Source organism: Paraburkholderia sp. D1E, assembly GCF_052682275.1.
Genome location: NZ_JBQYMB010000001.1, coordinates 2526727 through 2642069 on the forward strand (window position 1 = coordinate 2526727; position 115343 = coordinate 2642069).

Annotated in this window: 100 protein-coding genes, 2 tRNA genes and 3 rRNA genes (1 of these 105 running past the window's edge); 70 read left to right on the forward strand and 35 right to left on the reverse strand. The window is 61.5% G+C overall.

Features of this window, described 5'->3' with window-relative positions; translation table 11 throughout:
- Positions 1–39 precede the first annotated feature (39 nt).
- The 3 genes from ACUN0E_RS11460 to ACUN0E_RS11470 all read left to right on the forward strand — a co-directional run bounded on the left by ACUN0E_RS11460 (position 40) and on the right by ACUN0E_RS11470 (position 3014).
- Positions 40–1077, forward strand: coding sequence for an ABC transporter substrate-binding protein (locus ACUN0E_RS11460; RefSeq protein WP_445566640.1), 1038 nt, complete (start codon positions 40–42; stop codon positions 1075–1077).
- 104 nt (positions 1078–1181) lie between these two features.
- Positions 1182–2150 (forward strand): ABC transporter permease, encoded by a 969-nt coding sequence (locus tag ACUN0E_RS11465; RefSeq protein WP_445566641.1) that lies wholly within the window; start codon positions 1182–1184, stop codon positions 2148–2150.
- A 30-nt stretch (positions 2151–2180) separates the two neighbouring features.
- On the forward strand, positions 2181–3014 hold the full coding sequence (locus ACUN0E_RS11470; RefSeq protein ID WP_445566642.1) for a quaternary amine ABC transporter ATP-binding protein: 834 nt from the start codon (positions 2181–2183) through the stop codon (positions 3012–3014).
- A 117-nt stretch (positions 3015–3131) separates the two neighbouring features.
- On the opposite strand, the gene ACUN0E_RS11475 is transcribed toward ACUN0E_RS11470, so the two are convergent.
- On the reverse strand, positions 3132–3836 hold the full coding sequence (locus ACUN0E_RS11475) for an ArsR/SmtB family transcription factor (protein ID WP_408235703.1): 705 nt from the start codon (positions 3834–3836) through the stop codon (positions 3132–3134).
- A gap of 149 nt (positions 3837–3985) precedes the next feature.
- On the opposite strand from ACUN0E_RS11475, the gene ACUN0E_RS11480 reads away from it, so the two are divergent.
- The 9 genes from ACUN0E_RS11480 (at position 3986) to ACUN0E_RS11520 (ending at position 14714) form a co-directional block, all read left to right on the forward strand.
- Complete coding sequence (locus ACUN0E_RS11480) at positions 3986–5365, forward strand: MFS transporter (RefSeq protein ID WP_445566643.1); 1380 nt, start codon at positions 3986–3988, stop codon at positions 5363–5365.
- Between the two features lie 261 nt (positions 5366–5626).
- Positions 5627–6358 (forward strand): sulfite exporter TauE/SafE family protein, encoded by a 732-nt coding sequence (locus ACUN0E_RS11485; protein ID WP_445566644.1) that lies wholly within the window; start codon positions 5627–5629, stop codon positions 6356–6358.
- Between the two features lie 296 nt (positions 6359–6654).
- Positions 6655–6864, forward strand: a complete 210-nt coding sequence (locus ACUN0E_RS11490; protein ID WP_325043394.1) for a DUF3311 domain-containing protein — start codon at positions 6655–6657, stop codon at positions 6862–6864.
- Positions 6865–6882: 18 nt separating this feature from the next.
- On the forward strand, positions 6883–8268 hold the full coding sequence (locus ACUN0E_RS11495) for a sodium:solute symporter family protein (protein WP_408520681.1): 1386 nt from the start codon (positions 6883–6885) through the stop codon (positions 8266–8268).
- 38 nt (positions 8269–8306) lie between these two features.
- Complete coding sequence (locus ACUN0E_RS11500; protein ID WP_445566645.1) at positions 8307–9968, forward strand: amidohydrolase; 1662 nt, start codon at positions 8307–8309, stop codon at positions 9966–9968.
- Complete coding sequence (locus ACUN0E_RS11505; RefSeq protein ID WP_445566646.1) at positions 9961–10926, forward strand: CobW family GTP-binding protein; 966 nt, start codon at positions 9961–9963, stop codon at positions 10924–10926. Before ACUN0E_RS11500 ends, ACUN0E_RS11505 begins: the two co-directional genes overlap by 8 nt.
- A gap of 279 nt (positions 10927–11205) precedes the next feature.
- Positions 11206–11610, forward strand: a complete 405-nt coding sequence (locus ACUN0E_RS11510; protein WP_445566647.1) for a nuclear transport factor 2 family protein — start codon at positions 11206–11208, stop codon at positions 11608–11610.
- 19 nt (positions 11611–11629) lie between these two features.
- Positions 11630–13045 (forward strand): NAD(P)/FAD-dependent oxidoreductase, encoded by a 1416-nt coding sequence (locus ACUN0E_RS11515; RefSeq protein WP_445566648.1) that lies wholly within the window; start codon positions 11630–11632, stop codon positions 13043–13045.
- A 241-nt stretch (positions 13046–13286) separates the two neighbouring features.
- A complete protein-coding gene (locus ACUN0E_RS11520; RefSeq protein ID WP_408235681.1) occupies positions 13287–14714 on the forward strand; it encodes an amino acid permease in 1428 nt (475 codons plus the stop codon).
- 99 nt (positions 14715–14813) lie between these two features.
- Here the strand turns inward: ACUN0E_RS11520 and ACUN0E_RS11525 are convergent, their stop codons facing one another.
- Positions 14814–15665, reverse strand: coding sequence for an IclR family transcriptional regulator (locus tag ACUN0E_RS11525; protein WP_445566649.1), 852 nt, complete (start codon positions 15663–15665; stop codon positions 14814–14816).
- Positions 15666–15885: 220 nt separating this feature from the next.
- Here ACUN0E_RS11525 and ACUN0E_RS11530 point away from each other — a divergent pair, with 220 nt between their 5' ends.
- From ACUN0E_RS11530 to ACUN0E_RS11545, 4 genes are all read left to right on the forward strand, one after another.
- On the forward strand, positions 15886–17547 hold the full coding sequence (locus ACUN0E_RS11530) for a GMC family oxidoreductase (RefSeq protein ID WP_445566650.1): 1662 nt from the start codon (positions 15886–15888) through the stop codon (positions 17545–17547).
- A 196-nt stretch (positions 17548–17743) separates the two neighbouring features.
- The gene (locus ACUN0E_RS11535; RefSeq protein ID WP_408235672.1) at positions 17744–19048 is read left to right on the forward strand and encodes an MFS transporter; all 1305 of its coding nucleotides are present in this window, start codon (positions 17744–17746) and stop codon (positions 19046–19048) included.
- 148 nt (positions 19049–19196) lie between these two features.
- Positions 19197–20186, forward strand: a complete 990-nt coding sequence (locus tag ACUN0E_RS11540; protein ID WP_445566651.1) for an AAA family ATPase — start codon at positions 19197–19199, stop codon at positions 20184–20186.
- 107 nt (positions 20187–20293) lie between these two features.
- Positions 20294–22066, forward strand: coding sequence for a cobaltochelatase CobT-related protein (locus ACUN0E_RS11545; protein WP_445566652.1), 1773 nt, complete (start codon positions 20294–20296; stop codon positions 22064–22066).
- A 105-nt stretch (positions 22067–22171) separates the two neighbouring features.
- On the opposite strand, the gene pta is transcribed toward ACUN0E_RS11545, so the two are convergent.
- The 6 genes from pta to tauA all read right to left on the reverse strand — a co-directional run bounded on the left by pta (position 22172) and on the right by tauA (position 29860).
- Positions 22172–23212: a phosphate acetyltransferase gene (gene pta, locus ACUN0E_RS11550; protein ID WP_408391373.1), complete on the reverse strand. Its 1041-nt coding sequence runs from the start codon at positions 23210–23212 to the stop codon at positions 22172–22174.
- A 185-nt stretch (positions 23213–23397) separates the two neighbouring features.
- The gene (gene xsc, locus ACUN0E_RS11555) at positions 23398–25200 is read right to left on the reverse strand and encodes a sulfoacetaldehyde acetyltransferase (RefSeq protein ID WP_445566653.1); all 1803 of its coding nucleotides are present in this window, start codon (positions 25198–25200) and stop codon (positions 23398–23400) included.
- Positions 25201–25369: 169 nt separating this feature from the next.
- Entirely contained in the window at positions 25370–26827 is a 1458-nt protein-coding gene (gene phnY, locus ACUN0E_RS11560; RefSeq protein ID WP_445566654.1) for a phosphonoacetaldehyde dehydrogenase, read from the reverse strand.
- A gap of 213 nt (positions 26828–27040) precedes the next feature.
- On the reverse strand, positions 27041–27961 hold the full coding sequence (locus tag ACUN0E_RS11565; RefSeq protein ID WP_445566655.1) for an ABC transporter permease subunit: 921 nt from the start codon (positions 27959–27961) through the stop codon (positions 27041–27043).
- Positions 27954–28769 carry a taurine ABC transporter ATP-binding protein gene (locus tag ACUN0E_RS11570; protein WP_408235651.1) on the reverse strand — a complete coding sequence of 272 codons (816 nt, stop codon included), beginning with the start codon at positions 28767–28769 and terminating at the stop codon, positions 27954–27956. Before ACUN0E_RS11570 ends, ACUN0E_RS11565 begins: the two co-directional genes overlap by 8 nt.
- 32 nt (positions 28770–28801) lie before the next feature.
- A complete protein-coding gene (gene tauA, locus ACUN0E_RS11575; RefSeq protein WP_445566656.1) occupies positions 28802–29860 on the reverse strand; it encodes a taurine ABC transporter substrate-binding protein in 1059 nt (352 codons plus the stop codon).
- A 299-nt stretch (positions 29861–30159) separates the two neighbouring features.
- Between tauA and pdxR the strand changes: the two genes are divergently transcribed.
- Positions 30160–31686, forward strand: coding sequence for a MocR-like pyridoxine biosynthesis transcription factor PdxR (gene pdxR, locus ACUN0E_RS11580; RefSeq protein WP_445566657.1), 1527 nt, complete (start codon positions 30160–30162; stop codon positions 31684–31686).
- A gap of 101 nt (positions 31687–31787) precedes the next feature.
- On the opposite strand, the gene ACUN0E_RS11585 is transcribed toward pdxR, so the two are convergent.
- Positions 31788–32540 (reverse strand): IclR family transcriptional regulator, encoded by a 753-nt coding sequence (locus ACUN0E_RS11585; protein ID WP_408235642.1) that lies wholly within the window; start codon positions 32538–32540, stop codon positions 31788–31790.
- A gap of 225 nt (positions 32541–32765) precedes the next feature.
- Positions 32766–33530 carry an IclR family transcriptional regulator gene (locus ACUN0E_RS11590; protein WP_445566658.1) on the reverse strand — a complete coding sequence of 255 codons (765 nt, stop codon included), beginning with the start codon at positions 33528–33530 and terminating at the stop codon, positions 32766–32768.
- 201 nt (positions 33531–33731) lie between these two features.
- Here ACUN0E_RS11590 and sauS point away from each other — a divergent pair, with 201 nt between their 5' ends.
- From sauS to ACUN0E_RS11650, 12 genes are all read left to right on the forward strand, one after another.
- Complete coding sequence (gene sauS / locus ACUN0E_RS11595; protein WP_445566659.1) at positions 33732–35177, forward strand: acylating sulfoacetaldehyde dehydrogenase; 1446 nt, start codon at positions 33732–33734, stop codon at positions 35175–35177.
- Complete coding sequence (locus tag ACUN0E_RS11600) at positions 35174–36844, forward strand: AMP-binding protein (protein ID WP_445566660.1); 1671 nt, start codon at positions 35174–35176, stop codon at positions 36842–36844. Before sauS ends, ACUN0E_RS11600 begins: the two co-directional genes overlap by 4 nt.
- A gap of 145 nt (positions 36845–36989) precedes the next feature.
- Positions 36990–38372 carry an MFS transporter gene (locus ACUN0E_RS11605; protein WP_408391385.1) on the forward strand — a complete coding sequence of 461 codons (1383 nt, stop codon included), beginning with the start codon at positions 36990–36992 and terminating at the stop codon, positions 38370–38372.
- Between the two features lie 515 nt (positions 38373–38887).
- Positions 38888–39649 (forward strand): enoyl-CoA hydratase/isomerase family protein, encoded by a 762-nt coding sequence (locus tag ACUN0E_RS11610; RefSeq protein WP_445566661.1) that lies wholly within the window; start codon positions 38888–38890, stop codon positions 39647–39649.
- A gap of 46 nt (positions 39650–39695) precedes the next feature.
- A complete protein-coding gene (locus tag ACUN0E_RS11615) occupies positions 39696–40757 on the forward strand; it encodes an ABC transporter substrate-binding protein (RefSeq protein ID WP_408520674.1) in 1062 nt (353 codons plus the stop codon).
- 11 nt (positions 40758–40768) lie between these two features.
- Positions 40769–41839 carry an ABC transporter ATP-binding protein gene (locus ACUN0E_RS11620; protein ID WP_408235621.1) on the forward strand — a complete coding sequence of 357 codons (1071 nt, stop codon included), beginning with the start codon at positions 40769–40771 and terminating at the stop codon, positions 41837–41839.
- Between the two features lie 19 nt (positions 41840–41858).
- The gene (locus ACUN0E_RS11625; protein WP_408391387.1) at positions 41859–43640 is read left to right on the forward strand and encodes an ABC transporter permease subunit; all 1782 of its coding nucleotides are present in this window, start codon (positions 41859–41861) and stop codon (positions 43638–43640) included.
- 24 nt (positions 43641–43664) lie between these two features.
- Positions 43665–45206, forward strand: a complete 1542-nt coding sequence (locus ACUN0E_RS11630) for an AMP-binding protein (RefSeq protein WP_445566662.1) — start codon at positions 43665–43667, stop codon at positions 45204–45206.
- A gap of 87 nt (positions 45207–45293) precedes the next feature.
- Complete coding sequence (locus ACUN0E_RS11635) at positions 45294–46127, forward strand: IclR family transcriptional regulator (RefSeq protein WP_408235838.1); 834 nt, start codon at positions 45294–45296, stop codon at positions 46125–46127.
- 95 nt (positions 46128–46222) lie between these two features.
- Positions 46223–46684, forward strand: coding sequence for a VOC family protein (locus ACUN0E_RS11640; protein ID WP_445566663.1), 462 nt, complete (start codon positions 46223–46225; stop codon positions 46682–46684).
- 3 nt (positions 46685–46687) lie between these two features.
- A complete protein-coding gene (locus ACUN0E_RS11645) occupies positions 46688–47026 on the forward strand; it encodes an ArsR/SmtB family transcription factor (RefSeq protein WP_054039157.1) in 339 nt (112 codons plus the stop codon).
- Positions 47023–47520 (forward strand): SRPBCC family protein, encoded by a 498-nt coding sequence (locus tag ACUN0E_RS11650; RefSeq protein ID WP_445566664.1) that lies wholly within the window; start codon positions 47023–47025, stop codon positions 47518–47520. Before ACUN0E_RS11645 ends, ACUN0E_RS11650 begins: the two co-directional genes overlap by 4 nt.
- On the opposite strand, the gene ACUN0E_RS11655 is transcribed toward ACUN0E_RS11650, so the two are convergent.
- On the reverse strand, positions 47514–48161 hold the full coding sequence (locus ACUN0E_RS11655; RefSeq protein ID WP_445566665.1) for a VTT domain-containing protein: 648 nt from the start codon (positions 48159–48161) through the stop codon (positions 47514–47516). The two genes, ACUN0E_RS11650 and ACUN0E_RS11655, sit on opposite strands and share 7 nt — an antisense overlap.
- 136 nt (positions 48162–48297) lie before the next feature.
- Here ACUN0E_RS11655 and ACUN0E_RS11660 point away from each other — a divergent pair, with 136 nt between their 5' ends.
- Positions 48298–48825 (forward strand): GNAT family N-acetyltransferase, encoded by a 528-nt coding sequence (locus ACUN0E_RS11660; protein ID WP_445566666.1) that lies wholly within the window; start codon positions 48298–48300, stop codon positions 48823–48825.
- A 190-nt stretch (positions 48826–49015) separates the two neighbouring features.
- Here ACUN0E_RS11660 and ACUN0E_RS11665 read toward each other — a convergent pair whose 3' ends face one another.
- The 3 genes from ACUN0E_RS11665 to ACUN0E_RS11675 all read right to left on the reverse strand — a co-directional run bounded on the left by ACUN0E_RS11665 (position 49016) and on the right by ACUN0E_RS11675 (position 51459).
- On the reverse strand, positions 49016–50077 hold the full coding sequence (locus ACUN0E_RS11665) for an alkene reductase (RefSeq protein ID WP_445566667.1): 1062 nt from the start codon (positions 50075–50077) through the stop codon (positions 49016–49018).
- 85 nt (positions 50078–50162) lie between these two features.
- Entirely contained in the window at positions 50163–50465 is a 303-nt protein-coding gene (locus ACUN0E_RS11670; RefSeq protein WP_325044586.1) for an ArsR/SmtB family transcription factor, read from the reverse strand.
- Positions 50466–50697: 232 nt separating this feature from the next.
- Positions 50698–51459, reverse strand: coding sequence for a CerR family C-terminal domain-containing protein (locus tag ACUN0E_RS11675; RefSeq protein ID WP_445566668.1), 762 nt, complete (start codon positions 51457–51459; stop codon positions 50698–50700).
- Positions 51460–51592: 133 nt separating this feature from the next.
- Here ACUN0E_RS11675 and ACUN0E_RS11680 point away from each other — a divergent pair, with 133 nt between their 5' ends.
- The 3 genes from ACUN0E_RS11680 to ACUN0E_RS11690 are packed head-to-tail and all read left to right on the forward strand — an operon-like array spanning position 51593 to position 55807.
- Complete coding sequence (locus ACUN0E_RS11680; RefSeq protein WP_445566669.1) at positions 51593–52735, forward strand: HlyD family secretion protein; 1143 nt, start codon at positions 51593–51595, stop codon at positions 52733–52735.
- Positions 52728–54323 carry an MDR family MFS transporter gene (locus tag ACUN0E_RS11685; RefSeq protein WP_445566670.1) on the forward strand — a complete coding sequence of 532 codons (1596 nt, stop codon included), beginning with the start codon at positions 52728–52730 and terminating at the stop codon, positions 54321–54323. The genes ACUN0E_RS11680 and ACUN0E_RS11685 overlap by 8 nt, the downstream gene beginning before the upstream one ends.
- A 17-nt stretch (positions 54324–54340) precedes the next feature.
- On the forward strand, positions 54341–55807 hold the full coding sequence (locus tag ACUN0E_RS11690) for an efflux transporter outer membrane subunit (RefSeq protein WP_445570422.1): 1467 nt from the start codon (positions 54341–54343) through the stop codon (positions 55805–55807).
- A gap of 246 nt (positions 55808–56053) precedes the next feature.
- On the opposite strand, the gene ACUN0E_RS11695 is transcribed toward ACUN0E_RS11690, so the two are convergent.
- Positions 56054–58060, reverse strand: a complete 2007-nt coding sequence (locus tag ACUN0E_RS11695) for a VTT domain-containing protein (protein WP_445566671.1) — start codon at positions 58058–58060, stop codon at positions 56054–56056.
- A gap of 102 nt (positions 58061–58162) precedes the next feature.
- Positions 58163–58858 (reverse strand): glycine zipper 2TM domain-containing protein, encoded by a 696-nt coding sequence (locus ACUN0E_RS11700; protein WP_445566672.1) that lies wholly within the window; start codon positions 58856–58858, stop codon positions 58163–58165.
- Positions 58859–59147: 289 nt separating this feature from the next.
- Here ACUN0E_RS11700 and ACUN0E_RS11705 point away from each other — a divergent pair, with 289 nt between their 5' ends.
- Positions 59148–59480: a hypothetical protein gene (locus tag ACUN0E_RS11705; protein WP_445566673.1), complete on the forward strand. Its 333-nt coding sequence runs from the start codon at positions 59148–59150 to the stop codon at positions 59478–59480.
- Here the strand turns inward: ACUN0E_RS11705 and ACUN0E_RS11710 are convergent, their stop codons facing one another.
- Positions 59481–60122 carry a GntR family transcriptional regulator gene (locus tag ACUN0E_RS11710; protein ID WP_445566674.1) on the reverse strand — a complete coding sequence of 214 codons (642 nt, stop codon included), beginning with the start codon at positions 60120–60122 and terminating at the stop codon, positions 59481–59483. It lies immediately after the preceding gene.
- A gap of 108 nt (positions 60123–60230) precedes the next feature.
- On the opposite strand from ACUN0E_RS11710, the gene ACUN0E_RS11715 reads away from it, so the two are divergent.
- Positions 60231–60707, forward strand: coding sequence for an OsmC family protein (locus ACUN0E_RS11715; RefSeq protein WP_445566675.1), 477 nt, complete (start codon positions 60231–60233; stop codon positions 60705–60707).
- Between the two features lie 136 nt (positions 60708–60843).
- Here ACUN0E_RS11715 and ACUN0E_RS11720 read toward each other — a convergent pair whose 3' ends face one another.
- Both ACUN0E_RS11720 and ACUN0E_RS11725 read right to left on the reverse strand, forming a co-directional pair.
- Positions 60844–62511, reverse strand: a complete 1668-nt coding sequence (locus ACUN0E_RS11720; protein ID WP_445566676.1) for an NRAMP family divalent metal transporter — start codon at positions 62509–62511, stop codon at positions 60844–60846.
- 136 nt (positions 62512–62647) lie between these two features.
- Entirely contained in the window at positions 62648–62788 is a 141-nt protein-coding gene (locus ACUN0E_RS11725) for a hypothetical protein (RefSeq protein ID WP_408508159.1), read from the reverse strand.
- Positions 62789–63991: 1203 nt separating this feature from the next.
- Between ACUN0E_RS11725 and ACUN0E_RS11730 the strand changes: the two genes are divergently transcribed.
- Positions 63992–65464, forward strand: coding sequence for a carbohydrate porin (locus ACUN0E_RS11730; RefSeq protein ID WP_445566677.1), 1473 nt, complete (start codon positions 63992–63994; stop codon positions 65462–65464).
- A 242-nt stretch (positions 65465–65706) separates the two neighbouring features.
- Here the strand turns inward: ACUN0E_RS11730 and ACUN0E_RS11735 are convergent, their stop codons facing one another.
- Positions 65707–65940 carry a hypothetical protein gene (locus ACUN0E_RS11735; RefSeq protein ID WP_097396989.1) on the reverse strand — a complete coding sequence of 78 codons (234 nt, stop codon included), beginning with the start codon at positions 65938–65940 and terminating at the stop codon, positions 65707–65709.
- Positions 65941–66005: 65 nt separating this feature from the next.
- Positions 66006–66473: an Lrp/AsnC family transcriptional regulator gene (locus tag ACUN0E_RS11740; protein WP_325043770.1), complete on the reverse strand. Its 468-nt coding sequence runs from the start codon at positions 66471–66473 to the stop codon at positions 66006–66008.
- A 155-nt stretch (positions 66474–66628) separates the two neighbouring features.
- Between ACUN0E_RS11740 and ACUN0E_RS11745 the strand changes: the two genes are divergently transcribed.
- Together ACUN0E_RS11745 and ACUN0E_RS11750 are read left to right on the forward strand one after the other, a co-directional pair.
- Complete coding sequence (locus ACUN0E_RS11745) at positions 66629–67258, forward strand: LysE family translocator (RefSeq protein ID WP_445566678.1); 630 nt, start codon at positions 66629–66631, stop codon at positions 67256–67258.
- A gap of 144 nt (positions 67259–67402) precedes the next feature.
- Positions 67403–67723, forward strand: a complete 321-nt coding sequence (locus ACUN0E_RS11750; protein ID WP_408235561.1) for a YnfA family protein — start codon at positions 67403–67405, stop codon at positions 67721–67723.
- Positions 67724–67868: 145 nt separating this feature from the next.
- Here the strand turns inward: ACUN0E_RS11750 and ACUN0E_RS11755 are convergent, their stop codons facing one another.
- The gene (locus ACUN0E_RS11755; RefSeq protein ID WP_408235558.1) at positions 67869–68378 is read right to left on the reverse strand and encodes a DUF1993 domain-containing protein; all 510 of its coding nucleotides are present in this window, start codon (positions 68376–68378) and stop codon (positions 67869–67871) included.
- A gap of 306 nt (positions 68379–68684) precedes the next feature.
- Here ACUN0E_RS11755 and ACUN0E_RS11760 point away from each other — a divergent pair, with 306 nt between their 5' ends.
- The 7 genes from ACUN0E_RS11760 to ACUN0E_RS11790 all read left to right on the forward strand — a co-directional run bounded on the left by ACUN0E_RS11760 (position 68685) and on the right by ACUN0E_RS11790 (position 74180).
- Entirely contained in the window at positions 68685–70241 is a 1557-nt protein-coding gene (locus ACUN0E_RS11760) for a S53 family peptidase (RefSeq protein ID WP_445566679.1), read from the forward strand.
- Positions 70242–70463: 222 nt separating this feature from the next.
- The gene (locus ACUN0E_RS11765) at positions 70464–72125 is read left to right on the forward strand and encodes a S10 family peptidase (protein ID WP_445566680.1); all 1662 of its coding nucleotides are present in this window, start codon (positions 70464–70466) and stop codon (positions 72123–72125) included.
- A gap of 24 nt (positions 72126–72149) precedes the next feature.
- Positions 72150–72326 carry a hypothetical protein gene (locus ACUN0E_RS11770; protein WP_445566681.1) on the forward strand — a complete coding sequence of 59 codons (177 nt, stop codon included), beginning with the start codon at positions 72150–72152 and terminating at the stop codon, positions 72324–72326.
- Positions 72327–72374: 48 nt separating this feature from the next.
- A complete protein-coding gene (locus ACUN0E_RS11775) occupies positions 72375–73028 on the forward strand; it encodes a hypothetical protein (RefSeq protein WP_445566682.1) in 654 nt (217 codons plus the stop codon).
- A gap of 100 nt (positions 73029–73128) precedes the next feature.
- Positions 73129–73479 carry a hypothetical protein gene (locus ACUN0E_RS11780; RefSeq protein ID WP_445566683.1) on the forward strand — a complete coding sequence of 117 codons (351 nt, stop codon included), beginning with the start codon at positions 73129–73131 and terminating at the stop codon, positions 73477–73479.
- A 279-nt stretch (positions 73480–73758) separates the two neighbouring features.
- Complete coding sequence (locus ACUN0E_RS11785; protein ID WP_408235541.1) at positions 73759–73905, forward strand: hypothetical protein; 147 nt, start codon at positions 73759–73761, stop codon at positions 73903–73905.
- 5 nt (positions 73906–73910) lie between these two features.
- Positions 73911–74180: an RNA-binding protein gene (locus tag ACUN0E_RS11790; protein ID WP_325043072.1), complete on the forward strand. Its 270-nt coding sequence runs from the start codon at positions 73911–73913 to the stop codon at positions 74178–74180.
- A gap of 117 nt (positions 74181–74297) precedes the next feature.
- Here ACUN0E_RS11790 and nadE read toward each other — a convergent pair whose 3' ends face one another.
- Positions 74298–75158 carry an ammonia-dependent NAD(+) synthetase gene (gene nadE, locus ACUN0E_RS11795; RefSeq protein ID WP_445566684.1) on the reverse strand — a complete coding sequence of 287 codons (861 nt, stop codon included), beginning with the start codon at positions 75156–75158 and terminating at the stop codon, positions 74298–74300.
- A gap of 274 nt (positions 75159–75432) precedes the next feature.
- Between nadE and ACUN0E_RS11800 the strand changes: the two genes are divergently transcribed.
- On the forward strand, positions 75433–76455 hold the full coding sequence (locus ACUN0E_RS11800) for a L,D-transpeptidase (RefSeq protein WP_445566685.1): 1023 nt from the start codon (positions 75433–75435) through the stop codon (positions 76453–76455).
- Between the two features lie 19 nt (positions 76456–76474).
- Here the strand turns inward: ACUN0E_RS11800 and ACUN0E_RS11805 are convergent, their stop codons facing one another.
- Positions 76475–77347, reverse strand: coding sequence for a DMT family transporter (locus tag ACUN0E_RS11805; RefSeq protein WP_445566686.1), 873 nt, complete (start codon positions 77345–77347; stop codon positions 76475–76477).
- Positions 77348–77486: 139 nt separating this feature from the next.
- Positions 77487–79046, reverse strand: a complete 1560-nt coding sequence (locus tag ACUN0E_RS11810; RefSeq protein WP_445566687.1) for an ABC1 kinase family protein — start codon at positions 79044–79046, stop codon at positions 77487–77489.
- 173 nt (positions 79047–79219) lie between these two features.
- Between ACUN0E_RS11810 and ACUN0E_RS11815 the strand changes: the two genes are divergently transcribed.
- Positions 79220–79975 carry a DeoR/GlpR family DNA-binding transcription regulator gene (locus tag ACUN0E_RS11815; RefSeq protein ID WP_408338424.1) on the forward strand — a complete coding sequence of 252 codons (756 nt, stop codon included), beginning with the start codon at positions 79220–79222 and terminating at the stop codon, positions 79973–79975.
- Between the two features lie 105 nt (positions 79976–80080).
- Here ACUN0E_RS11815 and ACUN0E_RS11820 read toward each other — a convergent pair whose 3' ends face one another.
- Positions 80081–81193 carry a 2-aminoethylphosphonate--pyruvate transaminase gene (locus tag ACUN0E_RS11820; protein WP_445566688.1) on the reverse strand — a complete coding sequence of 371 codons (1113 nt, stop codon included), beginning with the start codon at positions 81191–81193 and terminating at the stop codon, positions 80081–80083.
- 362 nt (positions 81194–81555) lie between these two features.
- Here ACUN0E_RS11820 and phnS point away from each other — a divergent pair, with 362 nt between their 5' ends.
- From phnS to rrf, 13 genes are all read left to right on the forward strand, one after another.
- Entirely contained in the window at positions 81556–82647 is a 1092-nt protein-coding gene (phnS, locus tag ACUN0E_RS11825; RefSeq protein ID WP_445566689.1) for a 2-aminoethylphosphonate ABC transporter substrate-binding protein, read from the forward strand.
- An 88-nt stretch (positions 82648–82735) separates the two neighbouring features.
- The gene (gene phnT, locus ACUN0E_RS11830; protein ID WP_445566690.1) at positions 82736–83836 is read left to right on the forward strand and encodes a 2-aminoethylphosphonate ABC transport system ATP-binding subunit PhnT; all 1101 of its coding nucleotides are present in this window, start codon (positions 82736–82738) and stop codon (positions 83834–83836) included.
- A complete protein-coding gene (locus ACUN0E_RS11835; RefSeq protein ID WP_445566691.1) occupies positions 83814–84755 on the forward strand; it encodes a 2-aminoethylphosphonate ABC transporter permease subunit in 942 nt (313 codons plus the stop codon). Before phnT ends, ACUN0E_RS11835 begins: the two co-directional genes overlap by 23 nt.
- Complete coding sequence (gene phnV / locus ACUN0E_RS11840) at positions 84745–85608, forward strand: 2-aminoethylphosphonate ABC transport system, membrane component PhnV (RefSeq protein WP_408235514.1); 864 nt, start codon at positions 84745–84747, stop codon at positions 85606–85608. The genes ACUN0E_RS11835 and phnV overlap by 11 nt, the downstream gene beginning before the upstream one ends.
- A gap of 75 nt (positions 85609–85683) precedes the next feature.
- Positions 85684–86418: a phosphonate utilization associated transcriptional regulator gene (locus ACUN0E_RS11845; protein WP_445566692.1), complete on the forward strand. Its 735-nt coding sequence runs from the start codon at positions 85684–85686 to the stop codon at positions 86416–86418.
- Positions 86419–86473: 55 nt separating this feature from the next.
- Positions 86474–87730, forward strand: coding sequence for a phosphonoacetate hydrolase (gene phnA / locus ACUN0E_RS11850; protein WP_445566693.1), 1257 nt, complete (start codon positions 86474–86476; stop codon positions 87728–87730).
- On the forward strand, positions 87727–89178 hold the full coding sequence (gene phnY / locus ACUN0E_RS11855; RefSeq protein WP_445566694.1) for a phosphonoacetaldehyde dehydrogenase: 1452 nt from the start codon (positions 87727–87729) through the stop codon (positions 89176–89178). The genes phnA and phnY (ACUN0E_RS11855) overlap by 4 nt, the downstream gene beginning before the upstream one ends.
- 4 nt (positions 89179–89182) lie before the next feature.
- Positions 89183–89743 (forward strand): phosphonate degradation HD-domain oxygenase, encoded by a 561-nt coding sequence (locus ACUN0E_RS11860; RefSeq protein WP_445566695.1) that lies wholly within the window; start codon positions 89183–89185, stop codon positions 89741–89743.
- 571 nt (positions 89744–90314) lie between these two features.
- Positions 90315–91845: ribosomal RNA gene (locus ACUN0E_RS11865) — 16S ribosomal RNA — on the forward strand.
- 79 nt (positions 91846–91924) lie between these two features.
- Positions 91925–92001 (forward strand) — tRNA-Ile (locus ACUN0E_RS11870).
- 70 nt (positions 92002–92071) lie between these two features.
- Positions 92072–92147 (forward strand) — tRNA-Ala (locus tag ACUN0E_RS11875).
- Between the two features lie 316 nt (positions 92148–92463).
- A 23S ribosomal RNA gene (locus ACUN0E_RS11880) occupies positions 92464–95343 on the forward strand.
- Between the two features lie 200 nt (positions 95344–95543).
- Positions 95544–95656 (forward strand): 5S ribosomal RNA (gene rrf, locus ACUN0E_RS11885).
- Together the 16S, 23S and 5S rRNA genes with 2 tRNA genes alongside form the textbook arrangement of a ribosomal RNA operon.
- Positions 95657–95800: 144 nt before the next feature.
- Here rrf and ACUN0E_RS11890 read toward each other — a convergent pair.
- Entirely contained in the window at positions 95801–96802 is a 1002-nt protein-coding gene (locus ACUN0E_RS11890) for a LysR family transcriptional regulator (protein WP_445566696.1), read from the reverse strand.
- Positions 96803–97001: 199 nt separating this feature from the next.
- On the opposite strand from ACUN0E_RS11890, the gene ACUN0E_RS11895 reads away from it, so the two are divergent.
- From ACUN0E_RS11895 to ACUN0E_RS11905, 3 genes are all read left to right on the forward strand, one after another.
- Positions 97002–99167: an FUSC family protein gene (locus ACUN0E_RS11895; protein WP_445566697.1), complete on the forward strand. Its 2166-nt coding sequence runs from the start codon at positions 97002–97004 to the stop codon at positions 99165–99167.
- A 171-nt stretch (positions 99168–99338) separates the two neighbouring features.
- Positions 99339–99554: a hypothetical protein gene (locus ACUN0E_RS11900; RefSeq protein ID WP_445566698.1), complete on the forward strand. Its 216-nt coding sequence runs from the start codon at positions 99339–99341 to the stop codon at positions 99552–99554.
- A gap of 192 nt (positions 99555–99746) precedes the next feature.
- Complete coding sequence (locus ACUN0E_RS11905) at positions 99747–101261, forward strand: acetyl-CoA hydrolase/transferase family protein (RefSeq protein WP_445570423.1); 1515 nt, start codon at positions 99747–99749, stop codon at positions 101259–101261.
- Between the two features lie 65 nt (positions 101262–101326).
- On the opposite strand, the gene ACUN0E_RS11910 is transcribed toward ACUN0E_RS11905, so the two are convergent.
- Entirely contained in the window at positions 101327–101581 is a 255-nt protein-coding gene (locus tag ACUN0E_RS11910; RefSeq protein WP_074287858.1) for a GlsB/YeaQ/YmgE family stress response membrane protein, read from the reverse strand.
- Positions 101582–101743: 162 nt separating this feature from the next.
- Positions 101744–102451, reverse strand: a complete 708-nt coding sequence (locus ACUN0E_RS11915) for an MgtC/SapB family protein (RefSeq protein ID WP_408229942.1) — start codon at positions 102449–102451, stop codon at positions 101744–101746.
- Positions 102452–103112: 661 nt separating this feature from the next.
- Here ACUN0E_RS11915 and ACUN0E_RS11920 point away from each other — a divergent pair.
- Positions 103113–103637: a hypothetical protein gene (locus tag ACUN0E_RS11920; protein WP_445566699.1), complete on the forward strand. Its 525-nt coding sequence runs from the start codon at positions 103113–103115 to the stop codon at positions 103635–103637.
- 143 nt (positions 103638–103780) lie between these two features.
- On the opposite strand, the gene ACUN0E_RS11925 is transcribed toward ACUN0E_RS11920, so the two are convergent.
- A complete protein-coding gene (locus ACUN0E_RS11925; protein WP_445570424.1) occupies positions 103781–104944 on the reverse strand; it encodes a metallophosphoesterase in 1164 nt (387 codons plus the stop codon).
- Between the two features lie 368 nt (positions 104945–105312).
- Between ACUN0E_RS11925 and ACUN0E_RS11930 the strand changes: the two genes are divergently transcribed.
- A complete protein-coding gene (locus ACUN0E_RS11930) occupies positions 105313–105642 on the forward strand; it encodes a hypothetical protein (protein ID WP_408229948.1) in 330 nt (109 codons plus the stop codon).
- Between the two features lie 23 nt (positions 105643–105665).
- On the opposite strand, the gene ACUN0E_RS11935 is transcribed toward ACUN0E_RS11930, so the two are convergent.
- Positions 105666–106250: a malonic semialdehyde reductase gene (locus ACUN0E_RS11935; protein WP_445566700.1), complete on the reverse strand. Its 585-nt coding sequence runs from the start codon at positions 106248–106250 to the stop codon at positions 105666–105668.
- A 144-nt stretch (positions 106251–106394) separates the two neighbouring features.
- Between ACUN0E_RS11935 and ACUN0E_RS11940 the strand changes: the two genes are divergently transcribed.
- The 5 genes from ACUN0E_RS11940 (at position 106395) to yjfF (ending at position 112334) form a co-directional block, all read left to right on the forward strand.
- A complete protein-coding gene (locus ACUN0E_RS11940) occupies positions 106395–107021 on the forward strand; it encodes an alpha-ketoglutarate-dependent dioxygenase AlkB family protein (RefSeq protein ID WP_408521305.1) in 627 nt (208 codons plus the stop codon).
- 304 nt (positions 107022–107325) lie between these two features.
- A complete protein-coding gene (locus tag ACUN0E_RS11945) occupies positions 107326–108312 on the forward strand; it encodes an ABC transporter substrate-binding protein (protein WP_408213346.1) in 987 nt (328 codons plus the stop codon).
- 223 nt (positions 108313–108535) lie between these two features.
- Positions 108536–110146 (forward strand): sugar ABC transporter ATP-binding protein, encoded by a 1611-nt coding sequence (locus tag ACUN0E_RS11950; RefSeq protein ID WP_445566701.1) that lies wholly within the window; start codon positions 108536–108538, stop codon positions 110144–110146.
- A complete protein-coding gene (locus tag ACUN0E_RS11955) occupies positions 110143–111174 on the forward strand; it encodes an ABC transporter permease (protein ID WP_445566702.1) in 1032 nt (343 codons plus the stop codon). Before ACUN0E_RS11950 ends, ACUN0E_RS11955 begins: the two co-directional genes overlap by 4 nt.
- Positions 111171–112334: a galactofuranose ABC transporter, permease protein YjfF gene (yjfF, locus tag ACUN0E_RS11960; RefSeq protein ID WP_445566703.1), complete on the forward strand. Its 1164-nt coding sequence runs from the start codon at positions 111171–111173 to the stop codon at positions 112332–112334. Before ACUN0E_RS11955 ends, yjfF begins: the two co-directional genes overlap by 4 nt.
- Before the next feature lie 69 nt (positions 112335–112403).
- Here the strand turns inward: yjfF and mdcH are convergent, their stop codons facing one another.
- The 4 genes in view from mdcH to ACUN0E_RS11980 are tightly spaced (each overlapping or abutting the next) and all read right to left on the reverse strand, a layout consistent with a single transcriptional unit that may run on beyond the window.
- The gene (gene mdcH / locus ACUN0E_RS11965; RefSeq protein WP_445566704.1) at positions 112404–113342 is read right to left on the reverse strand and encodes a malonate decarboxylase subunit epsilon; all 939 of its coding nucleotides are present in this window, start codon (positions 113340–113342) and stop codon (positions 112404–112406) included.
- A complete protein-coding gene (locus ACUN0E_RS11970; protein ID WP_445566705.1) occupies positions 113342–114034 on the reverse strand; it encodes a malonate decarboxylase holo-ACP synthase in 693 nt (230 codons plus the stop codon). The genes mdcH and ACUN0E_RS11970 overlap by 1 nt, the downstream gene beginning before the upstream one ends.
- Positions 114034–114849 carry a biotin-independent malonate decarboxylase subunit gamma gene (gene mdcE / locus ACUN0E_RS11975; protein ID WP_445566706.1) on the reverse strand — a complete coding sequence of 272 codons (816 nt, stop codon included), beginning with the start codon at positions 114847–114849 and terminating at the stop codon, positions 114034–114036. Before mdcE ends, ACUN0E_RS11970 begins: the two co-directional genes overlap by 1 nt.
- A protein-coding gene (locus tag ACUN0E_RS11980; RefSeq protein WP_445566707.1) for a biotin-independent malonate decarboxylase subunit beta crosses the window boundary here: on the reverse strand, positions 114846–115343 show its 3' portion. It continues 369 nt past the right edge of the window; 498 of the gene's 867 nt are visible here — the last part of the coding sequence; the start codon falls outside the window, past its right edge; the stop codon is at positions 114846–114848. Before ACUN0E_RS11980 ends, mdcE begins: the two co-directional genes overlap by 4 nt.

Consider the following 115343-nt stretch of genomic DNA (forward strand, 5'->3'; position numbering starts at 1 on the left):
CCGGCTCAATGCAATTCAACGCTCCAAGGGTGATCGACGATGCAATTCAGACAACTTCGGGTGGTGCTGTGCGCCGCCGCCATGGCCTTGACCGGCGTTAGCGCGCACGCTGCGGGTAGCTGGTGCGCGCAGGGCAAGACGGTGCATTTCGCGGGCATTACGTGGGAAAGCGGCTCCTTCGCAACCGAGGTGCTGCGGCAGATTCTGGAGAAGGGCTACGGCTGCAAGACCGATGTCGTGCCCGGCAGTACGGCGGCGACTGAAACCGCGCTTGCGCACAACGACGTGCAGGTGTGGGCCGAACAGTGGACCGGGCGCAGCGAGATTACCGCAAAAGCCGTGGCTTCGGGCAGCGTCAAACTGGTCGGCGACACCTTGCCGGGTGGGACGAAGGAAGGTTGGTTCGTGCCCGAATACGTGGTGAAGGGCGATCCCAGCCGCGGAATCAAGCCGGTCGCAGCGGGCCTTGTGTCGGTGACTGACCTGCCTAAGTACAAGAGTGTATTCGCCGACGACGAGGAACCGGACAAGGGCCGTTTTCTCAACTGCCCGACGGGTTGGGATTGCGAACGGGTCAACACACGCTTGCTGAAGGTGCTCAATCTCGATGCGAGCTACACCAATTTCCACCCGGGCACGGGCGCCGCGCTCGATGCCGCTATCGCTTCCGCGTACCAGCGCGGCGCGCCGATCGTGTTCTATTACTGGGGCCCGGCCGCGCTGATGGCGAAGTACAAGTTCGTCGAGCTGAAGATGCCCGCCTATAACGCGGCGTGCTGGAAAACCTTGCGCGACGAAAGCAGTACCTCGCAATGCGCCTCCTCGTACATGGTCTCGCATGTCACCGTAGGCGTATCCACGCCGTTCTATGACGCCGACCCGCAGCTCGTGTCGATGCTCGGCAAGGTCAGGTTTCCGATGGACTTCCTCAACAGCACGATCCTCGAAATGAGCACGAAGAAACTCGACGGCTCAGCCATGGCCACGCAATTCTTGCGCGAGCATCCGGAGATGTGGAAGCAATGGGTACCTGCCGATGTCGCGTCGAAGGTGCAGGCCGGACTTGCTGGTGCCTGACAGGCGGTAACGTCAGGCAGATTTCGACGGCACGAGGTCTCGCGGCGTCGTGCCGGACAGCAGGTTCGTGCAGCCTGCTGTCCACCTGTAGTGGAGGTTTGATCATGAATTCGTTTTTTCTGCATCTTTCGATTGCCGACTGGGTGAACGACGCCGTGCAATCGTTCGTTACCCGCTACGGCGACAGTTTTCACCAGTTCAGCATCACACTCTTGCGCTATGTGCTCGTCCCGCTCGAAGGCGCACTGCGCGCCTTGCCGCCATGGCTGATCCTGCTGGCGGTCGGCGCAGTGACGTGGAATGCGACGCGGCGCCTGAGCATTGCCGGCTTCTTCATGCTGCTGCTCTATGCGATCGGTTGCTTCGGCCTGTGGGAAAAGCTGATGCAGACCCTCGCGTTGATGCTGGTCGCGACGGTGCTATCGGTCTCGCTCGGCGTGCCGCTCGGCATTCTGACTTCGCGCAGCGCATGGCTGAGGCGTGTGCTGTTGCCGACGCTCGACGTCATGCAAACGCTGCCCAGCTTCGTCTATCTGATTCCGGTATTGATGCTGTTCGGTCTCGGCAAGGTACCGGCGATCCTCGCCACGATCATCTATGCGTTGCCGCCGCTGATTCGTCTGACCGATCTCGGCATTCGTCACGTGGATAGCGAGGTGGTCGAGGCGGCACGCGCATTCGGCACGACGCGCTGGCAGTTGCTGGTCAACGTGCAGATGCCGCTGGCTCGGCCCAGCATCATGGCCGGCATCAACCAGACGACGATGATGGCGCTCTCAATGGTGGTGATCGCCTCGATGATCGGCTCCCGCGGCCTCGGCGAAGATATACTCGCCGGCATTCAGACACTTGATGTGGGCAAGGGGATGCAGGCGGGTATCGCCATCGTGATTCTCGCGATCGTGATCGACCGCATCAGCCAGGGCTATGGACAGGACCGACGCGCGCGACGCCTGTTCGCGCAACGCAGAAAGGCCAAAGCGGCTTCGCGCATTCCTTATCGCATGAGCAGCACGAATTCGGATGAAACGTCTGCGGCTGAAGGCGGGCTCGAAACCCGCGCGGCCAAGTAGCAGGAAAACGAGGCAAGCAAGGAGAGCAACATGGCAGCGATTGAAGTCAACCACGTGTACAAGCTTTTCGGGCCGCCCACCAGTCATGCGCGCGTGCTCGATCTGTTGCGAAGCGGCAAGGGCAAAGCCGATGTGCTGGCCCAGACCGGTTGCAATGTCGGTCTGAACGACGTCAGCCTGAATATCGGCGCGGGCGAAATCTTCGTGATTATGGGATTGTCCGGTTCCGGAAAGTCGACCCTGGTACGGCATTTCAACCGGCTGATCGAGCCGACATCGGGCGAGATCGTGATCGACGGCTCGGACGTCATCAAGCTCGGCGCGCAAGGCTTGCGTGAACTGCGCCGCTACAAGGTCAGCATGGTGTTCCAGAATTTCGGACTGTTGCCGCACCAGACTGTGCTCGACAATACGGCGTATGCATTGCGCGTGCGCGGCGAGAGCAAGACCGAAGCCAACGAGAAAGCCCGTGTCTGGCTCGGCAAGGTGGGGCTGAACGGGTACGACGAACATTATCCGGACGAGTTGTCCGGCGGCATGCGCCAGCGGGTCGGATTGGCCCGCGCGCTAGCCGCGGATACGGACGTGTTGCTGATGGACGAAGCATTCTCCGCGCTCGACCCGCTGATTCGCACGGAAATGCAGGACCAGTTGCTACAACTGCAGGCTACGCTGAAGAAGACCATCGTGTTCATCACGCACGATCTCGATGAAGCACTGCGGATCGGTAACCGCATCGCGATTCTGCGCGACGGCAAACTGGTGCAGGAGGGGACACCCAACGAGATTCTGACGCGCCCCGTGGATGACTATGTGAGGCGCTTTGTCGAGCGCCGCTCAGATCGCGGCACGACCAGCCATTGATGCGATTGCTTACACGCGCGGCTGTCGATGCATCCGGCTTCGCGGCGCACGCTCCGCGAAGCCGGACAAGGCCGAGGCGCGGGCTGAACAATTGGGCGGCCAGCATGGCCGGGGCGTTTAGTCAGGCCCGCAAGACTCTCGGGCGATACCGAAGTGCCGGTTGAGTCCATCCCAGCCGAGCGCCGTGACGGTCACCGACCGCGTAGTGGGCGATCGCTGCATCCAGCCCCATTCAAGAAAGGCGTCCATTAACCGGGCGCCTAACGGTCCCGCGACGTGATACTGCCGCTCGGTCCAGTCAAGACATCGGCGCGCATGGTCAGCGTGATCGAACCCCGCATCTCCCATGTCGATGCCGAGTTGCTGCAGCCATTCGCAACCGGGTGCGGTGAGTGCGTATTGGCGCTCGCCCGTCTCGACGATGAAGCCCCGCGTGAGCATGCTTTGCGTCACCGCGACGCCGACCTGACCCGCCAGGTGGTCATAGCAGCAGCGCGCGAAACGCAGCGCCTGGGCCGAGCGACTGGGCGTATTGCGCCAGGCCGGGGTGACCGGCCCAATCGACGCGAGGCTTTCAAGCACATGCGAAACGTGCGCGCCGGCGAGACGGTAATAGCGGTGCCGGCCTTTGCTTTCCACGCTCAGCAAGCCGCCGTCGAGCAGCTTGGCGAGGTGCGAACTGGCGGTTTGAGCGGTCACGCCCGCCGCTTGCGCAAGCGCGCCGGCCGACATGGCGTTGCCGTCGGCGAGCGTGATCAGCATCACCGAACGAACCGGCTCGGCGATCAGGTGCGCAACGCTTGAAATATTGTGCTGGCCCATTTATGTGCAATGTCCGTCATTGATGTGCGAGTGATGCCTGCTGGCAGGCGAAAAACCGTTCGGTTGCACACTTCGATACAGCCCGAAGCATTCTCTGTGCGGGTCGCCTTATAGTCAATGGCAAACCAATAACGACGGGCTGGAACTCATTGAACAATGAACGTGAATATCAGAAGCGGGTATTGATCGCGACGAGCCTCAGCTACGTCATTGTCATACTGGACACATCGATCGTAAACGTCGCGCTGGAGCCGATTGCGGCCAGTCTAGGCTCGGATATCAGCGGCCTGCAATGGGTGGTCAACGCCTATACGCTGACATTTGCCAGCCTGCTGCTGAGCGGCGGCGCACTCGGTGACCGGATCGGCGCGAAGACCGTCTACCTCGCCGGATTGCTGATTTTCGCTTGCGCATCGGCGTTATGCGGATTGGCGCGGGATTTGCCGATTCTGGTGGCCGCGCGGGTATTGCAAGGTGTCGGCGCGGCATTGTTGGTACCGTGTTCGCTGACCCTCATCAATCATGCTTTTCCGGTTGCCCGGCAGCGAGCCAGCGCGATCGGCGTATGGGCCGGATGCGGCGGTATCGCGATGGCGGCGGGGCCTCTGGCAGGTGGCCTGCTGATTCATCTGTTCGGCTGGCGCAGCATTTTTCTGGTGAACGTGCCGATCGCGTTGATCGGCGCGTGGCTGACTACGCGCGTCGCTTCGGTCCGTCCAGCGGCGTCGGACAGGCCGATGGATGTCGCCGGGCAGATGCTCGCCATCGTTGCGCTTGGCGTGTCGGTAGCCGTGCTGATCGAGGGGGCGAAGCTCGGATGGCGGGCGGACGCGATACGTGTGGGCGCGGCGCTTGCGCTTGCCGCCTGGGTTACGTTCGTGCTGGTCGAGCTCAAACGCAAACAGCCGATGCTGCCGTTGGGTTTCTTTCGCAGTCCGGTGTTTTCTGCCTCGGCGTTCGTTTCGCTGATTTCCGGCCTGATTTTCTACGGTTTGTTCTTCCTGCTGAGTCTGTACTTCCAGTCTGCTCGCGGATGGTCGCCGTTGCGGACCGGCCTGGCGTTCCTGCCGTTGACTGTGATGGTGACCATCGGCAGCTTCGCATCCGGCGCGTTGAACCGGGCGTATGGCGCGCATCGGCTCGTTTGTGGTGGCTTCCTGCTGTATGCGTTCGGTTTCGCCGGTCTCGTTGCGCTCGCGGACGATGCGCCGTATTGGCGTATTGCACTGTGCTTTCCGGCGATCGGTTTCGGGGCGGGATTGATTACGCCGGCGGCGACAGCCGCCTTGATGACGGCGGTAGACAATGCGCGTGCCGGCGTCGCGGCGGGCGTGCTCAACGCGAGCCGGCAGACAGGGTCCGCTTTTGGCGTCGCGATCTTCGGCGCGCTGATGAGCGCGATCCAGCCGCTCGACGCAGGGATTCGCGTGGCCGTCTATCTGGCGATAGGGCTGTCGTTACTGGCGGCGCTAGTCTGGAGCATCGCGTTGGCTGTGGCGACGCGTTACGCGGGCAGTGATGCCTGGTAAGCGGGTTCGACCGCAAAGTCTCGTGCGTGGGCGGCCCTGGCGACGGCTTCCGACGGCGCGACGGCCCTCGCTGCCAGCGACGGCAAAACGGAGTGCCTCGCGTGCCAGTCCTGGCTGGCACCATCGAAAGGACTCTGTTGGCACTACGCGGGCGTTCGGAATCCTGCGCCGATACCGGCCCTCTCCTGAAGATGTCGTCGTGCGCAGAACGTAGCAATCGATTGGACCTTCGATTCTCCGTTTATAGCGAACAAACGACTCATGAATGTTGCCGATACCTCTTTCGTACTGGGATGTCTGACCCTGGTGACCCTGATTGCGGGCATGGCAAAAGGTTTGACCGGATTCGGCGGCGCGCTCGTCATGGCGCCATTGTTCGGGCTGTTGATTCCCGCACCCGAAGCCGGCGTGCTGATCGTGCTGATCCACTTTGCGACCTCGCTGCAAGGCGTGCGCAGTTGGGCGAGCGCGGTGCGCTGGCGCACCGTGATTCCACTCGCGCTGGTCGCAATGGCTTGCACCGCCGTCACGACATGGTGGATGGCAAGCGAGAGCGCAGTCGAGCTTCGACGGCTCGTCGCGGTCGCCGTGCTTGCCTCCACGGTGATGCACATGCGGGGCTGGCGCTGGCTTCACGATAGCGGCTGGCGGCCGACCTTCACAGCAGGCGCCATGAGCGGCGCGTTGACCGCGCTGGGCGGCATTGGCGGTCCGCCGGCCGTTTACTACCTCAACGGCATCGGCCAGGGCTCAGCGCTGCGCGCCAATCTTCTCGCTTATTTTGCGGTGCTCTATGTGGGGGTGGTGGCCCTTTTTGTGGCCGAGCACCAGGTTCACAGGCCACAGCTCAGTTCACTGGCGCTGCTCGTGCCGGTGTTCGTGCTCGGTGTCTCCGTGGGGGAGCGCCTGGGTCCAAAGGTGCCTGTGCGTCGGCTCGAACATCTCGTGAGCGCGTTGCTGCTGTGTTCCGGGCTGGTCGCCCTGGTCACGTAGAGACGCACAAAGACGCATAGAGACACGTGAGAGGGCGTAGAAAGGCGTAAAAACGACCTTGCCATCTCCCTGCGAGCGGGTGCAATGCCCGTTCGTGGTCCCTCATGTGGACCAGGCGATTTATTATCGCTGGTACTAGTCAGGTGCATTTTCGGCCACCGATACTGAAGTCGTCTGCTATGGCTGTCATGCCATATCCGTTCGCCGCGGACCGCCACTAACCCATGCGGTTTTCAAATGGCAGGCGGAATCAGCAGACATGATTTCATCGATCACAAAAAGCAGACGGAGACTTCATGCTCAAGTTCTTGATTGGGATCGGCATCCCCTATATCGGGGTGATAGGCCTGCTGCCCTGGGTCGCTTCAGTGGATAGATATGTCCTGGGCGTGCCGTTCATCTATGCGTGGATCTTCGCGTGGTTCGTCCTGACGTCGCTCTGCCTGCAGGTGTGCTGGCGTCTGTTCGATCGCCGCGCGGACGATGCACCTCCGCAAACCCACTGAAGCAGCAGGAGAGCCAGGATGTCCACCGTTGTCTTTCTCGGTTTGATTCTCTTCTCGCTGTATCTGGCGATTCGATCCAGAAAAGGGCATGGCGCGCAAAGCGTTCATGATTTCTTTGTCGCGTCGCGGCAGTTCGGCGCGTATCTGGTTTTCTTCCTCGCCGCGGGTGAAATCTACAGTATCGGCACGATGGTCGGCTTTCCAGGCGGCATCTACGCCAAGGGGCCGACTTATGGGGTCTGGTTCCTGGGCTATATCCTGCTGGCGTATCCCGTCGGCTATTTCATCGGGCCGAAAATCTGGGAAGCGGGGAAACGGTATAACGCCATTACGCTGCCCGACCTGTTCAAAGGCCATTACGGCAGCCGCGCGCTGGAGGTGATCGTCGCCGGATCGGCGATCCTGTTTCTGCTGCCTTGGGGGGAATTGCAATTCACGGGGCTCATTGCCGCGTTCAAAGGTCTTGGCTGGAATTTCCAACCGCTCTATCTGATTCTGATCTCAGCGATACTGGCCTTCACCTACATCGCCATTTCGGGAGTGCGGGCGTCGGCGTACATTGCGGTTCTGAAAGACATACTGATGGTCGCGGCGATTGTGATCACGGGGCTGGCGGTCTCGTGGGAGTCCGGCGTCACGGAAGTTTTTCACGCCGCGAGCCTGCACGTCAGCAACAGCATGAACGCGAATCAACTGACGTTTTCGATGAGCACCATGCTATTCCAGTCGTTAGGGTTCTACGTGATGCCGTTCGCCGTGCAGGTCTTTTTCACGGCCGCAAGTCCGAACACAATCCGGCGCACCCAGGTTGCGATGCCGTTGTACATGCTGATGTATCCGTTTCTGGTCATTGCCTCGTACTATGCGATCAGTCAGAACCTCCACCTCGCGTCGCCGAATGAAGCGTTCTTCGCGGCGGCGATCCGGTTGCTGCCGGGCTGGTTGCTGGGTTTGGTCGCGGCCGGCGCCGCGCTATCCGGTCTGTTGGTGCTGACCGGAATCTGCCTCGCCATCGGTCCGCTAGTGACACGCAATCTGTTGCCGAAGATGCCCGAGAGCAAGCAGAAAGCGACCGCGAAAACGGTGATCGTCGTCTACCTGCTGGTCTCGATCGTGATGACCTTGCTGACGCCGAATCTGATGCTCACACTGATCAATACCGCGTACTACGGCGTGACCCAGTTTTTCCCGGGCGTGATGATCATTCTGTTTTCGCTTCGCGTCAAACCGGCCGCCGTTGCAACGGGTATTCTGACTGGCCAGATACTCGCGATCATCCTTTACATCCTCCATGCCGATCTCGGCGGATTCAACCTTGGACTGCTGTGTCTCGTGATCAATATCGCGGTGACCGCCGTACTGAACTATGGTTGGAAGCGCAAGCCAGTGCATGCGCTGTCCTAACCGTCCGACCCGCGTCCTAAAGCAAATAACGCCTATTTATGAATTCGATTGAACGAGGTCCCATCACAGTCTTCGTCGCCAGAAAAATTCTGACGATGAATCCGGCCCAGCCGCACGCCACGCATGTTGCCGTGCGAGACGGCAGAATTCTCTCCGTCGGCAATCTGGAGGAGGTCAGTCAGTGGGGCGAGGCGGAGATCGTCGACACGTTCCAGGACAAGGTGTTGATGCCGGGTCTCGTCGAAGGGCATTGCCATCTGATGGAAGGCGCCATGTGGGACGCCGTGTATCTTGGCTACTACGACCGGCGCGGCCCCGACGGCAAGTTGTGGCGAGGCTTGAAAACGCTGGACGAGGTGATCGAACGGCTCGGTGAAGCGCAACGCACGATGACCGACGCGGCGACGCCGCTGCTCGCGTGGGGTTTCGATCCAATTTTCTTCGGTGCGAGCCGCCTGTCGGTCAGGGAACTCGATACCGTTTCCGCGAGCCGCCCCATTGTCGTGCTGCATGCGAGTGTGCATCTGATGAACGTCAACAGCGCGATGCTGGCGCTTGCCGGTATCGACGGCGATACTGATATCGACGGTATCGATAAAGATCAGAACGGCCAGCCGACTGGCGAGTTGCAGGAATTCGCGGCGATGTTTCCGGTGTATCAGGTGATCGGTAGTCAGCTTTCCATTGCGGCGAGTGAAAAGAAAGAGGCGATCTGGAATTTCGGCAAGGTCGCACAACTTGCCGGTGTGACCACGGCGACGGATCTGGTCAACGATCTGTCGGCGCTGGGCAATCGCAACCTGCGTGAAGTCACGGCCGACCCGCAATATCCGGTCAGGATCGTGCCGGCATTTGCTCCGCAGCGAAGCCCGGACAACGGCGTCGAAAAAGTGCTGTCGGCCATTCGCGACAGCACGGAAAAATTGACGTTCGGCCCGGTCAAATTCATCGTCGATGGGTCGATTCAGGGCTTCACAGCGCGGCTGAAGTGGCCGGGCTATGTCGGCGGGCAGCCGAACGGATTGTGGCTGATTCCGCCGAGTCAATTGGAAGAGGTGTTCACACCGTTTCACCGCGCAGGGCTGCAACTCCATATTCACACCAACGGAGATGAGGCCACCGAGGTCGTATTGAACGCCCTCGAGAAGATGCTCGACGCCTGTCCGCGCAGCGATCACCGTCACACGCTGCAGCACTGTCAGATGGCCGACGCGAGCCAGTTGGCCCGTGCGGCGAAACTCGGCATGTGCATCAACTTTTTCTCCAACCATATCTACTACTGGGGCGACGCCCATTACGCGCAGACCATGGGCCCCGACCGGGCGAACCGCATGAACGCGGCGGGTACGGCGCGGCGGCTGGGCATTCCCTTTGCTTTTCATTCGGATGCGCCGATCACGCAGTTGAGCCCGCTGTTTACCGCCTGGTGCGCGGTGCAACGCAAGACCGCATCGGGACGCGTGCTGGGCGCGAGCGAGTGCATTCCTGTGGCCGACGCGTTGCGCGCGATCACGCTGGGAGCAGCCTATACGCTCAGGATGGACCATCTGATCGGCAGTATCGAGGTGGGTAAATTCGCGGACTTCGCCGTGCTGATGGATGACCCGAGCGAGGTCCCTGCTGAGAAGTTGAAAGACGTCGAGGTGTGGGGCACGGTGCTGGGCGGCCGCGTGTTCAGATCGCCGGCAAAAAATGAATGACGCTGCGGCCGTGAGCGTGCGGCCACCCATTCCCCTGGTCGTGCTCGGTGGCTATCTGGGCGCGGGCAAGACCACTCTTCTTAACCATGTGCTCTCGAATGCGGGGCATTGCAGAGTGGCTGTGCTGGTCAACGATTTCGGCGATATCAATATCGACGCCGCACTGATTCGCGAACGTACGGACGACGTCATCAATCTGGAGAACGGCTGCGTTTGCTGCTCGATCGGCGGCCGCCTCGTCGATGCGCTCGTGAAAATCGGCGCGCGGCCCGAGCGTCCCGAGTTGTTGATCATCGAAGCCAGTGGTGTTTCCGATCCCGTGAAAATCGCGCAGATCGGCCTGCTCGACCGGGCATTCAGGTTGGTCGGGATCATCGTTGCCGTAGACGCCGAGCGAATCGGCGCAACCTTGCTCGACCCGTACGTTGGCGATATTGTGCGCCGGCAGATCGCGGGTGCGACGGCCCTTGTGCTCACCAAGACCGACCTTGTGACTGAGCGGGAAAAAGCGGCGGCGACAGAGGCGGTGTCGTCGCTCGCGACCACTTCCATCCTGCTCGAATCCGCAAACGGATCCATTCCGCTGGAGCTGATCTTCGACGCGAGTGTCGCGCCTCGCCGTCGTACCGCTGGGCTCGCTCTCGCGGCGAGCGAGGGCCTCAATAGCCATCAGGACATCTGCAGCTTTTCCTTTCGATCGGATTTTCGCCTCGACAGGAAGAAACTCAGGGACGTGTTTCGCAGCCTGTCTGTCCCGCTATTGAGAGCGAAGGGCATCGTCTGGCTCGACCAGGATGCCTCTCCGCAGGAACTTCATGTGGTCGGCGGCCGCATTCTGATCACGCCTTTTGCGGGTCATCCAGCGGGTGAGTCGACGATCGTTCTGATCGGCCGTTTTACCGACGAAGACGAGCGTACCGTGAGGCGCTGCCTCGAAGGTACGCAGGCGCTGAACTAACAACCCCCGTTTCGCGTCAGCGTGCCGCGATCATTGCGCCAGGCACACCAGGCACGCAGCACACCTGGCGCACCAATCCCACGAATCCCACCAACGGCCCGAATCCGAATCCCCGGTTCCAGGCCAGTCAACTCACGTCTCCCCGGCACACGCTGCACCAGGCGAAAGCAGCGCACTGGCCCTACCGTCGAGCGGACACGAAACTTACACTTTTCCATAAGAGATCGCCGCTTAGGCAAGCTCACGAGTCTCACCCAATTAACCAAGCAGGAGACATGCATGGCCACAACAGAAACGTCCGCACCCAAGGTCACCGCGGATACGCTCGCCGCATTTTCCGCCGCGTTCAATCGTCACGATGCGAATGCGCTGATGGGCTTCATGACCGAAGACTGTGTGTTCGATGCCGCCGGCGGAAGCGAAGTCTACGGTGCGCGCTTCGCTGGTCGCGAGGCAGTGCGCGCAGCGTTCGAAGCAGTCTTCAAGACCTTCCCGGATGCGCATTGGGGCAAGGGCCGTCACTACGTCGTGGGCGACCGTGGCGTGTCCGAATGGGTATTCGCGGGTACGCATGCGGAAGGCTGGCGCATCGAAGCGGAAGGGTGCGATCTCTTCGAGTTCCGCGATGGTCTGATCGCAGTCAAGCGCGCGTTCCGCAAGGAACGTCCGAAGCAGAACGTTTGACGCCGACGAGGAGCTTCACATGGAGCAAAGTGTCATCACACGGGTCGGCGAAGGTCTGTCAGCGGGGCGGGACAGCGCGACGCAGTATGACCCGAGATACGACCCGCTGATCTCGCCGGGACCCGGGCACGGCAAGCAATACGCACCGACCTACTGGGCCGCGACCGCCGGCACGCCGCCGCCTGACGATGGTCCGATCACGAAAGACATCGACGTGGACGTGGCAATCATCGGCGGAGGATATACGGGACTCGCGACAGCGCTTTGTCTCGCGCGCGAGCATGGAATCAAGGCGGTGGTGCTCGAGGCCAACAAAACCAGTTGGGGTTGCAGCAGCCGCAATGGCGGACAAGGGCAGAATGCGTCGGGGCGTCTGTCGCGCTCCCAATGGGTCGAGCGTTGGGGTAAAGACGTTGCGTTGAAAATGCACGACGAGATCCAGGAAGGGTTCGACAACTTCAAGTCGCTGGTGGCCGAGATCGATTGCGATCCGCAGCCGGGCGGCCACTTTCTGATTGCGCACCGGCCACGCATGATGGCCAAACTCGCCGCCGAAGCCAAAGTCTGGAAAGACGTTTTCGGTTATCCGTCCGAGCTCATCGACCAGGCCACGTTTCGCCGCGAGTACGTCAACGATAGCGAGGCAGCTGGCGCACTCCACGAACCCGAGGGCATCGGCATCCATGCGTTGAAACTCGCGTATGGCTATCTGCGGCTGGCGCGTGAAGCGGGCGCGAAAGTTCATCCGGCGAGTCCGGTGATCGGCTGGGAGACCATCAACGGCATTCATCATCTACGCACGCCGGGTGGCATCGTGCGGGCTCGATCCGTGGGGATCGCGACTGGCGCGTATACGGCGCCCGACCTCCACCCCTCGCTGACGAGCCGCGTCATGCCGATCCTGTCGAATTCGATGGTGACGCGGCCGCTAACGCAGCAGGAAATCGCTGCCTGCAATTTTCGAACGACGCAGGTGCTCACCGACACGCGCACCTTGCGTTTCTACTATCGCTTCCTGCCGGACAACCGGTTGCAGATCGGCAGCCGTAGCGCAATCACGGGTGCGGACGCACCGAATCCACGTCATTACGAGTTGCTCGTCGAAGGAATGGGCCGCAAGTTCCCGGCGTTGCGCGGTGTCCCGATCGACTATTCATGGTGGGGCTGGGTGGATGTGAGCCACGACATGATGCCGCGCGTGTGTCAGCCGGATCCGAAGCAGTCGGTGTTTTACGCACTGGGCTACGGCGGCAATGGCGTGTCATATTCGCAGCAGGCGGGTCGCCGGCTCGCCGAACGGATCGCGGGGAAAGGGTCGAAGCAGACGCTGCCGATCTTCACGTCCCCGTTGCCCGGGCATCCGTTCGCACCGTTCCGTCGTATCGGACAACGGATGCTCTACCAGTTGTATTTCCGGCGCGACGAGAAACCTTGAACATGGCCTGCGTGCCGCGCCACCCGCGGCACGTTATTCGCCGGCCGTCGTGCGTCACTCGCACGGCGTTGCGCAGCCAGACCGGTCTGCGCGTTAAATCATAAGAAAAGACACGATGCAGCGAGACGCGCAAGCGTCCTTGCTCGATCCGAATTGACGGCGCTCAGGTGCCGGGAATGCGCGCAGCTTCGCACGCAGCCCCGTACGACCAGCGCCGGCATCAACAGGATGTGGAGGTGACATGCAAGTATCGAATCAAAGTGAACTGAAGACCGGCCTGAAGGAGCGCCACATGACCATGATCGCGCTGGGCGGCGTGATCGGCGCGGGCCTGTTTGTCGGCAGCGGCGTCGTGGTCCAGCAGGCCGGCCCAGCGGCAGTCCTGTCGTTTCTGATTACCGGCGGTCTGATCGTGCTCGTCATGCGCATGCTCGGCGAAATGGCGTGTGCGATGCCGGCAGTGGGCTCGTTTTACGAGTACGCGCGACTCGCCTTTGCCGGCAAGCGCGGCCCGGGCAAACTGGCCGGCTTTCTGACCGGGTGGATGTACTGGTATTTCTGGGTCATCGTCGTGGCCGTCGAGGCGGTGGCCGGCGCGAAACTGGTTCAATTCTGGCTGCCGGATACGCCGGCGTGGGCGATCAGTCTCGTGCTGCTGGTGGTGTTGACCGCGACTAACCTGATTTCGGTGGGCAGCTACGGCGAATTCGAATTCTGGTTCGCGTCGATCAAGGTCGCGGCGATCGTCGTGTTTCTGTTTCTCGGCGGTCTGTATGTGCTGGGGCTCTGGCCCGCGTCGATGCACACCACCTCCGTGATGCCCACGCTCTTCTCGCACGGCGGGCTGATGCCGAAGGGAATCGGACCGGTATTGAGCGGCGCGGTCGCGGCGACGGGCTTTTACTTTGGCGCGGAGATCGTCACGATCGCAGCGGCCGAAGCTCACGAGCCGGTTAAGGCGGTCGCCAAAGCCACTAACTCGGTGATCACCCGCGTGCTGATTTTCTATGTCGGCTCGATCCTGCTCGTGGTGGCGCTAGTTCCTTGGGATTCACCGAAAATGGCGACGCCGTATGTGAGTGCGCTCGATGCGATGGGTATTCCGGCCGCCGCGAACGTCATGAATGCGATCGTGTTGACCGCCGTGCTCTCCGCGCTCAATTCCGGCCTCTATGCGGCCTCGCGGATGATGTTCGCGCTGACCCGCCACGGCGACGCACCGGCTGCGCTCGCCAAGGTCAATCGCCGCGGCGTTCCGGTTCGCGCGATTCTGATCGGCACCTTGTTTGGCTATGTGTCGGTCGTCATGTCTTATGTATCGCCCGACACGGTGTTCGCATTCCTCGTCAATTCGTACGGCACAGTGGCGATTTTCGTCTACGTGTTGATTGCCGTGTCGCAATTGAAGCTGCGCGCCCGGCTTGAGCGCGAGGCGCCGGAGATGCTTCGCGTGAGGATGTGGTGCTACCCGTATTTGACCTGTTTCGCGATTGTCGGCATGGTCGGCATTCTGGTGGCCATGGCGTTCATACCGGACCAACGCACGCCGCTGTGGCTGGGCGTGGTGAGTCTCGGCGTGCTGCTCGTGGCGTATGCGTGGCGGGCCAGGAAACGCGGCGCAGCATCGACTGAGCCGGAATTCGTGGAATATCGGCCCCACACGCATTGATGCCTGTCTCGCGCGTGTTGATTGCAGCGCAGCAGGTGTCGTTCGCGACAACCGCTGCGCTGCAGCGATACGTTACTGGCGTGCGCAGTTGCAGTCTCCCTACTTCGACACGGCCATCGCGGCCGTAGCCGCCGTATTCGCGGTTGCAGGCTGCAGCAATGGTCCAATGCGCACGGCGATCTCCTTGAGCTTCGGCACCGCTTTCAACAGATCCTCCAGACTGGAACGTGCCGTGGGCGAATGAACGGCCAATGCCGCGAGCACACGGCCGTCCTCGACGTTGCGCACCGGCACCGCGACCGCCACCATCCCGCGCACGAATTCCTCGTTGTCGACACCGATGCAGCGCATGGCTAGACGGTCGAGTTCCGCTTCGAGCAGATCGATATCGGTCAGGGTGCGATACGTCATCGATTTGAGCGGCAAGCGCCTGATGACGAGTCCGCGCTCGGCCGACGTCATCTGCGACAGAAACAGCTTGCCGCTGGCGGTGCAATGCAGCGGGACGCGCGTGCCCGGTTGCATATGCAGACGCAAGGGTTCGCTCGTCTCGACGCGCTCGACGTACAGCACGGTATCGCCGTCGAGCACGGTGAGATTGCAGGTCTCGCCGAGCGAGTCCACGAGCGTGCGCAGCAGCGAGCGGCAAGCACGGGTAAACGTGCTGTTCGCGAGTGTGGTCAAAGCGAGCTGCGCTGCGCGCGGCCCGAGCGCAATGGCGCGATCGGCCCCGCGCGAATCCGGCATATGTGTGACGTAACCGCGTGCTTCGAGCGACTCGATCAGGCGCATCAAGGTCGCCTTCGGAATCTGCAGACGTGAGGACAACTGGGAAAGTGAGGACGGCTGTCCGGCGGACGCAAGTTGTTCCAGCACGCTGAGCGCGCGCAGGACGCGGGTGTCGTCAGCGGGCTCGTGAGCAGGTGAGGGGAGGTGCGTGGTGTCTCTCATTGTCCTTCCCGAAGCGGATGAAGGTGAATGCAGCCCGAACGGATCAGTGACAACCCGGATGAACGCGTGCGGACAGACTGAATAGTGAAACGAAAAAGTCGGTTTTCGTACCGGATTATTCAATCGTAACCGGATTCGCTTGAAGTCGAAACTCCCATCCAATAAATTGAGACGAAATGATCCGTTTTTAAAAAACAAAGGCATCAGCACGGAGACATCAATGGTACGGAGTTTCGACTACGTGGTCGTCGGCGCGGGATCGGCCGGCTGTGTACTGGCCAACCGCCTCTCTGAGAATGGCCGCTACTCGGTATGCCTGCTCGAAGCCGGGCCGCCCGACCGCTTTCTGTGGATCCATATTCCGATCGGTTACGGCAAGACCATGTTTCATCCGGTCTACAACTGGGGCTTTTACACCGACCCGGATCCGAACATGCACGATCGCAAGCTCTATTGGCCGCGCGGGCGCACATTGGGCGGCTGCAGTTCCATCAACGGGTTGATCTACATTCGCGGACAAAAAGAGGACTACGACCACTGGGCCGCGCTCGGCAATCGTGGCTGGAGCTGGAAGGAGTGCTTGCCTTACTTCCGGCGGCTCGAACACAACGAGCTCGGCGAGTCGCCGACACGTGGCGTGGGTGGCCCGTTGTGGGCCTCCACGATCAAACAGCGCCACGAACTCGTGGATGCATTCATTGCCGCGTCGAATCGCCTGGGCGTCCCAACGGTCGACGACTTCAATCAGGGCGATCAGGAAGGGGTTGGCTACTACCAGTTGACCACGCGGCACGGATGGCGTTGTTCGACGGCTGTCGCTTACCTCAAACCCGCGCGCAGCCGTCCGAATCTGCAGATCGAGACCGACGCGCTGGCCTCGAAGATTCTCTTCGACGGTACACGTGCTACGGGTATTCGCTATGTGCAGCATGGCAAGGTGCACGAAGTGCGCGCGCACCGTGAAGTGGTGCTGACGGCAGGCGCACTGCAGTCGCCGCAATTGCTGCAGGTGTCGGGCGTCGGCCCGGCCAGATTGCTCAATGATCTGGGTATTCCGGTGGTCGCCAATCGCGCCGGCGTTGGCGAAAATCTGCAGGACCATCTGCAAGTACGCCTGACTTATGAAGTGACGCGGCCGATCACGACAAACGACTTGCTGCACTCCTGGACGGGCCGCGCGAAGATGGGCCTGCAATGGGCGCTGTTTCGCGAAGGGCCGCTGTCCGTCGGCATCAATCAGGGCGGCATGTTCTGCCGCGCCTTGCCGGATGAGGCGAAAACGCCCGACATCCAGTTCCACTTTTCCACGCTCTCAGCCGACACCGCGGGCGGCGATGTCCACGCGTTCCCAGGCTGCACCTATTCGATCTGCCAGTTGCGGCCGGAGTCGCGCGGAAGCGTGCGAATCCGCACGAGCGACATGCGCGACGCCCCGTCGATCCAGCCGAATTATCTGGCGACCGATCTCGACCGCCGCACGACGGTCGCGGGGGTGCGTTTCGCGCGCCGCGTCGCCGCCACGGAGCCTATGGCATCCCTGATGAAACGCGAAGTGCGTCCTGGTGGGGAAGCGCAAAGCGACGACGAATTGCTGGACTTTTGCCGCGAATACGGCCAGACGATTTTTCATCCGTCCGGCACCGCGAAGATGGGCGTCGCGAGCGATCCGGGCGCGGTGGTCGACGAACGATTGCGCGTGTATGGCACGCAAGGATTGCGGGTGGTCGATTGCTCGATCATGCCGACGCTGGTCTCCGGCAATACCAACGTACCGATCGTGATGGTCGCCGAAAAGGCGTCCAGCATGATCCTCGAGGATGCGCGCGCCGGCGACCGGCCGGCCGGGCAAGTGCAGTCGCGGAGTATGGAAGCGCAGTACTGAAGTAGAAGTAAAAAGCAGAAGCAACGAAGCGAAGTGGCTACAAGAAGTAAATCGATCGCTACCTGACTCGCAGCATCCGAAGTCGATAACAGCAGCATGCAGGTGGCGAAATTCGTGCCCCCGGAGGAGACAGTCAGGGGCTCAAAAAGTGCGGCGTAGCCGGGACGGCACGCGGCCATCCATTGGAGGAGGCGCTATGGCAATCGATAAGCGGGTGATCCGCCGCGTTGCATTCGCGAGCGTGATTGGAGCGACGGTCGAATGGTATGACTTTTTTCTATACGGCGTCGTGGCGGGCATTGTGTTCAACAAGCTTTACTTTCCCGCTCACGATCCGCTCGTCTCGACGATGCTGGCCTATGGCACATTCGCCGTCGGCTTCGTGACGCGGCCGCTCGGCGGTGTGATCTTCGGTCACTTCGGCGACAAGGTCGGACGCAAATCCGCGTTGATCTGCACACTCGTCATCATGGGGATTTCGACGGCGGGGGTCGCCTTCGTGCCGACCTTCGATCAGATCGGCATCTGGGCGCCGATTCTGCTGCTCTTCTTGCGCGTTTTGCAGGGTATCGGGCTCGGGGGTGAATGGGGCGGCGCGGTGCTGATGGCCTATGAATATGCCCCGCCGAACCGGCGCGGTCTGTACGCAAGTTTGCCGCAGATCGGCTTGTCGATTGGCTTGTGCCTCGCATCGGGCATCGTCGCGGGCATTTCCCGGCTGCTGCCGGAAGCGGCGTTTCTCTCGTGGGGCTGGCGGGTCGCGTTTGCTGCTTCGTTGCTGCTCGTGGTGCTCGGCCTCTACATCCGCGTCAAGGTGATGGAGACGCCCGAGTTTCTTGCGCTCAAACGTAACCGCCGCGCCGTGAAAATTCCGTTCGTGGACATGATCACGCGCTACCGCAGTTCGGTGCTGCTCGGCATGGGCGCGCGCTGGATCGACGGGGTGTTCTTCAACATCTTTGCGGTGTTCATGATCGGCTACCTCACGCAACGTCTTTCGATGAGCCGCACGGAAGCACTCACCGGTGTGATGATCGCGGCGATGGTGATGTGCTTTTTCATTCCTTTCTTCGGCAGGATGTCGGACCTGATGGGACGCGCGCGCGTGTATCGCTGGGGCTCGCTGATCTGCGGCGCTTCAGTGCTGCCGGCGTTCTGGCTGATGGAGACTCAGGCCGGCAATACCTTGGCCGTCTGGCTCGGCGTGGTGATTCCGTTCGGCATCTTCTACGCCATGGTCTACGGTCCGGAAGCCGCGCTTTTTGCCGAGCTGTTCGATCCTGAGGTGCGTTATACCGGCATCTCGTTCGTGTATCAGTTCTCGGGCATCTTCGCGAGCGGCCTCACGCCGATCATTGCGACGGCGCTGCTGCGCCTGGATGGTGGCAAGCCCTGGTACGTGTGCGTCTACGTGATTTTGTCGGCGCTGCTCTCTGCATGGTCGGCGCGCGCGATGGAACGGCGTGCGAAACCTTTCGACGGGATGGCGACGGTGCGTTGATGGCGTGGGCCGCCGGGGTCGATGCGGACGAAGTGCCGTTCAAGGTGCGAGATTCTGTTTATAATTAAAACGGAACAAAATGTACCGAAAAACACATAATCGCCCGGCGGCGTAGAACGAATGTCCCCAGAGCGGGGAGGAGAAAGAAGTGACTGATATCGTGACTGGCAAACCCGACACAATGGTCGCGGTACGAACCGTTTTCGGCATCGATTCCAGCCTGATGGTGCCCGCGTTCAGCGAGCGCGACGACCACGTGCCGGAAATCGACGAGGTTTACCGTTTCAATCCGGAGGTGACGCTGGCGATTCTGGCCGGCTTCAGCCGTGACCGCCGGGTGATGGTGCAGGGCTTGCACGGCACCGGGAAGTCGACCCATATCGAACAGGTGGCGGCGCGTCTCAACTGGCCATGCGTGCGCGTCAATCTCGACGGCCATATCAGCCGCCTCGACCTGGTCGGCAAAGACGCGATCGTGGTACGTGATGACCTGCAGGTCACTGAGTTTCAGGAGGGGATCGTGCCGTGGGCATTGCAGCGCCCGGTCGCCCTGATCTTCGACGAATACGATGCAGGGCGTCCGGATGTGATGTTCGTGATCCAGCGCATTCTCGAGCGCGACGGCAAGTTCACCTTGCTCGACCAGAATCGCGTGATTCATCCGCATCCATACTTCCGCATGTTCGCCACGACGAACACGGTGGGGTTGGGCAATCTGAACGGTTTGTACCACGGCACACAGGTGCTGAATCACGCGCAGATGGATCGCTGGAACGTGGTGGCCACGCTCAACTATCTGCCGCGCGCGGAAGAGGCCGGTATTGTGCTTGCGCGCGTACCGGAACTCGCCGACGAGGCGGGACGCGCGCTGATCGAATCGATGGTGAGCGTGGCGGAACTCACGCGCAAGGGCTTCGCGAGTGGCGATCTGTCGACGCTGATGTCGCCGCGCACAGTGATCAACTGGGCGGAGAACTGCCAGATCTTCCGCGATTCCGCGATGGCGTTTCGTCTGACTTTCCTGAACAAGTGTGATGAGGCTGAGCGGTCGATCGTGGCGGAGTATTTTCAGCGCTGCTTCGGCACTGAACTCGAGGCCGACGCCAACGCTGAAGGCCACGCAGCGGGCACCCGCTGATGACGTCGGACAGGCAGACGGCCTTAGGTCAATCGGACTCGTGCGACGCCGCACTGCGCCAGACGGCCCAGAACGAGGCACCTTTGCGGCAAGCGGACCCGAGCCACGTGCCCCCGAGCCAAGCGGCTCAAGACCAGCCGACTGAGCGCCAGGCGACCCTCCGCGCGGAACAGCGCGAGGCGCTCTGCGCAGCGACCGTGCGTGCCCTCACCGGCGACGCCACCTTGCACTACCGCGACGGCCGGTTGTGCCGCGACCTGCGGCCCTTGCCCTTGCACGCGCCGCATCTGCGCACCGACCCGCAGCAAGACGACTTCGCGTCCCTGCGCGGCGCCGCCGACGGCGCGGCCTTGCGACTCATGCACTCCGACGCGACCTTGCACAGTCGGCTTTGCCCAACCGATTCCGTCGAGCGCCTGGTGTTCGAACTGCTCGAACAGCTACGGTGCGAAACGCGGACGCCGCCCGGCATGCCGGGCCTGGTGCAGAATCTGCGCGAGCGTTTCGAGGCCTGGTCGCGGGCCTTCCATCACGCAGGGCTCGCTGAGGACCATCTCGGCATTCTGCTGTTCACGGTGGCGCAGATTGCGTGGTCGCGCCTGACCGGCTGGCCTGTGCTTGAACAGATCGAAGGCTTGATCGAAGCTACGCGTGCGGCCATCGTGCCGGCCCTGGGCGTATCGTTGGCGGGTTTGCGCCGGCATCGGGCCGAGCAGGGCGCGTTCGCTGTCCATGCGCTGGCGCTGGCGCGGTTGGTGGCAGAGATGATCCGTGCCGCCCGTGCGGACGCGCTGGACGATGCGCAAGACGACCCGCAGGAGGAGAGCGACGACAAAGCCCCACGCACGGCGTTCTCGCTCTGGTTCGATGTCGAGGACGACGAATACAAGGACATGGCCGTTGCGCTCACCGGCAGGAGCCGCGTGCTCGAAGCATCGGAGCAGGGCTATCGTGCGTACACCACGCGCTATGACCGCGAGCTTGTGGCCGGCACACTGGTCCGCAAAGCCTTGCTCGGCGAGTTTCGCGAACGGCTCGACGAGCGCGTCGCCGCACAGGGCATCAACGTGGCGCGGCTCGCGCACGCGCTGAAGGCAGCGCTGGCGATACGGCAACGCGATAGCTGGTCGTTCGGTGAAGAGCATGGCCGTATCGACGGCCGGCGTCTCGCGCAACTGGTCAGCTCTCCCGCTGAACGACGCCTGTTCCGGCTGGAACGAAACACGCTCATTGCCGACTGCGTGGTCGGCTTCCTGATCGATTGCTCGGGCTCGATGAAAGCGCATATCGAGCCGGTGGCGATCATGGTGGACATCCTCACCCGCGCGCTCGATCAGGCCGGCGTGACCACCGAGGTCCTGGGCTTTACCACCGGCGCCTGGAACGGCGGCCGGCCCCGGCTCGACTGGTTGGCGCAGGGGCGGCCTCATCATCCGGGCCGGCTCAACGAACTGTCTCACCTGGTGTTCAAGGACGCCGACCGGAGCTGGCGACGCGCCCGCGCCGACATTGCTGCGCTCTTCAAGGCGGACCTGTTTCGTGAGGGCGTGGATGGCGAAGCGGTCGACTGGGCCTGCGCGCGTCTGGTCGCCCGTCCTGAGGCGAGACGGATTCTGATCGTGATCTCGGATGGCAGCCCGATGGACAGCGCGACGGGCCAGGCCAACGACGCGTTCTACCTCGACAACCATCTCAAGAGCGTTGTCGCGCGCCATGAAGCCTCGCGCGACGTGGAGGTACTGGGCCTGGGTGTCGGGCTAGATCTCAGTCCGTATTACCGCCGTTGTCTCGCCGTGGACCTTTCCGTGCCGCCTGACATGAAGCTATTTGCGGAGATTGTCGGTTGGATCGGCGCACGCGGGCGGGCCGGCAAAGGGTAGCGGGTATCGCGGGCTTACGGCTTCACATCGCGGCTTCGCATCCACGGCTCCACGTGGATATTGCGGCGCCTGTCAAGGCGAGTTGGACCCGCATCTTCTCAGTGGTCATGATGCGTGGTGCGGAATGGCGTGCGCGGTCGCCGGCTCAGCCGCGGTTTGTGCCTGCACGGCCGTCACCGCGATCACGTAATAGATGTCGTCGGCGCTGCAGCCGCGCGAAAGATCGTTGGCCGGCTTTTTCAGGCCCTGCAGCAAGGGGCCGATTGCCTTCGCATCGCCAATCCGCTCAGCCAGCTTGTAGCCGATATTGCCGGCCTCCAGGCTGGGGAAAATCAGCACGTTGGCGTGCCCCTGCACCTGTGAATGATCGATTTTGCGCAGGGCGATTTCGGAGACGAGTGCCGCGTCAAGTTGCACGTCGCCGTCGATCGCCAGATGCGGGCGCGCGGCTCTCACCTGGCGCGTCGCTTCCACGACCTTGTCGACGGCCGCATGCCGGGCGCTGCCGCTGGTGGAGAATGACAGCATGGCCACGCGCGGCTCCTCCATCAGCAGGCTTTGCGCGCTGTCGGCGGCGGCCATCGCAATCTGGGCCAGCTCGCCGGCGTCGGGGTCCACCACCAGTCCGCAGTCGGAGAAAATCAGGCCGCCTTTGAGCGTGTGGAAGGGCTCGCACAGCATCATCAGAAAGAAGCTCGACACCAGTTTGAACGACGGATCGAGACCGATGATCTGGATCGCCGTGCGGACCACGTCGGCGGTCGTGTGGACGGAGCCGGCCACCGAGCCGTCGGCGTGACCGAGCCGCACCATCAGATTGGCAAAGCAGAGGGGCTTGAGGATTTCCTGCTTGGCTTCGTCCAGCGTCATGCCCTTCTTGCTGCGCAGTGCGAAGAGTGCCTCGGCAAACGAGGGGCCGAGCGGCGAGGTCGTGGGATCTACCCACTCCATGCCGGATAGTTCGATGTTTTGTTCAGCAGCCGCCGCGCGAATGCGCTCGTTCGGGCCGACCAGCACGATGCGGGCAATGCCCTCACGCGTGGCGCGTTGCGCGGCTTCCAGCATGCGGGGATCTTCCGCCTCGCAAAGCACGATGCGTCTCGGCGAAGTGCGGGCGCGCTCGATGATGCGGTTGATGGCTTTCATGGCACTGGGCGGCGGTCACGGTTGAAGAACGGGAACAGCAAACGAAAAAGGCCGGAAACGAAAAGGCCGGGAACGAAAGAAACCAGAAACAACCAGACCGGAAACGGCAGGGTAAATCCCGTCTTCGGCCTGCCGGACACGAGGCGATGTGCGCCTCGTGTCCAGACCTTCAGACAACGGATGGGTTAGACATAGTCCTTGTACTTGTCGAGCAAACGCACAGGCTTGGCCAGCGCATCGCGACGGAACGGGTCGCCGAGTTCGCGGGTGCACATGATCTCGATGATCGTGGTCTTGCCGTGGTTCATCTGCATATCGATCGCATGCTTGAGTGCAGGGCCAACGTCCTCGAGCCGGTCCACCGTGACACCCTCGGCGCCCATCGCGCGAGCAATGCCGGCAAAGCTCTGGTTATCGAGTTCTCCGGCGACGAAGCGACGGTTGTAGAAGTCGACCTGGTTTTTCTTCTCGGCGCCCCATTGCCGGTTGTGGAAGACCACGGCGGTGACCGGAATGTTGTGACGCACGCAGGTCATGGTCTCCATCAGGCTCATGCCCCACGCGCCGTCGCCGGCATAGGAGACAGCGGGACGATGCGGTGCTGCAACCTTGGCGCCGATGATGGTCGGGAACGCGTAGCCGCAGTTGCCCCAGCTCATCGCGGCGAAGAAGCTGCGCGGCTTGGTAAAGCGCAGGTAGCTGTTGGCCACGGAATTGATGTTGCCGATGTCGGTCGAGACCATCACGTCTTCCGGCATGGCCTTTTCGAGTTCGCGCAACACCTGGCGCGGGTGCAGATAATTGCCGCCGCCGGGCGTGCGCTCGTCTTTCTGCTCCTCGATCATGTCCATGCTGTAGGGGTCGCGCTCGTGGGTCCAGCTGTCGAGCTCTTTCTCCCATGCGGCCTTCTCGGCAGCGATCTGGCCGGCGCGCTCTTCAAGCGAGGCGTCGCAGACGAGCGTGCGACCGGCGAGGCGCTGCGTGAGTGCAACCGCGGCGGCTTTGGCGTCGCCGCAGATGCCCACGGAAATCTTCTTCACCAGACCGAGCATCTTGTGATCGGCATCGATCTGGATGATTTTGGCGTTCTGCGGCCAGTAGTCCATGCCGTGCTGCGGCAGCATGCCGAACGGTCCCAGACGCGAACCGAGTGCAACCACCACGTCGGCGCGCTGGATCAGCTTCATCGCCGCCTTGGAGCCCTGATAGCCGAGCGGGCCGCACCACAGCGGGTGGTCGGCGGGGAAGGAGTCGTTGTGCAGGTAGCTGTTGACGACCGGTGCGCCCAGCCGCTCGGCAAGCGCCTTGCACTCCTCGATCGCATCGGCCATGACCACGCCGCCGCCGGAGATGATGACGGGGAACTTGGCCTGAGCGAGCAGTTCGGCCGCTTCGTTCAGGCGTTGATCGCCGCCGGGGCCGCGGTCGAGGCGCTGCGGTTGCGGAATCTCGGCCTTGATCTGGCCGTAGAAGTAGTCGCGCGGAATATTGAGCTGGGTCGGGCCCATCTCGGCCATTGCACGGTCGAAGCAGCGGCCGGTGAATTCAGCCATGCGCGCAGGATGGGTGACGTGGCCCTGATACTTGGTGAACTCCTGGAACATCGGGAGTTGCTTCGCTTCCTGGAAACCGCCCAGGCCGATGCCCATAGTGCCCGCCTCGGGCGTGATCATGACCACGGGGCTGTGTGCCCAATAGGCCGCGGCGATGGCGGTCACGCAGTTGCTGATGCCGGGGCCGTTCTGGCCGATCACCACGCCGTGGCGGCCCGATACGCGGGCATAGCCGTCGGCCATGTGGCCGGCGCCCTGCTCGTGCACCACGGGGATAAGGCGGATGCCGGCGGGCGCGAAGATGTCCATGGCGTCCATGAAGGCCGAACCCATGATGCCGAACATATCGGTCACGCCGTTCGCGGCAAGGGTTTCGACGAAAGCTTCTGACGGGGTCATGGCCTGCGGGCCGCTGATGGGGGTGTGATCGCTCATGAGGGCTGTCTCCGATGTTTAGTAAAAATGGAACAAATCGTTCCGAAAAGTTGTTTTATAAAATGTAGAGCATGCACCTGAGGTGGTCAATAGGTGATGCGAAATAAACGGTGCAAATTGTCTCGAAAATTGATGAATGCGATGCTGGATGGAATGCGGGGAGAGCGGCTCAATCCCACGGCAGTGAATAGGTCTTCACATTGGTGAAGCTTTTCATCGCTTCCTGGACGCCTTCCTTGTAGCCGAGACCCGAATCCTTGATGCCGCCGAATGGCGTCAACTCGAGCCGGTAACCGGGTACCTCACGCACGTTCACACTGCCTACCTGCAGTTCGGCGATAAAGCGGGTGATGTAGTCGAGGCGATTCGTGCAGACCGAAGACGAGAGTCCGTAGTCAGTCGAATTGGAAATCCGGATCGCGTCGTCGATATCGCGAAAGCGGATCACCGGCGACACGGGGCCGAAGGTTTCGTATTTGACGAGCGGCATGTCCGGTCTCACATGATCGAGAACCGTCGGTGAATAGAGGGCGCCGTCGCGGAGATTGCCGAGCAGCAAGGTCGCGCCGCGGCTGACCGCATCGTTCACCTGTGCTTCGAAGAATTTCGCCGCCGTTTCGTCGATGACGGTGCCCATGTCGGTCGCCGGATCGGCGGGGTCTCCATAACGTATGGCCCGGGTCTTCTCCACGAGCAGTTCGACGAAACGGTCGGCCACCGCCTCGTGCACCAGAATTCGCTTGATCGCGGTACAACGCTGACCGGAGTTCTTGTAAGACCCGGAGACCGCGAGCGTGCTGGCTTCTTCCAGATCGGCGTCTTCCATCACGATGATCGGATCGTTGCCGCCGAGTTCGAGCACCGCGCGCCGATAGCCCATCTTGCTGGCGATAGTTTTGCCGATCTGTACGCCGCCCGTGAAGGTGATCAGATCGACGTGCTGGTTCGTGATCAGTTCGTCGGCGATGTCTTTCGGGTCGCCGGTGATGACCTGCAGCATTTCTTGCGGCAGGCCGGCTGCGTAGAAGATGTCCGCGAGCAGGAAGGTGGACAGCGGTACCTTTTCAGAGGGTTTGACGACGATGCGGTTGTTGGTCGCAATGGAGGGCACGATCTTGTGCGCGACCTGATTCATCGGATGGTTGAACGGAGTGATCGCGGAGATGACACCGAGCAACGGATCGCGCTGCGTGTAGACGCGGCGCTTCTTGCCGTGCGGCGTGAGATCGCAGGAAAACACCTGGCCGTCGTCCTTCAGCGCTTCGCTGGCGCCGAACGTCATCACGTCTGCGACGCGGCCCGCTTCGTACAGCGAATCCTTCTTGCACAGGCCGGATTCGGCGGTAATCAGACCGGCGATTTCTTCAGTACGCCGACGGACCATGTCCGCCGCGCGCAGCAGGATCTGTGAGCGCTCGTAACGCGTGAGCCGGGCCCGATACTGGTGGGCCCAGGTAAAGGCGTGCTGCACGTCGGCGAGCGTCGCCTTGGGCACCGTGCCGACCAGCTCGCCGGTATAGGGATTGAAGACTTCGATGATCTCCGCGCGCCGGACTTCTTCCCCGCCGATACGCAGCGCTTCATGACGAACCTGCGGCGATGGCCAGACTTTCGCGATCGAATTCATGCTGCACTCCAGCGATAACGGATAGCTGAAGTATTGCGGAGGGCACCGTCATCAGAGTAGTACCAGCCGCCGCCAATCGCTGAGTCCACGCCGGCGTGGGGCGCTGCGCACGGTGCCATGAGGCGCAAGCGGCCGCTACCGGGCCGCTATGGGGCACTCGTGGGTCACTATGGCGGCACTATGGGCCGCGCTGAAACGATCGCACTCGCCGGATCACACCCGGCCTTTCCACGGCACCAGCACGCGCTCGAGGTGGCGCATCAGCAGGTCAAAGCACAGGGCAAAGAAGCCAATGACGATAATGCCCATGATCACCACGTCGCTGGCGAGGAACTCTGCCGCGTTGAGCACCATGAAGCCGAGGCCACTCGTCGAGGCCACCATTTCCGCGGCGACCAGTGTCGTCCAGCCGACGCCGATGCCGATCCGCATACCCGTAAAAATCTCCGGCAGCGCGGATTTCAGAATCACATACAACACGACCTGCGTGCGCGAGGCGCCCATCGAATAGGCCGCATGAATCTGCTCGATCGACACGGAACGCACGCCGGATCGCGCGGCGATGGCAAGCGGCGCGAAGATGGCCAGGTAGATGAGAAAGACTTTGGAGAATTCACCAATGCCGAACCAGATGATGATAAGCGGCAAATAAGCGAGCGGCGGAAGCGGCCGATAGAACTCGATGGGCGGATCGAATATCCCACGTGCAAAGCGCGACACACCCATCATCACGCCGATTGGAATCGCGGTCACGCAGGCGAGCGCGAAGGCGCCGAACACGCGCAGCAAGCTGATGCCGGCGTGCTGCGCGAGCGTGGAATTGGCGAAACCTTCCGTGGCGACAAATACGAACTTTGCATACACCGCCTGTGGCGACGGTAGAAAGAGCGGTTTGATCCAGTGCAGGTTCGTCGTGACAAACCACAGCCCGATGAATAGGGCGACCGTCACGAGGCTCGTGACGACGCTGCTGCCCTGGCCAGGCACGCCGAATGTGTCGCCTGGCCTTGCGGGTTTCTTGGCGAGAATGCGTGGACGTCGACCGGGTGTGCGCGGTGGCTCCATCGGCGAGTCGGATCCGAGCGAGGTCTGCTGGCCGTGCGCCAGGGCATGGGCCCGTTTTGAACTAAACATGTGTCACCTCGGCTTCGGCGCTGTGCATTTTCTCGTCGCCGTAAATGATGCTGAGCACGCGTTCGCGCATTTCGATGAAATCGGGACTCGATTTGATGGCGCGCGCGTCGCGAGTTTCGAGAAAGCGTCGATTGAAATCCAGCTCATAGGTGTGAGTGATGCGCCCCGGGCGCGGCGACATCACGATCAGGTGGCTGGCCAGAAAGAGCGCCTCCTCGACGCTGTGCGTGATGAAGAAGAACATCTTGCTGGTCTTGGTCCAGACGTCGAGCAGCAGTTCCTGAATCGTTTCGCGGGTCAGCGCATCGAGCGCGGCCATCGGCTCGTCCATTAGCAGCATGGCGGGGTCGCAGGTCAGCGCGCGGGCAATGCCGACACGCTGCTGCATTCCGCCAGAGAGCTGATAGATCATGTGTTTGTGAAAGTCCTGCAAGCCGACCAGCGCCAGATTGCGCGCGGCGATCTCGCGCCGCTGCGCTTTGCGCACGCCCTGAAGCTTCAGGCCGAACTCGGCATTGTCGATCACGTTGAGCCACGGCAACAGGGCGTGCTTCTGGAACACGACGCCACGGTCCGAACCCGGTCCCGCGATCGGTGTGCCGCCGAGCAGCAACTCGCCGCTGGTCGGTGCAATGAAGCCCGCCATAAGCGAGAGCAAGGTGGTCTTGCCACAACCTGAGGCACCGAGCGCGACGACGAAGTCGCCGGAGTTGACCGTCAGATTGATGTTGTCGAGCGCGTGCACCGTCTGGCCCGGCTTGCGCCCTGGAAAGACCACGCTCACATTCTTGACTCTCATGCTTTCCATGTTGCCTCCTGATTCGACGGAACCGGCCTACGTCATTTGAGTTTCATTGCCGCTTCGGCGTATGCCGGGGTCACGAACTTCGAGTAATCAGGCAACACCGCGCTGATCTGTTTCTGATCCTTCAGGAAGTTCGCCGTGTCCTTCAGTGCGAAGGTCGCGCGGCCCGCGCTGCCGCCGCCCAGCCATTGCGATGAGGCCTGCTCCTGGATCGTCGGGAACGCATAAAGCGAGAGCGACTCGGGCACATCCGCCGCCGAGCCGCCGATCATCTTGGCAATGGCTGCGGCCTGTGGCGAGGTGGCATTCCATTGCGCCGTATTCTTGCGGTACTGTTCGTCTGCATCGGCGATGGCTTTCACGAGTTTTGCCATGAAGTCCTTATGCGCCTCGCCCCATTGGCGATCGACGGCGATCCCGTCGAATGTCGGTTTGCCGAGTTTCGACAGGTCGCCGGAGGTAATCAGGACCTTGCCGCTCTTTTTCAATTGCGCAAGCGCCGGATCCCAGACATAGGCGGCGTCGATATCGCCGCGCTCCCATGCCGCGACCAGCTGATTCGGCTGCATGTTGAGGATCTTCACTTCCGACGGATTGATGCCCCAATGCTGCAGCGCGAACATGGTGTGATAGTGCGTGGTCGAGACGAACGGCACGCCGATTGTTTTACCCTTCAGATCGGACGGTTTGGTGATCCCGGAGCCATTGCGCACCACCATGGCTTCGGCCTGGTTGATGTTGTCCAGAATCCAGAAGAGCTGCAGATCGAGCCCCTGGCTGACCGCCGCGGCGAGCGGGCTCGAGCCGATCACGCCGACCTTCACGTCGCCCGAGGCCATGGCGGTCGCGACTTTCGCGCCGGATTCGAATTGCCGCCAGTTGATCTTGTAGCCCGTCTCTTTCTCGATGGAGCCGTTGGCGATCGCGACGACCCATGGGTCGACAATCTGCTGATAGGCTATCGTGACCTCCTTGTCCTGCGCGTAGCCGGGTTGCGCCGCCATGCAGGCGAGCGCAGCGAACGCCGCCACCGTCATGCGGCGTGTCAAAGCGCCGAACCAGCGGGACAACTTCGGTTGTTTGTCGCTTTTCATTGTAGGTCTCCAGAATGGCCTTGTGGGTACGCGAGTACACGTGAATCCAACGCCCGCCGACGGGGGCTTGTCCCAATCGTCGACAATGGGGTGATGCGAGTATCGTCAGTAAAAAATAATGCGGGTTAGGGCCAGACGTGGCTGATCGTTGAGTCCACACCGCTGCACCAGAGTGGGCTGTCGCGCCGGTCTCGCCGGCAACCGCCCCGGGGAGGCTGGCAGGCGTTTTTTTGCGCGTCCACAATGCCGGTGTCCGCCTTTGTGCGGGCGGGCTCCGCCTACAACAATCAGGAGAAAGCATGGCAAGTCGCACCTCGGTGGCTCTTTGGAGCCAGCGATTCCAGCGGTCACCCGAGTCGAATATGAGCCTCCAGGGCCAGATTCGCCAGATGCTGGTGGCCGCGATTCTGGACGGCCAGCTACTGCCGCATCACGCGTTGCCATCGAGCCGCGAGCTGGCCGACCAGTTGAGCGTCGCTCGCAATACGGTCGTGCTCGCTTATCAGCAGTTGGTGGAGGAGGGCTATCTGATCTCGCGCGAGCGCAGCGGGCATTTCGTCAATCCGGCCATCCTCGAAGGGCGGCACGCATTTTCGCCGCTGCAAACAGTTCCGACGCAAGCCGCCAACGAAGCACTCGCGCGGCCGGACTGGGACCAGCGGGTCAGAAGAAGGCCCTCGTCGCAACGCAACATCGTCAAGCCGGGTAACTGGCTGAGCTACGAATACCCCTTTATCTACGGACAGTTTGACCAGTCGCTGTTTCCAACCAACGACTGGCGCGAATGCTGCATGAAAGCGCTGTCGGTCATGGAGATTCGCAATTGGGCGCCGGACCTGATCGAGCGCGACGACGATACGCTGATCCAGCAGATCCGCACACGCGTGCTGCCGCGGCGCGGTGTATTCGCCATGCCGGACGAAATCGTCGTGACGATTGGCTGTCAGCAGGCGCTTTATCTGATCGCGGACCTGCTGGCGAGCGAGCGGACCACGATCGGCTTTGAAAACCCCGGTTATCCGGATGCCCGCAATATCTTCGAGAACCGCAATGCGCGGCTGCAGCCGCTGCCTGTCGATGGCGGCGGTGTGCGCCCCGTCGAGGACGCCGATCTGCTCGCGCAATGCGATTACGTCTACGTAACGCCCAGCCACCAGTGCCCGACCACGGCCACCATGCCGATCGAGCGGCGCCATGCGCTGCTGGAACAGGCGCAGGCCCATGACTTCGTCCTGATCGAAGACGACTACGAGAGCGAAAACAACTTCTCAGGCACACCGCACCCGGCGTTGAAGAGCCTCGATACCGCAGACCGGGTGATCTATATCGGCAGTCTGTCGAAGACCTTTGCGCCAGGGCTGCGGCTGGGTTATATCGTCGGGCCGCGTGAACTGGTCCGCGAACTGCGCGCGCTGCGGCGCCTGATGGTGCGCCACCCTGCAGCGTATATTCAGCGCGCCTTTGCCACCTTTCTGGCGCTCGGGCACCACGATGCACTGCTGCGGCGGCTCGCCCACGCCTATCGGGAGCGCGCGCAGGCGTTGATGGCTGCGCTCGACACACATCTTCCCGAAGCGCGCTATTTGCCGGTGGGGGGCGGCGCGTCGTGCTGGGTCGAGGGGCCACCGTGGCTCGATGCGACACGCCTCGCCGCGGATGCACAGGCGCATGGCATTCTGATCGAACTGGGGCGGGTCTTTTTCATGACCGGACTGGAGCAGAATCACTGCTTCCGGATGGGCTTTTCGGCCATCAAGCTCGAAAAGATCGATGAGGGCGTGCGCCTGCTCGCGGAGCTCGTGCGCGCGCAGCAGCCCGTGGATTAGGCGGCGGACTAAGCAACGCCGCAAGCGATGGCAGAAGCGCTAGCAGAAGCGGTGCCGCAAGCGACGGCACAAACGACGGCACAAGCGACCGCCAAAGCGCGCTAGAAGGTTTTGGCGAGTTGTCGAGCGGCTTCCTGCAGGCGTGGCACGAACTCGAGGGCGCGCGACAGCGGCGCACGCGAGACCGGCGCGTGAACGGCGATCGCCGCGATACACGTGTTGCTCTCATCCATCACCGGCGCGGCCACGCACGCAATGCCGGCGACAAATTCCTCGTTGTCGATGGCGATGCGCTTGTGCGCGGTGCGGTCGAGTTCCGCTTCGAGCAGTTCGGGATCGGTGATGGTATTCGGCGTGAAGCGTTCGAGCTTCAGCGTGCGGACGAGGGCGGCGCGTTGTTCGCGCGGCAGCATGGCCAGCAGCAGTTTGCCGCTCGCGCTGCAATGCGCCGGCACGTGCGAGCCGGGCTTGAGATCGAGCCGCAACGGCCAGGGCGCTTCGAGTCTGTCGAGATACAGCACCTCGGTTTCGTGCAGCATCGTGAGGTTGCAGGTCTCGCCGAGATCGGCGACCAGGTGGGCCAGGATCGCATGCCGCAACCGGCGGGCACCGGAATGCATCATGACGCCAAGACCGAGTTGCGCGAGGCGAGGGCCGATCACGTAAGCGTTTTTCTGTCCCGGCTCGCGGATCACGAGACCACCCGCTTCGAGCGAAGCCAGCATGCGGTGCAGCGAAGCCTTCGGCAGGTCGACGTCCTGGGCAATGTCGGCAAGCGACACCGGCCCTTCGGCGCGCACGAGATGTTCCAGCAGGGCGAACGCGCGCAGGGTAGGAGTATCCACTTTAGTCATGTGTGCCGTTCCGGAAAATGGACCGGCATCATTGTAACGCGCGCCTTTGTTGACAGCGGTTTTCGCGGGTTTATGGTGGTTTAAGAGCGCGATTTAAGCGGCGATCATCCCGTTTTTCGGAATGCGGTCCAACGCTGCCTCACGGGAACGCGAATGCCCGTTCGAACTGATGGCGGACCTGTTTTTGACCCGCGTCCTGGGGCCACCGCTCGTTTTTTGCCTGGACTATTGCCGGAACGTTTTGGCGGTCTCCTCGGCAGCCAGACGCAGATCGGGCAGGAAGGCCAGCAGGTCGTCGAGTGCGACCCGCCCAACCGGCGCCTGCACGGCGATGGCCGCGCAGGCGCGATTGCGATCCAGCATGACCGGCACCGCGATTGCGATGAGTCCCTGCAAATGCTCCTGATTATTGATGGCGAGCTGGCGACGCCGCGTCGCGGTCAATTCCTTGCGTAATTCGCCACGATCCGTAATTGTCCGCTCGGAAAAAGCACGCAGCGGCAAGGTTTCGATGACCCGTTCGCGCCTTTCCTTCGGAAGAAAGCTGAGCAACAGCTTGCCGCTCGCCGAGCAGTGCAGCGGCACATGCGAGCCGGGTTGCAGGTGCATGCGCAGCGGCCACTCGGTTTCCACCCGGTCGACATAGACCACGTCGTTGCCGGCCAGCATTGTCAGATTGCAGGTCTCGCCGATTTTGGCCACCAGTTGTTCAAGCAGCACGTGCCGGGCAGCGGCCGGGCCGGCATGCATCAGCACATTGACCGCCAGCATGCGCACGCGCGGTGAACACTCGTAGAGCCGGTCGCCGGCGCTGCGCGTGACAAGCCACGCATCCATCAACTGCACCAGGATGCGATGCACCGTCTGCTTGGGCAATTCGAGGGCATGGACGAGATCCGTCATCGAAAGCGGGCCGCTTGCCTCGGCCAACGTTTCAAGTACGCGAAATGCACGCACGGCCGCCGCATTCGATTGATTCGAAGTCGACACACTGTCTCCTCAATGTCGTAGTTATAAGTTGGATTGTGCATCGGTCTGTTTAGTTTTCGGGACTATGGAAAGTCCCGAATTTCGCACTTTTCGATTCTCGCCGGTTCAGCGCAAGGGATAGTTCAAAAAACGGGACTCCGAAACAGGCACGGCTCACTAGATTGGTACCAACGCCAATCTTTTCAGTCCGGAGTGAACCGTATGAATGTTAGGGCCACAGAAGCGGAAGCTACGCACGCGAGCACACAGAATGAAGTCGAACGCGTCGTTGCGTCGATAGTTGCGCGTGCGCGCGCCGCGCAAAGCGGATTCGAGTTTGCGGGACAGGACATGCTCGATGCCGCCGCCGACGCCGCGGCGTGGGCGATCATGGAGCCCGCGCGCAACCGGCAGCTTGCCGAGCTGGCCGTGCGCGACACCGGTCTCGGCAACGCGGACGACAAGTTTCGCAAGAACTATCGTAAGACACTCGGGCTGTTGCGCGATCTGCGCGGGCAGAAGACCACGGGGGTGATCGAGCGCAACGACGCCACTGGCATTGTCGAGATCGCGCGGTCGGTCGGCTTGGTGGCTGCGATCACGCCGTCTACCAATCCGGCGGCCACGCCGATCAACAAGATCGTCAACGCCCTCAAATGCGGCAATGCCGTCATCGTGGCGCCTTCTCCCAAGGGCTATTCGTCGTGCGCGCTGCTGATTGAGTTTATCCACGCGCAATTCGCCAAAGTCGGACTCGCGCCCGACCTCGTGCAGATGCTGCCTGCGCCGATCAGCAAGGCGGCCACCGCTGAACTGATGCGGCAGTGCGATCTGGTCGTCGCGACCGGGTCGCAGGCGAATGTGCGGATGGCTTACGCAAGCGGCACGCCCGCGTTCGGCGTGGGCGCGGGGAACGTTGCTTCGATCGTTACCGCGTCCGCCGATTTGAACGATGCAGCGCACAAGATTGCACGCTCGAAAACGTTCGACAACGCGACGAGCTGTTCATCGGAAAACAGCGTTGTTATCGAAGGGGCGGTGTACGCAGACATGCTGGCGGAACTGACCACCTGCGGTGGCGTAATGCTCGACGCCGAGCAAAAGGCGCGACTGCAGGCCGTCCTGTGGTCGAACGGCAAGCTGTCGGCACACTGCACTGCGCGCTCGGCCGCGTCGATTGCACGTGCCGCGGGCCTCGACGACATTGCCGCCCGTGAGCCCGCGTTTCTGATGGTGGAGGAAACCCGCTTCGGTGCCGACTACCCGTTCTCGGGTGAGAAGCTCGCACCGGTACTAACCGTTTATCGCGCGGAAACTTCCGATGCCGCTTCCGACATCGTGCGCAGTATCTACGCGTACATGGGAGCAGGGCACTCGGTCGGCCTGCATTCCACCGACTCGGGCCAGGCGGTGCAGCTCGGTTCGACGCTGCCGGTTGCGCGCGTAATCGTGAATCAGGCACATTGCCTCGCGACCGGCGGCAACTTCGATAACGGCTTGCCCTTCTCGCTCTCGATGGGATGCGGAACGTGGGGTCGCAACAATTTCTCGAGCAATCTCAACTTTCACCACTACCTGAATATCACGCGCGTGGCCTTCCCGATCGAAGAGCGCGTCCCTGAACTGGACGACGTACTCGGGGATTTCTTCGGGAGGTATGGCAAATGAAGACGCCGCATACGATCCGCGCGCTGATCGATGCGCGTGCTGCACAGTATCCTGACAAGCCGTTCCTGCTGACGGCTCCTGACTGCGATGAAGGCGGTGATTCTACTGCGCGTGCCGACGCGCTGACCTTCGCGGCGCTGCGCGACGACTGCCGCGCGCTTGAGACGGTCTTTCACGAAGCAGGCTTGCAGGCCGGCGATGTTGTTTCGGTCTTCATGGGCAACGGTATCCATACAGCGAGGCTGTTGCTTGCTGCCATGTACAGCGGGCTTGTCGCCAACCCACTCAATCTGTTGTGCCAGCCGTCGCAGTTGCGCTACATCGTGGAGCATTCGGACACGCGCATGGTCTTCGCTTGCGCCGATACGTACGCGGCTATGTCGAGCGCGATCGCCGGATTACGTGAGCAAGGCATCACCCGCACGGTTGCGCTGATTCGTACAGAACCCAATGCGGCCGTTGCGTCTGTACTGGCTTCTGTGCCGGCTTTTGTTGAATCCGCGCTGGTGGAAACGGCAGGTGTGGCTGCCGCGCAGGCGGAATCGGCAAATGATTCGCGCTATGCACCGCCTGTCACCGCCTGGGATTCCAAAGCGTCACCAACCGGCGAGCCGGACGCAAGCGACGTCGCGCTGCTGATGTACACATCCGGCACTACGGGTGCACCGAAAGGCGTCCTGCTGGACCATCGGAACCTGCTTGCCAATGCGCGCAACATCTCGCACGAACACCGGCTCGGCACCAGCGACCGGGTCTTCGCCGCATTGCCGCTTTATCACATCAACGGTCTCGTCGTGACGCTGCTTGCACCGCTCTTTCATGGCGGATCGGTCGTCATGACACCGCGTTTTTCCGCTCGCACTTACTGGCGCGATGTCGCGCGGCACGGTTGTACGTGGATCAACGTAGTGCCGACGATCGTCGCCTATCTGCTTAACAACGACGAAGCGTGCACGTTCGACCTGTCCGCGTTGAGGTTTTGCCGCAGCGCGTCGGCGGCGCTGCCCGTTGATCATCACCGCGCATTCGAGGCGCGCTTTGGCGTCGGCATCATCGAGACGATGGGTATGACCGAAACCGCCGCACCCGTGTTCAGCAATCCGTACGATTCGGAGAGCAGAAGAATCGGCAGTATCGGCCTGCCTTCGGGGAGTGAAGCGAAGGTGATCGATCGTGACGGCCGTGAGTGCGCGCCCAACGAGTGCGGCGAACTGGTGTTGCGTGGCGAACAGGTCATGCGCGGCTATTACAAGCGCGCTGAGGAAACGCGCGCGGCCTTCACCGCCGACGGCTGGCTGCGCACCGGCGACCTCGGTTATCGCGACAGCGACGGTTACTTCTATATCAATGGCCGCGCGAAGGAATTGATCATCAAGGGTGGCGAAAACATCGCCCCGCGCGAGATCGATGAAGTGCTGCTTAAACACCCCGGTGTACTGGATGCGGCGGCGGTAGGTGTGCCGGATGCCGCTTACGGGCAGGAGATCGTCGCCTTCATTGTGCCTCGTGTGGCGCACGGGCAGGGCGCGCTCGACATAGCGGATCTGCATGAGCACTGTCTGCGCGAACTGGGCCGCTACAAGACGCCGAAGGAGTTTCGCTTCGTCGCGGAACTGCCTCGTGGACCCTCAGGCAAGGTGCAGCGCCTGAAGCTCGTGCCCACCTGACGGCAGCACGTATCGGCGTGGCCGGATCGCGCCGGCAGGGTCAGGAGGGCGCGATCCGGCGCGCACGCGACTCGACGCAGTACCGACGTACGGATCGAACGACTACAGGCGCCTCTGGCGTCACATAAGAGAGACAGGAGACAGCATGCAAACGCACAAGCGGCGTGTGAAGACGCGCCACATTATCCTGGCCGTCATGTGTCTGATGTATTTCATCTCGTACATCGACCGTGTGAATATTGCCGTGGCCGGCCCTATCATCCGGCACGAAATGGGGCTGACCACGGTCCAGCTCGGCCTCGTGTTCTCGGCCTTCGCCTATCCGTATGCGTTCATGCAGGTCATCGGTGGCTGGCTGTCCGACAAATACGGACCTAAGCTCGTGCTCACTGTGCTGTCGCTGATCTGGGGGGCGGCGACGCTCGCCACCGGATTCGCCGGCAGTGTCGCGATGCTGGTCGCACTGAGGTTCGCGCTCGGAATCGGTGAGGGCGGCGCGTTCCCGACGGCCACGCGCGCATTTACCTACTGGATGCCGGTGGCGGAGCGTGGTTTCGCTCAAGGCATCACTCATAGCTTCGCCCGCCTCGGCGGCGCGGTGACGCCACCGCTCGTGCTCGCGGTGGTGGTGACGGGCGGCTGGCGCGACGCGTTCATTCTGCTCGGCGTGGCGAGTCTCGCGTGGACGGTGCTGTACCTCTGCGTCTTTACGAACTCCCCGGAGCAGAACCGGCGCGTGACGCCCGAGGAAACGGCGGAGATCGGCTATCGTGCCGGCGACTGCGAACGCGCCAAGCGTGCGGCCACGCCGTGGCGCAAACTGATGCGCCGCATGTGGCTCGTCACGTTCGTCGACTTCTGTTATGGCTGGTTGCTATGGGTCTATCTGACCTGGCTGCCTTCGTACCTGAAGGAAGCACGCGGCTTCGATCTCAAGCAGTTGGCACTGTTCACGGCGTTGCCGCTGCTCGCGGGCGTGATTGGCGATACCCTGGGCGGCGTGGTCTCGGACCGGCTTTACAAGCGCACCGGCCGACTGCGCTTTGCGCGCTGTGCCGTACTGGTGGTGGGCATGGGCGGCTCGCTCGCGTTCCTGCTGCCGATGGTGTCCGCGACCAATCCATTGATGGCGGTGGTGTTCCTGTCGGCGTCGTTCTTCTTTCTCGAGATCACGAATCCGGTGTTATGGACCTTGCCGCTCGACATCGGCGGTCGCTACGCGGGTACGGCGGGCGGCATGATGAACACGGGCTTCGGCGTCGCCGGCATGATATCGCCCGTGGTGTTCGGTTATCTGATCGAGACAACCGGCAGTTACAACGTGCCGTTTACGATTTCCGCATGTTTGCTGGGGGTGGGGATCGTGGCCGCACTTTTCATCGATCCGGCCAGAACGGTCGAGGCCGACGAGGAGCGCGAGCGGCTTGAAGGCGGACAGATGGACGGCATGCCAGCGTTTGTCCCGGTGAGCGCCGCAGTGCGGCTGGAGCGGCACCATCTGCGCCGTCCGTTGCGCTGGCGCAGATAGGGCGTGCTTTAGGGGCGGGGGCGGCAGGCGTCCGCTCCGCTCCGCTCGCTCGTTCGTGGCTCTCTTTAGCCGGTGGCGCTGATAGTTCCGGATGGACGAAATCTGGTCTGAGATGACGGGCTAATTTGTTGATGAAACGGGACTTGTTCTCCGTCTACGGTTTGTCCACGTAGCAAATAAAGTTGGCCCAGGGTTGCAGGCGGTCTTTTGCCGGCTTGCAAACAAGAACTGGGCCGGCTCGCCAACAGTGTATTTCGCGGCAAAAACTGGTTCATTCGGCGGCGCTTGCACAGAGCGCTGATGGTCGTTCGCCGTTTTGACGCCAGGTAAGTGAGGCCACCTCGGCCCACGCGACCCCGGCAGTTTCTTCCCCCTTGCCCCTCATCTATTTCGCCTCCGAGCGCTGACCAATGGCGCGCGCCCCTCGCGTAAACCCCGGGCCAATTTCACCTTGCGTGTGTATTTTGGTAAACGTATATTGCAATACACCATCAACTATCTCTATGAGATAACAAATGAACGAAGACATCCTTGTTTCAAACCATGGGCGCGTCGCCGTCATCACGTTGAATCGCCCGGCGCGCCTGAATGCGTGGACTACCGCGATGCGCGAGATGATCATCGACACCCTGGAGCGTTTCGACGCGGATGACGGTGTTGCCGCGATCGTCATGACAGGGGCGGGCGACCGTGCGTTTTCCGCAGGGCAAGATCTGTCGGAGGCGCATGACTTCGATGGCGAGCGCGCGGTCGCATGGGTCAAGGAGTGGGAGCGTTATTACACGGTTCTGCGTGGACTGAAGAAGCCGCTCGTCATGGCCTTGAACGGTACGGCAGCCGGCTCCGCGTTTCAGGTCGCATTGCTCGGCGACATCCGCGTCGGCCATCCTGGCGTGCGCATGGGGCAGCCGGAGATCAACGCGGGGATCGCCAGCACAACTGGCCCGTGGATCATGAGCGCGATGCTCGGTATGTCCCGCACCATCGAATTGACCCTGACCGGCCGTCTGATGGAGGCCGAAGAATGTCACCGCATCGGGCTGATACATCATCTCGTCCCGGCGGATCAGGTGTTCGCCAAGGCCCTCGAAATTGCCACTGAACTGGCCGCCAAACCGCCCATCGCGATGCGTCTCGACAAGCAGCGTTTCCGCGAGATGACGGAGCCGAGCTTTCGCGACGCGATCGAGGCGGGCGCGCGTATCCAGCGAGAAGCCTACGACTCCGGTGAGCCGGCGCGAATGATGGAAGCGTTCTTCCGCGAACGCGCGAAGTAAAGCAAACCGCGACCGTTTCTTTTCATCCTGTGCGGGAGACCTGAGCATGACGCAAGACTTCAACCTGACCCGGCGCCGCTTTCTGCAAGGCGTTGGCGGTGCCGCACTCGCTGGCGCCATTCCGGTACTGGCCGGCGCGCAGTCGAAACAGATCATCGTTTCCGATCCCGGCGGTCCGTACACCACCGCGTATCGCCAGGCGTTTTACGACCCTTTCGAAAAAGCCACCGGCATCAAGGTGGTGAGCGTTGCGCGTGAATCCCAACCGGTTGCGCAGTTTGCGGCGATGGTGCAAACCAGAAATTATGTCTGGGACGTCACCACGCTCACGCTTTCCGCAGACATTCCGTATCTGGAATCAAAAGGTTTTCTCGAACCGATCGGCTTGAAAGGCAGCGACTTCCCCGATGTAATGGCCGAAGCGGTGACGCCGAACTGGCTCGGCGTCGATGTCTATGCCACCGTGCTCGCTTACCGGCAGGACAAGTTTGGGCAAAACGGTCCGAAATCGTGGGCGGACTTCTGGGACGTCAAACGTTTTCCGGGCCGGCGCTGTTTGCGCCGCAGTCCGCTGGACACGCTCGAGCAGGCGCTGCTGGCCGACGGGGTTCCGCTCGACAAGCTTTACCCGCTTGATGTCGATCGCGCCTTCCGCAGTCTCGACCGGATCAAGCCGTACGTGAACATCTGGTGGACGTCCGGCGCGCAGGCCATGCAGGCGATCCAGAGCGGCGACGTTGACATGATCTCGGCGTGGAACGGCCGTGCCCAGGCCGCGCGCGACGGCGGCGCGCCGGTCGCGATTGTGTGGAACCAGGGACTCTATTCGATCGAAGGGTGGGGCATTCCGAAAGGCACCCCGCGCGCCGACTTCGCCCGGCAGTTCGTGCGCTTCTGCGGCGATGCGCAGCGCCAGGCCATGCTCACCGGCACGCTCGCTTACGGTCCGACCAACCGCAAGGCGTTCGACTCGATCCCGGCTGCTCGCGCCGCCATTCTGCCGACCGCGCCGGACAATCTGCGCAACATGCGCCTGCCGAGTCCGCAATGGTGGGCCGACAACCGTCAGAAGGTGACCGAGCGCTTCAATACCTGGATTATTTCCTGAGGAGCGGCGCGATGAGTGCGAAACTTGAAACGATCGGGATTGCGAAGAACTACGGCGAAACCGCCGCGCTGCAACCTACCGATCTGACCGTGCAGGCCGGCGAATTTCTCACCTTGCTGGGTCCCTCCGGATCCGGCAAGACCACGCTCCTGCAGATGATTTCCGGACTGGTCGCACCGACGGCAGGGCGCATCGAAATCGACGGCCGCGACGTGACGCACGTGGAGCCTGGCAAGCGCGGCATCGGCATGGTGTTTCAGAGCTATGCGCTGTTTCCGCATATGAGCGTGTGGGATAACGTGGCGTACGGCTTGCGGATGCGCCGCAAATCGCGCGAAGACGTCAGGCGAGCCGTCGACGACGCATTGACGATGGTACGCATGAACGATTACGCGAAGCGCTACCCGAAAGAGCTGTCGGGCGGCCAGCAGCAACGCGTCGCGCTGGCGCGCTGCTTCGCCTACCGGCCTTCTGTGATTCTGCTCGATGAGCCGCTCGGTGCGCTCGACAAGAAATTGCGCGAGCACATGCAGTCCGAGATTCGCCGCTTGCACAAGGAACTCGGCGCGACCTTCGTCTACGTGACGCACGACCAGGACGAAGCGTTGACGCTCTCCGATCGCATCTGCCTGATGAATCAGGCGCGTATCGAGCAGGTGGGTACACCCGTCGATCTGTACGACCGGCCAGCCACGCGTTTTGCGGCCAGTTTCATCGGTCATTCGAATCTGTTGGAAGGCGCCGTCGATCATGCGCGTGGCCCGCGCGGCGAGGCGATTTTGCTGACCGCCGGAGCTCGCGTGCCATTGCCGCAAACCGGCACCGGCGCGCCGGGGTCCCCGGGCGCAAAACATTGTCTGCTGCTGCGTCCGGAAGCGCCGCGTCTGGTCGAGCCGAAGAGCGGGTTCCTCGACGGGACGATCTCCGACATTGTGTTCTTTGGCAGCGATACCCGCGTGCAACTGACATTGTCCGACGGCAGCCACCTGAGTGTGCGTTGCGAACGCAGCCTGTCGCCGTGTGTCGGCGACACGGTCGGTCTGGTGTGGGACCCGCATCGCACCACGCTGCTGCGTGCCTGACCGACGCCAGGGAAAAATCATGACCATTGCTCTCGAGGCTCAGCCTTCGCGCGACACGGCGCGCCCACGCCGCTTCCGATGGCTCGCGCAGTCGATCCGTTTTCTGCCGATCGTTCCGACGCTGTTGTTCCTGCTGGTCTTCTTCATCGTGCCGGTCGGCGAGATTCTGCAAGGCGGGCTCTTCAATGCCGACGGCACGTTCGGCCTCGGCCAGTTCGAGCGGATCGCGCGCACGCCGGTCTACGCGAAAGTGTTGTGGATCACCTTCTCCATCTCATTCATGACGGCCGCGATTGCCGTGCTGCTCGGCTATCCGGTTGCGTATTTGCTGAGCCGGCTGTCGGCCCGTGCACGTGAACGGTGGCTACTCTGGATCATGCTGCCGTTCTGGACCAGCTACCTCGTCAAGACCTATGCGTGGATGCTGTTGCTGTCGAAGACAGGCGTGTTGTCGACCATTGCGCTGGCGCTGGGCCTCGTAAGCGAAACCAGCGGCACGATTCCGTCGCTGACCGGTGTGTTGATCGGCATGGTTCACGCGATGTTGCCGCTCGCGGTCATGACCATGTTGCCGGTGATGCGCGGCATCGACGATCGTCTCGCGCAAGCCGCCGAAACGCTCGGTGCGGAGCGTAGCACCAGCTTCTTCACCGTGTTTCTGCCGCTTTCCTCTCCAGGTGTCGCTGCGGCCGGTTTGCTCGTGTTCATTTCGAGCCTCGGCTTTTTCATCGTGCCCGCATTGCTCGGTTCGCCGAAGGAAACGATGATCGCGCAACTGGTGATCTCGTCGGTGCTTGAACTGTTCGACATGCGTTTTGCCGGCGCATTGTCGACGGTGTTGCTGCTGTGTTCGATCGTGATCTTCCTTGTCTACGACCGGATGGTTGGTCTGTCGTCGCTGACGGGCGAGGTGCAGGACAAGCGCCGCGGCTCGCGTGCGCAAGGCATAAAACTTGCGCTCCTGATGGCCGCGGGCAGGCTGGCCGCACCGCTCGTCAGACGCCGTATGGGTGCGGCGCCGTGCGCCGATAGCGGCTTCGGTCCATTGCGTATCTACACATTTGCGGTGCTTGCGGTACTGGTTGCGCCGGTGCTGTCGGTCATTCCGTATGCGTTCACGCGCAGCGACTTCATTGCGTTTCCGCCGCGACTGTTCAGTCTCCGTTGGTTCGGCACGTTTTTGCAATCGCCGGTATGGCAGAGCGCGCTGATCCGCTCGTTCGAAGTGGGCCTCGGCACGGCCGTGCTGTCGCTCGCGCTGGGCTTCGGTGCGACGCTGGCATTGACCCGCATGTCGCAGCGCGCGAGCAAACCACTGTTCGCTTTGCTGGTGGCTCCGCTGATCGTGCCGCGCATCGTGGTGGCGGTGGGGCTGCTGTATCTGTTTGCGACTCTCGGGCTGACGGGCACCAATGCCGGACTTGTGATCGGCCACACGGTACTGGCGATTCCCTATGTGGTGGTGACGCTCGCAGCGGGCTTCCGGCAATTCGACTGGCGTCTGGACGACGCTGCCCGGGTGATGGGCGCTTCACCCGCCAGACGCATTGCGACTATCGTGCTGCCGCTGTTGATGGCAAGCGTTACCGCGGCATTCCTGTTCGCCTTCATCGTGTCGTTCGATGACCTGACGATCGCGATTTTCGTCAGCGGCGGCATTAACACCACGCTGCCCAAACAGATGTGGGACGACATCCAGCTTGCCGTTACGCCGACGCTAGCAGCGGTGTCCACGACGCTGATCGTGCTGATCGCGCTGGTTGTCTTCATTTCGTCCCGGCTTCGCCGCACGACACGCTAACCGTTTCGTCTTCCTATTTTTGCCATGCACAGCTATTCAGAATACTTTGCTCACCGTTATCCGCAGGATGCGTTGGACTGCGCACCGCTGATCGTTGCCGGCCTGCGTGATACAGCCGCCGGCGCCATGCTCCATGTCAATGAACATGCGATCCCCCGCGCCGAAACCGCGCGGCGTGTCGCCCACCTGCAACGCTGGTTCGTCAGGCAGGGTCTCGTGGCCGGCGACCGCGTGGCCGTTATGCTCGGCAACAGCCCGGAACATATTCACATCATTTACGCACTGATTGTCAGCGGGCTGGTGTGGGTGCCGGTGAATACCAGGCTGCGCAGGGCCGGGCTCGAATACCTGCTCGGCCACGCGGAACCGAAACTGCTCGTGTCCGAGCCGAGATTCGATGAAGTGATCGACGGCGTCGATTGCGGCCGGACATCCCGCGTGCAGATGCCGGCCTTCGGCGCCGACGATACCAGCGCATGCCTGTGTGCGCCCCATATCGAACCATCCGATCCGCTGTGCGTGATCTACACGTCCGGTACGACAGGTGCGCCGAAAGGCGTTATCTTCACGCACCGGATGATGCGTATCGCGAGCGAAGCCGCCATTCGGGTCGCCGACATTCACCCCGGTGACCGGCTGTTATTGTGGGAGCCGCTGTGCCATATCGGCGGTGCGCAAATGCTGCTGGTGCCTTTTCTGGAGCCGGTGGAGCTCGACGTCGTGGCGCGTTTTTCCGCGACGCAGTTCTGGGCTCAGATCGCCCGCTCGCGCGCGACGCAATTGCATTATCTCGGTGGCGTGCTCGATATTCTGATGCAGCTTCCTGCCGAGGCCCAACCCGCCGCGCACACGATTCGCGTGGCGTGGGGCGCGGGCGTGAGTGCATCGGCCTGGGCGGCGATTGAATCGCGCTTGCAGGTGCGGTTGCGCGAGTGCTATGGCATGACGGAGTGCTCGAGTTTCGCCACGCTCAACGCGAACGGCAAGCCCGGTTCGGTCGGCAAGGCATTGCCGTGGATCGACGTGGAATTGCTCGATGAGAACGGCCAGGCCGTCGCGGACGGCGAGGCGGGCGAAATTGTGTTGTCGAGCCGTGTGGAGGGCGCCTTTCTGCCGGCCTACCTGAAGAATGGCGAGGCTACGCGAGCGGCGTTGCGCAACGGCAAACTGCACACCGGCGATAGTGCACGCCGGGACGCCGACGGCGACCTGTTCTTTGTCGGGCGCCGCACGGACAGCATGCGTGTGCGTGGCGAGAACGTGTCTGCATGGGAGATCGAGCGCGTGTTTGCGCAGCATCCCTCAATTCTCGCAAGCGCGGCGATCGGCGTGGCTTCGGAGATCGGTGAGCAGGATATTCTGCTGAACGTGCAGTTCAGGGACGCCGCCGTCGACTGGGAGTCGATGCATGCGTGGGCTGCGGAACGTCTCGCCAGCTTCCAGTTGCCGCGTTACTATCGGGCGGTGGTTCACTTTGAACTGACGCCTAGCGAGCGGGTAAAAAAACATCTTCTCCCGCGCGACCTCAGCGATGCGTGGGACCGAATCAGCAAGGTAGCAGCATGACAAGGTCTATCGCCAATAGATAACCTATTATCTTCATGCGATAATGATTACCTGTTAGAACAACAGGTTTTTATCGTGACCACTGCGTTGTCCAAACCCCCGCGTAAGAAAAAGAGTGACGCGACCGCCGTCACGCAAGCCGCTGCCGACCCGACTGCGTCTTCCCTGTATGTGCAGTCGGTCGAGAAAGCGATGACCGTGCTCACGGCGTTCGACGGCAGCAAGCGGCAATTGTCGCTTTCGGAGATTGCCGCCCTCACGGGCTTCGATATGAGCGCTACACAGCGTTTTACGTTCACGCTTGCAGCGCTTGGGTATCTGTTCAAAGACCCGGATAGCCGCAAGTACGAATTGTCGCCCAAGCTGCTCGATTTCACGTACCACTATCTGACCTCGAACGATCTGGTCAGCCGTGCCACGCCGTATTTGCAGCAACTTGGGTCAGAGACCGAGGAAGCCACCAATCTCACGGTTCTCGACGATACGGACATTATCTTCGTGCTGCGCATAGTCAGCCGCAATGTTTTCAACGCGCATGTGATTACCGGCTCGCGTTTGCCGGCCTATTGCACCGCGCCAGGACTCGCGATTCTCGCTACCTTCGGCGACGACGAGATCGACGATATTCTTGGCCGCACGAATCTGGTGGCGTACACGGCGGCTACCGTTTATCAGCCGCGCAAAATCAAGGAGCGCATTGCGCAGATTCGCAAGCAGGGATATGCACATACGGAAGACGAGTACTTCGTCAGTGATATTTCTACGGCAGCAGCTATTACGAATGCGCAGGGGCGTGCGGTCGGTGCGGTCAATATCGCGGTTGCGCGGCCGCGTTGGCAGCCGGATCGCGACGAGCGGCGCTTTGCCGACCTTGTGATATCGACGGCATCCGCGATTTCATCGCGGCGAAGAGCGGATTAAGGCTCTGTCTGAATACAAAAACTCCTCCTTGCTTTTCCGATTTGTTTAACTATAGTGTTAAATATTAACTGGAAGGTTTATAAAAGGAGGCAATCATGAACGGGCCGTTTCATCGTCCTTCGCTGGGCGCGTCGGTGTACTACAAGGACCCGTTTGCCGCGCTCGACTGGCTCGAGAAAGCGTTCGGCTTCGAGCGTCAGATGGTGATCACGGATAGCGACGGCCAGTTGGGCCACTCGGAAATGCGCTTCGGCGACAGCTACGTAATGATCTGCCGCGAATGGTCGGAAGACGCGGCGAGCCCGGCTTCGATCGGTGGCAAGAATACGCAATCGGTGCATGTGCAGCTGCGCGAGGGTATCGACGAACATTGCACCCGCGCGCGCGCCGCGGGCGCCGTAATCACCCGCGAGCCGGCGGATCAGTTTTACGGCGACCGTGTTTATGCGGCGCGCGATCCGGAAGGGCACGTCTGGAGCTTCGGTCAGACGGTTCGCGAGGTGTCGCGCGAGGAAGCTGAGCGCGTGAGCGGACTGAAAATCGAAGGCTGGGTATAAGCGATGGGATTGCCAGCCAGCGTCTCGCTCGACCGCACGTTGGCCGCACTAGCCGATCCGAACCGGCGTCAGGTGGTCGATCTGCTCAGCCAGCAGCCGATGCGCGCCGGTGAACTCGCGCAAGCCACCGGTCTTTCGCCGCAGGCCATGAGCCGGCATTTGCGTGTGCTGCGCTCGAGCGAGTTGATCGAAGAATCGCATGACGGTGTCGATGCGCGCGTGCGTCTTTACGTGCTGCGATCGGCGCCAATGAGCGAACTGAAGGCATGGCTCGAACAGACCGAAGCTTTATGGTCCGAGCAATTGCTGTCGTTCAAGGCGCATCTGGAGCAGCAGGAATGAGTTCGCGCGTGCAGGTGTCGCTACGCGTTGCGGCAACACCGCAGCGCGCATTCGATGTGTTCACGCGCGAGATCGGCAGATGGTGGCGGCCGAACGCGCTGTTTCAGTTCACGCCGCAAGGCGCGGGCATGCTGTCGTTCGAATCTTCGCCGGAGTGTGGCGAACACGGGCGCCTCGTCGAAACACAACCGGACGGCCGCGTGTTCGAGATCGGCAGAGTCACGGCCTGGGAGCCGGGCGAGCGCCTGGCATTTGGCTGGCATCAGGCCAGTTTCACCGAGGCGCAGCACACGCATGTCGAGGTGCGTTTCGAAGCGGTGGGCGACGAAACGCGCGTGACGGTCGAGCATCGCGGCTGGGATACGGTGCCGCAGGACCATGTGGCGCGCCACCATTTCCCCGAGCGCGTGTTTCTGTTGCGGCACGGCGAGTGGTGGCAGGTTTTGCTGGCGTCTCTACGTTCAGAGGTACAGGCCGCGGCGCCGCTTCAATGAGCGCGCAACCTTCGGTTGACGAAGCGCCACACGGCGCTCACCAGCAGCGATCCTACGCCGAGCGAGACCCCCAGCAGCACGATCGAACTCATATGATCGCGCACCAGCGGCACATTGCCGAACAGATAGCCGGCCGCCACTAGCGACCCAATCCACAGCGCCGCGCCCGCCGTGACGAACGACACGAAACGTGCAAACGTCATGCGCGAAACGCCGGCGACGAACGGCGCGAATGTACGCACGACGGCAATGAACGGCGACAGCAGAAAGGTCAGACCGCCGCGCGCTTCGTAAAACGCATGCGCTTTACGCAATGCGTTCTTGTCGAGCCAGCGGTAGTCGGCGGTATAGACTTTCTCGCCGATCGCGCGGCCGATCGCATAGTCGACAATGCTGCCGGCCACGGTGGCGGCGAACAGCACAGGGATCACGAGCCACACATTCAGCGCGCCGGTTGCGGCCAGACCCCCGCAGATGAAAATCAGCGGATCGCCCGGCAAAAAGAATAACGGCAGGAAGCCGATCTCGACGAACACGACGAGAAACAGCATCGCGTAGACGGCCGTGCCGTATTGCACGATCAAACCGCTCAGGTGCTGGTCGAAGTGCAGGGCGACCTGCAGCACATGCATGAAATCCATCTTGGTTCGAAAGGGATTTAGGTGTTCAGGAGTTTAGTCCTGTGGCGGCGCGGGCACTTGTTTATTTCGCGGTGGTGATGTCAATATTGAAGCCTGCGTTGCCGAACCACGTCTGAAAAATCTCTACGAAACGCTTATGCAATACGCTTCCAACTTCACATTCCGCCTTGCCGGGCCTCACGATGCAGACGCTATCCGTACGATCGAATTCGAGGCAGGCCAGCGCTTTGTCAGCGTCGGCATGACCGGTATCGCCGATGCAGCGCCGATGGAGCTGGAATTCGTCTATCGCAAGATCGACGCGCAGCAGATCGTCGTCGCCGTGGATGCTGATGCGAGCTGTGTGGGGTTCGTAATGTTCGAGCCGCAGCCCGGGTGCTTCTACGTTCAGGAGGTCGACGTGTTGAGGTCGCATGCCGGGCAACGCATCGGCGCTGCGCTAATCGAGCAGGTCGCGCAACGCGCGCTTGCACAACAGGTGACGCAACTCACGCTGTCGACGTTTCGCGAGGTGCCGTGGAATGCGCCGTACTATCGGCAGCTAGGCTTTCGCGATATCGAGGAGGCCGATCTCGATGCGGCGTTGATCGCCCGGCGCGCCGCACATATCGCGCGAGGACTCGACGAATCGAAGCGCGTGTTCATGCGGCGAGATCTGACATGACAGCGGGCGCGGGGCCTGGGTTGCTTGTGGCGCGGGGCATGTGTGCCGCGCGCAACGTCCGGTGCATAAAAAGAGTGCGGCGGGTGTGACCGGATAACGTTCCGGCCACACCCGCCGCGTGGTCTTGCAGCGTAGTACGGGTAACTTGCCGCTTTAACGAGGCGGCTTATGCTCCGCAGGCTTCAAGTCCTTACTCGACAGTTTCCAGCGTCGGATAGTCCACGTAGCCGGTTTCTCCGCGTGCATAGTACGTCGCCGGATTCGGCTTGTTCAGCGGAGCGTTCGTCTCGAAGCGGCGCACCAGATCCGGATTCGCGATGAACAATTGACCCCATGCCACCGCGTCCGCTTCACCCGCGTCGAGCACGTGCTGCGCAGTTTCCTTGGTGAACTTTTCGTTCGCGATGTACGGGCCGCCGAATGCCTTCTTCAGTTGCGGGCCAAGGCGGTCGTCGCCGAGCGCTTCGCGAGCGGCGATAAACGCAATCTTGCGCTTGCCGAGTTCGCGTGCCACGTAACCGAAGGTCGCTGCCGGATCCGAATCACCCATGGTGTGCGAATCGCGGCGCGGTGCGAGGTGCACGCCGACACGGTTCGCGCCCCAGACGTCGATACAGGCGTCCGTGATTTCGAGCAGCAGGCGGGCGCGGTTTTCGATCGGGCCGCCGTAGGTGTCGGTACGCTTGTTGGTGCTGTCCTGCAGGAACTGGTCGAGCAGATAGCCGTTCGCGCCGTGTACTTCCACACCGTCAAAACCTGCCGCCTTCGCGTTTTCGGCGCCCTTGCGGAACGCGTCGACGACACCGGCGATTTCGTCGAGTTCAAGTGCGCGCGGCGTCACGTATGGACGCTCCGGACGCACCAGGCTCACGTGACCTTGGGCTGCGATGGCGCTCGGCGCGACCGGCAGTTCGCCGTTCAGGAACAGCGGGTCCGAAATACGGCCGACGTGCCACAGTTGCAGGAAGATCTTGCCGCCGGCTGCGTGCACGGCGTTCGTGACGATCTTCCAGCCTTCGACCTGTTCCTGCGACCAGATGCCCGGAGTTTCGGCATAACCGACACCTTGCGGCGTGACCGAAGTGGCTTCGCTGATGATCAACCCTGCCGTGGCGCGTTCGGCGTAGTACTTCGCCATCAGCGCGTTCGGCACGCGGATTTCTTCAGCGCGTTGACGCGTGAGCGGCGCCATGATGATGCGATTTGACAACGTAATGTCGCCAATCTGGAGCGGGTCAAAAAGAGTCGGCATATGAGTTCACCTTGGGTGGCGGGCACGTGGCCCTAGCCTTAAAAAACTGCATGATGAAAGAAGCGTGGCGATGTGGATGACGCGTTCAGAGCCCGGTGTTCATGTGCTCGATAAACGCCTGAATGACGGCCTCGTTGCGTTTGAAAAACACCCATTGACCAACCCGCTTCGACGTGACGAGACCGGCCCGCTGCAAAGCGGCGAGATGCGCCGACACGGTGGACTGCGACAGGCCGCAGCGCGCGTCGATCTTGCCGGCGCACACGCCGTAGTCGAGCGGCAGGTCCTGGTCGGAGAAATGCGCATACGGCTCGCGCAGCCAGCCGAGAATCTCCCGCCGAACAGGGTTGGCAAGCGCTTTGTGAATCGCGTCGATATCGAGCGTCATGTGAGTCAGTTTCAGGTCATCGACAACGGGCAGACGTGGCGCCGGTTAGCGCTCACGCATCTACATCGCTACAAGACGAATCATATATCGCAATTTTACGATATGCTTGAAGCCATTACTGGCAATGGGGTCGATAGCTATCGTTGATCGAGGAGGCGGCCGCCAATGCATCGCTCGCGACGAGGCAAGACCGAGCTCGCGTCTCTCCGATCATTTTGTCATGGTGACGAAATCACGGCTGCTTGCGTGACTTTCCTCTGCCCGTGGTTTGCACTTCGGGTGTGCGCCCCTCGTCACCTTCCCGGCTCCATTGTTCAAGCAGCATGCGTGTCTGTCCCCGTATGGTCGACTTGATCTGCTCTGCCTTCTCCAGATCGATGTTTTTCCAGCCGAGCAGCGACAACGTCGAGCGATGCGCGACGTGAAAAATCACCAGTTGCCCATGCAGACTGAACGTGCGGATCAGTGTGACGGGATCGTCGGCGGCACGTCCGGAAATTCGCGCCACCAGCGCCGCGCTCGCATTGTTTAGCGGTTCGCGGATCCGGCAGCTCAGAATCCGCGTCGCGCTTTCGGGCTCATAGCCAGCCTGCTCGCGCGCGAAGAAAAGCCGTCGGCCCGGATTGTTCGCTTTCGCGAAGGCGCTGTCCGCGATCGCTTCCTGAATGCGGATGAAGGCATCGATCAACGCCGCAGTGTCCGCGTTGTCACGCAGCGCTTCCTGCGCCTGCTCGATGGGCGGCCCGAATGTTTTCCATGCATCGTCGGCGAGCATTTCGACACACGCGCGATACACGCCTTCCTTATTCTCGAAGTAGTACTGCAGTGCAGGCGCGTTGACGCCGGCGTGAGCCGCGATGTCGCGCGTCGACGCGCCATCAAAACCGTGTTCACCAAATAGTTCGACCGCCGCCTCGATGATCCGGAGACGCGTCTCGTTGCCGCGCGCATAGCCGCCCTCCGGCGGACGACGCAGCCTCTTTGCGGTGTTCATGCATTTCTCTCCGCATTTCTCTTCATTACGCCCGAAGGAAATCCTCTGTAGGGACATCTTCCGAAATATATCACTTGACACAATTGTATCAAGTGGAATAATTATGCCAATCGGAAATAATTGGACCCATACGATGTCAGCGACCGCAGGCTCTCCCTCCCGCCCGATACCCGCCGAAGACGCGCCTGCTTCAGGCACGAGGCGTCCCACCCGGCGAACGGTGCTGATCGCACTCGGCATTGTCGCGCTGATTGTCGGCGCGGTCTGGTTCACGCGATGGTGGACGGTGGGGCGTTTCATCGAAAGCACCGACGATGCCTATCTGCAGGCCGATAGCGTCACGGTCGCGCCCAAGATTGCCGGCTACATCACGGAGGTTTACGTCGTGGACAATCAGGTCGTGAAACCCGGCGATCCGCTTGTCCATCTCGACGCTCGCCAGTATCAGGTCGCACTCAACCAGGCGCTGGCCACGATCGATGCGCGCAGGGCCGACATCGAACGCGCGCAGGCCGATATCAAACAGCAGCAGTCCAACATTGCGCAAACGCAGGCGCAGCAGCAGGTGGCGCGCGTGAGCGCGCAGCATGCGAGCGACGAAGTGCGGCGCTACGCGCCGCTCGTTGCAACCGGTGCTGAAAGCAGTGAACGGCTGGCGGAATTGACCAGCAGTCGCGATCAGGCGAATGCCACGCTCGCCGCGAATTCGGCGGCGGTTGACGCAGCACGCTCGCAGATCGGTTCGGCCACGGCGCAGCTCGCGCAGGCACGCGCACAACTCGAAGCGGCCCAGGCAAGCGCACAACAATCGCAACTCGATCTCGATAACACCGTGGTGCGCAGCGTCCTCGGCGGCAAGGTCGGCGATCGTAGCGTGCGGGTTGGTCAGTACGTACAACCCGGCACGCGGATGCTGACAGTCGTGCCGGTCCAAAGTACCTATTTGCTGGCCAATTTCAAGGAAACGCAGGTGGGCCGGATGCGCGTCGGTCAGCCGGTGGACATGCAGGTCGACGCGTTGCCCGGTCATACGCTGCACGGCGTGATCGACAGTTTCTCTCCCGGTACGGGCTCGCAATTCGCGCTGCTGCCGCCGGAAAATGCCACCGGCAACTTCACGAAGATCGTGCAGCGGGTGCCTGTGCGGATCCAGATCGACACGGGAGTGGAGACGCGTAGCGTGCTGTTGCCGGGGCTGTCGGTGACCGTGGATGTCGACACGCGTTCCGCCCGCGATCGTGACGCGCGCATCGATACCGAGAACCATCGTGGCTGATGCGAGCACCGCGGCGCCAGCCGCACCGCATGCCGAGGAGCGTGCCAGCGTCAGCGACTGGATCGCCGTCGCCGCCGGCGCGCTCGGCGCCTTGATGGCGACGCTCGACATCTCGATCACGAACTCGGCGCTGCCGCAGATTCAGGGCGAAATCGGCGCCACCGGTACTGAAGGCACCTGGATTTCGACGGGCTACCTGATGTCGGAAATCGTGATGATTCCGCTGGCGGCATGGCTTACGCGCGTATTCGGCCTGCGCAATTTCCTGCTGACGAATTCAGTGCTTTTCATCGCGTTTTCAATGATGTGCGGCTGGTCGCACACGTTACCCATGATGATCGCCGGCCGCATCGGGCAGGGCTTCACGGGTGGCGCGCTGATTCCGACGGCGCAGACCATCATCCGTACGCGCCTGCCGCTATCGCAGTTGCCGGTCGGCATGACCATGTTCGGCCTGATTGTGTTGCTCGGACCGCTGCTTGGACCGGTCGTCGGCGGCTGGCTCGCGGAGAACATCAGCTGGAGCTGGTGCTTCTTTATGAATCTGCCGATCTGCCTTGCGCTGATGACCCTGCTGATCGTCGGCCTGCCGTCGGACCGGCCGCACTGGGAGGCGTTTTTCAAGGCGGACTGGCTCGGCATCGTTGGTCTCGCGATTGGCCTCAGTTCGCTCACCGTGGTGCTCGAGGAGGGTCAGCGCGAGCGCTGGTTCGAATCGCCGATGATCGTGACACTCACCTGCGTGACGGTCTTCGGCATGCTTCTGATTGCCGCTTCGCAACTGAGTGCAAAGAAACCGATTGTGCGCCTGAGCCTGATGCGCAATCCGAATTATGCGAGCGTGATCGTGATTGTGTCCGCGGTCGGTGCGGCACTGTATGGCGTGTCGTATCTGCTGCCACAGTTTCTTGGCGTGGTCGCGGGCTACAACGCGGAACAGTCCGGCGCGATCATGCTGCTTTCCGGGTTGCCCGCTTTCCTGATCATGCCGGTGCTGCCGCGGCTGCTTGGCAAATTCGACTTCCGCGTGCTGGTGATCACCGGGCTGGTGTTGTACGCGATCAGTTGCATGATCGACATTAACCTGACGGCGCAGAGTGTCGGGCACGATTTCATGTGGTCGCAACTGATCCGTGGCACCGCCCAGATGCTCGCGATGATGCCGCTTAATCAGGCGTCGATGGCGGCCGTGTCGCGCGAAGATTCCGGCGACGCTGCCGGTCTCTACAACATGGCGCGCAACCTCGGTGGGTCGATCGGCCTTGCGATTATCGGTACCGTGATCGACCGGCGCACGACGTTTCATACCGCGATGATCCGCGAGTCGGTCAGCGCAAATTCGCTGATCGGGCAGGAGAGCCTTGCGGCGAACGCCGCGAACTGGTTCGCTCATACCGGAGACATGGCCTATTCGCAGATGCGCGCGCTCGGGCAACTCGGCGCGCAGATTACGCAACAGGCCATCGTGATGACCTATTCGGAAACCTTCTATCTGCTCGGCATCGCGCTGCTCGCCTGCATTCCGCTTGCGCTGTTTCTGAAAACGCCGAGCAGGAATGCGCCGCCGCCTTCGTCCGCTGGACACTAATGTCTTTCCATCTCCCCATGATGTTCACCCGACCCTCGTGTTTCGCGCTGGCCGCCGCCGCGCTTCTGTTCTCCTTGTCGGGTTGCACGGTCGGCCCGGATTATCACGGCGCGCCGCCGCTTGCGCGGGACGCTCACAGCAGCGCGACCTTTGTGCGCGCGCCGGCCGCCGGAACGACTGCAACGCCGGCGCCGAGCCAATGGTGGCTCGCATTCAACGACCCGCAACTGAACGACCTCATCGCCGTCGCCTTTGCACACAGTCCCGATGTGCATATCGCCCAGGCGCGGCTGCGGGAATCGCGTTCGCAATTGCAGCAGCAACGTGCAAACGCATTGCCGAAGGTGTCGGGGGATGCTGCCGCGCTGCGTATGCGCGAGCCTGATCTGAGTTCGCTCAGTTCGGGAAGCTCGTCAGGCAGTACTGCATCGTCGGGTCGTGGCCCGCTGCAGCTCTATACCGCGGGCTTCGACGCCACGTGGGAAATCGACCTGTTTGGCGGCACGCGGCGCGCGATCGAAGCGGCCTCGGCGGATGCGGAAGCCGTCAACGCCGATCTCGCGGACACCCAGGTGTCGCTCGCGGCCGAGGTTGCGCAGACCTACATCGAACTGCGCGACCAGCAGACGCGGCTTGAACTCGCGCAGCGTCAGGCGGAGACCGAACAGAAAATGTTGACGCTCACGCAGCAGCGCCGGGAGCGGGGCACGGCGGCGGATATCGATGTCGAACGCCTGAACACGCAGGTCGAGAACACGCGCGCGACGCTGATTCCGCTCGACGCGCAACTGACCGATTCGCTCGACCGCCTCGCCGTGCTGACCGGTCGTGAGCCCGGCGCGCTGGACGAACAGCTCGCCGGCACGCGGCCGCTCCCGGCGTTGCCTGAGACAGTGGCGATCGGCGATCCGTCGGCGATGTTGCAGCAGCGCCCCGATATTCGTGCAGCGGAGCGGCGACTCGCGTCGAGCAATGCGCAGATCGGCGAACACATTGCAGACTTTTTCCCGAAGGTGACGCTGCTTGGTGATATCGGCTTCAGCGCGAGCGATCCGGGCCACCTTGTACGCAAGAGCAATTTCAGCTGGATCGGCGCGCCGTATCTGCAATGGAATGTGTTCGATTTCGGTCGCACGCTGGGTAGCGTCCATGCCGCCGAGGCATCGCGTGACGAAGCCGAGGCCCGTTATACGAAGGCCGTGCTCGGCGCGCTGCAGGACGCGAACTCGTCGCTCTCGCGTTATGGGCATCAGCACGAGCATGTCGTCACGTTGCAAAAGGTGGAAGCGTCGGCCACTCACTCGGCCACGCTGATGCGGCAGCGCTATTCCGCCGGAGTCGCTACCCTGATCGATCTGCTCGATACGCAACGCCAGGAGTTCACCGCGCAGCAGGACGTCGTCGCGGGGCGGGCTGAGTTGCTCAAGGACTTTGTGTCGCTACAGAAAAGCCTCGGCACCGGCTGGCAAGCGCAGCAAGGTTAGCGCGCGGGCGCGGCCGTTGTCGAAGCACGACCTGGCCGCGCAGTGCGTTTCAGTGTGACCGGGATGCGAGGGCGCCTGGTGCTTCCCGAAGAAAGTGCGGATTGCATCGCCGGGCTTATCCACAGAAAATGTTCATATCCTTGTGGACAAGTCCTGGCTAAACCCGCCAAGTGATTGAGCACAGAGCGATTTCCTGATTGATGCGGCGAACGCGCGCATCCAGGCAGACCGCTGTCAACGCGCCGCTCATTCCACTGGAGCGGCCAGTAGCGACACCGGCACGCCATGGCAACTCACTTTGGCCACGAGCGCAGCGCCGAGGCCGGCGCTCATTCTGGTGTGAGCATCGAACGTCGACACTTCCTTGTCGACGCGCAGAATGTTGATCGGCCAGGACGCTCGGGCGAGCCGTTCGTGCGCGAAGGCGCCGACCCACAGCGGCGTGGCTGACACGCCGTTCTCCACGGCATAGCCGCTCGGCCAGAAGCGCAGGACATCGCGTTCGTCGCGGGTGTCGCCAGGACGCATGAAGACCAGCGACGAAGGCACGCCATTGTTCAGCTTCGGCAAGACCGGCAGCGCCACTGCCGCGACGTTCGGCGAGGCAAGCGAGAGCAGGCTGTGCGCAGACAGGTCCGTGCCCTCGATCCATCCCTGGGCGCGCAGTTGCCCGCGGATCGAATCGAGGTTCGACACCCATTGCAGCGTAAGCGGTTCCTTGTGGTCGCCGCCCATATCTGAGCGATAGCATGGCAGTCGCTTCGACAGCGACGCCGTCCACTCTGCCTGCGTGACCAGCACGGGCGGCGGGCGCAGCGTGTTGTCCGATGGCGGCGCGGGTGGATTGACGCCCAGTTGGACCCCCACGCTCCCGAGCATCACCACCAGAACCACGACCGGCATGAGGCGGCGCGCAGGCGGCACTTCTGGATGCCGCAACATCGCCGTCAGCGCGACGATTGCCACCCAGATATACGCTAGAGCCGCGCCGCCGATCGCGTCGGAGACCGAGTACCGGCCGAAATAGAGTCCCGCCAGCGCGACCACAATCACGACGACCGTACTTGCGGTCGCCACCAGCAAACCTTCCAGCATGCCGACCCGGCGCGCGAGCAGGAACGCCAGGAAGCCGTAGACGATCACCGTCGCGGCGACGTGATTGCTCGGAAACACGTAGGCACCGGACATGAGCTCATTGGGCGGCGCGCGCTGCATGGCGAACTGCAGGGCGAAGATCAGCAATTGCGAAAACACGACAGCGGCGAGCCAGTAGCCGATGGTGCGCCAACGTCGCTCCAGCAGCATCCACACCACCACCGTCACGATCAGCGCCGTCAGCGTGGCGACGCTGCCGAGAGTCGCCAGTCCTGCCAGGATGGTGTCGCTCCAGGGCGTGCGGACCGATTGCAGGAAGTGATAGACGGATAGATCGACGGTGACTAGCGGATCGCCGCTGATGACGTCTTCGAGGACCCCGAAGAAGAGCGCGCCCGACACCAGCACGATCAGCGACGTCACTACGATGCTGCTGGCATCCGGCTGTTCGGGGTCCAGCAGCCGCCGCGCGAGACGGCCGAACGGCCCCGGGTGGCGGCAAGCCCAGCTTCCCAGATAGCGGCCCGCCGCGCTCGACCACGCACTGGCGTGCGAGAGCAGGAAACGCATCGCGCGAAAGCTGAGCCAGACGATCGCCACCAGCAGCGCGATGATGACAACGAGGCGGAACGACACTGCACCGGCCAGCAGCACCGAGGCGCCGAATACCACGCCCGGCAGGATATGCGCGGGTGCCCATAGCAGCGCCGACAGTACGTTCATTGCGTAAAAGCGCAGCGGCGTCATACCCAGCATGCCCGCTACCACCGGCACGATCGCCCGTAATGGTCCGATGAAGCGGGCGAACACGACGCTCTTGGCACCGTGTTTCTGAAAGAAGCGCTGGCCGGCGTCGAGTATCTGCGGGTGTGTGCGGAACGGCCAGAGTTGGACGATCCTGGCCTTGTAGCGACGGCCGATCCAGAAGCTCATGCCGTCGCCGGCGATGGCGCCCGCGATCGCCCACAGGAACACCCAGCCGAGGCTCAGTGAGCCGGTGCCGGCCAGCGCGCCGGCGAGGAACATCGCAGTGCTGCCTGGGATGAAGGTGCCGACGACGGCGATGGCCTCCAGGAAGGCCGCAAGAAAGATGACCGTGAGCGTCCACGCCGAATGGCCGGCAAGCAGATGCAAAAGGTGGATGTAGGCGTGCTCCATCGTGCGCGATCAGCCGTTCTGGCGTAACGGTTGATCATAACGCGCACGGCGTTGCACGACATTTTTGCAAACCGGCATCGGGCGAGATGCCGGCGTTGACTATCACGAAGCCGTCAACGAATCGCCGGATACGTGAACCCGCTCGCCGATCTGAACGTCCGGCTGAGCCTGGTAGCTGAAGTTGCGGTAGCTGCCGTCCTGCATGCGCACCTGGACCTGATAGGTGGTCTGTTTGCGCACCGCGTGCTCGATGCCGTTACCGGCAAGCCCCCCGCCGACAACGCCCGCAATGGTGGTGAAAATCTTGCCACGTCCACCGCCGATCTGATTGCCGACCAGACCGCCCGCGACCGCTCCGCCGAGCGCGCCGAGTCCGGTGGTTTGCTCAGGCGCCTGGACCGTGTTGATGGCGACGACTTCACCCGCATAAGGATCGGCGACCGGCCTTGCCGGCGCGGATTCATACGGTGCCTGGTATCCCTGATTGTTTGCGTACCTCGGCGATTCCGCTGCGGGCGTGCTGTGCGTGTGATGTACGCGCGGCTGTGCCGGGGCTGCTTGCTGAACGGTTCGCTGAACCGGGTTCGTTTGGGGCACGGCGACCGGTGCGCTCGCAAGTTGCGCTGCGGCCGTCGTGGCAGGGAGTGCGGGCTCCATAATGGCGTGCGAAGTCGGCAGAAGACCTGTCATTGCCGCGATGCCGGTGGCGCTCGCAAGAATGACGGCCACTGCCGCGCCGGCGACCAAGGGGTGGATGCGGTTGCGCTGCGAATTGCTGGAAGTGATGTTCGTGTTCATCGCGGACTCCGCTGGTAGGTGCCTGCAATAACGCCGCAGCAGCGCGGGCGGTGTACGTGGGAAGCGCGCTGCTTTGTAAGCATTTGTACAACTTGCCGATCGGGATTGGTCCGCTCAGATTCCGTCGGTAAATTCGTAGATCAATCCCTGATTGTCTTTGATGAACAAACGCGGCTGGCAACCAGTCTTACTGTTTGACCGGGTTCCTCTATGAGCGTCGTTCGCTCGACATCGTTACGATGGTGTGAGTGCTTCGGTCGGGCAATTCGACGGCATGACGGAGTGGACTATGGAAATCGTGACTAAGGTGATTTTTACTTCGGCGCTGATGATGGGTCTGACGGGTATGGCTTATGCCCAGTCGGCAAACCTTGGCGCCAACGGTACGAACGGCTTGCAGGCAGGCGGGGCCAATGGTGCGGGAGCAGGGCTGGGCACGGGGGCGGCAAGCCCGAGCCCAATGCCGGGCGCGGGCACGGTGGGCGGCTCACCCACAGTCGGCGGAGGAGGCATTGGATCGGGACCCGTGCTTAACAACATGCGAGCAAATGGCACCAGCCTGAATATGAATCCGAATCCGCGAGCGCCGAACCTGACGGGAAAAGCGCCCGGGCAGCAGTAGTCACTCAGCCCGGACCCGTTGCAGAACGATGCGCTTCGCGGACGCGAGATGTTCCACCGTCATCGATCGCGCGAGGCGGGCATTGCCCGTCTCGCATGCTTCGAGAATCTTGAGATGCTCGTCCTGGAAGGCTGGTGTGTCGGCGAGCAATGTGCTTTGCAGACGTTCGTAGCGCTCGACCTGGGCGCGCAGCTCGCGGATCGTTTTCAGTTGCCGGCCATTCGCGCAGGGGCGGTATAGCAGCTCATGAAACTCGCGATTCAGTTCGCCCTGTCTTTGCGCTGTATCGGCGTCTCCCAGCAACCGGTGAACCAGTTCGGCGCGCGATAACGTTTCACTGTCCATGCGTTTGACCGCGTGGAAGATGGCGTCACCTTCGAGCAACATACGCAGGGCGTAAATTTCATCCAGGTCGGACTCCGTGAGCGTTCGCACGACGGCGCCGCGATTGCGCATGAGTTCGATCAGTCCTTCGCCTTCGAGCTTCTGTATGGCCTCTCTCATCGGCACCCGGCTCACCCCGAATCGATCGGCGAGTTCGCGCTCGACCAGCCGTGCGCCGTCTTCCAGTTCGCCGGCCGCGATCAGTTCGCGTAGTGAGACGGCGATTGCGTCGGCCGTCGAATCCAGTTTGTGGTCCATATGCGTTGAGCCCTTGTCATTTGGAATAATGGTATACCAAAATCAGCGTGCGGATATAGAATCCATGTGTTGCGAATTCAATTCCGGGCAATAGCAAAGGAGATGGGCATGGCGCACGGCGAGCACAAATACGCGGTATCGGTGCAGTGGACAGGAAACCGTGGCAGCGGCACTTCGGGATACCGTGAATACGGTCGGGACCACGTCATCGCTGCGGGAAGCAAGCCCGACATTCCCGGATCATCGGACGCGGCGTTTCTCGGCGACGCAAGCCGGTGGAATCCGGAAGATCTGCTGGTCGCCTCGGCCTCCGCCTGCCACAAGCTCTGGTATCTGCATCTTTGCTCGGACGTGGGCATCGTTGTTCTAAGCTATCGCGACAACGCCGAAGGCACGATGCTCGATAGTCCGGAGCAGGGGCGTTTTTCGCAGATCGTTCTACGCCCGCACGTCGTCATTCGGGCAGGCGGCGACCTCGAACTGGCCGGGCGTTTGCATCACGTGGCGCATGAGAAGTGCTATATCGCGAACTCGGTCAACTTTCCGATTCTGTGCGAGCCGGTTATCGAGGCGGATGGGGCGTGACGGATGCGTGGCCGTGACCAGCACCTGCATCCGGTAGCGAAATCGCAACGCACCTGATAAAGCAGGGTGGGGTGTAGTACGGAGGCGGCCGCTTGCCCGCCGCTTACCGAAACAACCGGGAGCGGGCGGGATCGATTTAATGCAGCAAAGTCATCTGCACGACCTTGACGATCACGAGGGCGACAGCCACGATCAGATAACCGCGCAGCACACCCATCCAGATGCGTTTGGACACGGTCAGTTGCGGCGCCGGCAGTTCTTCCAGCGGCGGCATGCGCCACGTATTGCGTGCTTCTTTCGAAAACGGTTGCTCGTTATCGGAGACCCCGGAAACCCCGGCATCCGCCGTAACGGGTCGCAGTCTGCGGACCGTTACGGTTGCAGCGTAACCGACTACAGCCAGCAACGTGCCGCCGGCCAGTACTTCAATGATGGCTTCGCCGGTAATGTCCGGATACATCACCGATGCAGTCAGGACGATGGATAGCATGACGAGCACCCAGACAACTGCGCCTGTAAAGAAGTTGAGTTTCTTTGAGTTCACCCACGGACCGAGAACCGCCCGGTCGTTGCACAACAGCAGCAGAAACACCGTTGCGCTCGGAAGCAGCACGCCTGCGAGCGTCTGCACGGCTTCAGTCAGTAGTCCGAGCGGGCTGCCGGGAATCAACACCAGCGCCGCTGCGGCCGCGATAATACCGAAGTAGACGAGGTAAAAGCCCTTCGCGTCCGTCACGCCGCGATGCAGCGAGTGGCGAATCTTGAATACGTCGCCAATAGCATAGGCGGTGGACAACGAGACGGCGGCCGCGCCGATGATGCAGGCGTCGAGCAGCGCGACGGCGAAGAGAACCGCGGGTGTGCGTCCGGCATACTTTTCGAGGCCGGCGATCACGCCGCCCGCATCCGTGAAATTGCCGAACTCAGGCTTGCCTGCGTACAGTGCGGCGCAGAACGAGATCATGGCCACCGCGCCGATCATCACGAAGACGATGCCGATCCACAAGTCGGCTTTCTCATACTTCATGAAGCGCGGCGTGATGCGTTTATCCACGATATAGCTTTGCTGGAAAAACAACTGCCACGGCGCCACCGTGGTGCCGACAATGCCGATCACGAGCAGCATCACGTCGCTCAGTTTCGAGTTGGAAGGCCAGTTCGGAATGAAGAAATCGTGCGTCATCTGGGCAACCGGCGGATGAATCGACACCAGTACGGGCACCAGTAACAGGCTCAACAGACAGAGCACAACCGCGAAGCGCTCGAAACGCCGGAAGTTGCCTGTACTGACCGCGGCCATCGTCACTGCCGCAGCAATGCAAACGCCGGTCACCTTCGAAATGCCAAAGAAATCCAGCACGAACGTGATGCCGATGAATTCGGTCACGATAGTGAGCGCGTTCAATATGAACAGGTCGACGACGCTGAATGCCCCCCAGAATTTGCCGAAGCGCTCGAAGATCAGCCGTGCATGACCGACGCCGGTGACGGCGCCGAGGCGCAGCACCATTTCCTGATTGACGAAGAGAACGGGCACGAGCAGCAGCATGGTCCACAGCAGGGTGGTTCCGTAATTCTGTCCCGCCTGGGTGTAGGTGCCGAAAGCGCCGGCATCGTTATCGCCGACCATTACGATGAGGCCAGGCCCGAGGATCGCGAGCAGTGTGCGGATACGGGCCCACCAGTTATTGCGAGGTGCGGTGTCGTGATGCGCGATAGTGCCGAGTGCGCCTTTGATGTCGCCGAGATGGGCTTCGTCGAGAACGGCGCTGCGTGGTGGTGAGACGTTAATTGGAGTGGACATTTCTAACCGCCTGAGTGGGTGTGATTTGATTGCAGTGGCGCGCTTTCGGGATCCGCAGCGCGAGCGTCGTCGAACGGGGTCGGGCGACAGCCGCGCATGCGGATCGCGAAGGCGTGCGGGTACTGGCTGTGGGTCGTTAAGCCGAGTGCGAGAGGAGCGCTTTGACGCGATGCCAGGACGCGGCAAACCAGTGCGGCTTGATGCTGTGAAGCGCGAGTGCAGCGTCGCTGTGGATATGCGTTTGCTGCAGGGTCGGTACGAGGATGGCGATGTACATGGTATTTCTCCGGGCGTATAGCTTTACGCGAGTTGCGGAAAGCCAGCAGACACGGAGCGCGGCCGGCACTATGCGCGCGGCGGCGAACGTCTACTCGCTTTCCTCAGGCAAAACAAAGATTGCCTGGCAATTGAGCGGCATAAGGGATAACTGTCACTGTCTGGCATGGCGGCTCCTTATCGGTGTTGTTTATCGGCGTTGCTTGTCGGCATTACTTTTTGGCGTTAAGCACGCACGTGTTGATCCACGCGCCCGGCCATGCCGGCGTTCGAACGGATCGAACCGGCGTGAGTGAGCGCTGACTCGAGCGGATGCTCGCGACGCGATGCCATACGGACGTGTGGACGCGCAGACGCAGGACGTGCGTAAGCGCGGCGCGGCCGAATGGCGCTAGTTAAGGTGCACGGAGAGAGTTACTACGGCGCGCACCGTCTGCCTGCTGGCAAGACGGCGGCTGAGAAAAGAGAGCGCGGGCGTCGGGCCGGTCAGGCAGTGAAACTGTTCGAAGATCGACTACTGCTGGTGTCCAAGGCAATGGCCCCGTTTGTGATGACGGGCGAATTTTAGGCACTGCCACAAGCAGAAGTCAACATGCTTCGTTAAGCGAATCAAATATTCTTTTTTTACGTGTGGGGGAGCGCGCTTTGTCATCGCTAGACGAGCCTGAGTCTTTCAGAAATGACAGGAAGGACAGGTGGATGACGGGCGCAGATGCAGCAATGAATACGACAACGGGATATCGCTCGAAGGCCGCGCCGGCAAATTCGGAGTGCGATCTCTTTTGTGTGTTTTTTACTTGCGATTTTATAAGCGTGCCGAATACAATCCGCCCGTCTCAGCAAAAAGGAGTCCCTCGTGGACACATGCTCCAGTAGTGGAAGTCCGATGCCGGTCTACGCCGGCGCAGTATCCGCGAGTTAGCAACAGGATCGCTCCTTAGCCGCTAACTCGCTCCGTTCGAGTTAGCGCGCCTCTTCAGTGACCGGTTCCTGCCGGTCATCCAGTCGCACGCTCCCTCTGTTTGATCGTTATCGCGTTGTTTGCGAGACCCGGTCACGTCTTCGTACATCGCCCGGCCTGGCCGGGCTCGATGGGAGTGAGCTTATGTTCGTCAAATCCTTGTCATATCGTTCCCTGCCGCGCCGCATGCGCAGCGCTCAACCTTGTCTCGTGGAGAAAAACCCTGCGAAAACCGGATGGTGGATGTCACGCGGTCCCCTCGGTCTTACGTTCCTGCTGTCGTTTGGCGTGGCGCCTTCTGTGCTGGCACAGGCGCCGGCAGTGGGTCAGGCACCTGTCTTGGATCAGACACCTGCTGCAGTTCAGGCTCCAATTGCAGGGCAGACGCCTGCTGCTGAGCAGACCCCCGCCGCGCCCACCGGCCTCTGGGATCGCTCGAATCTGTTCGGCGAAATGGGCGGTCTGCGTCCATGGCTCGGTAACTACGGGGTGAGCTTCAACCTGCAGGAAACCAGCGAGTATCTGAACAATCTGTCGGGCGGTACTAAACGGGGCGGTGCTTACGATGGACTGACCCAGTTCGGTATCGTCGTCGATACGGAAAAAGCGCTGGGATTGCCAGGCGGCACGTTCAATGTGTCGGCGTTGCAGATCCACGGCAGCAATCTGAGTCAACGGAATCTGCTGACCCTGCAAAGTGCGAGCGGCATCGAGGCCGACGACACGACTCGGCTGTGGGAGCTCTGGTATCAGCAATCCCTGATCGGCGGAAAAGTGGACGTGAAGGTCGGGCAACAGAGTCTCGACCAGGAATTCATGGTGAGCCAGTTCGCGACACCATTCGTCAACGCGACCTTTGGCTGGCCTGTATTGCCGTCGGTCGACATGCCGGCGGGCGGTCCTGCTTATCCGCTGTCGTCACTGGGTGTGCGATTGCGCGTCAAGCCTGCGGATGCCTGGACCGTGATGGCTGGTGTATTCAACAGCAATCCTGCGGGCAGCGATACGGGCGACCCACAACAACAGAACCGCCACGGCACGAATTTCAATTTGCGCGGCGGCGCGTTGTTCATCGGCGAGGTGCAGTACGCAATCAACCAGCCTGCGGCGAATTCCTCGGGTACGCAGGCCACCGGACTGCCTGGCACCTACAAACTGGGCTTCTGGTACAACACGCAAAACTTTGCGGACCCGCGTTTCGATAGTGCCGGTTTATCGCTGGCGAATCCGGCGAGTAGCGGCGTGCCGGCGAATCACCGGGGCGACTATAGCTTCTACGCGGCTGCTGACCAGACGGTCTGGCAACGAGGCGGGGATAGCCCGCAGTCGGTGGGCGTTTTCGCGAGAGTCATGGGCGCGCCGGGCGATCGCAATCTGGTGGACCTGGGCGTGAACGCTGGCGTGACGCTCAAAGCGCCGTTCAAAGGACGCGACAACGACGTTGCCGGATTGGCGATCGGCTACGCGAAGATCGGCTCGCATGCCCAAGGGCTCGCGAGCGATACCGCCTCGCTGACGACGCCGGGCTATCCGTCGCGCAGCGCCGAGACCGTCGTCGAAGCGACCTACCAGTATCAGGTCGCATCGTGGTGGCAACTGCAGGCGGACTTCCAATATGTGTTCCGTCCCGCCGGCGGTATTCCTGATCCGAACAATCCGTCACAGCGGGTCGGAAATGAAGCGATCGTCGGGTTGCGGACCAGCATCATTTTTTGAGCGGATGGGGGGGTGTTTCGACGCGCTTCTGGACGCAGTAACGCGTTGAGGCATTCGGAATCGGGCAGGGGATGGGCGATCCGGCGTTGTGGAAATTTCAGTTCCAGGACGTTAATACGCAACTAACGGTCAAGTCCCGCTAGCGCCTCCAAATAACGCGACGACCGTTTCGATGGAAACTAAAACGATCGCCGCTCGCGTACTACGCAGCAGCTATCCAGTGAAGAGCCCGGCTATGTCACTCAACGATTGCCGTCAAGCAGATCACCGAGTAATTCGTCGAATGCGGCTTGCGCGTCTTCGAGTTCCTGCAACGCAGCGTCGAAGGTTTGCAGCGCGAACTGCGAAGGCTGGCCGCTGCCGGCCGGCGGGAATTGCGATTGCAGCGACGCAAAGGCCGCCTTTACCCGCGTGGTTGCGGTCAATACGCGCTCCATCGCGGCTGTCTCTTCGGCTCGCGCCTTTTCGTGATCCATGAAAACTCCGTGCTCGTCTGGTCGGCTCGCGCCGTATCAAATGGGTGACTATGCCACGTCCGCATTCAGGACAGCGGCAGCCCGCCGTTAGCCTTGACTTCCCGCAGCGACAACGCCGACTCCACCGATGTCACGCCCGGCAGGCTGCGCATCTCGTCGCGCATAAAAGTGCCGTAGTCGTCGAGATCGCGCGCGACCACTTGCAGGATGTAGTCGGCGCTGCCCGAGACGTTGTGGCACGCCAGAATTCGCGGAATTGCCTGCACTTCGCGCTCGAAACGGGTGGCCATCGCGCGGTCGTGCACGGCAAAACGCACGTAGACGAACGCGACAACCCCAAGGCCGAGGGCGGAGCGCGAAAGCATTGCGCGGTACCGGTCGATATAGCCGTCGTTCTCAAGGCGCTTGAGGCGGCGTGCGCAAGGCGTCTCGCTCAAACCGACCATTTCGGCCAGCCGTGCATTCGACATGCGGCCGTCGTTCTGCAGTGCGGCGAGGATGGCGCGGTCTGTTTTATCGAGGTCGGTTGTCATGGTTTTGGGGCGCTTACTGTGTGCTAGCGGAAAACATGGCTTGAGAGCAGAATTTTAGCGTATTCCTTCAAAGGCAACGCGCCTGCTCCTGTATTTCGCCAGCAAACGCTCCGCTGACGATAGCAAGATAGAGCCCTTAAAAACAAGAGGCTTCTATGATTTCCGCACACCTTCTGGTCGTTTATATCGCTGCGTTGTTTGTGGTTTATGCCGTGCCCGGGCCCGACATGGCGCTGGTTCTGCAGACCAGTATCGGACGCGGCGTGCGCAGTGGCTTTGCGGCGGCCGGCGGTTTGGGGATGGCGCGTGCAACGCACGTCACGCTGTCGGCATGCGGGGTGGCGGCGCTGTTGCGCAGTGCGCCCTGGCTATACGACGTGATGCGTTACGGCGGCGCGGTGTATCTCGCGTGGGTCGGTATCCAGATATTCCGCTCACCCGTGTTCGCGTTGCCTGAAGGCGGCACGGTAAGCGCCGAGTCACGGCCGTTGCATGCCGCTTTCGTCAAAGGCTTGCTGACCAATCTGTTGAACCCGAAAGCGCTGCTGTTCTGCTCGGTGCTATTGCCGCAGTTCGTGCGTCCGGAGGCCGGACCGGTTGCGTTGCAGATGATCGAGTTGGGTCTGGTGCTGCTCGCTATCGGCGCGTGTTTCGACGCAATGTACGCGATCGGTGCGGCGCGCATCGCCGGCTGGATGCGGGCTCATCCGCTCGCGCAGACGCTGCAGCGTTGGACTTTCTCAGCGGCGCTGATCGGCTTTGCGCTGCGGCTTTCGCTGGATTGATTGCTCATGACAGATAGCGAATAGGGATCGGGCGCAACGACTGTTGCATGTGCCGTGCCCGCATGCAAAGTGATTGTGTTAATAAAGCCGATAGACAGTCGCGCGCGGTGTCGCGACAACACAATCATTCGCTTCTATCTGTCGATGAAAACTTTTCTGCTTTATGCCGTGACTGCCATTGCCGAAATTGTCGGGTGCTATTTGCCTTGGCGCTGGCTGAAGGAGGGCGGCTCCATCTGGCTGCTGGTGCCCGGCGCGCTCAGTCTCGCGTTGTTCGCCTGGCTGTTGACGCTGCACGGCGCCGCCGCAGGCCGCGTGTATGCGGCTTACGGCGGTGTCTACGTGGCGGTGGCGATTGCGTGGCTATGGTGCGTCGACAAAGTGCGGCCCACGCTGTGGGATGCGGCCGGCGTGGCATTCACACTGGCCGGCATGGCGATCATCGCGTTCCAGCCACGTGTTTGATGCCGTTCACGGACCGCTCACACGCTGCTCATGGACTTGTTCATGCACGTACGGTCCTTGCATGGTTCACACATGGCCGATGTGCGACCCACGCGCTGCTTATACCTCGCTGCAACCGCGCTCACGCATTAGCATGCGCGCCTTCTTACTTGATGCCGCCCAGATAGTCGAGCTTGCCAAGTTCGACGCCGTTGTGACGCAGAATGTCGTACGCCGTCGTAACGTGAAAATAGAAGTTGGGCAGCACGAATCCGAGCAGATATGACAGCCCGGTGAACTCGATCGGGCCGCTGCGCATTTTCAGCGTGATTGGACGCTCTTCCGATCCGTCGATCTGCTGCGCGTTGAATTCCTTCAAATAATCAATCGTCTTTTGGAGGCGGGCATCGAGTTCTTCGAAGGTCTGTTCGACGTCCTCGAACTTCGGCGCTTCGACGCCAGCGAGGCGCGCGGCGCAGCCCTTGGCCGTGTCGCTCACGATATAAACCTGGCGTATCAAAGGCAGCATGTCCGGCGCGAGCCGGGCGTTCGTGAACACGGTCGGGTCGATCTGCTTCTCGGCAGCGTGCGCTTCGGCTTTGCCGAGGATGACTTGCAGATTGGTCATGCCGCGCACCAGCACGGGCAATGATGCTTGATACATCGAAATTGACATGGGGTTCCTCTGATTCTTTGATCGTGCGCGCGGGTGGCGCGCGAGGCGCTGCAACGGCTGGATTGCCGCTTCAGCATCATAGCGCGGGTGCTGCACGATGCGCATTGATCCAACCCGGCGTTAGCCATTCGGACAACTGCCGCGCACACCGGAACTGTGTTCGAATGCATAGGTCGGATGGTTTGGCGAAGTCCTTGAAACAGCAATTCGCCGCCGGTGCCGAGGCGGTGAGTTCGTGCAGGCGCGTGCCGTGCTTGGGGTGTACCTTGCGCTCCGCGCCGTCACGCTAACAGGAGAATCGACACCATGGTCAATAGACAACCGCTGCCGGGAAGCGAGCGAACGGTAGAGCAAGGTTCGAAAGTTGTTGGGCAATGCGATCCGTCGGAACGGATCGAGGTTTTCGTGATACTGCGCCGTCAGCGGCAGGCGCAGTTCGACGCACTGATGAGCAAGATCGAAGCCGGCGACCCGAGCGTCAAACCACTTTCGCGCGTGGCATTTGCAAAAGATTATGGGGCCGCGCCGGAAGACATCGCCAAGGTCAAAGCCTTTGCCAGCGCACACGGCTTGACGGTGGTGCAGGAGGATCCGGCGGCGCGCTCGGTGTCGCTGAGCGGCACGATCGCGCAGTTCCAGGCCGCGTTCGGTGTCAAGCTGGAACATTATCAACATCACACGGCGGGCCAGTTCCGCGGCCGCACTGGCACGATCAGCGTACCGGACGATCTGCACGGCATCGTGGAAGCCGTGCTCGGGCTCGATAACCGGCCTCAGGCGCGACCGCACTTTCGCATCCGGCCGCCGTTCCAGGCGGCTAAAGGACACCAGGTTTCGTTTACGCCACCGCAGCTCGCGTCGCTGTACCAGTTTCCGCAGGGCGACGGTAGCGGCGAGTGCGTTGGCATCATCGAACTCGGCGGCGGGTACAACGCGTCCGACCTGAAGAGTTACTTTGCGAGCCTCGGCGTCGCGTCGCCGAAGGTGAAAGCGGTGGGCGTCGATCAGGGCAGCAATCAGCCGAGCGGCGACCCGAATGGGCCCGATGGAGAAGTCACGCTCGACATCGAAATCGTCGGTGCGATTGCGCCTGGCGCGACCATCGCGGTCTATTTCACTCAGAACAGCGATGCCGGTTTCATCGACGCGGTGAGCCGCGCGGTGCACGACACAAGCAATAAACCCTCGGTGATCTCGATCAGTTGGGGCGGACCGGAGTCGAACTGGACCAGCCAGTCACTGCAAGCTTTCAACAGCGTGCTGCAAACGGCGGCGGCTTTGGGTGTGACTGTCTGCGCGGCGTCGGGCGATAGCGGTTCGAGCGACGGCTCCGGTGGCGACCAGGTCGACTTTCCGGCGTCGAGCCCTTATGTGCTCGCATGCGGCGGCACGAACCTGGCCGCGTCGGGCACAGCGATCTCGCATGAGGTGGTGTGGAACGACGGCGCGCAGGGCGGCGCGAGCGGCGGTGGCGTGAGCCGGACCTTTCCAGTGCCGGTTTGGCAGCAAGGCCTGTCCGCCACTTCGTCGAGCGGCGCCAGGACGGCGCTCAGCGGGCGCGGTGTGCCGGACGTAGCCGGCGACGCGTCGCCTGTCACAGGCTATAGCGTCTTGATCGACGGCACGCAGACGGTGGTCGGCGGCACCAGCGCAGTCGCACCGCTGTGGGCGGCGCTGATTGCGCGGATCAACGCCGCGAAAGGGCAGCCGGCCGGTTTTATCAACCCGAAGTTGTACAAGGCGCCGGGCGTGTTTAACGACATCACCCAAGGCAACAACGGCAGCTTCGCCGCGTCGCCGGGTTGGGATGCGTGCACGGGACTCGGCAGCCCCAATGGTCAGAAGGTGGCGGCGGCACTATAGTCTGATGAGTTGCGGATCGGTTCGGATGGGCGCCTGGCTGAGTGTCAGATCCGGCGATCGCCAGCCGTCCGCGCTTGTTCCCAGGGTGCGCTGCTTTCAGGCCGCTGGCGGTACGGTGCATGGCTTCAAGAGACGCAGGCAATGCAGGACATACAAGAGACGGCTAGACACAGAAAGACAGATCAAGATATATCAAGACGTTAACGAACCCATGGAGCGATCATGACGAACCCCGAGTCAGCTTCCGTTAGTCCGCAGTCGTCACACAACACCCATGCTTCGCCCGCAACTGCTGCCAGCAGCGTGTCGCACAAAGCAGGAGATCAACCGTTCTTCGATCCAGTTGCTTATGGCAACGGGCCGGACGATTCCGTCACCGATACTACTGAAACCGCCGCGGTGACGCACCATTCGACTACGATCGGCGGGCAGAAGATCAACTACACGGCGACGGTGGGTCATCTCGTGATCGTCGACCCGAGCAGTTCGCAGCCTGAAGCCAAGATGTTCTACATCGCGTTTACGCAGGACAGCCAGAAGGAAGAAACCCGCCCGGTGACGTTCTTCTACAACGGCGGCCCGGGGTCGTCTTCGGTGTTCGTGCTGCTGGGCTCGTTCGCGCCGCGCCGCATCAAGACGTCGATGCCGGGCTTTACGCCGCCCGCGCCATACTCGATGGAAGACAACCCGGACAGTCTGCTCGACAAGAGCGACCTCGTCTTCATTAATCCGGTCGGCACGGGCTACTCGGCGGCCATTGCACCAAAGACGAACCGCGCCTTCTGGGGCGTCGACCAGGACGCCGACTCGATCAAGCAGTTCATCAAGCGTTTTTTGACGAAGAACGATCGCTGGAATTCGCCGAAGTACCTGTACGGCGAATCTTATGGTACGGCGCGCAGTTGCGTGCTGGCGTACCGGCTGCATGAAGACGGCGTCGATCTGAACGGCATCACGCTGCAATCGTCCATTCTCGATTACACGCAATCCGGCAACCCGGTCGGCGCGTTGCCCACAACCGCCGCGGACGCGTGGTATCACAAGAAACTCGGCATTGCGCCGCGGCCAACCGACCTTGGCACGTTTGCCGAAGAAGTGGCGCAATTCGCACGCACCGACTATCTGGCGGCGCTGCGCAAGTTTCCGACTACGGATTCCGCAACGGTCGAAAAGCTGAGCGAGTACACCGGTGTCGACAAAACCACCCTGCTCGCCTGGAGCCTCGATATCGCGTCGTACGACAGCCGCGGTAATTCGCTGTTCCTGACCACGTTGCTGAAATCGCAGGGGCTTGCGCTTGGCGAGTACGACGGCCGCGTGACGGCGATCAACACCGGTATCGCCGGCAAGATCGACCCGAATTCCGGCGGCAACGATCCCACCATGACGGCGGTGACCGGCGTCTACACGACGATGTGGAACGTGTACCTGAACGAGCAGTTGAAATACACGTCGAATTCGGCGTTCACGGACCTCAACGATCAGGCATTCCAGTATTGGGACTTTAGCCACATCGACCCGACCGGCGCACAGAAGGGGCTCGATGCCAAAGGCAACGTCATTCTGTATACCGCAGGCGACCTTGCCGCCGTGATGGCACTCAATCCTGACTTGAAGGTGCTGTCCGCGAACGGTTTCTTCGATTACGTCACGCCGTTCTATCAGACCGTGCTCGATTTGCAGCAAATGCCGCTTGTCAGCCAGCAGGTCCGGCAGAATCTGTCGGCGCGTTTTTATCCGTCAGGCCATATGGTCTATCTCGACGGCGGCTCGCGTACCGCGCTCAAGGCGGATCTCGCCAAGATGTATGAGTCGACGGTGTCCAATACTCCGGCGCTCGGCCGTATCCGTGCCTTGCAGGCCCGGATGGCGAAGCCTGGCTGACGTAGCGTGCTGTCGGCGTCGTATGTGGGCGGCGCGCAGGCAGCGGCATTTGCATTTATCTTGTGGTTCGACGCGGTCTTGCAACGTGGCTTCATGCACGGCAAGACCGCGCCGGCATTCACCCGCGAGCGCATCTGGACGCATCTGTACCAGCCTGCGCAAGTGCACCTTTTTCACGCATGCATTTTGAATGTGTTTTAATTAGCCTGCGAATTGAACTATTGCGCGCCGCTGCCGGCGCGCCGACGAATGAACGCAGGCATTGCAGACAGGCGTCGCATCATCCATAACAGCGACGCAACCAGCAGTACCGATCAGACGATTCCGCCGACGCTCGCGCGCCGGTGCGGCGGCACGCGTCCGGCCCGCGCGATGCGCGTGGTGTTCCTGCTCGGCTTCGCCGCGATACTCGCATTGCGTGTTGGTGAAGCCTGGGCTCAGGATTCCGCGATGCTCGACGGGCGCGTCACGCAAGAGTCGGTCGGCGAAACGATTTGCCGGCCCGGCTATGCGGACACGGTCGCACCGCCGTTCGACGAACTGATGGCCCACAAGGACCGCATGCTTGCCGCGCGCGGCATCGATGCCGGCAACGGTCCCACGTTCGCGCTGGACAGGCGCGTGCCCATTGTGCTCGGCGGCTCGCCGAATGCACCCTCCAATCTCGATCTTCTGCCATGGGCAGGCCAGCAGGGCGAGCGTCGTAAGGCGCGCGCTGCGGTCATGCTCAAACGCTGCGTTTGCGAAGGGAAACTGAGCCTTGCGGAGGCGCAAGCCGCGATTGTCGGCAACTGGTCGGTGGTCTATTCGGGCTTTAGCCAGACGTCTTGCGACGTAAGTCGTCTCGATGTCGCGACCGGCGACAGCAACGGGCGAGGCGACGGTCGTGACAGCGGGCCATGAGGCCGTCTGTTTTCGCCTGCGTCGCCCTCGATGTTCAATCGCGTGTATCCAGCCGCATCGCTCGCAGTGCGCTGTCCCAACTTATTCTCGGAGAATCACCATGACTCATTCACGCCTTGCCGCACTGGCGCTCACTTTCGGCTGTTTATTCGGCAGCGCTGCGGTGCTTGCCGCCGAACCCGTGCGCTGCGGGGGCGCCGACTCGCTGCAGATTCGCGGCGATGTTCCCGCGGCAATCAGTTTCGACGTGTACCGGCAGCTGCGACCCTTGAGCGCGCAGCGCGTCGCGCTGTTCCAGGCGGCCGGCGAGGTGAAACGGCTGCCCGACGGTCTGGCGGTATGCCAGGTCGCCGACGACGGTGTCGATGATCCCTCCGCCGTGCTGGTTCACGTGCCGCAGGGCAAGAATGCGTGGTGGGTGAGCGCGGCCAACGTGCAAGCGGCGGACTGATCCCGACGATCAGCCCGCCCTTTGCTCACGTCCCCCGCAGGATGCCGTCGGCGATGCGTATCGCGGCCCGGTTTTTGCGTCTAGCGTCCGCGTCTGGCGCGTGTGCCGGGTCTGCACCACTGAATGAACATGTGTTTTGCTGTTTTTACCGCTGCTTATTCAGGTACAGTGCATTAACGGAAGTTTTAAAGTCCGTCTTTTACGACATTGTGTCGCATCGCTTTTGTTGTCGATTGTGGCTATCCTGAAAACAGGACGAAATTCGAAGGGGAGATTTAAATGATTGCCTTCTATCTGTCATTGGCTGCTTTGGGTGCGGCCGGCGCTGCATTGATCCGCCAGCTCGCGGCTGCCGAGGCGAAACAGCGTGCCGCGTTGCGCCCAGTGCGCGTGCATGTTACGGATCGCAACGCGCGCCGAGGGTAGGCGGCATGAACCTGATCGTGCGCAATATCGCGGAATCGTGCAGCGAGCAGGAAGTGCGGGAATTTCTCGAACGTGAGCTTGGGCATTATGCAAAAAGCGTCGAGGTGATCGATGCCGGGAAACCCAGTGCCTATGCCACCGTCGAGTTGGACGCAGATGTGCCGTATGTCGGCGACGTAATCGCGCGGCAGATTCACGGCAAGCATTTAGGCGGTTTGGCGCTCGAGGCGAGCGCCGATCTGTTCAGCGACGACGAGTCGCCGCCTGCTCATTGAGCCTCTCGCAGTGGCGTCTGCCGAATGCGCCGAGTGGGTAAGGAGTCGCGCGCGCTGCGTCTGACGCGTTCCTGACGCGCATCCTCCCCGCATGTTCTCGTTGTTACATTCCTTCTTTCATTCCCCGCTTTCTTTTACCGGCCAATCGAACGGCGTGTACGGCAACGCCCGCTTGTGCCGCGTGACATCGTAAAAGCGCAAGACCGTCTCGCGCGCGGCGTCGCTCACAGGTTTGCCTTCCAGAAAGTCGTCGATATCGTCGTAAGGGATGCCGTAAGCGTCTTCGTCGGGCCGTTGTGGACGCAACATTTCGAGGTCGGCGGTCGGCACTTTGTGCGCCAGCGCTTCGGGCGCGCCCAAGGCTTTGGACAGTGCCCGCACACGACGCTTGTTCAGGCCCGTAAGCGGCAGCACATCGGCGCCGCCATCGCCGAACTTCGTGAAAAATCCCATCACCGATTCGGCCGCGTGGTCCGTGCCGATCACCACGCCGGCCCGCGCGCCGGCTACCGCGTATTGCGCGATCATTCGCTGCCGCGCCTTGATATTGCCGTGGATGAAATCCTGCTGTGAGTCGTCGTTAAATGGCATACCGCTGTTATCCAGCGCGGCGAGCATCGCATCGGCGGCGGGTTTGATGTCAATGGCGAGATTTTCGTCCGCGCGAATGAAACTCAGGGCCTGCTGCGCGTCAGCTTCATCTTTTTGCGTGCCGTAGGGCAAACGGATCGCGACAAAGCGCGCGTCGTAATGTTCGGCGCGCAGGCGTTCGACCGCGAGTTGCGCAAGCCGCCCGGCGGTCGTTGAATCGACTCCGCCGCTGATGCCGAGCACATAGGTTTTCAGGCCGTTACTGCGCAGATAGTTCGCCAGAAAAGCGACCCGGCGCTCGATTTCCTGTGCGGTGTCGAACTCGGCGGTGACGTGCATTTCCGCTGCGATGCTTGCCTGGCGGGCGGTTGGGTCCTGTTGCGTCATATTCCTCTCTTCTCCGTGTGCGGTGGTGCGAGTGTCGACCATGAACGCTCGCGCGGATTGCACGAGCGGTGGCCCCATGAACGGGCCGATTCTTCATCGACAGATATCAATGTGCTTAGTAACATCCTCGTTCCGAGCGCCGCATGAGCCGGCGAGCAGTCGATAATAATCAGGTTTGCTCAAATGCGCGATGAACTACCCCAATCGGCCTGGCCAGCCTGCACTGGACCGCAGTCCTTCCGCATCGGTAGATCGTCAAAGCGAAGTGGTGGGTATGTCGGATTTACTCTATGCGCCGCGTTCCGCGCGCGCAGTTCTTTCAGTGCGCTATCTGGCTCGCGCGCTGGGAGCCGTTTTTTGTGCGGTGTCATGTAGCGTTGCAATCGCGGCCCCGGCCCCGGCCCCGGCTTCGGGCACTACGCTCGTCCGGGCATCGGCATCGGCATCGGCATCTGTAGCGGCGAAGCGCCCGGCGCTGGCTGTCAAGGCGTCGACCGTTGCCGCGCCCGATGCGGCGGGGGTGGTCGATCCGCGCCGCGCGTTCCTGCTGCGGGACGTGTTCGCGCAAGACGTGACACGTCGATTGAAAGTGCCGGCGGCGGAGCAGCACGCCTATGCCGACCGCCTGCAAACGGCGCTCGGCGGGCACATGCTCGGCAGCCTGTCAGGCGAATATGTCGTGATGGTCGACCGGAACGCCAATGTGCAGGCGCTGTTCATCTATTTCCGGGCGACCCCGGCCGATAGCTGGCAGATGATCGGCGCGTCGCCGGTTTCAACGGGTCGGCCCGGCGAGTACGACCACTTCATCACGCCGCTCGGTGTGTTCGACCATACGCCGTCCAGTATGGATTTCCGCTCCGAAGGCACGCTGAACGAGAACCGCATCCGCGGCTACGGCAAGCGCGACATGCGGATCTTCGACCTCGGTTGGGCCCAGGGCGAGCGAGGTTGGGGCAAGGGCGGCATGTCGCAGATGCGTTTCCAGATGCACGCCACCGACCCGGACCGGCTCGAGCCGCTGCTCGGTATTCGCCATTCAAAAGGCTGCGTGCGGATTCCCGCGTCGCTCAATGCATTTATCGATCATTACGGCATTCTCGACGCCGAATATGCCGCGCTCGTCGAGTCCGGCAAATCGCTGTGGGTGTTGAAAAGCGATCGCCAGGTGACCCCGTGGGCGGGACGTTACATCGTCGTGGTCGATTCGCAGCGCAAAAGCCGCCCGGCCTGGTCACCGGCCCCGGGCAGCAAGGCGCGCGCAAAAGTGCCGGCGGGCGCCGATACGGCGGACTGATTCGCGAGCGATCAAACCCTCACGACCGCGCCAGTAGCACGCCTGCCAACGCCACGGCAAATCCGGCGATCTGCACCGGCAGCAGCATTTCGCCGAAGCCGACATATCCTTCGAGCGCGGCGAGCGGCGGCGCGAGGAACATGAGCGCCGTGGCGCGCGCAGCATCGCCGCGCCTGACCATCCACACCAGTAAGGTGACGCTGATCCCCGACAGCATCACGATGCCCCACGCAAGCGCCCCCCACAAAGTCGCGGAAGCAATCCAGCGATGCTCGCCGAGCGCCAGTGCAAGAATCGACGCAACGACCGCCGCGCCGAAATTCTGCACTGCACTTGCGCTGCGGATATCGGCCTTTGCCAGTGAGGTCTTCTGAAACAGTGTGCCCGCGGTGATCGCACCGATCGCGAGGATCGAGATGAGCACAACCAGCCACGGCGGCGCGTTGCCGTGTGGGGTGGGCGGTGCAGCCGCGGCGAGTTTCGGTTCGAGGACCAGCACGACGCCCGCGAGCCCGAGCGCCATGCCGGCCCAGCCACGCCGCGAAAGCCGCTCGCCGAATAGCGGTGCCGCGACGGCGGCGGTCGCGAGCGGCTGCAGCGCGCCGAGCAATGCCATTACCCCGGCACTCAAGCCCTGCGCGACGGCCCAGTAGCCTGCGCCGAGGTAGACACCTTGCAACAACGCGCCCGCCAGCAGGTGCTTGCCAAGATCGCGGCCGGTCGGCCACGCGGCGCGTGCGCCGAGCGCGGCAAGCGCGAATATGAGCGCGGTGCCGCCAAAGCGCGCGAGCAGGAACAGATTGGGATCGGCATAGGGCGTGATCGCTCGGGCCACCACGAAACCGGTCGACCACAAGACGACGAATACGGCGGCGATGGAGGAAGCGAGCATCTGAGACCGGTAACGTGAAAAGCCGCCATCTTGCCGGGACACTCGAAGCACGTCTTGTTCGAAGCTGCAATCGCGGGTGCGGGATCAGTGGCAGATTGCTTCACTAGAGCGCCGGAGCGTTCGCAGCCTCCTCGGGGCATCACCACATCAACAATACCGTCCCCGCGCCGAGCATCCCGCCGCATACCGCGCAAGCCCACAGCAGCACACGCGTACGTCGATATTCACGGCCGATATCCAGCATCAGCTGTGCATTCTGCTGCGGCGTGCGGACGCGATCGTGCTCATGCTGCAGGTAGCGCACGGCCAGTTGCGGCACGCGCGGCAGCATGTGCGCCAAATGGGGCAACTCGTGCGAGATGCGCTTGATCCAGCCGCGGTGGTCCATATCGCGCTGCGCAATCCCCGCCAGCACCTTGCGCGTGACATTCCACGTATCGACACCCGGATGCAGCGCGCGCGCCAGCATTTCCGCCTGCTGAAACGAGCGCTGCGCCGTGGCGAGCCGGCCAGGCACGGCGCCGTCGAACGGATGCACCGCGTGCAGCAGGTGATGAAATAGCGAACCCGCCGACCGGTCTGCCGGTTCGGCCGCGAAGTGCGCTTCGGCGCGAGTGCGCAATTCGGCTTCGAGCATTTCCGTTCGCGTGTCGTGCGGCACATGCCCGGCATCGCGATGGAGTTCGGCAAGCCGGCCGTAGTCCTGATCGAACAGCGCGGTCGCGCCGTGCACGAAAAATTCTCGCTCGCCGGTCGACAGACTCGACATGATCGAAAACTCCGCCAGCACGAGGCGTCCCAACGTGTCCGGTTCGACGCTCACGCGCACCCGGCGTGCATCGAGCGTGGCGTGAAAGAAGCCGTGTTCGAATGCCTGCTCAGTCACCACCTCGACGATATGCGCGGCGAGCGGCGCGAGCTTGATGTGATGCGCATGCAGGCCGGGCAGGTCGCTGGCCGGAAGGGTGTTGATGCGCTGCATCGTCAGCGTGTGGTTGGTGCAGAGGTCCCAGATCACGTCCGGCACGACGATGCGCCGGTCGCCGTCGAAATGATGGCCGGTCTGACTCAGATTGGCGGCTTCGGCGCGCAGATCGAAGCGGCGCAGGACGTCGTCGGTGAAGGTCTGCGCGAGCGTACGCAGTTGCAGGCGGCGGGCGGAGCTGGAAAGTTTCTCCAGCCAGCGCGCGACCCAGCGTAGCAGCGCGAGTTCGTCGCCGATCTGTTGCAGTTGATCGGCGCGCACCAGCTTGATGGCGACTTCGCTATGGCCGTTGACCGGCACGATGAGTCGCGCGAAGTGCGTCTGTTCGGCGAAGCCGCCGCGCACCGGCACCAGATCGACAGCGCTGAAGAGGGTGGCGAGCGGCCGGCCGAACGCGCGCGCCAAAGCCTGTTCGGATTCCTGCGGCGGCAGTGGGGCTTCGAGGTGGTCGATCGCATCGATGGCGTCGTGCAGGGTACCGGTCGCGAGTTCGGGCCGTTCCACCAGGGTCTGCGCGAAGCGGCTCGCGAGCGGCCCGAGTGCGGGCAGCACACCGTGCAGGCTCTCGCCGCTGCGCCCGGAAGCATGCACGCGGCCGAGCAGTTCGATCATCCAGTGCAGTTTGTGATCGGGCGGAGCGGCAAGCCAGATCAGGCGCGAGCCATAACGCAACGCGTGGAACAGCAGCAGTAAACGGCGAAACAGTGGCGGCATCGGCAGTTCGGTTGACGGATTACGCGGCATCGACAGGCGTCGGCGCGCGGCCAAGGGTATTCAGGTTAGCAGGTAAGCGCGCGAGGAGGAGCATCCCCGCTCCACGCGTAATACAATACGCCGGCCTTCCACCGTGGTGAAACTCAAGCGTGCCGGCTTCCGGCCCTCAACAGATGCTCGCAGAACAACGTCACCAATACATCCTGGCGCAAGTCGCCAAAACCGGCGCGCTCTCGGTTGCTGAACTGGTGCGCGAACTGAATGTGTCGCGCGAGACGATCCGCCGTGACCTGAATGCGCTGGCCGGGCGCGGTCTGCTGGTCACGACCCATGGCGGCGCGCTGTCCAGCGACCGGCGCGAGCCCGACCTCGATACGCGCGAAGCCGCCAACACCGGCGCCAAGCGGGCGATCGGCGAACGCGCGGCCGAATTCGTGCCGGACGGGGCCTCGCTGGTCATCGATTCGGGCAGCACCACGCAAGCGGTGGCCCGGGCGCTGCTCGACCGGCATCGCCTGTCGGTCTATACGAACGACTGGCGTATCGCGCTGCTGCTCGGCCGCCGCAACGATAACCGCGTGACGCTGCTTGGCGGTGAACTGTCGGATATCGAAGACGCTACCTTCGGCCTCGACACGGTCCATCAACTGACGCAGTACCACGCGGACTTCGCCTTCATCGGCGCGGGCGGCATTTCGCCGGACGGCTATCTGACCGACTACAGCCGCATGGCGGCTGAAGTGCGCAGCCGCATGATCTCCGCCGCCGACATGGTGGTGGTGGTCGCCGACCACTCAAAGTTCGGGCGCGTGACGCCGGTGCGCATCAACGGGATCGAGTCGGTACGTTATCTGGTCACCGAACTGGCGCCGGAGAAGGTGCTCGGTAAGGCGATCACGGCGCATGGGCCGGAAATCCTGATCGCCTGATCGCCGAGTGCCCGGATACCTTGGCACCCGGGCGGCTGACGGCCAGAGCGCGTGAGCGAGCGCCTCGTGCACCCCGTGCGCCACGGGTGCGCCGCGGCGCCCAGTTCACTTCACACGAATCCCGAGCTGTTTCAGCGTACGGCCGATCGCCGCCACAGCGTTGTGCAGTTCGTTCGCATCGATCGCGCCGATGCAACCCACGCGGAATGTTTCCACTTGCGTGAGCTTGCCCGGATAGAGCACGTAGCCTGCGTCGCGCACCGCAGCATAAAAGTTAGCGAAATTCCACGCGGGGTCGCGCGGCGCGTGGAACGTGACGATCACTGGCGCCTGCACCTCGGGCTTCAGAAACGGCTCGAAGCCAAGCGCTTGCATGCCGGTTATCAACGCCGCACAGTTTTGCCTGTAGCGGGCGCCACGCGCTGTTTGTCCCCCTGCCGCGATGAACTGATCGAGTGCCTGACGCAAAGCCGCGACCACGTGAGTCGGCGGCGTGAAGCGCCACTGCGTCGTCTTCTGCATATAGACATATTGATCGTGCAGATCCAGCGCGAGCGAGGGCGAGCGTCCGTCGCTCTGCTCCAGCACGCTGCGCCGCACAATCACGAATCCCATCCCCGGCACGCCTTCAAGGCATTTGCCGCTCGCCGAAATCAGCGCGTCGATGCCGCCGCGCCGTAAATCGATCGGCAGTGCGCCGAACGAACTCATTGCGTCGACGATCAGGCTCTTGCCGTGCCGCTGACACACCGCGGCGATATCGTCGAGCGGATTGAGCAGACCGGCGCTCGTTTCCAGATGGACTTGCGCGACGTGGCTGATACGCGAGTCGTGATTGAAGGCGTCTTCAATGGCAGCGGCGCTGACCGGTTCGTCGTCCCGCAGCGCCAGTTCGACATAAGCGATGCCCATTCGCTGCAATATCCTGATCAGACGGGCACAATATGCGCCGTTGTTCGGAACCAGTACACAGCCTTGACGCGGCACCAGCGTGCCGAGCGCCGCTTCGACCGCGAACGTGCCGCTGCCTTGAAGCGGCACGCATACATAGTCATTTTCGCCATGTACGATTTTCACGAGGTCGGCGCACACGCTATGAGTCATACGGTTGAACGCGGCGTCCCACGATCCCCAGTCGCGCAGCATTGCCTCGCGGGTTTGCGGCGAGGTGGAGAGCGGGCCCGGGGTCAACAGGATGGGGTCGTTTCCAAGGATCACATAGCCTCCGTCATCAGATGAATGGTCGCCGCCCGGCCAGGGCGACGAAAAGATTGATTTGGATATTATTGGCGAATTGTGTCATTTTTTGGAAATCGCCAGAATAGTCATGGCGTTGTCATGGAAACCTGTGATTCTTGCCGTGCCCATTCAGGCATGGCAGGCAGCGCGAGTGTCGAAGGTAAGCTGTAAGTCAGGCTGGAGAAGAAGCGGCAAAGTTGTCGGCAATCTGCAATCCGTACGAAACTGCACGACAACTGGCTGCGGGCAACACGCAAGCGGCACGGCGCTACCGCCGTTCAATCACAACAGGTATCGGGTTATCCCGACCGTCTGGTTTTTTGCCTTTCGGAGAGAGCGACATGACAAAGACGAATTCCTTTCACGCCACGGCTGGCCTCGCACGCAAACTATTGCCGGCGCTGATCGCCGCGGCAGCGTTCGGCGGCACGGCGATGCAGGCCCACGCGGCTGACGCAGTGGTGCTGTACACCGCCGACGGCCTCGAAAACCTCTATAAGGATGTGCTGCCGGCCTTCGAAAAGAAGGAAGGCGTGAAGGTCAACATCGTCACGGCGGGTAGCGGCGAAGTGGTGAATCGCGCCACCATCGAGAAGGACCAGCCGAAGGCGGACGTGATCGTCACCTTGCCGCCGTTCATCCAGCAAGCTGACCAGGCCGGCCTGCTGCAGGCCTATCAGAGCGCCAACTACAAGAACGTGCCGGCCATCGCCAAGGCGCCGAACGGTGCATGGGCGACCTTCGTGAACAATTACTTCTCGTTCGCGATCAACCCGGACGTCACGAAGAACCAGCCGAAGACGTTCGCCGACCTGCTGCACCCGGATTACACCGGCAAGGTTGCTTACTCGAACCCGGCCACGGCTGGCGACGGTATGGCCGTGATCATCCTGACCACGTCGCTGATGGGAGAAGACAAGGCGTTCGACTACCTGAAGAAGCTCGAAGAGAGCGCCAAGTTCCACACCAAGGGCACCGGCTACCTCGACGTGCTGCTCTCGCGTAATGAAATCGCCTTCGCCAACGGCGACCTGCAGATGGATCTGGACGATGCGGCCAACGGCGGTCTGTCGCTCAAGCCGATCTTCCTCGCAGCCGGCGCCGGCGGTAAGCCGACCACCTTCCAGCTGCCGTACGCGATCGGCCTGATCAAGAGCGGCCCGAACCAGGCAGAAGGCAAGAAGCTGATCGACTACCTGATGTCGACCGACGTGCAAGCCAAGGTGCCGGACATCTTCGGTATCCCGGGTCGCACCGACGTGCCGCTCGCCGGCAAGAACGGCGAAGCAGTCAAGAAAGCGATCGCCGGCGTGACGCTGATCCCGGTGGACTGGACGCAAGTGATGGCGAAGAAGGCTGACTGGACGGCACGCTGGAAGAACGACGTGATCGGTTCGTCGGGCAAGCAGCTCGAAGTCGTCAAGCCGAAGTAAGCCGGACAATTCGCCATTGAGTCAGGCGGCGCCCCTGTATTCGTACGGGGTGCCGTATCAGCATTAATCTAGTCGGAGGATGAACCCGGTGAATACGGCCAGTCTTGCTCACCCAGGCGCGCTCGGCGCCTCACCGGACGCGCTCGACGCCGCGCGTTCGAACACGCCGGGCGGCGTGCAGATCGACCATCTGACGGTGCGCTTCGGAACGCGCACCGTGCTCGACGATCTGTCGCTGACCATTCAGCGCGGCGAATTGCTCACCGTGCTCGGCCGCAGCGGTTGCGGCAAGACCACGCTGTTGCGTTTCATCGCCGGGTTCATTGAAGCGGACGGACTGTCCGGCACGTTGACTGTTGCCGGTCACGACCTGACGCATGTGCCGCCGCATAAGCGCAATCTCGGCTTGCTGTTTCAGAGCTATGCGCTGTTCCCGCATCTGTCGGTGTTCGATAACGTGGCTTTCGGGTTGCGCGCGCGCCGAATGCCGTCGAAGGATGTCGCGCGACGTGTGGCCGATGCGTTGAAGCTCGTGCAACTGGGCGACGCCGGGCATCACATGCCGGCGCAATTGTCGGGCGGCATGCAGCAGCGTGTGGCGCTGGCGCGCGCGCTCGTGATCGAGCCCGATGTGCTGTTGCTCGACGAGCCGCTCTCCGCACTCGACGCCAATCTGCGTGCGTCGGTGCGTTCCGAACTGAAGGCGCTGCATGAGCGCTTGCCGAATCTGACGATCGTCTGCGTGACGCACGATCAGGATGACGCGCTGGTGCTGTCCGACCGCACACTGCTGATGCGTGAAGGCAGCATCGCGCAACTCGGCACGCCGCAACAGTTGTACGACACGCCGAATGACGGTTTCGTCGCGCGCTATCTGGGCGCGGCCAATCTGTTGCCACCGCAGGTCGCATTCAGCATGGACGACGTGCGTTACAACGAGCGCGACCGGGTGGCCTGTCTGCGTCCGGAAGCGCTGCGTATCGTGCCGCTTGGCGAAGGGCAATTGCATGGCGCGATTGCGTCGGTGGAGTGGTATGGCGCGGTGCTGTCGGTGTCGGTCGCTCTGGACGCGATGCCCAATGAGCCTGTGCTCGTTACCATGCAGCGCGGCCACGGCATGATGCCGGAGAAGGGCGCGCGTGTTTCCCTGCGTTATGAGGCTGACGATGTCGTCCTTATCAACCCCTGATACGCCAAATCCGCTCAACGCTGCCGCCGACGCCCGCCGCAGCGCGAGCGCGGCCTCGCACACGGCGGCGGTGAAGCGGCGCGAACGCGTGGCGCAATGGCACCTGCTGTTCCTTGCGGTGGTCGTGCTGGGTCCGCTGGTGATCTATCCGCTCGTGCGCCTCGTGCTGCTGAGTCTCACCGGCCCGCATGGTTTGAGCCTGCAGGCTTACTCGGCGTTCTTCGGCAACCCGGAAACGAGCGGCGTGATCGGTACGACGCTGTGGATTCTGTTTGCCAGCGCCGGCCTCGCATCGCTGCTAGGTGTGGCATTGGCGTCGATGCTGTTTTTCAAACCATTTCCCGGCGCGCGGATGATCACGCGTTTCCTCGAGCTGTTCGTCGCATTCCCGTCGTTTCTGGTCGCCTTCACGTTGATCTTTCTGTACGGCTCGCAAGGCTCGGTCAGCATCGGCCTGCAGCAGTTGTTGCATCTCGAGGCGCCGCCGCTCAATTTCCTGTTCGGCGTGGGCGGCGTGATTCTCGCGGAAGTGGTCTTCTACGCGCCGTTTGTCGTGCGTCCAACGCTGGCGTCGTTCGCCACGCTCGACATGCGTCTGATCGAAGCCGCCCGCAGTCTCGGCGCAAGCGGCTGGATGGTGGCGTTCAAGGTGATCCTGCCGCTCGCGTGGCCGGGCATCGCCGCGGGCACGATCCTGTGTTTCCTGCTGACGTTGAACGAGTTCGGCATTCTGCTGGTGCTCGGCAGCGCCCATCTGATCACGCTGCCGGTGGCGATCTACAGCTCGGCGACTGTCGACCTCGATCTGCCGACCGCCGCCGCCGGTGCCGTGGTGATGCTCATCATGTCGCTGTCGCTGTACGCGTTGTACCGCCAGGTCAACCGCCGCAAGGTGAAAGGAGCGGGCCATGGCCGTTGAACTCGATCCGACCGTTTTGCCGGTCATGCACAAGAAGGCGCGGCCGGTCCGGCACAGCTTGCTGGTGCGGATGCTGGGCGGCCTGTTTCTCGGCTTTGCCGCGTTGCTGTGCTTCTGGCTGTTCGTCTTGCCGGTGCTGGTGGTCGCGCTATCCAGCGTGGCCGGGCACTGGTCGGGCACGATCCTGCCGGACAGCCTCAGCATGCGCTGGTTTGAACGGCTAGGTTCCAGCGATTTCGACGCACTGGCTACGAGCCTCGAAATCGGCATGGGCGTCGCCGTGCTCGGCACGATTCTCGGGCTGTGGCTGGCGTTGGCGCTGGAAGGGCGCGACCGGCGTGGTCTTGGCGCGTTCGTCGACACGATCGCGATGATGCCCAATGGCGTGCCGAGCGTGGTGCTCGGGCTGGCCGTGCTGATCGCGTACCACAAGCGTCCGTTCGATCTGTCCAGCTCGGCGGCGATTGTCGTGTTCGTACAGCTCGCGCTGGTGTTGCCGTTCTGCTATCGCTGTGCGGCCGCCGCGTTGCGTCCGGAACTGACCATTCTGCGCGAAGCGGCAGCGAGTCTGGGTGCCCCGCCATCGATGGTGTTACGCCGCGTCGTGCTGCCGCAACTGGTGCCGGCGATCCGCGCGAGCCTTGCGCTCGGCTTCGCGCTCTCGCTCGGCGAACTTGGCGCCACGCTCACTGTTTACCCGCCGGGATTTGCGACGGTGCCGATCGTCGTGGTGGGGCAGGTGGAGCGCGGTTATTACCTGCCGGCCTCTGCGTTATCGCTGATTCTGCTGATGGTCTCGCTTGCTGCGCTGTTGCTGATCGCGGCGCGCGTCCCGCGCCGTCGGGCGGACTGACGCGCATCCTCTGATGGTTGTGTTTGCGTGCCACGCGGCGCGCAAACACATATCGATGTGGCGAAATTTGTCAAAATGACCGAATATATGCAAACTGCTTCTGTCGATCCGATTGAGGTTGTGCGCAGGCATTCGCTGACGACGCTGGTCCGCGACGAAATCGAACGGCACATCATCGAAGGGGCGCTCGCGCCCGGCGACAAACTCAACGAAGCCGATTGGGCCGCGCGTCTGCAGGTGTCGCGCGGGCCGGTGCGCGAGGCGTTTCGCGCGCTGGAGCAAACGGGCCTCGTGCGCACCGAGAAAAACCGCGGCGTGTTCGTGCGGACGGTGTCGCTGGCGGAAGCGGACGAGATTTACGCGGTGCGTGCGGTGCTCGAAGAGGCGGCGTGCCGGATGCTGGCTTCGAGCATCGATGCACGCAAGCTTGCCGTGTTGCGCGAATGGCTCGACGCGATGCGCGCGGCGCTCGATGCGCAGGATCACGATGCCTATACGCGCGCCAATGTCGCGTTCCACGACGCGATCGTGGCGGCATCCGGCAACGTCAAGCTGTATGAGACATATCGAAGGCTGGTGAGCGAATTGAGTCTGTTTCGCCGCGCCGCGCTGGTGGTGCACGCAGATGCGATGGAGCGCTCGCTCGCCGAACATCGCGCGATTCTGACGGCGCTGGCCTCGCGCGACGCTGAGCATGCTGCCGCGCTGATGCATGCGCATGTGAACGGCGGCCTGCAGCGCGCGCGTGAGGCGTGCGAACCGGCGGGGCAGTTGGGCGCGGTGCGGATGTCGGCGGCATCGAATGATTGAGACTGGTTGCAACGGATTGACTAGAGGCGCGTCCCTTCACGCATGGAAGGTAACAATGGCAAACGCAAGCGAACGTACGATCGAAGTCAATGGCCGCAGCTACCGGCTACCCGCGCAACCGACGGTTGTGGTGTGCGTCGACGGCTGTGAATACGATTACCTCGAAGCCGCGGTCGCCGCGGGTGTCGCGCCGTTCATCGGCAAGATGCTCAAGGACGGCGCGGCCTTCAAGGGCGACTGCGTAATTCCGTCGTTCACCAACCCGAATAACCTCTCGATCGTGTGCGGCGTGCCGCCCTCGGTGCATGGCATTTGCGGCAACTACTTCTGGGACCCGGACGCGAATGGCGGCGAAGGCGCGGAAGTGATGATGAACGATCCCGCCTATCTGCGCGCCGGTACCTTGCTGGCAGCCGCGGCCGAGGTGGGTGCTTCCGTTGCCGTGGTCACCGCGAAAGACAAGCTGCGCCGCCTGCTCGGCTGGCAGTTGAAGGGCATCTGTTTCTCGGCGGAAAAAGCCGACAAGGTGACGCGCGAAGAAAATGGCATCGACGAAGTGCTCGATCTGGTCGGCCTGCCGGTGCCTGATGTGTATAGCGCGGGTTTGTCCGAGTTCGTGTTCGCCGCCGGCGTGCGGCTTGCTGAAACCCGCAAGCTCGACCTGATGTATCTGTCGACCACCGACTACATTCAGCACAAGTGGGCGCCGGGTACCCAAGGTGCGAACGACTTCTACGCGATGATGGACGGCTATCTCGCGAAGCTCGACGCGCTCGGCTGGGTGATCGGCCTGACCGCCGACCACGGCATGAACGCCAAGCACGATCCGAAGACCGGCGAGCCGAACGTGATCTACCTGCAGGATGTGCTGGACGATTGGCTTGGGCACGGGAAAGCGCGCGTGATTTTGCCGATCACCGATCCGTATGTCGTCCATCACGGTGCGCTCGGTTCGTTCGCGACAATTTACCTGCCACACGATGTGAGTGTGGCGCAGGTGATAGAGCGGATCGGCGGTTTGCAGGGCATTGAAGTCGTGCTCGACAACCTCGCCGCATGCGAGCGCTTCGAGTTGCCGAACGACCGCGTGGGCGATATCGTCGTGGTCAGCACCAAACATGTCGTGCTTGGCACGCGTCGCGATGAGCATGATCTGTCCGGACTGACCGTGCCGTTGCGCTCGCACGGCGGCATCTCCGAGCAGGAAGTGCCGCTGCTGTTCAATCGCCGCGTCGAGGGTCTGCCCACCGATAAACGGCTGCGCAACTTCGATATCTTCGACGTCGCGTTGAATCACGTGTCGGCATCATGAACGCCGTGCTGCGGGACCATCCGGCATTCCGGGCAGAAGCGCTGCGGCTCAAAGGCGAGCGCGCGACGCGTTCGCGCACACTCGACGTGCTCGATCCTTTTACGGGAACGCGCGTGGGCACGGTCCCGTTGGCGAGCATCGACGACGTGCGCGCCGCGTTTGAATATGCCGCCGCGTATCAGGCGAAGCTCACACGCTACGAGCGTTCGCAGATTCTCGAACGCGCTGCGGCGTTGCTGCGGGAGCGAACTGAAGAAGCCTCGGACCTGATTTCGCTCGAGTCGGGTTTGTCCAGGCAGGATTCGCGCTACGAGATCGGCCGGGTTGCCGATGTGTTCAAGTTCGCCTCGATCGAAGCTTTGCGCGACGACGGCCAGAGCTTTTCCTGCGATCTGACGCCGCATGGCAAGAAGCGACGGGTGTTTTCGCAGCGCGAGCCGCTGGAGGGCGTGATCGTCGCAATTACGCCGTTTAACCATCCGATGAACCAGGTCGCGCACAAGATCGCGCCGGCTATCGCAACCAATAATCGCGTCCTGCTGAAGCCGTCGGAGAAGGTGCCTCTGTCGGCACTCTATCTTGCGGATGTGTTGTACGAAGCCGGCTTGCCTGCGCCGATGTTGCAGGTGCTGACCGGCGATCCGCGCGAAATCGCCGACGAACTGATCACGCATCCGTTGGCGGAGCTCGTGACCTTCACGGGCGGCGTGGCGATCGGCAAATACATTGCGGCGAAGGCGGGTTACCGGCGCGTCGTGCTGGAACTGGGCGGCAACGATCCGCTGATCGTGCTTGAAGATGCCGATCTCGATCGCGCGGCGACGCTTGCCGTGCAGGGCTCCTACAAGAACTCCGGCCAGCGGTGTACCGCAGTCAAACGGATACTGGTGCAGAAGAGTATCGCGGCGGACTTCACCGATCTGGTCGTGGAGAAGACACGCGCATGGACCTGCGGCGATCCGTTCGACGCGTCGAATCAGATGGGCACCGTGATCGACGTCGCTGCGGCACAACTATTCGAGGCGCGCGTCAGCGAGGCGGTGGCGAGCGGCGCGCGCTTGTGCATCGGCAACCAGCGCGACGGCGCGCTTTACTCGCCGACGGTGCTGGATGGCGTCGATCCGTCAATGACGCTGGTGCGTGAGGAAACCTTCGGCCCGGTGTCGCCGATCATCACCTTCGATACGCTCGACGACGCCATCCGTATCAGCAACGGGACGCCGTTCGGGTTGTCGTCCGGTGTGTGCACGAACCGGCAGGACGCGATCATGCGCTTCATCAACGAATTGCGCGTGGGAACGGTCAATGTGTGGGAAGTGCCGGGATACCGGATCGAGCTGACGCCGTTCGGCGGCATCAAGGATTCCGGGCTTGGCTATAAGGAAGGCGTTCAGGAAGCGATGAAGAGCTTCACCAACCTGAAGACGTTTTCATTACCGTGGGAGTAAGAGCGTGGCATTGAGTCTGAGCGATATCCGTTCGTTATTCGAGCAATACGGCAATCTTGCCTACAGCGGCGAACCGGTGACGCAGCTTGAACATGCGCTGCAAAGTGGTGCGTTGGCAGAAGAGGCGGGCGTTCACGATGAACTCGTTGCCGCCGCGTTTTTGCACGACCTCGGCCATCTGCTGAATCTGCAAGGTGAAACGCCGACGGAGCGGGGTATCGACGATCTGCATCAGTATTTCGCGCTGCCGTTCCTGCGGCCGGTGTTGTCGGATGCGGTGTTGGAGCCGATCCGGCTGCACGTCGACGCCAAGCGCTGCCTATGCGCAATCGACGATACGTATTTCGGCCAGCTTTCCATCGATTCGGTGCGGAGCCTGGAACTGCAAGGCGGTATCTTCAGCAAGGAAGAGGCTGAAGTGTTCTTGCAGAAGCCGTACGCGGAGGACGCATTGCACCTGCGTAAATGGGACGATCGCGCAAAAGAAGAGAACCGCGCTACGCCGGGACTCGATCATTATTTGAGTGTAGTCGAGCGTGTGATGCAGAAGCGTGTGGCTGCCTGAACGAAGGGGTTTTCGGTTGGTCTTCGGGTGAGCTTGTTGTGCCATCTTCGCGCCATTTCTGGCGCAATCCATGCGTATCAAAATAACGCTTGCAAGGCGTGGTTGGGCTCGCTAGAATCTCGCTCTTTCGTGCTCCGGACGCCGGGGCGCGGGAGACGGGAGAGCCAGCAGTGGCAAGGCTTTGCGCGAAGTGGGCGGGTTGAGAAAGTTGGAAAAACCTGTTGACGGCGTAGCGAAAGTTCTTCATAATCTCGTTTCTCTGCTGCAGATGCAGCGACGCAGAACGAAGCGGTGCCGGGTGGTTGTGAGGTTGACGACACGCGGTGCGGTTTTTGGTAGTGAATGCGAAATCGATCTTTAAAAATTAACAGCCGATAAGTGTGGGCGCTTGATGCGCGACGCGGCGGTGGGTCCTTCGGGGCCTGCTGCAAAAGCGAAAGTATCAAGTCTCACACTAGTATTAAAGGAAGGTTTTCCTGCTGGGGTGGAAACACGGCGGCAGGATGATCATTCGTCAGTACGTTGAGTGAGCGACCGGGTTCGAAAGAGCCCGAAAAACAGTAACAGGTTTGAACTGAAGAGTTTGATCCTGGCTCAGATTGAACGCTGGCGGCATGCCTTACACATGCAAGTCGAACGGCAGCACGGGGGTAACCCTGGTGGCGAGTGGCGAACGGGTGAGTAATACATCGGAACGTGTCCTGTAGTGGGGGATAGCCCGGCGAAAGCCGGATTAATACCGCATACGCTCTACGGAGGAAAGGGGGGGATCTTAGGACCTCTCGCTACAGGGGCGGCCGATGGCAGATTAGCTAGTTGGTGGGGTAAAGGCCTACCAAGGCGACGATCTGTAGCTGGTCTGAGAGGACGACCAGCCACACTGGGACTGAGACACGGCCCAGACTCCTACGGGAGGCAGCAGTGGGGAATTTTGGACAATGGGGGCAACCCTGATCCAGCAATGCCGCGTGTGTGAAGAAGGCCTTCGGGTTGTAAAGCACTTTTGTCCGGAAAGAAAACTTCTGCCCTAATACGGCGGGAGGATGACGGTACCGGAAGAATAAGCACCGGCTAACTACGTGCCAGCAGCCGCGGTAATACGTAGGGTGCAAGCGTTAATCGGAATTACTGGGCGTAAAGCGTGCGCAGGCGGTCCGCTAAGACAGATGTGAAATCCCCGGGCTTAACCTGGGAACTGCATTTGTGACTGGCGGGCTAGAGTATGGCAGAGGGGGGTAGAATTCCACGTGTAGCAGTGAAATGCGTAGAGATGTGGAGGAATACCGATGGCGAAGGCAGCCCCCTGGGCCAATACTGACGCTCATGCACGAAAGCGTGGGGAGCAAACAGGATTAGATACCCTGGTAGTCCACGCCCTAAACGATGTCAACTAGTTGTCGGGTCTTCATTGACTTGGTAACGAAGCTAACGCGTGAAGTTGACCGCCTGGGGAGTACGGTCGCAAGATTAAAACTCAAAGGAATTGACGGGGACCCGCACAAGCGGTGGATGATGTGGATTAATTCGATGCAACGCGAAAAACCTTACCTACCCTTGACATGTATGGAACCTGGCTGAAAGGTCGGGGTGCCCGAAAGGGAGCCATAACACAGGTGCTGCATGGCTGTCGTCAGCTCGTGTCGTGAGATGTTGGGTTAAGTCCCGCAACGAGCGCAACCCTTGTCCCTAGTTGCTACGCAAGAGCACTCTAGGGAGACTGCCGGTGACAAACCGGAGGAAGGTGGGGATGACGTCAAGTCCTCATGGCCCTTATGGGTAGGGCTTCACACGTCATACAATGGTCGGAACAGAGGGTCGCCAACCCGCGAGGGGGAGCCAATCCCAGAAAACCGATCGTAGTCCGGATCGCACTCTGCAACTCGAGTGCGTGAAGCTGGAATCGCTAGTAATCGCGGATCAGCATGCCGCGGTGAATACGTTCCCGGGTCTTGTACACACCGCCCGTCACACCATGGGAGTGGGTTTTACCAGAAGTGGCTAGTCTAACCGCAAGGAGGACGGTCACCACGGTAGGATTCATGACTGGGGTGAAGTCGTAACAAGGTAGCCGTATCGGAAGGTGCGGCTGGATCACCTCCTTTCTCGAGCTAGACGTGTCAAAGCGTTGAGCGCTCACGCTTATCGGCTGTGAAATCAGGACAGATACGCAGACAGACTCAGGGGTCTGTAGCTCAGTTGGTTAGAGCACCGTCTTGATAAGGCGGGGGTCGATGGTTCGAATCCATCCAGACCCACCACTGTTTCTGCGGTGGCTGCAGCTAACCGGTGAGGACCCCGGGGCGAACAGGTTGCGTGATCTGTATGACTGGGGGATTAGCTCAGCTGGGAGAGCACCTGCTTTGCAAGCAGGGGGTCGTCGGTTCGATCCCGTCATCCTCCACCAATCTTCAATGCCTAGCGTTCGGTATTTACCGAGCTTTATGCATTGGCGATTGAGCCAGTCAGAGTGATATGAAGCAGAGCTTTATATCGGCTGTCGTTCTTTAACAATCAGGAAGAAGTAGTAAAGAGATTCACGAAAGCGTGTCTAGAGATGGGCATGTGAGTAGGTGAATCAGGGTTGTGATTGTATCAATGTATGAAAAGGGAAATCGAAAGATTGCTCTTGGAATACGGCGCAACACGAATACTCAACCTGTAGCGACTGTGACGAAACACTTCATCCCCCGTGGATGCAGTGCGAGACACACCCGTTATAGGGTCAAGCGAACAAGTGCATGTGGTGGATGCCTTGGCGATCACAGGCGATGAAGGACGCGGTAGCCTGCGAAAAGCGGGGGGGAGCTGGCAAACGAGCTTTGATCCCCCGATGTCCGAATGGGGAAACCCACCTCTATTGAGGTATCCATGGCTGAATACATAGGCCATGAGAAGCGAACGCGGTGAACTGAAACATCTAAGTAACCGCAGGAAAAGAAATCAACCGAGATTCCCAGAGTAGTGGCGAGCGAAATGGGACCAGCCTGTACTCTTTATCTTCATTGTTAGTCGAAGGCTCTGGAAAGTGCCGCCATAGCAGGTGATAGCCCTGTAGACGAAAACAGCGAGGAAGAACTGGGTGTACGACAAGTAGGGCGGGACACGTGAAATCCTGTCTGAAGATGGGGGGACCATCCTCCAAGGCTAAATACTCGTGATCGACCGATAGTGAACCAGTACCGTGAGGGAAAGGCGAAAAGAACCCCGGGAGGGGAGTGAAATAGATCCTGAAACCGCATGCATACAAACAGTAGGAGCCTCCTTGTGGGGTGACTGCGTACCTTTTGTATAATGGGTCAGCGACTTACATTCAGTGGCAAGCTTAACCGATTAGGGAAGGCGTAGCGAAAGCGAGTCCGAACAGGGCGTTCAGTCGCTGGGTGTAGACCCGAAACCAGGTGATCTATCCATGGCCAGGATGAAGGTGCGGTAACACGTACTGGAGGTCCGAACCCACTAACGTTGAAAAGTTAGGGGATGAGCTGTGGATAGGGGTGAAAGGCTAAACAAACCTGGAAATAGCTGGTTCTCTCCGAAAACTATTTAGGTAGTGCCTCGTGTATCACCTTCGGGGGTAGAGCACTGTCATGGTTGTGGGGTCCATTGCGGATTACTACGCCATAGCAAACTCCGAATACCGAAGAGTGCAATCACGGGAGACAGACATCGGGTGCTAACGTCCGGTGTCAAGAGGGAAACAACCCAGACCGCCAGCTAAGGTCCCCAAATATTGCTAAGTGGGAAACGAAGTGGGAAGGCTAAAACAGTCAGGAGGTTGGCTTAGAAGCAGCCATCCTTTAAAGAAAGCGTAATAGCTCACTGATCGAGTCGTCCTGCGCGGAAGATGTAACGGGGCTAAGCAATATACCGAAGCTGCGGATGCACATTTATGTGCATGGTAGGAGAGCGTTCCGTAAGCCTGCGAAGGTGCATTGAAAAGTGCGCTGGAGGTATCGGAAGTGCGAATGCTGACATGAGTAGCGATAAAGGGGGTGAAAGGCCCCCTCGCCGTAAGCCCAAGGTTTCCTACGCAACGTTCATCGGCGTAGGGTGAGTCGGCCCCTAAGGCGAGGCAGAAATGCGTAGCTGATGGGAAGCAGGTTAATATTCCTGCACCATTGTTAAATGCGATGGGGGGACGGATCGCGGAAGGTTGTCCGGGTGTTGGAAGTCCCGGTTCCTGTGTTGGAGAAGGCGCTCAGGCAAATCCGGGCGCGCAATTCAAGGGCATGGGACGAGCCGCTTAGGCGGTGAAGCAACTGGAAGTGGTTCCAAGAAAAGCCTCTAAGCTTCAGTTTAACAAGACCGTACCGCAAACCGACACAGGTGGGCGAGATGAGTATTCTAAGGCGCTTGAGAGAACTCGGGAGAAGGAACTCGGCAAATTGGTACCGTAACTTCGGGATAAGGTACGCCCCTGTAGCTTGATGCGCCTGCGCGCAAAGGGTGAAGGGGTTGCAATAAACTGGTGGCTGCGACTGTTTAATAAAAACACAGCACTCTGCAAACACGAAAGTGGACGTATAGGGTGTGACGCCTGCCCGGTGCCGGAAGATTAAATGATGGGGTGCAAGCTCTTGATTGAAGTCCCGGTAAACGGCGGCCGTAACTATAACGGTCCTAAGGTAGCGAAATTCCTTGTCGGGTAAGTTCCGACCTGCACGAATGGCGTAACGATGGCCACACTGTCTCCTCCCGAGACTCAGCGAAGTTGAAGTGTTTGTGATGATGCAATCTCCCCGCGGCTAGACGGAAAGACCCCATGAACCTTTACTGTAGCTTTGCATTGGACTTTGAACCGATCTGTGTAGGATAGGTGGGAGGCTATGAAGCGTGGACGCCAGTCTGCGTGGAGCCGTCCTTGAAATACCACCCTGGTTTGTTTGAGGTTCTAACCTTGGCCCGTGATCCGGGTCGGGGACAGTGCATGGTAGGCAGTTTGACTGGGGCGGTCTCCTCCCAAAGTGTAACGGAGGAGTACGAAGGTACGCTAGGTACGGTCGGAAATCGTGCTGATAGTGCAATGGCATAAGCGTGCTTAACTGCGAGACCGACAAGTCGAGCAGGTGCGAAAGCAGGTCATAGTGATCCGGTGGTTCTGTATGGAAGGGCCATCGCTCAACGGATAAAAGGTACTCTGGGGATAACAGGCTGATACCGCCCAAGAGTTCATATCGACGGCGGTGTTTGGCACCTCGATGTCGGCTCATCTCATCCTGGGGCTGTAGCCGGTCCCAAGGGTATGGCTGTTCGCCATTTAAAGAGGTACGTGAGCTGGGTTTAAAACGTCGTGAGACAGTTTGGTCCCTATCTGCCGTGGGCGCTGGATATTTGAAGGGGGCTGCTCCTAGTACGAGAGGACCGGAGTGGACGAACCTCTGGTGTACCGGTTGTCACGCCAGTGGCATCGCCGGGTAGCTATGTTCGGAAGAGATAACCGCTGAAAGCATCTAAGCGGGAAACTCGCCTTAAGATGAGATATCCCCGGGGCTTCGAGCCCCTTGAAGGGTCGTTCAAGACCAGGACGTTGATAGGTCAGGTGTGGAAGCGCAGTAATGCGTTAAGCTAACTGATACTAATTGCCCGTAAGGCTTGATCCTATAACAGGTGTGTTTTGCGTGATGAGTTAGCACTTCAGTGCTTACTCAGGACCACCCCCGAAGGGGGCAGGGACACGCGACGCACGGTTGAGATCAGTGTTGTGCCAGAAACAACACAACTCCCGCTGGTGAGCATCACCAGAAACTACTTCTTCCAGATTGGCTGTATTGCTCCCCGAGCAGTACGGCAACAAGTCATGCCTGATGACCATAGCGAGTCGGTCCCACCCCTTCCCATCCCGAACAGGACCGTGAAACGACTCCACGCCGATGATAGTGCGGATTCCCGTGTGAAAGTAGGTAATCGTCAGGCTCCCCTGCAGTAACAGAAACCCCACCCCTCAACGGTGGGGTTTCTGCGTTTACGCGCGCAGATTTTCAACAAATGGCCTGCACTTTGTTATTCGCGTCGCTGCTTTGCGCAGGCGCGGTCTGCCCTTCAGCTTCAAAATCTGCGTCAGTGCGCAGCGACGTCTCCGTCCCCAATGCCGGCCGCTCCTACAGGTACCGCGCCATCCGCTGCATACATCTGGCCGACTTCGGCAAGTAACGCCTCGTCGCGTGCAATCACTTTCGGCAGATGCATACGTAAGAACTCGACCCAGGTCCGCGTCTTTGCGTCGATGAACTTGCGTGACGGGTACAGTGCATAAACGTTCGTCTTCTGCAGGGTATATTCGGGCAGGACGCGGATTAACGTCCCATCACGTAATCCGGTGATCGCTGCATACAGCGGCACCATGCCAATGCCCATTCCCTCGTGAATCGCGACGATCAGCGATTCCGCGATGTTCACGTGGACAGGACCGTTCACTTCCATCATCTCGCTGCCGTTCGGGCCGTCGAGGACCCATTCGTGTGGCGGAAATGCCGGTGTGTGCAAGATCAGACATTCGTGACGAGCCAGATCGCTGGGCTGTTGCGGTGCGCCATGAGCACGCACGTAAGCAGGCGATGCGCACAGGATGCTGAAAGTTGTACCAAGCGGGAGCGACACGAGGTCGGAATTCGGCAGCGTCGAGGCGGTGATCACCGCGACGTCGGCGCTGCCTTCGAATAGATCGGGCATGCGCTGCGACAACGTCAGCTCGACGGTCACTTCGGGATAAAGCGCGCGATAGCGCGAGATGGCCGGCAGCACGTAATGCTGGCCGATGCTGGCAAAACTATGCATGCGCAATGCGCCGCTCGGGCGTTCGTGCGCGCAACTTGCTTCTTCTTCCGCCGTATCGACATCTGCAAGGATTTGCTGGGATCGCTTCAGGTACCGTTCGCCCGCAGTGGTGAGCGCGAGCCGCCGCGTCGACCGGTTCAGCAGGCGCGTACGTAGATGAGCTTCGAGTTCCGAGACAGCGCGGGACATTGCGCCGGTTGTCGAATTGAGCGACTGCGCGGCGGCGGTGAAACTACCGGCTTCAACTACGCGCACGAACACTCGCATATTTTGTAACGTATCCATCAATCCTTCTATTTCACGGCTGAGGCCATATTGTCCGCCTGTCCTGGACGCGCATTGTTGTTCGTTCTGGAAGAGAGGTTCCTGGCCCGTTGTATTAATACGGGTAACGCATGCTCCTACAATCGGCGCCTTGCCTGCCGGCGTGCGCAGAGTTCACCGGTGCTTCTTTCAGCGACAAACCGGGACACGTTGCTTTCTGATGAAACGCCAACATCCGATCAAACCGACGGAGGATTCCCGCTGGCAGTGGACCGTCATGTTGCCAACGCTCAGTCCGGCCATTCGCGACTGGGCGAACAGCGACGGTTTGATCTGGCTGCATCTGCTGAAAACGGTCATTGCGGGTTTGCTGGCGCTGGGCATTGCCATGTTGTTGGATCTCCAGCAACCGCGAATTGCGATGACCACGGTGTTCGTGCTGATGCAGCCGTTCAGCGGCATGGTGCTCGCCAAGAGTTTCTACCGGATTCTCGGCACTGCAATGGGTACGATCGCCGCACTGGTGCTCGGCGCGCTGTTCGTCCAGCAGCCCGAGTTGTACATGCTCGGCATGATCGGCTGGGTGAGCGCCTGTATCGCGGCAGCGGTCCGGTATCGGCATTTCAGATGGTACGGCTTTGTGCTGGCAGGTTATACCGCCGCGCTGATTGGCATTCCGAATGTCACGGCGCCTCACGACCTGTTTCTGGCGGCCCTCACGCGAGCGGCGGAGGTGGCGGTCGGCATCGTGTGTTCGAGCGCGGTGAGTGCACTGATCGTGCCGCAGCGTTCCAGTCTTGCATTGCGGCGCACGCTCCACATTCGGTATACAAATTTTACTGCGTTCGCGGCTGACGTGCTGGGTCGCGGAATCGAGCGAGGTCAGTTTGAACGGCACTTTGCGGATATCGTCGACGAGATCGTTGGCTTTGAAGCGACGCGCACTTTTGCTGCCTTCGAGGACCCGGCCATGCGCTCACGCAGTCAGTATCTCAGCCGTCTGAACGATGAATTCATGGATGCATGCGCGCGACTGCACGCTTTGCATCAGCTGCTCAAGCGTCTGCGCGGCAGCGGCCCGCGCCGCATGGCCGATGCCATCACGCCGTACTTCCGCGAGTTGTCGGCGCTGCTTGCGTTAACCGGGGATGCAAGCGTCGATGCACCGCGCATTGCAGCCCGCATGCGGCTCTTTCACGCCAGTTTGCCAAGGCGCGTACGCGAAACGAGACGGCCGTTGGAAGCCACACCCGCTGAATCGCTAGCGAACTTCGATACGGCCGCGGAATTGCTATATCGTTTTGTCGACGAATGGATCCGTTACTCCGAGACTTATACGTCTTTGGCGCGGCGTAAGCCGGGAGTCGGGCAGCGCACCGCCGGCCGCTATGTAAGCAAGACAAATGGTTTTGTGATCGCGTTTACCTTTGCGAGGTCGGCTGCAGTCATGGCAATTGCGGGCTGGTTCTGGATCGCCACCGACTGGCCGAGCGGCGGTCTTGCGGTGATCGGGGCAGCGCTGGCTTGCGCGTTGACATCCACGGCGCCGAACGCGCCGAAAATGGCCGTGCAGATGGCAGCCGGCGCAATCCTGGCGACTATGACCGGCTACCTTTTCACGTGCTACGTGTATCCGAACATCGATGGTTTTCCACTGCTTTGCGTGGTGCTCGCACCGGTTCTTGCACTCGGTGCCTTCATCGCATCGCGTAAGCTCTCGGCAGGGTATGGCATCGGCTTTTCGGTGTTCTTCTGCCTGCTCGCCGGACCGGACAATGTCGTCGCGTACGCGCCCGATCTGCTGATCAACAACGGTATAGCGATCACGGCGTCGCTCCTGCTTGCAGCGATCGTTTTCACGGTGATTTTTCCAGCAGATATACCGTGGCTCACCGAGAGAATCAAAGGTGATTTGCGCGCGCAGGTCGTGTCTGCGTGCAAGGACGAACTGCCCGGGCTCAATCAACGTTTTCAGTCGGGCACGCACGATCTAGCCGCGCAGTTGCGCATGTTGCTGACGCGGTGCTCCCGACGCCGCCGTGATGCGTTGCGCTGGATGCTCGTCACCCTCGAAGTAGGACACGCTGTGATCGATCTGCGTAGTGAAGCGTCGCATGCCGGCTACGCGCGCGCCCTTCATCCGCGCTGGAACAGTAGTCTGGCGCGAACTTGCGACGACCTCGCACGACTTTTCGAGCGGCCCGACGCGCGTGGCCTCGAGCGCACACTCGCATCCGTGCGCTCGACCACCTGGGCCGCGCAAGACGTCCTGGAAACTGTTCATGGCGACCGCGACAAGCGGCACGACCTGCAGCGCATCCTGAGTTCCCTGCACTTCATCCGCACGGCGTTGCTCGACAAAGACGCGCCTTTCAATACGCACTGAGCAGCACACATTGGATTGGGGGTGCGCCCCGATCCTTCTGCCAGATGGAAAGATCACTTCCGTCCAGGCCCGTTTATCTGGGCGCGTTGCGGTCATATAGTTTCATCGCTGCCACGCAGTCCCTTAAGGGGACTTTCTACGGGGCGGCAACCGTAAGTACTGGAGAACGAAATGAATGCGTTGAAGATTGCCCTGATTGCCTGCTCTTTGTCCGCTGCTGTCGCTCATGCACAAACGGCTCCGGCCGCCCCTGAACAGCAGGTCGCGCAAGTGAGTGCACCGCGCGCCGATAGCGTCGCTGCGCAAAACCGCGTCACCGTACCGAAGGCCAAACCTGAAGAGTGCGTCGGGCCTGTGAGCTTCTGCAATATCTATTTCGGCAGCTAAGCAGCGCCACGCGCAACACCCACAATATCTGCAGTACCTGTCGCGGGAATTTTGCACGCGACGAAACACCTGGCCGCGATGCCTTACTGTAGAGGCGCCGCGGCTGGTGCGACAATCTGGCTACTGAGCGAAGCACACCGCAGACGTGCGCACCGTTAGACTGGACTGGTGACTATGGAGAGACTCAGTTTCATGTATCAGGACCGGATTCGTTGCTCCGCACTACGCGGAAAAATCACTTCAGCCGCCGAGGCGGCACTTCTGATTAAGGACGGTATGCGCGTCGGCGCCAGCGGCTTTACGCGCGCGGGCGACGCCAAGGCTGTCCCTGTCGCACTCGCCGAGCGCGTCCGTCAGGAAGGCAAGCCTCTGCAAATTACGTTGATGACCGGCGCATCGCTCGGTCATGACGTGGATCGCATGCTCACCGAGGCGCATGTGTTGGCGCGCCGCTTGCCATTTCAGGTCGATAAGACCCTGCGCGATGCAATCAACCGCGGCGAAGTGATGTTCGTCGATCAGCACCTGTCCGAAACTGTCGAGATGCTGCGCGCAAATCAGCTAGGCAAACTCGACATCGCGGTTATCGAAGCCGTTGCGATCACCGAAACTGGCGGTATCGTTCTGACCACCTCGGTCGGCAACTCGGCCAGCTTCGCGATCCTCGCCGACAAAGTCATCGTCGAAATCAATCTCGCCCAGCCGCTCGCGCTGGAGGGACTGCACGACATCTGGATTCCAGGCCGCAGGCCGAACCGTGACCCGCTGCCTATCGTACGTCCGCAAGACCGCGTCGGCACGCAGGCCATCGAGATTCCGCTCGAAAAAATCGCGGCGATCGTGATTACCGATAAGGCAGACAGCCCGTCCACGGTACTGCCCGCAGATGCGGAAACCGAACTGATCGCGAGCCATCTGATTGAGTTTTTTCAGCACGAAGTGTCGCGCGGGCGTATGCCCCAGCACTTGCCGCCGTTGCAGGCGGGTATCGGTACGATTGCCAATGCGGTGCTCGCCGGCTTTGTCGATTCGCCTTTCGAGGCTTTCGAAATTTATTCAGAAGTGCTGCAGGATTCGACCTTCGACCTGATGGATGCCGGCAAGGTGACGTTTGCCTCGGGTGCGTCAATCACGTTGTCGGCCGCGCGTCAGGTGCAAGTATTCGGTGAACTCGAGCGCTATCGCGATCGCCTGGTGTTGCGTACGCAGGAAGTCAGCAACCATCCTGAAGTGATTCGCCGGCTCGGTCTGATCGCGTTGAATACCGCATTGGAGTTCGACATTTACGGCAATGTGAATTCCACGCACGTGGGCGGCACGCACATGATGAACGGCATTGGCGGTTCGGGCGATTTCGCGCGCAATGCGTCATGCGCGATCTTTGCGACGAAGTCGATGGCGAAGGGTGGCTGCATTTCGAGTGTCGTGCCCATGGTTCCGCACTGCGATCACAACGAACACGACGTGGACGTGGTCGTGACGGAACAGGGCCTCGCGGATCTACGCGGACTGGCGCCGAGAGAACGCGCTACGCTGATCATTGAGAAGTGCGTGCATCCGCTCTATCGCGATCTGCTTCGCGACTACTATCGGGACGCCTTGCAGTGGGGTGGGCAAACGCCGCATCGGTTGGACCAGGCTTTCGCCTGGCATACGCGGTTGCGTGACACCGGCTCGATGTTGCCGGCAGTAGAGGGGCTTCTCTAAACACCAGGTAAAGCCGGCGTCAGGTGGCGTTCGCCCCTGACGCCGTAAGACATCAGGTGCAACGCTCAGGTACCGCGCCGGACGAGCCGGATAAGAAACAGCAGGATGACGGCGCCGATCACAGCGGTAATGATCGAACCGATCCAGCCGCCGCCGAGCGAAATGTGCAACACACCGGCAAGCCAGCCACCGATGAACGCGCCGACAATCCCGACAATGATGTCGACGATCAGCCCAAAGCCGCCGCCCTTGACGAGCACGCCAGCCAGCCAGCCGGCGACCGCGCCGATGATGAGCCATGCAATGATGCCGTGTTCCATAATCGAGACTCCATAGTTGAGTGTGAAAACTTCACGGTGACAGAGCTTAGTCGAAGGTTATGGGACAGTCCATATTCAGGACGGGGAATTAACATTGTCTGAATCTATTGCAAGCTAAGTGTAGACGATGCGCGCAAATATGGGGAGCTTACGCGTGGTGGCTCACTCCGGCGTCGGCTCCGCTTCTTTGGCCGTCCAGCTGACGCTCGATACGCTCTTTTCCATACTGATGCGGCTCGCCATCTGCTCGAGCTTCGGCTGATCTTTCGGATGCAGCTTTAATGTTGCCGTCACGCGGATGCGTCCGGCATCACCTTCGACGTCTTCGCTCGTCAGGCTCTGGAAAGACAGCGGCGCCGAATACATCGAGTTGGATACCACCGTACGAATGTGAATCTCGTCGGCCTCCCGGCACACGATCGTCAGCACATACTCCCGCACCAGATCGGCGTTCGAAACGGGCGTCGCGTTGATGGCGCGGCTCACTCCACGCAGCACCGTATTGGTCAGCAACACGACCGCGGTGCCGGCGAGCGCTGGTCCGTAATGACCCGCACCGCACAATACGCCGACCGCCGCCGAGCACCATAAGGTCGCGGCGGTGTTGATCCCCTGAATGGAGCCCTTGTCACGCATGATCACACCGCCGCCGAGAAAGCCGACGCCGGATACGACATACGCGGCAATCTGCGTGATGCCGGCCGTGCCGTTGCCGGTCAGCACGCCGAGCGTGACGAACAGGCACGCGCCGCTGGCGACCAGCGTGATGGTACGCAGGCCGGCATTGCGCTGGCGCATCTGCCGTTCGAGGCCGATCGCGACGCCGCAGCTGAAGGCGGCAAAGAGCCGCCAGACGAATTCAATTGTCATCGGTAAGAAAGGTTGAGGCGCGTGTTCGCACAGTGTGAAGCTTACGCGTGACAGCCGCACGTAATCCACACGTGGAACGTGGCTGCGGTCAGGCGTGACGAGGCAAGCGAGCCCAAGGCTCGCGCGCTAAAGTCATGGAGCGTAGGCAAGGCATTGAGCCATGCAGCGCTTCACTGGCAGTACGAGGGTATAAACGACGTGCACCGTCTGGCCCGAAGGCAAGACGGCGACAGGCAAAGGCTGGCGCGGAAATCTTGCCGATCAGGCGATCGGGCGAATCGAAACTCGACTGGTAATACTGCTACTGTCCAAGATCGTGATTCCGGTTAAATAAACTGGGCGAATTTTAGGCAGCTCTGCAAAGTTAAGTCAAGCTGAGATGACGGAGGGCGGCGGAATGGGTTGTGGAGCGTTTGAGGAATCTTCCGCGATAAGCTCAGAATTTTCCTCGCATAAATACGGACTCCGAATATTGACGGCATCCATCCCGGAAAACACACTGTTTGCACACTTCGAAACACGTCGTGCGTTTTGGGTTCAATCCGCGTTTCACTTTACGCGGTCTCGCCCAGAAATTTTTCGGCTGTGCTTGTGCTATGCCAGGCGCGTCCGATCCGCACGGCATCGTCTCTTTTCCGCTGTTCACCCAATTGAGGAATGTATGAAAGATAAGGCTCTTGGCATCATTGCCGGTGCGTTGATTGCCGTTGCTCCGCTTGTGTCGTTTGCGGCCGGTTTGCCGGCGCCGTTTGAAGGCAGCAGCACACTGCAGGCAGATGGTGTTGTGAAGTCGGTCGACCTGGCTAAACATTCAGTGACCGTGCTCGACGCACAGGGCGGCGAGGCTTCGTTCAATATCACCGATACGAGCAACCTGGCGCAGATCAAACAAGGCGGCAAGGTCCACATCCGGATGATGCGCACTGCCATGGTCAGCGTTACGCACGGTGCTGACGGCCACGGCACGGCTGCTCAACCGGCACAGCAGAACACCGCACAGAACCTGACCGCTGAAGTTCAGGCTATCGATCACGCGTCAGGCATCATGGCCTTGAAGGGCCCGAATGGCGCGGTGTTTCATATTCAGGGGCGCGAGCTGGCAAAGGTCGCCGGTGTGACGCCGGGTATGCAGGTGTCGGTGGCGTTCGCACCGCAGGTCAGCGTGGCTGTGGCGCCCGCGCAATAACTCAAATTAGCTGAAGCGGCGCGTGAGCGCATGAGCGCCGGAGCGCGGATGTCCTTTTCGGACGTCCGCGCTTTTTTTGCTGCGCAATTCAGTATGACTTCGGCCCGGCGATACTTCGCGCTTGAGGCGGCGGGCTCGGCGCTTCAGTCGGGCTCGCCGGGCACCAGGCGCAATCGCGTGATCTCCGAGGGGGCCCCCAAGCGCTTCGGCGGGCCCCAATAGCCGGTGCCGCGACTCGTGTAGACCCACAGGCCGTTCAGCCGTGCGAGACCGGCCGTGAATGGCTGCTGGAAACGCACAAAGAAATTCCACGGGAAGAACTGGCCACCATGCGTGTGGCCGGATAGCTGCAGCGTGAAACCTGCGGCCGCGGCCGCTTCGGCGGAGCGCGGCTGGTGCGCGAGCAGTACTTTGATCAGCACGTCGCCTGGCGCACCGGCGAGGGCCGCAACGGGGTCGCTGCGATGCAAGGGGTCATGATGGCCCGCCGAGTAATCCGTCACGCCAGCGATCACGGCACGTGCGCCGTCGTGTTCCACGATCACATGCTCGTTAAGCAGCACGGTCAGCCCCAGGCGCCGGAATTCGTCGATCCAGGCGTTGGCGCCGGCGTAATACTCGTGGTTACCGGTCACGAGGAACGCGCCGTGACGCGCACTGAGTCGCGACAGGGGTTGCGTATGTTTGGTCAGTTGCGGCACGCTGCCGTCGACCACATCGCCGGTGACGGCAATCAGATCCGGTTTCAGACGATTCACCGCGTCGACGATCGCGTCCACGTAACGGCCTTTTATGGTCGGGCCGACGTGGATATCGCTGATCTGGACGATCGTGAAGCCATCGAGTGCTGGCGGCAAATCGTCGATCGGCACATCGATCGTTACTACCCTGGCGCGGCGCCGTGCGTTGAACAGGCCGACAAGTGTCGAGAGCAACGCAAGCAACGGTACCGCTGCCGCCGTGCCGATGCGCCAGTGCGCGATTGCAATCGTGTTCGGCCAGATTGCATCGACAGTAAGCAGCGACGCAAGAGCGAGGTCACGCGCGAATGTGAGAACCAGTAACGACGAGAAGAATCCCATCGCCAGCAGGCCCACCCAGGCGAGCCGGTCGCCAAGCGGTTGTTGTTTGATGGTGCGCGCCAGCATGCCGAGCGGTATCAGAAAGATCGACAGCACCAGCCACAACGCGCACAGCCATCGGCCGGTGGCACTGACCGGCATGTCGGGAATCAACCGAAATCCAACGTAGATATGCAGCAGGATGCTAATCAGAATGATTCGAACAAGAAACGATGAGCGGCGCATAGAGAGGATAGAGGCGGGAAGGGGCCGATACGAGCGGAAGATCGGCGGCGGCTCGTCAACCGCAACCATGAAAAAGCGGACGAGCCGGATCATTCTACCGAGATGTGGAACCCCTTGCCGACGGCGCCATATTTACGCCCACGCGACGACCGAACAGGTCCATGTGCGACGCGGCAGGCGGGTGTCGCGCTGCAGCAATTTGCCTCGTCGCGCACCGCCTGGCTGAACTGCCGTAGCACTCTAATTAAATGGGCTTTGAATTGTGTTGCGGGTGGACTATTCTCAAATAGAACTGGCTTGTCTCAGGGCCATCGCGGCCCGGTGATGGTTCGTTTGTCGTCGGTTGACAGCGAGGCAGGAGGCGCATCATGAAACTGCTTGGATCAGGCAATCACGTACGCGACGCACTTCATGGGCATCACGTCGGACGAGAGGGCAGCCACGTCATGCTGCCGCTGGTGGGCATATCGTTGATGGCGCTTGCCTTGTACTTCGGCGTGCGCGATATCGACTTCTCCGAGCTGGGCAAAAGCGCGTTATTCGACGTGGTGATGCTAAGCGTCGCGCTCGGCATCGCGGGACTGTTTGGCGTCATCGGCGCGTGGTTGCGTTCCAATGGCGATGACGCCAACGAAGGTTTCTGCTTTATCGGTGCGTTGATCGGCGCAGTAGTGTTTTACGTCGCGCTCTTCAGATAAACGCACCGGCGGGCAAAGACCTGTCAGACGATCCGGACGGCTTCGTCGAAGGAAAAGCGCGGGCTGCGCGCGAACAGCTTTGACGGATCGCCGTAGCCCAGATTGATCAGGAAGTTCGACTTCACGGTCGTGCCGGCGAAAAAGGCCTCGTCGACCTTGGCGGCGTCGAACCCCGACATCGCACCCGTGTCCAGGCCGAGCGCGCGGGCGGCGAGAATCAGATAGCCGCCTTGCAGCGTCGAATTGCGAAAGGCCGTATCCGCGATCGCCTTGTCGTTGCCGGCGAACCAGCTGCGCGCGTCGGCATGCGGAAACAGTTTTGGCAGATGCTCGTAAAACGCCAAATCCATTCCGACGATTACCGTGACCGGCGCCGCCATTGTCTTCTCGAGATTGCCCGGCGATAAGGCCGGCCGCAGCTTCTCTTTGCCTTCGGGCGTTTTCACATACACGAAGCGGCCGGGGCTCGAGTTGGCCGAGGTCGGTCCGAGCAGCACGAGCTCGGTGAGTTGCTTGAGCACGATGTCGTCGACCGGTTTGGCCTGCCAGCCGTTATGTGTGCGCGCTTCGCGAAAGAGCTGGTCGAGAGCCTGATCGGAAAGAGTCATGGTGGTAGTCCGTTGAAGTAGCAGAGTGGGAAAAGCGAATGACAGCGCAAGCCTCTAGTGTGAGCGTCGTCGTCGTTACCGCCATAATAGCCAGGGTTCTCACTCGCGCACGTACCGTGTGTGCAATCGCATTCAGGCAATCTCATGGCGGACCTTTTCGATGACCTTCCGACGCCCGACGTGGACTGGTATCCCGAGTGGCTCGCGCCCGAGGCTGCGGCGCATGCATTAACGCAACTCATCGACGAAGTGGAATGGCGTCAGGACATGATGGGCACGCCTGCCGGCCGCGTGCCATTGCCGCGGTTGACGGCCTGGCAGGGCGAACCGGACGCGGTCTACGTCTACTCCGGAATTCGCAACGTACCGCAACCGTGGACGCCGACCGTTGCCGGCCTGCGGACCGCTGCGGAGGCGGCCTGCAATGCGCCCTTTAACAGCGTGCTGATCAACCGGTACCGCAGCGGCACCGACAGTATGGGGTGGCATGCGGACCGCGAGCCGGAGCTCGGCGCCCAGCCGGTGATTGCATCGATCAGCCTGGGCGTCGCGCGCACTTTCGACTTGCGGCACAACGGGACCGGCGTCGTGCAGTCGTTTTCGCTGAAGGGCGGCAGCTTGCTGGTGATGAGGGGCGACACGCAGGCTAACTGGCGGCATCGTGTACCGAAGGAGCCGCGTGTGGCCGGAGAGCGGATTAATCTGACGTTTCGTTGGGTGACGCCGCGCGGGGAAAATCGCCAGCTTGCAGGGCAGCCGTCGGTCGTTTGATCCTTAGCCCGAAAGCCTCTCACCGCCTGCTCCAGCTCGACATCGAGCACTTAAACGCATAAAAAGCATCCCCCACGCCACGCTCCGGCGCCGCCATGCCGGAGCGATCTCCGCAGCATTGCCCACGTCCACGCCACAGCCGATACCGCCCGCTATACCGAAATTGGTATCGCCTGCGCGAATCATGTGATTGGACGGTTAACGCCCCAGACACTACGCTACAGCACGATCCACGCACCATGAGGGCCGCAAACGCTGGGCGGGTTCGATGGGTCGCCTACACAACAACGATCAGGAGACAGTCATGGCGAATACACGACGCGCCGCATGTCGTGCGTTGGGCGCACTCGCGCTTTGCTCGAGCATCGGTGCGCTGGCGCTGACAACGCCAGGCGCTTACGCGCAGGACAAACAGATCACGCTTGGTTTCGCGCAGGTCGGCGCGGAAAGCGCATGGCGAACCGCCAACACCGAGTCGGTGAAGTCCGCGGCGGCGGACGCGAAGATCAAGCTCAAATTCTCCGACGCTCAGCAAAAGCAGGAAAACCAGATCAAGGCGATCCGCTCATACATTGCGCAGAAAGTCGACGTGATCGCCTTCTCTCCGGTCGTCGAGTCCGGTTGGGAGCCGGTACTGCGCGAAGCGAAAGCCGCAAAAATTCCAGTGATCCTGACCGACCGCAACATCGACGTGAAGGACACCTCGCTCTACGTGACGATGATCGGCTCGGACTTCATGGAGGAGGGCCGGCGCGGCGGTCATTGGCTCGCAGATCACTATAAAAATGATCCGGGTCCCATCAACATCGCCGAACTTCAGGGAACGGTCGGCTCGGCACCTGCCAACGACCGGCATTCCGGCCTGATCGAAGTGATCAAAAGCGATCCCAAATTCAAGATTATCGCGTCGCAAAGCGGTGACTTCACGCTTGCTGGCGGCAAGCAGGTGATGGAAGCCTTTATAAAAACTTATGGAAATAAAATAAATGTAGTTTATGCGCATAACGACGATATGGCGCTCGGCGCCATTCAGGCGATGGAAGAGGCCGGCATGCATCCGGGCAAGGACATCACCGTCGTCTCGTTCGATGCGACCAAGGGCGGCTTCCAGGCAATGGCCGCGGGCAAGATGAACGTCGATGTGGAGTGCAGTCCGTTGCTGGGGCCGCAACTGATGTCGGCGGTCAAGGACGTGGTGGCCGGCAAACCGTTGCCCAAGCGCATTCTGACGGAAGAGACGGTATTCCCGATGAGCGTCGCGGCGCAGACTCTGCCGACACGCAAGTATTGATGCGGACAGTATCGGGGCAAGGTCTGGTAGCTAACTGATTAGCTATCCATACGATAGACGCAGAACACAAGCGAAGTACGGACAGATAGCAGGGTTTCTCCAGTGGTGCCTGACCGCTTGACTGCTTCGGCAGCGGGCGGTCTCTTTTCCGCTGAATCAGGTCGGCTCCAATTTGGTCCGCCTGTGCCCACCCGACCAACGCAACGCCGATCGAGCGAGGTCTATGACGCATCCCGCACCGGAACCCAATCCGCCGGCCACGAAAGCTATCACAGGCGACGCTCGCTTAGACGCCGCCTCGAATGCACGCGAGCCTATTCTGGCCACTGCCGGTGTCAGCAAGACATTTCCGGGCGTAAAAGCGCTACAGCGAGTCGACTTCTGCCTGTATCCCGGCGAGATTCACACGCTGATGGGGCAGAACGGCGCCGGAAAATCCACTCTGATCAATGTGCTGACTGGCGTAGTCGCGCCGGACGCCGGCACGATTCGTCTGGGTGGCGAGATCGTGGCGTTTGCTTCGCCGCAGGAGGCCGAGGCGGCTGGTGTGCGCACGCTGTATCAGGAAGTGAATCTATGCCCGAACCTCTCGGTGGCGGAGAACATCTTTGCGGGACGGCAGCCCAAGCGGTTTGGCGCGATCGATTGGCCCAACATCAAGCGTCGCGCGCAGGCCGCGCTGCTTCGTCTCGACGTGACGCTCGACGTCACCCGATCGCTCGACGCCTATCCGATCGCCGTGCAGCAGATGGTGGCGATCGCGAGAGCGCTGTCGGTCGACGCACGCGTGCTGATTCTCGACGAGCCGACTTCCAGCCTCGACGATAGTGAAGTCGCCCAGCTTTTCAAAATACTTCGGCATCTTAAGCAATCGGGCATCGCCATTCTGTTTGTCACACATTTTATCGAGCAAACCTATGCCATCTCCGATCGCATCACGGTGATGCGCAACGGCGAGCGTGAAGGCGAATACCTCGCGCGGGATCTGCCGGCCGACCAGCTGGTCGCGAAGATGGTTGGTCACGAGCGCATGAGCGCGCGCTTGCGCGAAGCGGCACATGAAGGCCACGTTGCCCATGAAGGGCCTCAGAGTAAAGAAGCTGTTCAGCCGTTTGTCGAACTGCGCGGCGTCGGACGCCGCGGCACGCTTCAGCCGATCGACCTCGACGTGCAGCCGGGGCAGATCCTCGGCCTTGCCGGTCTCCTGGGCTCTGGCCGCACGGAAACCGCGCGGCTGTTGTTCGGGGCGGACCGCGCCGACAGCGGCACTATCCTGATCAACGGCCGGCCCGTGCGGCTGCGTTCGCCACGAGACGCAGTGCGTCACGGTATTGGCTACTGCGCGGAGGACCGCAAAAAAGAGGGCATCGTCGCCGAACTGTCGATTCGCGAGAATATTCTGCTGGCGTTGCAGGCGCGGCGCGGCTGGTGGCGCAAGATCAAACGGAATCGCGCGCATGAAATCGCGGACATGTGGATCGAGCGTCTCGGCATCAAAGCGACGGACGCCGAGCAACCGATCGGGCTGCTCTCCGGCGGTAACCAGCAGAAAGCACTGCTCGCACGCTGGCTTGCCACCGACCCCAAGCTGCTGATTCTCGACGAGCCCACCCGCGGCATCGACGTCGCCGCGAAGTTCGACATCATGGACCGCTTGCTGGCGCTGTGCGCGAACGGGCTGAGCATCCTGTTCATTTCGTCGGAGATCAGCGAGGTGCTGCGCGTCAGCCATCGCGTGGCCGTGCTGCGCGACCGCCGTAAGATCGCTGAAGTGGCCGGCAAGGCATCGAACGAAGACAACATTTATCGACTCATCGCGGGGAGCGGCGAATGAAGCTATCGAACTGGTTCGTGCGCGATGGTACGGAGCGTCCGTTGATCTGGCCGTGCGTCACACTGGTGCTGTTGTGCGGCCTGAACCTGTGGGTGAATCCACATTTTCTGTCGTTGCGGATGCTCGACGGCCACTTGTTCGGCGCGCCGATCGACGTATTGAATCGCGCGGCGCCGCTGGTGTTGGTCGCTACCGGCATGACGCTTGTGATTGCGACACGCGGTATCGATATTTCGGTTGGCGCGGTCGTGGCGATTGCCGGGGCCGCCGCGGCCACGATACTCGCCACGCAAGCCGAACCCAGCGCCGGACTGATCGCGCAGGCCCTGGTAGCGGCGTTGATCGTCGGCGTGTTGAGTGGCATGTGGAACGGGCTGCTGGTGTCGTTCGTCGGCATGCAGCCGATCATCGCAACGTTGATCCTGATGGTCGCCGGCCGTGGCATTGCGCAATTGCTGACGGCGGGGCAGATCATACCGATCGGCGCGCCCGGCTATCTGTTCGTCGGCGGCGGTTACTGGCTTGGCGTGCCGTGCTCTGTGTGGATCGCGAGCGTGGCCGTGCTGGCCACCGCGGTGCTCGTTGAAGGCACCGCGCTCGGGCTCTTCATTCGCGCGATCGGCGTCAATCCGGTGGCGACACGGCTTGTCGGCCTGCGCTCGAAAGCGCTGGTATTCGCGGTATACGGTTTCTCGGGGCTGACCGCCGCGATGGCGGGCGTCCTCATCAGCTCGAACGTGCGCAGCGCCGATGGTAACAACGCGGGCCTGCTGCTCGAACTCGATGCAATTCTGGCGGTGACGCTCGGCGGCACGTCGCTGCTCGGCGGCCGCTTCAGTCTGACGGGCACCGTGCTCGGCGGGCTGATCATCCAGACGCTCACCTATACGACCTATTCGATCGGCGTGCCGCCGGAAGCGACGCTCGTCGTCAAGGCGGCCGTGGTGCTCGCGGTGAGTGTGATCCAGTCGCCCTCGGCGCGCACGCTCACGATGTCGCTCTTTACGCAGTGCGGGGTGGCGCGATGAGACGAATCCTCGAAGCCTGGGCCCATATTGTCGATCCGCGTACGCTGCCGATCGCCGTCACCATCCTGTTGTTTTGCGCGCTGTTCGGTTTCGGCTCGGTGATGTACACCGGTTTCTTCTCCTGGCAAGTGCTGCTCGATCTGCTGGTGGATAACGCTTTCCTGCTGATCGTCGCAATCGGCATGACGTTTGTGATCGTGTCCGGCGGGATCGATCTGTCGGTAGGCTCGGTGGTGGCGCTGACCACCATCGTCGAAGCGGTGCTGTCCGAACACATGCATCTGCCGGTCTGGCTGATTGTGCCGATCGTGTTGCTGATGGGCACGGTGTTTGGTGCAGTACAGGGTGCGCTGATTCACTTTTTCCGCTTGCAAGCGTTCATTGTCACGCTGGCCGGCATGTTCTTCGCACGCGGCTTGTGTTTTCTGATCACGACGCAGTCGATCACCATCAACGATCCGACGTTCCAGAAGATCTCCGCGTTTCGCCTCGATATCGGCGTTGGTTCGGTTACAGCCAATGTGTTGATTGCACTTATCGCACTTGTCGCGGCGATTTATGTCGCGCATTTCACGCGTTTTGGCCGCAACGTGTATGCGGTTGGTGGCAATCCGCGCTCGGCGTTGCTGATGGGCTTGCCGGTCGCGCGGACGCGGATCGGCGTGTACGCGTTGAGCGGGTTCTGTTCGGCGCTCGGCGGTGCGGTGTTTACGTTCTATGTGCTATCCGGTTATGGCCTGCAAGGGCAGGGCATGGAACTCGATGCGATCGCGGCGACGGTAATCGGCGGAACCTTGCTGACGGGAGGCGTCGGTTATGTGATCGGCTCGCTGTTCGGTGTCGGCATTCTGGGCACGATCCAGACGTTGATTACCTTCGACGGCACGCTCAGTTCGTGGTGGACCCGCATTGTGATCGGGGCGTTGCTATGCGCGTTCTGCCTGCTGCAACGGCTGATCGAGCGGCATGCAAAATCGGCGCGACGTCCGGGTGGAACCGGCGCTGTCGTGACACCGGGCCTCGAGCGTGAGCGCGGACGGGGTGACGCAGCCGCGGCGTCCGATTCGCATGCGATCGGACGTGCGCCGGAGCAGGCCGCGCGCAGCGCGTGTGATCAGTATGCGAAGGCGATGGGGCGCCAGTTGATCGAGCGGCGGTGAAGTGCCGTCATGGGGGAGGCTTGCTCCGCTTCAGCAGACGGAATTCAAATGCAATGGCGAGGCCGCGTCCTAAAGCCCATCCGTGCCGAGGCGCCGACGCGCCGTAGCGACCAGCTTGTCGAACGAGAAGGCACTCGCGGCAAGCGCGGCGGTATCTGGACAGTTCTCACGCGCAATGTCCGTCAATACCTGGCCCGGCGGCGCTTCGATCAGCACGTGTGCACCCATTTCCAGCATGACGGTGAGCGCGTCGAACCAACGTACGGTGTAGCGCATATTGGTCGCGAGATCGTCGCGAATCGCTTGAGCCGTGTACAAAGGCCGGCCGCCGCGATTGCCGATGTAGGTGCTTTGAGGCGCATGAAAAGGCACATTCTGCGCGTACGCAACCAGTTCGTCCGTGACGTGCGCGAGCAGTTCGCAATGCGACGGCACGCTTACCGCAAGCCGGACGGCTTTGCGTGCGCCTGCCGCCAGAGCGCGTTCGATGAACGTGTCCAGCGCATCGTTCGCCCCCGCCATGACGATCTGGCGCGGCGCATTCACATTGCCAACATAGACACGTCGATTGTCTGCATCCACGTGCTGCGCCGCGAGTGTTTCCAACTGGTGTTCGGTCAAACCCGACACGGCCGCGAGACCGTGGCCGGACGGGTATGCTGTCTCCATCAATTCTGCGCGCTTGCGAACCATCTTTAACGCGTCGCCAAAGTGAACCGCGCCGCAGCTTACCGCCGCTGCATACGCGCCCACCGACAAACCCGCGCTGATCTCAGGCATGAGCTGTTCGCCTGCCAGTGCGCGCGTGAAAGCCACACCCGCAACTGTCAAACCGATCTGAACGGCTACGGTCGAGCGTAGCGCGTCCGCGCTGTCGAGCGTGAGTACGTCGATGCCGAGCACCTGAGACGCTTCTTCGAGTGTGTCACGCACAGTGCGGTGCTGCGGCAGACGGTGCAGGAATCCGTCCGACTGCGCGCCCTGGCCGGGAAACAGAAGGGCAAGCATCAGGCATCGCCGTGAGCGGGTGCCCACGGATCGGCAATCAGTTGCGGGCCGCGAGCGTGGCGCACCATCACGCGTGCCTTGCCCGCTGCCCATTCGGCCAGCGCAATTCCGCCTGCGGGCGTTTCCAGTTGCGCATCCACGCGAATGCTGGCGCGTTGTGCGATTGCTTGCAGATAGTTCAGCAACTGAAGGGCAGCGTGGTGCGAGAGTTTTTCAGGTGCGCGGATCAGCAGATCGAGATCGCTGGAGAAAGTGACCGTGGGTGCCTGAGTTGCGAGTTCGAAGCCTGTGCTGCCGGCGGGTCCCCAGACAAACCCAACCAATGTACCGGCTATGTCGCGTTGTAATGCGACAAGGGCCGCGAACGCAGGCAACGCAGCGCGCCCCGCAAGAGGGCTGCGTTGCGCTAACGCTTCCGGCGGCACGGCGGTTTCGATATCGTCCAGATGCACCCAGGTGCCGTAACGCTGCGACCGCTCCGCACCGCGCAAGCCGACTGCAACGAAGCCGTCAGCGGCGGGCGCGCGCCTTACGACGGCATACGGCGCGCGCTCGAAAGACCCGTGAACCCACGCCGGTTCGCCGTCAAACGGCGGCAAACGATGCAAGCGCAGCAAATCATGCGGCCGCCACCGCGCGTCGCACGACATTGCGTGATTGCTTGCAAACGGCGGCGCTGCGCAGACGTGCATTACACGGCATCCCATTGTTCGGCGAGACGACGTCGCACCTCGATCGACGCCGCGCGATTCGTTTGAGCCGCAGCCGATTCCAGACGATGTGAAAGATCGGATCTTCCATCGCGCGCGCTGTGAATCTGTTTGGTCAGCACCTGACGCACGCGCTCGATTTGCGCGGCATCCGGTGCATCGGCGTCGACGCCTTCGATCAGTTGATCGAGCAGACCGAGTTTGGCAAACGACGTCATCGAGTACGACATCGGCACAATGGTTTCGCCGAGGGCGTCGAGTGCTTCGACGGTGCGCCGTGTGACGCGGGCGGCTGCTTCCTTGCCCATCGCGTGGACCATCGTACCGGGCGCGTCGAGCGCGACGATCCGGTTGGCCTGATAGCCGTGCGCGAGGAACGCGCCCGACATGGCGGGCCCGACGATCAGTGCGATCACCGGATGCCCGGCGTCGCGCGCCGACGCATAAGCGTCGACCGCAGCGGCGCAGGCGAGGTGAATGCCGAGCATTTCTTCGCGATAGCCGTACGCCTGACTTTTGACATCGACGATCGCGACGATCGGGCGGCGCGTGCCGCTCGCTTTGTCCTGCGCGATGACCTCGCGTACTGCGCGCGCGAGCTGCCAGCCTTGTTCGAGGCCGACGACGTTATCGGTCGCGCGCGGAAAGCGATTGTCGGGATCGGGGACGACCGTAATGAAGCGCGCGGTCTCGCCGCCGAGCGACGCATCGCCGCTCCATACGGGTGCCTTACCGGACGGTTCGCCGGCCAGAGCATGGAACCAGCGCGCGCCGCGGCTGAGAGTGGTGTCGTTCATGCCTGCTCCTTGCGCGCGTTGTACACGTCACGCATTGTCTCCGGCGTGACGCTGGCCGGGTCGATCTGCGCGAGACGGTTAAGGAAAATGTCGACCTGTTCGCTGCGATGCGCAGCCGGCACGCCTTGCGTGAATGCTGAACGCACGGCGGCGCGTATGGCATCCACATCGTCGTCGACCAGTTGATCGGCGAGCGCGGTCGCAGCCCGTTGTTCGCCGCCGATCAACTGCCACACGCGACGCCGATCGCTCGCGTCGAGTTCTTCGATGCCGGCTTCCTGTTCGATCACTTCGGGGCCGTTCATGCCGAGCCGCCCTTGCTTTGTGACGACAAGATACGAGCACAAGGCCGCGGCCAGCGACATCCCGCCGAAGCAACCGACCATGCCCGCGATTACGCCAACCACCGGCACATGCCGACGCAACGCGACAATCGCGGCCTGAATCTCGGCGATCACCGCGAGGCCGAGGTTGGCTTCCTGAAGTCTCACACC

What these genes read in the sequence shown, in the direction of transcription:
- ACUN0E_RS11895 (WP_445566697.1), top strand. Translation starts at nt 97,002, where the DNA reads ATGAAACGCCAACATCCGATCAAACCGACGGAGGATTCCCGCTGGCAG.
- ACUN0E_RS11605 (WP_408391385.1), top strand. Translation starts at nt 36,990, where the DNA reads ATGCAAACGCACAAGCGGCGTGTGAAGACGCGCCACATTATCCTGGCC.
- phnA (WP_445566693.1), top strand. Translation starts at nt 86,474, where the DNA reads ATGGCAAACGCAAGCGAACGTACGATCGAAGTCAATGGCCGCAGCTAC.
- ACUN0E_RS11695 (WP_445566671.1), bottom strand. Translation starts at nt 58,060, where the DNA reads ATGGAGCACGCCTACATCCACCTTTTGCATCTGCTTGCCGGCCATTCG.
- ACUN0E_RS11510 (WP_445566647.1), top strand. Translation starts at nt 11,206, where the DNA reads ATGGCCACAACAGAAACGTCCGCACCCAAGGTCACCGCGGATACGCTC.
- ACUN0E_RS11470 (WP_445566642.1), top strand. Translation starts at nt 2,181, where the DNA reads ATGGCAGCGATTGAAGTCAACCACGTGTACAAGCTTTTCGGGCCGCCC.
- ACUN0E_RS11625 (WP_408391387.1), top strand. Translation starts at nt 41,859, where the DNA reads ATGACCATTGCTCTCGAGGCTCAGCCTTCGCGCGACACGGCGCGCCCA.
- ACUN0E_RS11680 (WP_445566669.1), top strand. Translation starts at nt 51,593, where the DNA reads ATGTCAGCGACCGCAGGCTCTCCCTCCCGCCCGATACCCGCCGAAGAC.
- ACUN0E_RS11465 (WP_445566641.1), top strand. Translation starts at nt 1,182, where the DNA reads ATGAATTCGTTTTTTCTGCATCTTTCGATTGCCGACTGGGTGAACGAC.
- ACUN0E_RS11705 (WP_445566673.1), top strand. Translation starts at nt 59,148, where the DNA reads ATGGAAATCGTGACTAAGGTGATTTTTACTTCGGCGCTGATGATGGGT.
- ACUN0E_RS11720 (WP_445566676.1), bottom strand. Translation starts at nt 62,511, where the DNA reads ATGTCCACTCCAATTAACGTCTCACCACCACGCAGCGCCGTTCTCGAC.
- ACUN0E_RS11665 (WP_445566667.1), bottom strand. Translation starts at nt 50,077, where the DNA reads ATGCCGACTCTTTTTGACCCGCTCCAGATTGGCGACATTACGTTGTCA.
- ACUN0E_RS11490 (WP_325043394.1), top strand. Translation starts at nt 6,655, where the DNA reads ATGCTCAAGTTCTTGATTGGGATCGGCATCCCCTATATCGGGGTGATA.
- phnY (WP_445566654.1), bottom strand. Translation starts at nt 26,827, where the DNA reads ATGAATTCGATCGCGAAAGTCTGGCCATCGCCGCAGGTTCGTCATGAA.
- ACUN0E_RS11715 (WP_445566675.1), top strand. Translation starts at nt 60,231, where the DNA reads ATGGCGCACGGCGAGCACAAATACGCGGTATCGGTGCAGTGGACAGGA.
- ACUN0E_RS11800 (WP_445566685.1), top strand. Translation starts at nt 75,433, where the DNA reads ATGTCGGATTTACTCTATGCGCCGCGTTCCGCGCGCGCAGTTCTTTCA.
- ACUN0E_RS11785 (WP_408235541.1), top strand. Translation starts at nt 73,759, where the DNA reads ATGATTGCCTTCTATCTGTCATTGGCTGCTTTGGGTGCGGCCGGCGCT.
- ACUN0E_RS11945 (WP_408213346.1), top strand. Translation starts at nt 107,326, where the DNA reads ATGGCGAATACACGACGCGCCGCATGTCGTGCGTTGGGCGCACTCGCG.
- ACUN0E_RS11745 (WP_445566678.1), top strand. Translation starts at nt 66,629, where the DNA reads ATGATTTCCGCACACCTTCTGGTCGTTTATATCGCTGCGTTGTTTGTG.
- ACUN0E_RS11630 (WP_445566662.1), top strand. Translation starts at nt 43,665, where the DNA reads ATGCACAGCTATTCAGAATACTTTGCTCACCGTTATCCGCAGGATGCG.
- ACUN0E_RS11750 (WP_408235561.1), top strand. Translation starts at nt 67,403, where the DNA reads ATGAAAACTTTTCTGCTTTATGCCGTGACTGCCATTGCCGAAATTGTC.
- ACUN0E_RS11620 (WP_408235621.1), top strand. Translation starts at nt 40,769, where the DNA reads ATGAGTGCGAAACTTGAAACGATCGGGATTGCGAAGAACTACGGCGAA.
- ACUN0E_RS11845 (WP_445566692.1), top strand. Translation starts at nt 85,684, where the DNA reads ATGACCGAATATATGCAAACTGCTTCTGTCGATCCGATTGAGGTTGTG.
- ACUN0E_RS11765 (WP_445566680.1), top strand. Translation starts at nt 70,464, where the DNA reads ATGACGAACCCCGAGTCAGCTTCCGTTAGTCCGCAGTCGTCACACAAC.
- ACUN0E_RS11775 (WP_445566682.1), top strand. Translation starts at nt 72,375, where the DNA reads ATGAACGCAGGCATTGCAGACAGGCGTCGCATCATCCATAACAGCGAC.
- ACUN0E_RS11640 (WP_445566663.1), top strand. Translation starts at nt 46,223, where the DNA reads ATGAACGGGCCGTTTCATCGTCCTTCGCTGGGCGCGTCGGTGTACTAC.
- ACUN0E_RS11610 (WP_445566661.1), top strand. Translation starts at nt 38,888, where the DNA reads ATGAACGAAGACATCCTTGTTTCAAACCATGGGCGCGTCGCCGTCATC.
- ACUN0E_RS11615 (WP_408520674.1), top strand. Translation starts at nt 39,696, where the DNA reads ATGACGCAAGACTTCAACCTGACCCGGCGCCGCTTTCTGCAAGGCGTT.
- ACUN0E_RS11485 (WP_445566644.1), top strand. Translation starts at nt 5,627, where the DNA reads ATGAATGTTGCCGATACCTCTTTCGTACTGGGATGTCTGACCCTGGTG.
- ACUN0E_RS11565 (WP_445566655.1), bottom strand. Translation starts at nt 27,961, where the DNA reads ATGTTTAGTTCAAAACGGGCCCATGCCCTGGCGCACGGCCAGCAGACC.
- tauA (WP_445566656.1), bottom strand. Translation starts at nt 29,860, where the DNA reads ATGAAAAGCGACAAACAACCGAAGTTGTCCCGCTGGTTCGGCGCTTTG.
- sauS (WP_445566659.1), top strand. Translation starts at nt 33,732, where the DNA reads ATGAATGTTAGGGCCACAGAAGCGGAAGCTACGCACGCGAGCACACAG.
- ACUN0E_RS11935 (WP_445566700.1), bottom strand. Translation starts at nt 106,250, where the DNA reads ATGACTCTTTCCGATCAGGCTCTCGACCAGCTCTTTCGCGAAGCGCGC.
- ACUN0E_RS11535 (WP_408235672.1), top strand. Translation starts at nt 17,744, where the DNA reads ATGGCAATCGATAAGCGGGTGATCCGCCGCGTTGCATTCGCGAGCGTG.
- ACUN0E_RS11710 (WP_445566674.1), bottom strand. Translation starts at nt 60,122, where the DNA reads ATGGACCACAAACTGGATTCGACGGCCGACGCAATCGCCGTCTCACTA.
- ACUN0E_RS11910 (WP_074287858.1), bottom strand. Translation starts at nt 101,581, where the DNA reads ATGGAACACGGCATCATTGCATGGCTCATCATCGGCGCGGTCGCCGGC.
- ACUN0E_RS11515 (WP_445566648.1), top strand. Translation starts at nt 11,630, where the DNA reads ATGGAGCAAAGTGTCATCACACGGGTCGGCGAAGGTCTGTCAGCGGGG.
- ACUN0E_RS11600 (WP_445566660.1), top strand. Translation starts at nt 35,174, where the DNA reads ATGAAGACGCCGCATACGATCCGCGCGCTGATCGATGCGCGTGCTGCA.
- nadE (WP_445566684.1), bottom strand. Translation starts at nt 75,158, where the DNA reads ATGACGCAACAGGACCCAACCGCCCGCCAGGCAAGCATCGCAGCGGAA.
- ACUN0E_RS11650 (WP_445566664.1), top strand. Translation starts at nt 47,023, where the DNA reads ATGAGTTCGCGCGTGCAGGTGTCGCTACGCGTTGCGGCAACACCGCAG.
- phnY (WP_445566694.1), top strand. Translation starts at nt 87,727, where the DNA reads ATGAACGCCGTGCTGCGGGACCATCCGGCATTCCGGGCAGAAGCGCTG.
- phnS (WP_445566689.1), top strand. Translation starts at nt 81,556, where the DNA reads ATGACAAAGACGAATTCCTTTCACGCCACGGCTGGCCTCGCACGCAAA.
- ACUN0E_RS11700 (WP_445566672.1), bottom strand. Translation starts at nt 58,858, where the DNA reads ATGAACACGAACATCACTTCCAGCAATTCGCAGCGCAACCGCATCCAC.
- xsc (WP_445566653.1), bottom strand. Translation starts at nt 25,200, where the DNA reads ATGAGCGATCACACCCCCATCAGCGGCCCGCAGGCCATGACCCCGTCA.
- ACUN0E_RS11460 (WP_445566640.1), top strand. Translation starts at nt 40, where the DNA reads ATGCAATTCAGACAACTTCGGGTGGTGCTGTGCGCCGCCGCCATGGCC.
- ACUN0E_RS11730 (WP_445566677.1), top strand. Translation starts at nt 63,992, where the DNA reads ATGTCACGCGGTCCCCTCGGTCTTACGTTCCTGCTGTCGTTTGGCGTG.
- ACUN0E_RS11495 (WP_408520681.1), top strand. Translation starts at nt 6,883, where the DNA reads ATGTCCACCGTTGTCTTTCTCGGTTTGATTCTCTTCTCGCTGTATCTG.
- ACUN0E_RS11805 (WP_445566686.1), bottom strand. Translation starts at nt 77,347, where the DNA reads ATGCTCGCTTCCTCCATCGCCGCCGTATTCGTCGTCTTGTGGTCGACC.
- ACUN0E_RS11675 (WP_445566668.1), bottom strand. Translation starts at nt 51,459, where the DNA reads ATGAACACCGCAAAGAGGCTGCGTCGTCCGCCGGAGGGCGGCTATGCG.
- ACUN0E_RS11925 (WP_445570424.1), bottom strand. Translation starts at nt 104,944, where the DNA reads ATGCGCCGCTCATCGTTTCTTGTTCGAATCATTCTGATTAGCATCCTG.
- ACUN0E_RS11585 (WP_408235642.1), bottom strand. Translation starts at nt 32,540, where the DNA reads ATGACTAAAGTGGATACTCCTACCCTGCGCGCGTTCGCCCTGCTGGAA.
- mdcE (WP_445566706.1), bottom strand. Translation starts at nt 114,849, where the DNA reads ATGAACGACACCACTCTCAGCCGCGGCGCGCGCTGGTTCCATGCTCTG.
- ACUN0E_RS11740 (WP_325043770.1), bottom strand. Translation starts at nt 66,473, where the DNA reads ATGACAACCGACCTCGATAAAACAGACCGCGCCATCCTCGCCGCACTG.
- ACUN0E_RS11815 (WP_408338424.1), top strand. Translation starts at nt 79,220, where the DNA reads ATGCTCGCAGAACAACGTCACCAATACATCCTGGCGCAAGTCGCCAAA.
- ACUN0E_RS11505 (WP_445566646.1), top strand. Translation starts at nt 9,961, where the DNA reads ATGAATGACGCTGCGGCCGTGAGCGTGCGGCCACCCATTCCCCTGGTC.
- ACUN0E_RS11810 (WP_445566687.1), bottom strand. Translation starts at nt 79,046, where the DNA reads ATGCCGCCACTGTTTCGCCGTTTACTGCTGCTGTTCCACGCGTTGCGT.
- ACUN0E_RS11930 (WP_408229948.1), top strand. Translation starts at nt 105,313, where the DNA reads ATGAAACTGCTTGGATCAGGCAATCACGTACGCGACGCACTTCATGGG.
- yjfF (WP_445566703.1), top strand. Translation starts at nt 111,171, where the DNA reads ATGAGACGAATCCTCGAAGCCTGGGCCCATATTGTCGATCCGCGTACG.
- ACUN0E_RS11570 (WP_408235651.1), bottom strand. Translation starts at nt 28,769, where the DNA reads ATGGAAAGCATGAGAGTCAAGAATGTGAGCGTGGTCTTTCCAGGGCGC.
- ACUN0E_RS11735 (WP_097396989.1), bottom strand. Translation starts at nt 65,940, where the DNA reads ATGGATCACGAAAAGGCGCGAGCCGAAGAGACAGCCGCGATGGAGCGC.
- ACUN0E_RS11940 (WP_408521305.1), top strand. Translation starts at nt 106,395, where the DNA reads ATGGCGGACCTTTTCGATGACCTTCCGACGCCCGACGTGGACTGGTAT.
- ACUN0E_RS11890 (WP_445566696.1), bottom strand. Translation starts at nt 96,802, where the DNA reads ATGGATACGTTACAAAATATGCGAGTGTTCGTGCGCGTAGTTGAAGCC.
- pdxR (WP_445566657.1), top strand. Translation starts at nt 30,160, where the DNA reads ATGGCAAGTCGCACCTCGGTGGCTCTTTGGAGCCAGCGATTCCAGCGG.
- ACUN0E_RS11660 (WP_445566666.1), top strand. Translation starts at nt 48,298, where the DNA reads ATGCAATACGCTTCCAACTTCACATTCCGCCTTGCCGGGCCTCACGAT.
- ACUN0E_RS11970 (WP_445566705.1), bottom strand. Translation starts at nt 114,034, where the DNA reads ATGCACGTCTGCGCAGCGCCGCCGTTTGCAAGCAATCACGCAATGTCG.
- pta (WP_408391373.1), bottom strand. Translation starts at nt 23,212, where the DNA reads ATGAAAGCCATCAACCGCATCATCGAGCGCGCCCGCACTTCGCCGAGA.
- ACUN0E_RS11780 (WP_445566683.1), top strand. Translation starts at nt 73,129, where the DNA reads ATGACTCATTCACGCCTTGCCGCACTGGCGCTCACTTTCGGCTGTTTA.
- ACUN0E_RS11520 (WP_408235681.1), top strand. Translation starts at nt 13,287, where the DNA reads ATGCAAGTATCGAATCAAAGTGAACTGAAGACCGGCCTGAAGGAGCGC.
- ACUN0E_RS11790 (WP_325043072.1), top strand. Translation starts at nt 73,911, where the DNA reads ATGAACCTGATCGTGCGCAATATCGCGGAATCGTGCAGCGAGCAGGAA.
- ACUN0E_RS11835 (WP_445566691.1), top strand. Translation starts at nt 83,814, where the DNA reads ATGTCGTCCTTATCAACCCCTGATACGCCAAATCCGCTCAACGCTGCC.
- phnV (WP_408235514.1), top strand. Translation starts at nt 84,745, where the DNA reads ATGGCCGTTGAACTCGATCCGACCGTTTTGCCGGTCATGCACAAGAAG.
- ACUN0E_RS11955 (WP_445566702.1), top strand. Translation starts at nt 110,143, where the DNA reads ATGAAGCTATCGAACTGGTTCGTGCGCGATGGTACGGAGCGTCCGTTG.
- ACUN0E_RS11500 (WP_445566645.1), top strand. Translation starts at nt 8,307, where the DNA reads ATGAATTCGATTGAACGAGGTCCCATCACAGTCTTCGTCGCCAGAAAA.
- ACUN0E_RS11950 (WP_445566701.1), top strand. Translation starts at nt 108,536, where the DNA reads ATGACGCATCCCGCACCGGAACCCAATCCGCCGGCCACGAAAGCTATC.
- mdcH (WP_445566704.1), bottom strand. Translation starts at nt 113,342, where the DNA reads ATGCTTGCCCTTCTGTTTCCCGGCCAGGGCGCGCAGTCGGACGGATTC.
- ACUN0E_RS11645 (WP_054039157.1), top strand. Translation starts at nt 46,688, where the DNA reads ATGGGATTGCCAGCCAGCGTCTCGCTCGACCGCACGTTGGCCGCACTA.
- ACUN0E_RS11905 (WP_445570423.1), top strand. Translation starts at nt 99,747, where the DNA reads ATGTATCAGGACCGGATTCGTTGCTCCGCACTACGCGGAAAAATCACT.
- ACUN0E_RS11690 (WP_445570422.1), top strand. Translation starts at nt 54,341, where the DNA reads ATGATGTTCACCCGACCCTCGTGTTTCGCGCTGGCCGCCGCCGCGCTT.
- ACUN0E_RS11670 (WP_325044586.1), bottom strand. Translation starts at nt 50,465, where the DNA reads ATGACGCTCGATATCGACGCGATTCACAAAGCGCTTGCCAACCCTGTT.
- ACUN0E_RS11915 (WP_408229942.1), bottom strand. Translation starts at nt 102,451, where the DNA reads ATGACAATTGAATTCGTCTGGCGGCTCTTTGCCGCCTTCAGCTGCGGC.
- ACUN0E_RS11655 (WP_445566665.1), bottom strand. Translation starts at nt 48,161, where the DNA reads ATGGATTTCATGCATGTGCTGCAGGTCGCCCTGCACTTCGACCAGCAC.
- ACUN0E_RS11525 (WP_445566649.1), bottom strand. Translation starts at nt 15,665, where the DNA reads ATGAGAGACACCACGCACCTCCCCTCACCTGCTCACGAGCCCGCTGAC.
- ACUN0E_RS11900 (WP_445566698.1), top strand. Translation starts at nt 99,339, where the DNA reads ATGAATGCGTTGAAGATTGCCCTGATTGCCTGCTCTTTGTCCGCTGCT.
- ACUN0E_RS11475 (WP_408235703.1), bottom strand. Translation starts at nt 3,836, where the DNA reads ATGGGCCAGCACAATATTTCAAGCGTTGCGCACCTGATCGCCGAGCCG.
- ACUN0E_RS11760 (WP_445566679.1), top strand. Translation starts at nt 68,685, where the DNA reads ATGGTCAATAGACAACCGCTGCCGGGAAGCGAGCGAACGGTAGAGCAA.
- ACUN0E_RS11755 (WP_408235558.1), bottom strand. Translation starts at nt 68,378, where the DNA reads ATGTCAATTTCGATGTATCAAGCATCATTGCCCGTGCTGGTGCGCGGC.
- ACUN0E_RS11530 (WP_445566650.1), top strand. Translation starts at nt 15,886, where the DNA reads ATGGTACGGAGTTTCGACTACGTGGTCGTCGGCGCGGGATCGGCCGGC.
- ACUN0E_RS11725 (WP_408508159.1), bottom strand. Translation starts at nt 62,788, where the DNA reads ATGTACATCGCCATCCTCGTACCGACCCTGCAGCAAACGCATATCCAC.
- ACUN0E_RS11920 (WP_445566699.1), top strand. Translation starts at nt 103,113, where the DNA reads ATGAAAGATAAGGCTCTTGGCATCATTGCCGGTGCGTTGATTGCCGTT.